The sequence below is a fragment of the Streptomyces sp. NPDC059875 genome (genome assembly GCF_042731085.1).
Taxonomy (GTDB): Bacteria; Actinomycetota; Actinomycetes; order Streptomycetales; family Streptomycetaceae; genus Streptomyces.
Map to the genome: position 1 here is coordinate 57,672 of NZ_JBHWJZ010000021.1, position 101,812 is coordinate 159,483.

Annotated in this window: 97 protein-coding genes and 9 pseudogenes (1 of these 106 running past the window's edge); 53 read left to right on the top strand and 53 right to left on the bottom strand. The window is 69.6% G+C overall.

What is annotated here, in order from left to right:
* The 9 genes in view from ACFV9D_RS24485 to ACFV9D_RS24525 are tightly spaced (at most 37 nt apart) and all read right to left on the bottom strand, a layout consistent with a single transcriptional unit that may run on beyond the window.
* Window positions 1-825, bottom strand: the start of a protein-coding gene (locus ACFV9D_RS24485) for a phage tail protein (RefSeq protein ID WP_385150022.1). 1,449 nt of this gene lie to the left of the window's left edge; only the first 825 of its 2,274 coding nucleotides appear in the window; it begins with the start codon at window positions 823-825; its stop codon lies off the left edge, out of view.
* The gene (locus ACFV9D_RS24490; protein ID WP_385150025.1) at window positions 822-3,311 is read right to left on the bottom strand and encodes a putative baseplate assembly protein; all 2,490 of its coding nucleotides are present in this window, start codon (window positions 3,309-3,311) and stop codon (window positions 822-824) included. Before ACFV9D_RS24490 ends, ACFV9D_RS24485 begins: the two co-directional genes overlap by 4 nt.
* Complete coding sequence (locus tag ACFV9D_RS24495; RefSeq protein ID WP_385150028.1) at window positions 3,308-5,860, bottom strand: hypothetical protein; 2,553 nt, start codon at window positions 5,858-5,860, stop codon at window positions 3,308-3,310. The genes ACFV9D_RS24490 and ACFV9D_RS24495 overlap by 4 nt, the downstream gene beginning before the upstream one ends.
* Window positions 5,857-6,234, bottom strand: a complete 378-nt coding sequence (locus ACFV9D_RS24500) for a GPW/gp25 family protein (RefSeq protein WP_385150030.1) — start codon at window positions 6,232-6,234, stop codon at window positions 5,857-5,859. The genes ACFV9D_RS24495 and ACFV9D_RS24500 overlap by 4 nt, the downstream gene beginning before the upstream one ends.
* Window positions 6,234-6,554 carry a hypothetical protein gene (locus tag ACFV9D_RS24505; protein ID WP_385150033.1) on the bottom strand — a complete coding sequence of 107 codons (321 nt, stop codon included), beginning with the start codon at window positions 6,552-6,554 and terminating at the stop codon, window positions 6,234-6,236. Before ACFV9D_RS24505 ends, ACFV9D_RS24500 begins: the two co-directional genes overlap by 1 nt.
* Entirely contained in the window at window positions 6,554-7,048 is a 495-nt protein-coding gene (locus ACFV9D_RS24510) for a phage baseplate assembly protein V (protein ID WP_385150036.1), read from the bottom strand. The genes ACFV9D_RS24505 and ACFV9D_RS24510 overlap by 1 nt, the downstream gene beginning before the upstream one ends.
* A gap of 37 nt (window positions 7,049-7,085) precedes the next feature.
* Window positions 7,086-8,228, bottom strand: a complete 1,143-nt coding sequence (locus tag ACFV9D_RS24515; protein ID WP_385150038.1) for a hypothetical protein — start codon at window positions 8,226-8,228, stop codon at window positions 7,086-7,088.
* Between the two features lie 4 nt (window positions 8,229-8,232).
* A complete protein-coding gene (locus ACFV9D_RS24520; protein WP_385150041.1) occupies window positions 8,233-8,541 on the bottom strand; it encodes a hypothetical protein in 309 nt (102 codons plus the stop codon).
* A gap of 2 nt (window positions 8,542-8,543) precedes the next feature.
* Window positions 8,544-9,188 carry a hypothetical protein gene (locus ACFV9D_RS24525; RefSeq protein ID WP_385150044.1) on the bottom strand — a complete coding sequence of 215 codons (645 nt, stop codon included), beginning with the start codon at window positions 9,186-9,188 and terminating at the stop codon, window positions 8,544-8,546.
* A gap of 180 nt (window positions 9,189-9,368) precedes the next feature.
* Here ACFV9D_RS24525 and ACFV9D_RS24530 point away from each other — a divergent pair, with 180 nt between their 5' ends.
* Together ACFV9D_RS24530 and ACFV9D_RS24535 are read left to right on the top strand one after the other, a co-directional pair.
* Entirely contained in the window at window positions 9,369-10,196 is an 828-nt protein-coding gene (locus ACFV9D_RS24530; RefSeq protein WP_385150047.1) for a BTAD domain-containing putative transcriptional regulator, read from the top strand.
* Window positions 10,193-10,924 (top strand): hypothetical protein, encoded by a 732-nt coding sequence (locus ACFV9D_RS24535; protein WP_385150050.1) that lies wholly within the window; start codon window positions 10,193-10,195, stop codon window positions 10,922-10,924. Before ACFV9D_RS24530 ends, ACFV9D_RS24535 begins: the two co-directional genes overlap by 4 nt.
* 357 nt (window positions 10,925-11,281) lie before the next feature.
* On the opposite strand, the gene ACFV9D_RS24540 is transcribed toward ACFV9D_RS24535, so the two are convergent.
* Window positions 11,282-12,253 carry an endonuclease/exonuclease/phosphatase family protein gene (locus tag ACFV9D_RS24540; RefSeq protein ID WP_385150053.1) on the bottom strand — a complete coding sequence of 324 codons (972 nt, stop codon included), beginning with the start codon at window positions 12,251-12,253 and terminating at the stop codon, window positions 11,282-11,284.
* A gap of 99 nt (window positions 12,254-12,352) precedes the next feature.
* Window positions 12,353-12,643: a hypothetical protein gene (locus ACFV9D_RS24545; RefSeq protein ID WP_385150301.1), complete on the bottom strand. Its 291-nt coding sequence runs from the start codon at window positions 12,641-12,643 to the stop codon at window positions 12,353-12,355.
* 248 nt (window positions 12,644-12,891) lie between these two features.
* Between ACFV9D_RS24545 and ACFV9D_RS24550 the strand changes: the two genes are divergently transcribed.
* Complete coding sequence (locus ACFV9D_RS24550; RefSeq protein WP_385150056.1) at window positions 12,892-13,254, top strand: hypothetical protein; 363 nt, start codon at window positions 12,892-12,894, stop codon at window positions 13,252-13,254.
* 505 nt (window positions 13,255-13,759) lie between these two features.
* Here the strand turns inward: ACFV9D_RS24550 and ACFV9D_RS24555 are convergent.
* From ACFV9D_RS24555 to ACFV9D_RS24565, 3 genes are all read right to left on the bottom strand, one after another.
* Window positions 13,760-14,542, bottom strand: coding sequence for a hypothetical protein (locus tag ACFV9D_RS24555; RefSeq protein ID WP_385150062.1), 783 nt, complete (start codon window positions 14,540-14,542; stop codon window positions 13,760-13,762).
* A gap of 182 nt (window positions 14,543-14,724) precedes the next feature.
* Window positions 14,725-15,465, bottom strand: a complete 741-nt coding sequence (locus ACFV9D_RS24560) for a class I SAM-dependent methyltransferase (protein WP_385150065.1) — start codon at window positions 15,463-15,465, stop codon at window positions 14,725-14,727.
* 329 nt (window positions 15,466-15,794) lie between these two features.
* Window positions 15,795-16,421, bottom strand: coding sequence for a TetR/AcrR family transcriptional regulator (locus ACFV9D_RS24565; RefSeq protein ID WP_385150068.1), 627 nt, complete (start codon window positions 16,419-16,421; stop codon window positions 15,795-15,797).
* A gap of 92 nt (window positions 16,422-16,513) precedes the next feature.
* Between ACFV9D_RS24565 and ACFV9D_RS24570 the strand changes: the two genes are divergently transcribed.
* Window positions 16,514-16,894: a Dabb family protein gene (locus ACFV9D_RS24570; protein ID WP_385150071.1), complete on the top strand. Its 381-nt coding sequence runs from the start codon at window positions 16,514-16,516 to the stop codon at window positions 16,892-16,894.
* A 301-nt stretch (window positions 16,895-17,195) separates the two neighbouring features.
* Here ACFV9D_RS24570 and ACFV9D_RS24575 read toward each other — a convergent pair whose 3' ends face one another.
* Together ACFV9D_RS24575 and ACFV9D_RS24580 are read right to left on the bottom strand one after the other, a co-directional pair.
* Complete coding sequence (locus tag ACFV9D_RS24575) at window positions 17,196-17,798, bottom strand: gamma carbonic anhydrase family protein (RefSeq protein ID WP_385150074.1); 603 nt, start codon at window positions 17,796-17,798, stop codon at window positions 17,196-17,198.
* A 193-nt stretch (window positions 17,799-17,991) separates the two neighbouring features.
* Window positions 17,992-18,729, bottom strand: a complete 738-nt coding sequence (locus tag ACFV9D_RS24580) for a hypothetical protein (RefSeq protein WP_385150077.1) — start codon at window positions 18,727-18,729, stop codon at window positions 17,992-17,994.
* Window positions 18,730-18,808: 79 nt separating this feature from the next.
* Here ACFV9D_RS24580 and ACFV9D_RS24585 point away from each other — a divergent pair, with 79 nt between their 5' ends.
* Complete coding sequence (locus ACFV9D_RS24585) at window positions 18,809-19,726, top strand: LysR substrate-binding domain-containing protein (protein ID WP_385150080.1); 918 nt, start codon at window positions 18,809-18,811, stop codon at window positions 19,724-19,726.
* A gap of 403 nt (window positions 19,727-20,129) precedes the next feature.
* Here ACFV9D_RS24585 and ACFV9D_RS24590 read toward each other — a convergent pair whose 3' ends face one another.
* Together ACFV9D_RS24590 and ACFV9D_RS24595 are read right to left on the bottom strand one after the other, a co-directional pair.
* Entirely contained in the window at window positions 20,130-21,158 is a 1,029-nt protein-coding gene (locus ACFV9D_RS24590) for a zinc-binding dehydrogenase (protein ID WP_385150083.1), read from the bottom strand.
* A pseudogene (locus ACFV9D_RS24595) lies at window positions 21,151-21,586 on the bottom strand (4-oxalocrotonate tautomerase family protein). Before ACFV9D_RS24595 ends, ACFV9D_RS24590 begins: the two are co-directional and overlap by 8 nt.
* Window positions 21,587-21,665: 79 nt before the next feature.
* Here ACFV9D_RS24595 and ACFV9D_RS24600 point away from each other — a divergent pair.
* Entirely contained in the window at window positions 21,666-22,250 is a 585-nt protein-coding gene (locus tag ACFV9D_RS24600; protein WP_385150086.1) for a TetR/AcrR family transcriptional regulator, read from the top strand.
* 60 nt (window positions 22,251-22,310) lie between these two features.
* On the opposite strand, the gene ACFV9D_RS24605 is transcribed toward ACFV9D_RS24600, so the two are convergent.
* On the bottom strand, window positions 22,311-22,622 hold the full coding sequence (locus ACFV9D_RS24605; protein ID WP_385150088.1) for a hypothetical protein: 312 nt from the start codon (window positions 22,620-22,622) through the stop codon (window positions 22,311-22,313).
* 443 nt (window positions 22,623-23,065) lie between these two features.
* Between ACFV9D_RS24605 and ACFV9D_RS24610 the strand changes: the two genes are divergently transcribed.
* Both ACFV9D_RS24610 and ACFV9D_RS24615 read left to right on the top strand, forming a co-directional pair.
* Window positions 23,066-23,599, top strand: a complete 534-nt coding sequence (locus ACFV9D_RS24610; protein WP_385150091.1) for a TetR/AcrR family transcriptional regulator — start codon at window positions 23,066-23,068, stop codon at window positions 23,597-23,599.
* Window positions 23,600-24,024: 425 nt separating this feature from the next.
* Window positions 24,025-24,405 (top strand): nuclear transport factor 2 family protein, encoded by a 381-nt coding sequence (locus ACFV9D_RS24615; RefSeq protein ID WP_385150094.1) that lies wholly within the window; start codon window positions 24,025-24,027, stop codon window positions 24,403-24,405.
* A gap of 729 nt (window positions 24,406-25,134) precedes the next feature.
* Here ACFV9D_RS24615 and ACFV9D_RS24620 read toward each other — a convergent pair.
* The 5 genes and pseudogenes from ACFV9D_RS24620 to ACFV9D_RS24640 all read right to left on the bottom strand — a co-directional run bounded on the left by ACFV9D_RS24620 (window position 25,135) and on the right by ACFV9D_RS24640 (window position 31,057).
* Window positions 25,135-26,754: a cation acetate symporter gene (locus ACFV9D_RS24620; RefSeq protein ID WP_385150096.1), complete on the bottom strand. Its 1,620-nt coding sequence runs from the start codon at window positions 26,752-26,754 to the stop codon at window positions 25,135-25,137.
* Window positions 26,751-27,353 (bottom strand): DUF485 domain-containing protein, encoded by a 603-nt coding sequence (locus ACFV9D_RS24625; protein ID WP_385150098.1) that lies wholly within the window; start codon window positions 27,351-27,353, stop codon window positions 26,751-26,753. Before ACFV9D_RS24625 ends, ACFV9D_RS24620 begins: the two co-directional genes overlap by 4 nt.
* A gap of 1,390 nt (window positions 27,354-28,743) precedes the next feature.
* Window positions 28,744-29,586, bottom strand: a complete 843-nt coding sequence (locus tag ACFV9D_RS24630; protein WP_385150101.1) for an alpha/beta fold hydrolase — start codon at window positions 29,584-29,586, stop codon at window positions 28,744-28,746.
* Window positions 29,587-29,590: 4 nt separating this feature from the next.
* Window positions 29,591-30,208 (bottom strand): dihydrofolate reductase family protein, encoded by a 618-nt coding sequence (locus ACFV9D_RS24635; protein ID WP_385150104.1) that lies wholly within the window; start codon window positions 30,206-30,208, stop codon window positions 29,591-29,593.
* A gap of 398 nt (window positions 30,209-30,606) precedes the next feature.
* Window positions 30,607-31,057, bottom strand: a pseudogene (locus ACFV9D_RS24640) (GNAT family N-acetyltransferase).
* A gap of 45 nt (window positions 31,058-31,102) precedes the next feature.
* Here ACFV9D_RS24640 and ACFV9D_RS24645 point away from each other — a divergent pair.
* From ACFV9D_RS24645 to ACFV9D_RS24655, 3 genes and pseudogenes are all read left to right on the top strand, one after another.
* Window positions 31,103-31,282, top strand: a pseudogene (locus ACFV9D_RS24645) (hypothetical protein); the annotation flags it as partial.
* Window positions 31,283-31,488: 206 nt separating this feature from the next.
* A complete protein-coding gene (locus ACFV9D_RS24650; RefSeq protein WP_385150107.1) occupies window positions 31,489-31,704 on the top strand; it encodes a DUF6243 family protein in 216 nt (71 codons plus the stop codon).
* Between the two features lie 1,138 nt (window positions 31,705-32,842).
* Window positions 32,843-34,195 carry a PQQ-binding-like beta-propeller repeat protein gene (locus tag ACFV9D_RS24655; RefSeq protein WP_385150110.1) on the top strand — a complete coding sequence of 451 codons (1,353 nt, stop codon included), beginning with the start codon at window positions 32,843-32,845 and terminating at the stop codon, window positions 34,193-34,195.
* Window positions 34,196-34,441: 246 nt separating this feature from the next.
* On the opposite strand, the gene ACFV9D_RS24660 is transcribed toward ACFV9D_RS24655, so the two are convergent.
* Complete coding sequence (locus ACFV9D_RS24660) at window positions 34,442-35,299, bottom strand: hypothetical protein (RefSeq protein WP_385150113.1); 858 nt, start codon at window positions 35,297-35,299, stop codon at window positions 34,442-34,444.
* A 519-nt stretch (window positions 35,300-35,818) separates the two neighbouring features.
* Here ACFV9D_RS24660 and ACFV9D_RS24665 point away from each other — a divergent pair.
* The 7 genes from ACFV9D_RS24665 to ACFV9D_RS24695 all read left to right on the top strand — a co-directional run bounded on the left by ACFV9D_RS24665 (window position 35,819) and on the right by ACFV9D_RS24695 (window position 42,047).
* Window positions 35,819-36,082, top strand: coding sequence for a hypothetical protein (locus ACFV9D_RS24665; RefSeq protein WP_385150116.1), 264 nt, complete (start codon window positions 35,819-35,821; stop codon window positions 36,080-36,082).
* Between the two features lie 721 nt (window positions 36,083-36,803).
* On the top strand, window positions 36,804-37,403 hold the full coding sequence (locus ACFV9D_RS24670; RefSeq protein ID WP_385150119.1) for an iron transporter: 600 nt from the start codon (window positions 36,804-36,806) through the stop codon (window positions 37,401-37,403).
* Window positions 37,404-37,406: 3 nt separating this feature from the next.
* Window positions 37,407-37,997 carry a hypothetical protein gene (locus ACFV9D_RS24675; RefSeq protein ID WP_385150122.1) on the top strand — a complete coding sequence of 197 codons (591 nt, stop codon included), beginning with the start codon at window positions 37,407-37,409 and terminating at the stop codon, window positions 37,995-37,997.
* 453 nt (window positions 37,998-38,450) lie between these two features.
* Window positions 38,451-39,572 carry a tyrosine-type recombinase/integrase gene (locus ACFV9D_RS24680; RefSeq protein ID WP_385150124.1) on the top strand — a complete coding sequence of 374 codons (1,122 nt, stop codon included), beginning with the start codon at window positions 38,451-38,453 and terminating at the stop codon, window positions 39,570-39,572.
* Window positions 39,569-39,898 (top strand): helix-turn-helix domain-containing protein, encoded by a 330-nt coding sequence (locus ACFV9D_RS24685; protein WP_385150127.1) that lies wholly within the window; start codon window positions 39,569-39,571, stop codon window positions 39,896-39,898. Before ACFV9D_RS24680 ends, ACFV9D_RS24685 begins: the two co-directional genes overlap by 4 nt.
* 606 nt (window positions 39,899-40,504) lie before the next feature.
* Complete coding sequence (locus ACFV9D_RS24690) at window positions 40,505-41,494, top strand: hypothetical protein (protein WP_385150130.1); 990 nt, start codon at window positions 40,505-40,507, stop codon at window positions 41,492-41,494.
* 43 nt (window positions 41,495-41,537) lie between these two features.
* Window positions 41,538-42,047 (top strand): hypothetical protein, encoded by a 510-nt coding sequence (locus ACFV9D_RS24695; protein WP_385150133.1) that lies wholly within the window; start codon window positions 41,538-41,540, stop codon window positions 42,045-42,047.
* A 178-nt stretch (window positions 42,048-42,225) separates the two neighbouring features.
* On the opposite strand, the gene ACFV9D_RS24700 is transcribed toward ACFV9D_RS24695, so the two are convergent.
* Both ACFV9D_RS24700 and ACFV9D_RS24705 read right to left on the bottom strand, forming a co-directional pair.
* Window positions 42,226-42,744 (bottom strand): HEAT repeat domain-containing protein, encoded by a 519-nt coding sequence (locus ACFV9D_RS24700; RefSeq protein WP_385150136.1) that lies wholly within the window; start codon window positions 42,742-42,744, stop codon window positions 42,226-42,228.
* A 244-nt stretch (window positions 42,745-42,988) separates the two neighbouring features.
* The gene (locus ACFV9D_RS24705; protein WP_385150139.1) at window positions 42,989-43,426 is read right to left on the bottom strand and encodes an Lrp/AsnC family transcriptional regulator; all 438 of its coding nucleotides are present in this window, start codon (window positions 43,424-43,426) and stop codon (window positions 42,989-42,991) included.
* Between the two features lie 156 nt (window positions 43,427-43,582).
* Between ACFV9D_RS24705 and ACFV9D_RS24710 the strand changes: the two genes are divergently transcribed.
* Together ACFV9D_RS24710 and ACFV9D_RS24715 are read left to right on the top strand one after the other, a co-directional pair.
* Window positions 43,583-44,767 carry a trans-sulfuration enzyme family protein gene (locus ACFV9D_RS24710; protein WP_385150142.1) on the top strand — a complete coding sequence of 395 codons (1,185 nt, stop codon included), beginning with the start codon at window positions 43,583-43,585 and terminating at the stop codon, window positions 44,765-44,767.
* A gap of 78 nt (window positions 44,768-44,845) precedes the next feature.
* Window positions 44,846-46,129: an amidohydrolase family protein gene (locus ACFV9D_RS24715; protein WP_385150145.1), complete on the top strand. Its 1,284-nt coding sequence runs from the start codon at window positions 44,846-44,848 to the stop codon at window positions 46,127-46,129.
* Between the two features lie 310 nt (window positions 46,130-46,439).
* On the opposite strand, the gene ACFV9D_RS24720 is transcribed toward ACFV9D_RS24715, so the two are convergent.
* The 3 genes from ACFV9D_RS24720 to ACFV9D_RS24730 all read right to left on the bottom strand — a co-directional run bounded on the left by ACFV9D_RS24720 (window position 46,440) and on the right by ACFV9D_RS24730 (window position 47,816).
* Window positions 46,440-46,565 carry a hypothetical protein gene (locus ACFV9D_RS24720; RefSeq protein ID WP_385150148.1) on the bottom strand — a complete coding sequence of 42 codons (126 nt, stop codon included), beginning with the start codon at window positions 46,563-46,565 and terminating at the stop codon, window positions 46,440-46,442.
* A gap of 9 nt (window positions 46,566-46,574) precedes the next feature.
* Window positions 46,575-46,814, bottom strand: coding sequence for a hypothetical protein (locus tag ACFV9D_RS24725; protein ID WP_385150151.1), 240 nt, complete (start codon window positions 46,812-46,814; stop codon window positions 46,575-46,577).
* 663 nt (window positions 46,815-47,477) lie between these two features.
* Window positions 47,478-47,816, bottom strand: a complete 339-nt coding sequence (locus ACFV9D_RS24730) for a thioredoxin family protein (protein ID WP_385150154.1) — start codon at window positions 47,814-47,816, stop codon at window positions 47,478-47,480.
* A 15-nt stretch (window positions 47,817-47,831) separates the two neighbouring features.
* On the opposite strand from ACFV9D_RS24730, the gene ACFV9D_RS24735 reads away from it, so the two are divergent.
* Window positions 47,832-48,071 carry a hypothetical protein gene (locus ACFV9D_RS24735; protein ID WP_385150157.1) on the top strand — a complete coding sequence of 80 codons (240 nt, stop codon included), beginning with the start codon at window positions 47,832-47,834 and terminating at the stop codon, window positions 48,069-48,071.
* A 389-nt stretch (window positions 48,072-48,460) separates the two neighbouring features.
* The gene (locus tag ACFV9D_RS24740; RefSeq protein WP_385150160.1) at window positions 48,461-49,252 is read left to right on the top strand and encodes a hypothetical protein; all 792 of its coding nucleotides are present in this window, start codon (window positions 48,461-48,463) and stop codon (window positions 49,250-49,252) included.
* Between the two features lie 62 nt (window positions 49,253-49,314).
* Here ACFV9D_RS24740 and ACFV9D_RS24745 read toward each other — a convergent pair whose 3' ends face one another.
* The gene (locus ACFV9D_RS24745; RefSeq protein ID WP_385150163.1) at window positions 49,315-49,725 is read right to left on the bottom strand and encodes a hypothetical protein; all 411 of its coding nucleotides are present in this window, start codon (window positions 49,723-49,725) and stop codon (window positions 49,315-49,317) included.
* A gap of 443 nt (window positions 49,726-50,168) precedes the next feature.
* Here ACFV9D_RS24745 and tap point away from each other — a divergent pair, with 443 nt between their 5' ends.
* Together tap and tpg are read left to right on the top strand one after the other, a co-directional pair.
* On the top strand, window positions 50,169-52,445 hold the full coding sequence (gene tap, locus ACFV9D_RS24750; RefSeq protein ID WP_385150166.1) for a telomere-associated protein Tap: 2,277 nt from the start codon (window positions 50,169-50,171) through the stop codon (window positions 52,443-52,445).
* A gap of 7 nt (window positions 52,446-52,452) precedes the next feature.
* A complete protein-coding gene (gene tpg, locus ACFV9D_RS24755; protein ID WP_385150169.1) occupies window positions 52,453-53,010 on the top strand; it encodes a telomere-protecting terminal protein Tpg in 558 nt (185 codons plus the stop codon).
* A 74-nt stretch (window positions 53,011-53,084) separates the two neighbouring features.
* Here tpg and ACFV9D_RS24760 read toward each other — a convergent pair whose 3' ends face one another.
* Window positions 53,085-53,300, bottom strand: a complete 216-nt coding sequence (locus tag ACFV9D_RS24760) for a hypothetical protein (RefSeq protein WP_385150172.1) — start codon at window positions 53,298-53,300, stop codon at window positions 53,085-53,087.
* 179 nt (window positions 53,301-53,479) lie between these two features.
* Between ACFV9D_RS24760 and ACFV9D_RS24765 the strand changes: the two genes are divergently transcribed.
* Together ACFV9D_RS24765 and ACFV9D_RS24770 are read left to right on the top strand one after the other, a co-directional pair.
* Entirely contained in the window at window positions 53,480-54,649 is a 1,170-nt protein-coding gene (locus tag ACFV9D_RS24765) for an NB-ARC domain-containing protein (RefSeq protein ID WP_385150175.1), read from the top strand.
* Entirely contained in the window at window positions 54,612-55,052 is a 441-nt protein-coding gene (locus tag ACFV9D_RS24770; protein ID WP_385150178.1) for a PIN domain-containing protein, read from the top strand. The genes ACFV9D_RS24765 and ACFV9D_RS24770 overlap by 38 nt, the downstream gene beginning before the upstream one ends.
* An 81-nt stretch (window positions 55,053-55,133) precedes the next feature.
* Here ACFV9D_RS24770 and ACFV9D_RS24775 read toward each other — a convergent pair whose 3' ends face one another.
* A complete protein-coding gene (locus ACFV9D_RS24775; protein WP_385150181.1) occupies window positions 55,134-55,343 on the bottom strand; it encodes a hypothetical protein in 210 nt (69 codons plus the stop codon).
* Between the two features lie 28 nt (window positions 55,344-55,371).
* On the opposite strand from ACFV9D_RS24775, the gene ACFV9D_RS24780 reads away from it, so the two are divergent.
* Entirely contained in the window at window positions 55,372-56,631 is a 1,260-nt protein-coding gene (locus ACFV9D_RS24780) for a hypothetical protein (protein WP_385150184.1), read from the top strand.
* 182 nt (window positions 56,632-56,813) lie between these two features.
* Here ACFV9D_RS24780 and ACFV9D_RS24785 read toward each other — a convergent pair whose 3' ends face one another.
* Together ACFV9D_RS24785 and ACFV9D_RS24790 are read right to left on the bottom strand one after the other, a co-directional pair.
* Window positions 56,814-56,963, bottom strand: a complete 150-nt coding sequence (locus ACFV9D_RS24785) for a hypothetical protein (RefSeq protein WP_385150187.1) — start codon at window positions 56,961-56,963, stop codon at window positions 56,814-56,816.
* A 505-nt stretch (window positions 56,964-57,468) separates the two neighbouring features.
* The gene (locus ACFV9D_RS24790; RefSeq protein ID WP_385150190.1) at window positions 57,469-57,693 is read right to left on the bottom strand and encodes a hypothetical protein; all 225 of its coding nucleotides are present in this window, start codon (window positions 57,691-57,693) and stop codon (window positions 57,469-57,471) included.
* Window positions 57,694-57,859: 166 nt separating this feature from the next.
* On the opposite strand from ACFV9D_RS24790, the gene ACFV9D_RS24795 reads away from it, so the two are divergent.
* Entirely contained in the window at window positions 57,860-58,711 is an 852-nt protein-coding gene (locus tag ACFV9D_RS24795) for a hypothetical protein (RefSeq protein WP_385150192.1), read from the top strand.
* Window positions 58,712-59,893: 1,182 nt separating this feature from the next.
* Here ACFV9D_RS24795 and ACFV9D_RS24800 read toward each other — a convergent pair.
* Window positions 59,894-60,817 carry a VOC family protein gene (locus ACFV9D_RS24800; protein WP_385150195.1) on the bottom strand — a complete coding sequence of 308 codons (924 nt, stop codon included), beginning with the start codon at window positions 60,815-60,817 and terminating at the stop codon, window positions 59,894-59,896.
* Window positions 60,818-61,111: 294 nt separating this feature from the next.
* Between ACFV9D_RS24800 and ACFV9D_RS24805 the strand changes: the two genes are divergently transcribed.
* Together ACFV9D_RS24805 and ACFV9D_RS24810 are read left to right on the top strand one after the other, a co-directional pair.
* Window positions 61,112-61,567, top strand: coding sequence for a helix-turn-helix domain-containing protein (locus ACFV9D_RS24805; protein WP_385150198.1), 456 nt, complete (start codon window positions 61,112-61,114; stop codon window positions 61,565-61,567).
* Between the two features lie 268 nt (window positions 61,568-61,835).
* Window positions 61,836-62,099, top strand: a complete 264-nt coding sequence (locus ACFV9D_RS24810) for a hypothetical protein (RefSeq protein ID WP_385150201.1) — start codon at window positions 61,836-61,838, stop codon at window positions 62,097-62,099.
* A gap of 59 nt (window positions 62,100-62,158) precedes the next feature.
* On the opposite strand, the gene ACFV9D_RS24815 is transcribed toward ACFV9D_RS24810, so the two are convergent.
* Complete coding sequence (locus ACFV9D_RS24815; protein WP_385150204.1) at window positions 62,159-62,998, bottom strand: IS5 family transposase; 840 nt, start codon at window positions 62,996-62,998, stop codon at window positions 62,159-62,161.
* Window positions 62,999-64,022: 1,024 nt separating this feature from the next.
* Here ACFV9D_RS24815 and ACFV9D_RS24820 point away from each other — a divergent pair.
* Together ACFV9D_RS24820 and ACFV9D_RS24825 are read left to right on the top strand one after the other, a co-directional pair.
* The gene (locus ACFV9D_RS24820; RefSeq protein ID WP_385150207.1) at window positions 64,023-67,226 is read left to right on the top strand and encodes an Ig-like domain-containing protein; all 3,204 of its coding nucleotides are present in this window, start codon (window positions 64,023-64,025) and stop codon (window positions 67,224-67,226) included.
* A gap of 177 nt (window positions 67,227-67,403) precedes the next feature.
* A pseudogene (locus ACFV9D_RS24825) lies at window positions 67,404-67,842 on the top strand (transposase); the annotation flags it as partial.
* Window positions 67,843-68,014: 172 nt separating this feature from the next.
* Here ACFV9D_RS24825 and ACFV9D_RS24830 read toward each other — a convergent pair.
* The 3 genes and pseudogenes from ACFV9D_RS24830 to ACFV9D_RS24840 form a co-directional block, all read right to left on the bottom strand.
* A complete protein-coding gene (locus ACFV9D_RS24830) occupies window positions 68,015-71,635 on the bottom strand; it encodes a LamG-like jellyroll fold domain-containing protein (protein WP_385150210.1) in 3,621 nt (1,206 codons plus the stop codon).
* A 133-nt stretch (window positions 71,636-71,768) separates the two neighbouring features.
* Window positions 71,769-71,846 (bottom strand): annotated as a pseudogene (locus tag ACFV9D_RS24835) (hypothetical protein); the annotation flags it as partial.
* On the bottom strand, window positions 71,827-72,306 hold the full coding sequence (locus ACFV9D_RS24840; RefSeq protein WP_385150213.1) for a hypothetical protein: 480 nt from the start codon (window positions 72,304-72,306) through the stop codon (window positions 71,827-71,829). The pseudogene ACFV9D_RS24835 and the gene ACFV9D_RS24840, both read right to left, overlap by 20 nt.
* 200 nt (window positions 72,307-72,506) lie before the next feature.
* On the opposite strand from ACFV9D_RS24840, the gene ACFV9D_RS24845 reads away from it, so the two are divergent.
* The 4 genes from ACFV9D_RS24845 to ACFV9D_RS24860 all read left to right on the top strand — a co-directional run bounded on the left by ACFV9D_RS24845 (window position 72,507) and on the right by ACFV9D_RS24860 (window position 75,305).
* Window positions 72,507-72,755 carry a hypothetical protein gene (locus ACFV9D_RS24845; RefSeq protein ID WP_385150216.1) on the top strand — a complete coding sequence of 83 codons (249 nt, stop codon included), beginning with the start codon at window positions 72,507-72,509 and terminating at the stop codon, window positions 72,753-72,755.
* A gap of 88 nt (window positions 72,756-72,843) precedes the next feature.
* Window positions 72,844-73,332 (top strand): hypothetical protein, encoded by a 489-nt coding sequence (locus ACFV9D_RS24850; protein ID WP_385150219.1) that lies wholly within the window; start codon window positions 72,844-72,846, stop codon window positions 73,330-73,332.
* Window positions 73,333-73,417: 85 nt separating this feature from the next.
* The gene (locus ACFV9D_RS24855; RefSeq protein WP_385150222.1) at window positions 73,418-73,693 is read left to right on the top strand and encodes a hypothetical protein; all 276 of its coding nucleotides are present in this window, start codon (window positions 73,418-73,420) and stop codon (window positions 73,691-73,693) included.
* Window positions 73,694-73,970: 277 nt separating this feature from the next.
* Complete coding sequence (locus ACFV9D_RS24860) at window positions 73,971-75,305, top strand: hypothetical protein (RefSeq protein WP_385150225.1); 1,335 nt, start codon at window positions 73,971-73,973, stop codon at window positions 75,303-75,305.
* Window positions 75,306-75,840: 535 nt separating this feature from the next.
* On the opposite strand, the gene ACFV9D_RS24865 is transcribed toward ACFV9D_RS24860, so the two are convergent.
* Window positions 75,841-76,956, bottom strand: coding sequence for a serine hydrolase domain-containing protein (locus tag ACFV9D_RS24865; protein WP_385150228.1), 1,116 nt, complete (start codon window positions 76,954-76,956; stop codon window positions 75,841-75,843).
* Window positions 76,957-77,306: 350 nt separating this feature from the next.
* Here ACFV9D_RS24865 and ACFV9D_RS24870 point away from each other — a divergent pair, with 350 nt between their 5' ends.
* On the top strand, window positions 77,307-78,188 hold the full coding sequence (locus ACFV9D_RS24870) for a GyrI-like domain-containing protein (protein ID WP_385150231.1): 882 nt from the start codon (window positions 77,307-77,309) through the stop codon (window positions 78,186-78,188).
* 358 nt (window positions 78,189-78,546) lie between these two features.
* Window positions 78,547-78,732 (top strand): multidrug efflux SMR transporter, encoded by a 186-nt coding sequence (locus tag ACFV9D_RS24875; RefSeq protein ID WP_270086108.1) that lies wholly within the window; start codon window positions 78,547-78,549, stop codon window positions 78,730-78,732.
* Window positions 78,733-78,766: 34 nt separating this feature from the next.
* On the opposite strand, the gene ACFV9D_RS24880 is transcribed toward ACFV9D_RS24875, so the two are convergent.
* The 4 genes from ACFV9D_RS24880 to ACFV9D_RS24895 all read right to left on the bottom strand — a co-directional run bounded on the left by ACFV9D_RS24880 (window position 78,767) and on the right by ACFV9D_RS24895 (window position 82,161).
* Window positions 78,767-79,381, bottom strand: coding sequence for a TetR/AcrR family transcriptional regulator (locus ACFV9D_RS24880; protein WP_270086109.1), 615 nt, complete (start codon window positions 79,379-79,381; stop codon window positions 78,767-78,769).
* Window positions 79,382-79,449: 68 nt separating this feature from the next.
* Window positions 79,450-80,331: an SDR family NAD(P)-dependent oxidoreductase gene (locus ACFV9D_RS24885; RefSeq protein WP_385150236.1), complete on the bottom strand. Its 882-nt coding sequence runs from the start codon at window positions 80,329-80,331 to the stop codon at window positions 79,450-79,452.
* Between the two features lie 6 nt (window positions 80,332-80,337).
* The gene (locus tag ACFV9D_RS24890) at window positions 80,338-81,222 is read right to left on the bottom strand and encodes a short-chain dehydrogenase/reductase (RefSeq protein WP_385150238.1); all 885 of its coding nucleotides are present in this window, start codon (window positions 81,220-81,222) and stop codon (window positions 80,338-80,340) included.
* A 12-nt stretch (window positions 81,223-81,234) separates the two neighbouring features.
* Entirely contained in the window at window positions 81,235-82,161 is a 927-nt protein-coding gene (locus tag ACFV9D_RS24895) for an alpha/beta hydrolase (protein WP_385150241.1), read from the bottom strand.
* A 335-nt stretch (window positions 82,162-82,496) separates the two neighbouring features.
* Between ACFV9D_RS24895 and ACFV9D_RS24900 the strand changes: the two are divergent.
* A pseudogene (locus ACFV9D_RS24900) lies at window positions 82,497-82,810 on the top strand (transposase); the annotation flags it as partial.
* Between the two features lie 15 nt (window positions 82,811-82,825).
* Here the strand turns inward: ACFV9D_RS24900 and ACFV9D_RS24905 are convergent.
* Window positions 82,826-83,140, bottom strand: coding sequence for a hypothetical protein (locus tag ACFV9D_RS24905; RefSeq protein WP_385150244.1), 315 nt, complete (start codon window positions 83,138-83,140; stop codon window positions 82,826-82,828).
* A 105-nt stretch (window positions 83,141-83,245) separates the two neighbouring features.
* Window positions 83,246-84,075: pseudogene (locus ACFV9D_RS24910) on the bottom strand (IS5 family transposase).
* A 303-nt stretch (window positions 84,076-84,378) separates the two neighbouring features.
* Here ACFV9D_RS24910 and ACFV9D_RS24915 point away from each other — a divergent pair.
* From ACFV9D_RS24915 to ACFV9D_RS24925, 3 genes and pseudogenes are all read left to right on the top strand, one after another.
* Window positions 84,379-85,191 (top strand): phytanoyl-CoA dioxygenase family protein, encoded by an 813-nt coding sequence (locus ACFV9D_RS24915; protein ID WP_385150247.1) that lies wholly within the window; start codon window positions 84,379-84,381, stop codon window positions 85,189-85,191.
* Window positions 85,192-85,255: 64 nt separating this feature from the next.
* A pseudogene (locus ACFV9D_RS24920) lies at window positions 85,256-85,846 on the top strand (helix-turn-helix domain-containing protein); the annotation flags it as partial.
* A gap of 60 nt (window positions 85,847-85,906) precedes the next feature.
* Window positions 85,907-86,838, top strand: a protein-coding gene (locus tag ACFV9D_RS24925) for an IS5 family transposase (RefSeq protein ID WP_385150250.1) whose coding sequence is annotated in 2 segments (ribosomal slippage) — window positions 85,907-86,251 and window positions 86,254-86,838 — 930 coding nt in all. Because the reading frame shifts where the segments join, the coding sequence is not laid out codon by codon here.
* Here the strand turns inward: ACFV9D_RS24925 and ACFV9D_RS24930 are convergent.
* A complete protein-coding gene (locus ACFV9D_RS24930) occupies window positions 86,827-87,177 on the bottom strand; it encodes a hypothetical protein (protein WP_385150253.1) in 351 nt (116 codons plus the stop codon). The two genes, ACFV9D_RS24925 and ACFV9D_RS24930, sit on opposite strands and share 12 nt — an antisense overlap.
* A 727-nt stretch (window positions 87,178-87,904) precedes the next feature.
* Between ACFV9D_RS24930 and ACFV9D_RS24935 the strand changes: the two genes are divergently transcribed.
* A complete protein-coding gene (locus ACFV9D_RS24935; protein WP_385150256.1) occupies window positions 87,905-88,033 on the top strand; it encodes a hypothetical protein in 129 nt (42 codons plus the stop codon).
* A 169-nt stretch (window positions 88,034-88,202) separates the two neighbouring features.
* Here the strand turns inward: ACFV9D_RS24935 and ACFV9D_RS24940 are convergent, their stop codons facing one another.
* Complete coding sequence (locus ACFV9D_RS24940; protein ID WP_385150259.1) at window positions 88,203-88,496, bottom strand: hypothetical protein; 294 nt, start codon at window positions 88,494-88,496, stop codon at window positions 88,203-88,205.
* A 1,145-nt stretch (window positions 88,497-89,641) separates the two neighbouring features.
* Between ACFV9D_RS24940 and ACFV9D_RS24945 the strand changes: the two are divergent.
* Both ACFV9D_RS24945 and ACFV9D_RS24950 read left to right on the top strand, forming a co-directional pair.
* Window positions 89,642-90,884 (top strand): annotated as a pseudogene (locus ACFV9D_RS24945) (IS110 family transposase).
* A 52-nt stretch (window positions 90,885-90,936) separates the two neighbouring features.
* Window positions 90,937-91,242: a hypothetical protein gene (locus ACFV9D_RS24950; RefSeq protein WP_385150262.1), complete on the top strand. Its 306-nt coding sequence runs from the start codon at window positions 90,937-90,939 to the stop codon at window positions 91,240-91,242.
* Window positions 91,243-91,444: 202 nt separating this feature from the next.
* Here the strand turns inward: ACFV9D_RS24950 and ACFV9D_RS24955 are convergent, their stop codons facing one another.
* Entirely contained in the window at window positions 91,445-92,074 is a 630-nt protein-coding gene (locus ACFV9D_RS24955) for a TetR/AcrR family transcriptional regulator (protein ID WP_385150265.1), read from the bottom strand.
* Between the two features lie 91 nt (window positions 92,075-92,165).
* On the opposite strand from ACFV9D_RS24955, the gene ACFV9D_RS24960 reads away from it, so the two are divergent.
* Window positions 92,166-92,579 (top strand): DUF4345 domain-containing protein, encoded by a 414-nt coding sequence (locus tag ACFV9D_RS24960; protein ID WP_385150268.1) that lies wholly within the window; start codon window positions 92,166-92,168, stop codon window positions 92,577-92,579.
* A 129-nt stretch (window positions 92,580-92,708) separates the two neighbouring features.
* On the opposite strand, the gene ACFV9D_RS24965 is transcribed toward ACFV9D_RS24960, so the two are convergent.
* Complete coding sequence (locus ACFV9D_RS24965; RefSeq protein ID WP_385150271.1) at window positions 92,709-92,975, bottom strand: hypothetical protein; 267 nt, start codon at window positions 92,973-92,975, stop codon at window positions 92,709-92,711.
* An 843-nt stretch (window positions 92,976-93,818) separates the two neighbouring features.
* Between ACFV9D_RS24965 and ACFV9D_RS24970 the strand changes: the two genes are divergently transcribed.
* The 7 genes from ACFV9D_RS24970 to ACFV9D_RS25000 all read left to right on the top strand — a co-directional run bounded on the left by ACFV9D_RS24970 (window position 93,819) and on the right by ACFV9D_RS25000 (window position 97,365).
* Window positions 93,819-94,031, top strand: a complete 213-nt coding sequence (locus ACFV9D_RS24970) for a hypothetical protein (protein WP_385150274.1) — start codon at window positions 93,819-93,821, stop codon at window positions 94,029-94,031.
* A gap of 28 nt (window positions 94,032-94,059) precedes the next feature.
* Window positions 94,060-94,281, top strand: coding sequence for a hypothetical protein (locus ACFV9D_RS24975; protein ID WP_385150277.1), 222 nt, complete (start codon window positions 94,060-94,062; stop codon window positions 94,279-94,281).
* Window positions 94,282-94,416: 135 nt separating this feature from the next.
* Window positions 94,417-94,701: a hypothetical protein gene (locus ACFV9D_RS24980; protein WP_385150280.1), complete on the top strand. Its 285-nt coding sequence runs from the start codon at window positions 94,417-94,419 to the stop codon at window positions 94,699-94,701.
* 179 nt (window positions 94,702-94,880) lie between these two features.
* Window positions 94,881-95,501 (top strand): hypothetical protein, encoded by a 621-nt coding sequence (locus tag ACFV9D_RS24985; protein WP_385150283.1) that lies wholly within the window; start codon window positions 94,881-94,883, stop codon window positions 95,499-95,501.
* A 649-nt stretch (window positions 95,502-96,150) separates the two neighbouring features.
* The gene (locus ACFV9D_RS24990; protein WP_385150286.1) at window positions 96,151-96,549 is read left to right on the top strand and encodes a hypothetical protein; all 399 of its coding nucleotides are present in this window, start codon (window positions 96,151-96,153) and stop codon (window positions 96,547-96,549) included.
* Window positions 96,542-96,817 carry a hypothetical protein gene (locus ACFV9D_RS24995; protein ID WP_385150289.1) on the top strand — a complete coding sequence of 92 codons (276 nt, stop codon included), beginning with the start codon at window positions 96,542-96,544 and terminating at the stop codon, window positions 96,815-96,817. The genes ACFV9D_RS24990 and ACFV9D_RS24995 overlap by 8 nt, the downstream gene beginning before the upstream one ends.
* Window positions 96,818-97,101: 284 nt before the next feature.
* Window positions 97,102-97,365, top strand: a complete 264-nt coding sequence (locus tag ACFV9D_RS25000; RefSeq protein WP_385150292.1) for a hypothetical protein — start codon at window positions 97,102-97,104, stop codon at window positions 97,363-97,365.
* Between the two features lie 169 nt (window positions 97,366-97,534).
* Here the strand turns inward: ACFV9D_RS25000 and ACFV9D_RS25005 are convergent, their stop codons facing one another.
* Window positions 97,535-100,189: a Helicase associated domain protein gene (locus ACFV9D_RS25005; protein ID WP_385150295.1), complete on the bottom strand. Its 2,655-nt coding sequence runs from the start codon at window positions 100,187-100,189 to the stop codon at window positions 97,535-97,537.
* Window positions 100,190-100,269: 80 nt separating this feature from the next.
* Entirely contained in the window at window positions 100,270-100,791 is a 522-nt protein-coding gene (locus ACFV9D_RS25010) for a hypothetical protein (protein WP_385150298.1), read from the bottom strand.
* Window positions 100,792-101,812 lie beyond the last annotated feature (1,021 nt).

A 101,812-nucleotide genomic window follows, 5' to 3' on the forward strand; every position in this document is an offset into this window, starting at 1 on the left:
GTCCTCCTCTCGGGCGAGCCGGTCGGTGCCCACCCGCCGCCGGGCGTCCGGGAAGAGCGGGGTGCTGCGGCCGAGCGGGTCGACGCGGTAGCCGCTGTCGACGGCGCGCGGTTGGGACCACCTGTCGCCGGTCGGCACGGCGGCCGGGTCGGGTCCCACCCGGTAGGTGCGGAGCGGGAAGAGGAACACGCCGACGGAGGGCAGGCCGTACCGGCCGCGCCCGCGGCCGATGCCGCGCACATCGGCCGAGCGGGCGAGCGGGTCGAAGACGCCCCTGGCCGGGCCGGTGAGGTCCGGTGGCGGTGCCGAGCGGTCCGGCCGGCGGTCGTACCCGCCGCCGAGGTGGTCCAGGCGCTCCGCGTGGCGCAGCGAGGCCGCAGCCGGGCGGTCCGGGCGGGGGTGGCGGACGTGCGCCGAAACGGCGAGCAGCCGGAAGTACTCGACGACCTGGGTCTGCCAGCCGGTGACCTCTCCGGCGAGCTGTTCGAGGACCGCGACGGTGCCCTTGCGGCGCCGGTGGGCGAGGGTGTTAGCGACGACGCTGCGCGGGCTGACGCCTTCGCCGAGGTCGGGCAGCGTCTCGGTGAGGCCGATCAGGTCGGCGAGGTAGGGCAGCAGCCACTCCTCGCAGGTCTCCACGAACCAGCCGTCGTACAGGCCTCCCAAGTCCTTTTCCAGCAAGTTGAGTTCGCCGGCCACTGCGGAGAGCAGCGCCCGCAGGGTGCCCTCCGACCGGTCGTCGCGGGCCCAGAGGTGGGCCGGGAGCAGGGCGCGGAAGCGGTCCGCGCCGCCCGGAGCTCCCGTGCTTGCCGCGGTCACGGTCATGACTTCATCCTCCGGATCTTGCAGTGTTCGGCTGCCAGGCCGATCACTCCGGCCGCCAGGATCGTGCCAGCCTCCACGCGGGCCGGTGACGGGCCGATGACCCGCTCGGCCGCTGTGTCCGGGGGGAGGTACGTGGCTTCCGGGGCCAGGCGCAGCAGGCGCGGCAGGGTGCATGCCGCGACACCGGGGACGGCCCGGACCACCGCCAGCACAGCGGAGTCCGTCACCGGTGATCCGAACGGCCGGCGCTCCGCGGCGAACTCCTGATGCAGGGTCTCGGTGACACGCCGGGCGACGGCGGGCCACTGGGAACCCGGTTCGGCCTCCAGCTCCACCCGCATGCCGTATCGGTGGGTCTCGGCCCGCAGGACCAGCACGGGGATGCCCGGATCGCGGACGGCGGCGAGAGCCGCGTCGAGTCCGGCCAGCAGGCCGTCGTCGAGGGACGCGGAGCCCAGGCCGGTGACCGAGACCACGACCATGCGCCGGCTGCCGTTCCACACTGTCTCCGCCCGCGCGCCGCCGATGCCGGCCAGGCCGCGGACGAAGTCCTCGTGGTCGGCGACGGACACGACGCGGTCCAGCGTGCGGATGCGCAGTGAGGTGTCCAGCCGGGCGTCCGACAGGGCGGCTGGGGGCACCCAGCCCCAGGTGGCAGCGGGGTTGGTGACGGCGGCGATACCGAGGGGGCGGCTGAGCGGCAGGGTCAGCTGTCCCGGGTCGAGGGCGCCGTCGCCTCCCGTCCCCACCCGGTAGTCGGCGGTGATGTTCTCGGTGCCGGTGGGCAGCCGCGCGCCGTACTGCCCGTCGCCGAACACCACCTCGACGGTGCCGTCCTCCTCGGCCCGGACGGCGAACACCGGGTCGTGCGGCCCGGCGGCGGCCAGCGACGGCACCTCGGACCACGGGGCGCCGTCGACACTGACCCGCAGTGTGCTCGCCGGCTCGGCCGAGGCCTCGGTCCGGCGGTGGGTCAGCGGTCCGCGCCGGGTACGCAGGCGGTGGAAGGTGCGGGCACCGTCCCCGCTGCCGAGGACCTGGTGGACCGGCTCGCCGTGGGTGGCCCGGATCACGTTGCCGAGGACGGTGACGGTCTCTGGCAGGTAGGAGTGCTGGAGGGCGCGGTCCAGGGTGACGGTCATGAGCGTGCCGCTGCAGTCGACCGTGCTGGTCCGTACGACCGCCCGTTCGACGGTGGTGCCACCCAGGGCGGTGCCACCACCGTCCCCGTCAGCGACAGCGGTGCCCTGGACGAGGACGGTGCGTCCCAGAGGCAGCGGCGGGTCGGTGGCGGCGAGTTCCAGTTTCGCGCCCGCCACCAGGACGGTCCGCGGCATCACGGCCGCCGGCAGTTCCGCGGACTGGCAGTGCACGAGCGTGGTTCGTCGGTCGATGGCCACCTGGTCGGCTTGGTCGATCCCGATCCGGGTGGTCCGGCCGCTGAAACCGTTGCTTATGTCGCCGGACGGTGTCACGGGTCCGACCTTGAAACCCTGGCAGATGTCGCCGGTCTGCACGACCAGCCAGGAGCCGGGGAGGATGCGCGGGTGGTCGCCGTCAAGGGTGAGGAACCGGCCCGGGCCACCTCCGGGCGCCTCGGGCGCGGCCGCGGGGGGCGGCGCGGCCTGGGCCAGGAGGCCGGTCGCCGGGGCATTCCAGCCGAAGAGGCTCGCGCGCTCGGCGAAGGCGTGGACGCTGCCGCCACCCGGGCCCGGTGCCCGGTTGGCGGCCGGGTCCGCGGCCGGGTCGGTGCTGGGCGTCAGGGGTTCGAGGTGCAGCAGCGTCCAGCTGGGGAACCCCGGGGGCGCGGCCGTCACCCCGGTCACCCGCAGCACGTCCCGGGTGGGCGCCTCGCCGGACGGGCCTGGATCCGGGCCGACGGCCAGCAGGGTGTCCCCCGGGCGAAGCCCGGACCCGGTGCCGGTCAGCCAGAGTTGCCGGGTCCGCGCGTTGCAGGTCTGCGGGTCGGCGGCGATGGCGGGGACGGCGTTCCAGGCGGCCCGCGCTTCGAGGTCGTCGTCGGTCTCGAAGACCTGCGGTGCCTGGTCCTGGCCCGGCACGCTCTGCACCAGGGTGCCCTTCGGTACGGTCGCGGCCGGCGGCGCGCCGGCGGCCTCCTCGACGGTGAACGCCAGGTCGGCCTCGGCCGCGACACCGGGACCGAGTTCCTGCCCGAGGCCGCGGGCAAGTTCCCGGACCGAGCGCAGCTCTGTCGCCGTCCGCAGGTAGCCCTCCTGGGTGATTCGCTCGGTGTAGAAGGAGACGATGTCCGCGACCATGGCCCAGCCGTCCAGCAGAGCGATGGCCGGTTCGTCGGCTGGGCGGCGGGCGAGTGCCCGGACGGCCGCCGGCTGTGCCTCGTGCTGGAGGATGGCCCGCATCGACGCCATCGCCTGGGCGTGGGTGGAGATCCGGCGGCTGAGGGCGGCCCGGCCCGGCGGGTTGGCCGTGGACCGGACGGTGGGGGTTTCCTCGGGACGGGTCACGGGCCGCTCCGCTCGACGATCTCGATCCGGCCGTACTCCGGGCGGCGGGGGTCGCTGTCGCAGCGCAGGGTCTCGCGTTCGGAGGCCCGGATCCGCCCGGCGGCGAGGTTGGCCCGGTGCTCCGCCTCCTCGGCGCCCTGGCGGCCGAAGCGCTCCACGTCGATCAGGGCGGTGCCGACCACGGCCATCGCCGCGCCCACCAGGTCGCTCAGGAGCAGCGGGCGGCCCAGGCCGAGCCGGTCGAGGTGGAAGAACCCGCGGCCCCCGTCGGGAAGCACGGCGGCCGACAGCGCCGCCCGCAGGTGGCGGGCGACCAGCTCCGCGGGCTGTCCGGGGCCCGGGCAGAAGGCGATCCGGAGGTCCAGGGGGACGACGACCGCGCGGGCGATTTCGACCTCGACGCCGGCCGTCCGCCGGCTGTCGAGCAGGGCGGCCAGGCCCCCGGCGAACGGGTCCGCGCCGTCCTCAGCCTCTACCACGACCTGCTGAACGCGCCAGGAACCGGCCCACCGGGAGCGGGATGCGGCCCGGCGGACGGCGCCGTCGTCGACGGCCACGGCAGCGTAGTCGGCGGCGGTGACGGCCCGCTGCCGGAGGTGGAAGGCGCTCGGGGCCAGCTCTCGGACCGCGGACAGCGGCTGCGGGTCGGTGCCGCCGGAGGCGACCAGCGGGTTGGTGACGGTGACGCCGTCGAGCAGCGTGCCATCGGGCAGCAGCAGGAGGGTGCCGAGGGTGTCCGGTCCGGTGTTGCCCGCCGTGCCACCGCCGAGCCGGTAGCGGGCGGTCAGCACCGTGCCGGGCCCGGGCCGCCGCCCCGTGGTGCCGTCGCCAAAGCGCAGCCGGACCGAGCGGTCGGCCTCCGGCTCGGCGACGAACAGCGGCGCGTCGCGCGCGCTGCCGATCAGGTCCGGGCTCGCCGACCAGAGCAGGGTGCCGTCGTCGAGCCAGAGCTGGGCGACCGCCTCGCGCGGATCGGGGCGCAGGGCCTCCGTCGCGCTGCGCGGGTCGCGGCCCGCGCCATCGGCCGGTGGCGGGTCAGCGGGCACGGCCCAGGCGAGGCCCGGCCGCCGCAGGAGCGGACGGTAGACGACGTCGGCGTCGGCGGGGGCGGTCGGCGGATCCAGGCGGTCCCCGGCGAGCGAGGCACCGTGGTCCGCGAGGACGACGTTGGCGAAAGCCACGGTCGTCGGCCGGGGCGGCGCGGCCGGGTCGGGGGACGAGACCCGCAGGGCCACCGGCAGAGCGTCCTCGTGGTGCCAGTGCACTTCGAACACGCGCCGGGTGGTCGCAAGTGCGTCGACGCGTTCGACCGGGTCGCGGTCCAGTCGCACCGCGCAGCGGCGGGCCGGGTCGCCGTCGGCCGGTCGGCCCGACGCCCCGACGTCCACCAGCAGCAGGACGTCACCGGCCCGCAATCCGGGCTCGGTGTCCGCCGGCACGGCCAGGAAGGCCGAGGTGGCGCCGACAGGCAGGGTCACCTCCGGGGCGCCCCAGGCGTGCAGTGGGAGGCGGTTGCGGTCCGGGGTGAGCCGGGCCGCCGCGCAGGTCTCGAAGACCACCGCGCTGACGGCGGCCGCCTCCGCCGCCGTGGGCCGTCGCCGGCCGGGATCGGACCCGAGGTCGGCGACCGCGCTCGCGAGCGGCAGGTCGGTGACCCGCGGCGTGTCGAAGGCCAGCCAGGTCCGGGCCGAACAGCCCTCGTGGACGCGGTAGTCGAGGAGTCTGGCGTGCCGACGGACGGACGCCCGCAGTCGGGCGGTGCTCAGGTATGCCTCGGTGGCGATCGCGTCCTGACGGTAGGCCAGCCGGTCGCCGAGATAGGCGAAAAGCTCGACGAGGGTGACGCCGATGTCGGCGGGCGAGCGGTCCGTCCAGTCCGGCAGCAGCACGCTCAGCCGGTCCAGCAGCCGCGTACGCAGGCCCTCGTAGTCCCGGGCGAGGTAGTCCAGGACGGGGGAGGCGGTGGTCACAGGCTCGTCGTCGGGCGGCCGGCACTCCACCTCGGCGGGGCAGTCCACGTCGAGGTCCAGTGGGATCTGCGCCAGCGGCTCGTCGAATCCGCCGGGTGTGCCCGTACCGTCCTCGCCGAGCAGGCGGAGAGTGCGGGCCGACCGGATGCCGCCCTCCGTACGGACCACGAGCACCCGGCCGCGAGCCGCGGCGGGGACGGCGTCGGCGACCTGGCGCCGGTCGTCCTCCGTCACGCCCGGCGGAAGGTCCGGGCCGGCCAGTTCCGTCGCCGGGTACGCCCAGAGCACCCGGACCGGATCGGCCGCCGGGCCGGGCGGGCCGTCGTCGAGGAGGACGACCCGGTCCCGCCCGGCGCCCGCCGCGAACCCAGCCGGAAGCGGCCCGTGGATCAGGTGCACGACCACGGTCCAACGGGGCGGGGCGGGCGCGGTGTGGCCCGGGTTGGCGGGCCGCACCGGCAGCACCTCGACGAAGTCGATCCCGTCGAGGCCCCCGGCGGCCGCGACCAGCGCCCGTCTGGCGTCCCGGTCGAAGCCCGGGGCCGGAAAGACCCCGAGCTGCCTATCGGTGCGGGTCAATGCGCCTCACTCCCTCCGGTCACCCGCAGCACTCTGGTCTCCCCCGACGGGCTCTCGGGGCTCAGCGGGGTGTAGACCACGGTGACCGAGAGCACGGCGTCCGCCGCCTCCACGGTGATCTCGTCGAGCCGCAGCGAGTCGCCGAGCCACTGCTGGACGGCGGCCTGGACCAGCGCCTGAGTGCCGCGGGCGAGTTCGTCGTCGCCCGGCGCGAAGACCAGCCGGTCGACCCCGGCCCCGAACTCCGGGCGGTTCACCCGCTCGCCGGGGCGGGTGAACAGCACCGCCTCGATGAGCCCGCGCAGGTACTCATCGTCGTCGACCAGAGCGAGGCGGCCGCGGGTGTCCAGCCGCAGCGGGAAGCCCAGATGCATCAAGCCCCCCGAACCCGGGTCTGGACGGCGGTGACGAGAAGCGGTCCCGCCGTCGGAACGCAGACGGCCGTGCCGCCCTGGATCACCAGCGGCAGGCCGAGAGACCGGACCCGGACGGTGCCCGCCGTCCACTGGGCGGACGCGCACGGCGGGGTGCCCGGGGGCGGGGGCGGTACGCACCCGGCGACGACCCACAGCGATCCGAGCAGGACGGTGGCACGTCCGCCAACCGTGACCCGCGGGTTGAGCACGGTCGAGGTGGCGCGGCCGCCGTGCGCGCACAGCGCGACGGCCCCCTCGTGGACCAGCGGTCCGGGCATCAGGTCACCTCCAGGGCGCCGTTGTTGACGGAGACCGTGGGCCCGCTGAGCGTCACCCCGGCGGGACCCGCCGACAGCTCCAGCCCCTCGGCGGTGCAGGAGATCCGTACCGGTACGACGGCGACCGGCGGGCCGACCTCGATGGTGAGCCCGCCGCCCGGCAGGTCGCTGAGCGTGATCGTCACGGCGTCGGTCTTCCACATCTTGACCCCAGGCAGGGCCGGAACGGCGGGCGCCTCGCCGGTGCCCCAGAAGCAGCCGGCCAGGATCGGTCGGTCGGGATCGCCCGCCTCGAACTCGACCCACACCTGGGCGCCGGTCGGCGGGACGGCGAACAGACCCACGCCGGGGCCCGCGTACGGGACGCAGGGCTCGGCCCAGGAGAGCCGCCCCCTGCCGAGCACGGCCGGGACGCTGACCTGCACCCGTCCCCGCATGAGAGGGTCGGCGTTGGCGGTGACCTTCCCGCGGTACTTCCCGTAGAACCTGGTCATGTCCGTCCCCTCCGGCCGTGGCCCACATCGCCCGCCGTCATGGCAGCACCGACGGGACCGCCGAGCCGTGGCCGTCCCGGGACAGCACGAAACGCTGGGTGTACGAGCCGGGTTCGAGGGCGTGCTCGACGCTGCGCACGTACCAGAGGCCGTCGTGCGACCAGCCGGCCCCGCGGACGCCGACCAGGGCCCGCGGGCGGAGCACGCCGCCATAGCGCTCGCCGTCTGCTTCGCCCTCCGCCACCACCGCGTCGGTCGACCGGTCGACCTGTGCTTGGGCCCGGGAAAGCGCGCCGATCACGTCGAGGCCGCTGTCGCGCACCTCGCGCCGCCGCCGGACGTCCGCCTGGTGCCGCAGCAACAGCGGTACGGCGGCGAGCGGCGCGCGCAGGCTGCCGGGCACAGCCACCGGGACCTGGGCCCCAGTGCGCGGGTCCTGGACGTCGCCGTCGACGAGGACCGGGGCAAGCGCGTCGGTGCGGAAGCGGATCGACCGGACGTTGGTCTCCGGGCCGAGGCGCACAGACAGGCAGCGCTGCGGCACGCCGGAGCGCACCGGGGGGCCCCAGTAGAAGCCGCTGGTGCCGGGCGCCGGGCCGGGGACGGCGTGGGCGACGAAGCCGTGCCGCCGGGCGAGCGCGGTCAGGTGGCCGAGGTCGGTGGCGTGCTGTGTCGGGACGCGCTCCAGCGGCAGGGCGGGCTCGGTGTCCGCGGGCCGGACGGCCATCGGCATGATCCCATGGGCGGCGTACGGCGCGAGGATCGCCAGGACCTGCTGGTGGTCGTCGAGGGCCGGGTACTCCGCGTCGACCTCGACGCGGTCGAGCAGGTAGGAGACGTCCTCGCCGGTGACGGTGAGGGCCGCCGTCCCCGGACCGTCCCCGGGGAGCAGTTCCAGGGCGGTGATGATGCCGTCGAACAGGACCGTCGGCACTGCGCCGACCGCGAGCACGAGGACCACCCTGGCGAACGGCGTGATCGGCCCCGCCGCCAGGAGGGGCGTGTCCCGGAGGGCGAAGAGCCCGGAGCGGCCCGCGTCGAAGGTGAGGGTGAACGCCGACCGCTGCCCGTCGCTCTCCAGGACCCGGACGGACCGCAGCCGGGCGGTGAGATCGGCGGGCAGTGGCACCGGGACGGTCGCCCCCACCAGGACGGTCAGGCGCAGGCTGGACAGGGACACCTGGTCATACCCCCGGGGTGGGGATCCGCAGAAGGAGGCCCTCCGTCGCGGGTCCGATCAGGTCGTCCGGTCCGAGCACGGCATTGGCGTCGGCCACCCACCAGTAGGCGAGCGGGTCGCCGAGGTAGCGGGCGGTCACCGTATCCAGCCGGTCGCCCGCGACGACCAGGTGGGTCGCGAGCGGCCGCCCGGCCGACGGGGCCGCCGGGCGGACCCGGCGCAGGTAGCGCACCTGCCGCTCGGCACCGTCGGCATCCCGCACCGTCGCCACCGCGACCTCGGCGCCGTCGTACCTGCCCGCTGCGCCCGCCACGGTCAGCCCGCCACGGCGCCGGTCACGGCCGACACCGCCCCGGAGACGCCGGCCACCACCGCCATCGCCTCCTTCATCACCTGGTGCACGAGGAAGAGCGCGTACCCCGGACTGCCGACCGGCAGGTCGTTGTAGGAGAGCACCTGCGCCGACAGCTCGACCTCGGCGCGGGTGGGGAAGAGGTCGGGAGTGAAGGCGTGTTCGGTGATGCCGAGGCTCTGGATCCGCACCGGAACCGCGCGGCCCGGTCCCCAGACCAGCACGGCGAGCGGGCTCTCCGGAGGCACGATCTCGATGGTGCCGGCTGCGAGCAGCGCGGCGTTCGCGACCACCTGCGCGGTACTCGGGTAGAGCAGCATCTCGAGCGCGGCGAGCTGCGGCGCGATGCCGACGGCGGCCACCGGGTCGCCCTGCTCCATCTGGTCGGCGGCGTCGACCTCGACCGTCATCGTGACCGTCTCCACCGGCGCGCCCGACAGACGGCGGGCGTCGGAGGCCTGACCGGCCGCCGGCGCCAGCGGCCGCAGGCTCCGGGTCATCCGGTCGGGGTTGTACTGGAACACGACGAGACGGGAGAGCGGACTGGCAGGATCCACCTCGACGATCGCCCCGCACAGGACCCGCGGACTGCCCGGAAAGCTCCTCATGGGCGCCACCCTGAGCCCTGGTCGTCACCCCGGCGTCACGCTCGCGTCACGATGCCAGGGGCGACCCGGTGCGGAGTGGACCGATCGGACGCGACCCATCCGTGGCGACTTTTGACAGAGCGAAACCACGGGGTAACGATCTGAGGGACAGCTGCCGCCACGCGAGAAGGAGCAGCCGGCATGCCCCATGACGCGACCGACAGGGTCACTGCGCTCGGTGCTCCCGCCGCACCGGGCGGCCTCCCGCGCGGCCCGGTCACCGCCCCGCCGACCGGGCGGGTCTCGCTCACCCTGCTGGGATCGTTCCGGCTGCGGGCCGGGCACGCGGAGGTCCGCCTCCCCGTCGGCGCGCAGCGGCTGTTGGTGGTCCTGGCCCTGCGCGGGCGGCAGAGCCGCAGCCGGGTGGCTGGCACCCTGTGGCCCGACAGCCCCGAGAACAAGGCGCTGGGGAGTCTCCGTACCGCCATCTGGCGGGTCAACCAGACCGCCCCGGGGCTGGTGGTGGACACCGGCGGAGCCATCGACCTCGCCCCCGACGTCACCGTGGACGTGCGCGTCCTCATCGAGCGGACGAAGGCGGTCCTGCAGGAGGCCCGGCCCGACGCCACAGCGATGCCGCAGACCATCGGCGACGGCGGGGAGCTCCTCCCGGACTGGGGCGACGAGTGGCTCGCCGACGAACGCGAACGGCTGCGCCAGCTGCACTTCCACGTCCGAGAGACGTTCGCCGAACGACTGGCCTCGGAGGGGAAGTTCGGGCTCGCCCTGGACCTGGCGCTGGGTGCGCTGCGCCTCGACAGCCTGCGGGAGAGTGCGCACCGGTCGGTCATCCGCATCCACCTGCAGGAGGGCAACCTCAGCGAGGCGCGCCGCGCGTACGCGGCGTGCCGCCGGGTGCTCGAACAGGAGCTCGGCGTCCCGCCGGCGCCCGAGACCACCCGGATGCTCGAACTCTCCGAGGACGCTCAGCCGCGGCTTCGGGCCCGCCCGACGGTTGCCCGGACATGACGGCGTCCTGGACGGTGACCCCGTCCGCCACCTCGGTGGACGTCCGTGACGGGCAGTCCGTCGCCGTGTCGTTCGCGGTCACTAACACCACCACCGCACCCGAGCAGCGGCGGGGCACGCTCATCATGCAGCCGGACCCGAGCACCGGGGCCGCCGTCTCCTGGTTCACGATCGACCGCGACACCCGGGTGTTCACCCCCGGCAGCACCGAGGCCTTCGCCGTCACGGTCGCTCCCCCGGCCGGTACGGACCCGGGGGAGCACCGGTTCTCCGGCTTCGTCTTCGAGACGGACCACCCGGCCGTCGCGACGAGCGCGGAGAGCTCTCCCGTCACGCTGGATCTCATCGAGACACCATGGACGATCAGCGCCGCCGCCACGAAGATCGTCCTGTTCCTCGGGTTCTTCGAGGTCGACTTCTCCTTCGACATCACCGGGCCGGTCGGCAGGTCGGTGACCGTACGGATACGGCAGAGGGGCGGCAGTCAGGTCGACACGGCCTGGTTCCGGGTCCACCGGTTGCCGCACACGATCGGGGACTCCGGATCGGCCCAGGTCCCGGTCACCGTCGGACCGCCCGACCCGAAGGGGTCCCGCCCCGTTCCGAAAGCGGACTTCTTCGCCGACCTGTTCGAGGTGACCGGCGCGACGAGCAAGCTCCGGGCCTCGTTCGGGCCGATGCACCTCACGGTCAGGTCCCTCTTTCCACCGCAGGATTTTGCTGTATGACCTGCGGGTTTCGCTGGGCGGCTGGGGTGTATCGGGATGGAGTGGTAGTGGACTTCGGCGGGCTTCCCCTCGACCGTGCGACAGCCCGCCGCAGGTAGTGGCAGCGGGCACGGCAGCCTCCCCGGGTGATCACAGCGCGTGTTAGCGAGCAGTGGGGTGGGGGCGCAGCGTCCGTTCTCTCCCTGGGAGCGGGGCGCTGCGCCGTGCGCGTCGCCCGGTGCGGGCGGTCCGCTGCGCTCCCCGCCCGCACCTCGCTGCGTGCCGGGCGCTCCGCTGCGCGGCGGCCCGGACCGAGCGCTGCGCGCTCTCGCGCACCGGGGGCCCGGCAGCCGGTCGACGGGGACGCTGTGCGGCCCGCTACTTCACGGTGGCGGTGCCGATGAGGATGCGGTGATCCGAGCAGCGGCCGTCGGGCGAGCTTGCCGTGCGGGCGCAGTTGGTGGAGATCCCCAGCGAGTCCGCGCTGTAGCTGTCCGGGCTGGCGAGCGCCGCCTCCGAGACGAAGATCATGTCGATCTTCCGCATGGTGTTGCACGGTGACTGGCTGACGGTGTCGTCGTCGGCCGTCCACTCGCCGTATCCGAGGCAGGTGGGGGGATCCGCCTTGACGGGGTCGGTGTCGTCCAGTTCCCGGAACAACCCCTTGTTGCCGCCGTTGAGAGTGGTGTCCAAGGTGGCCGAGTAGAACGTGTCCAGCGAGGGGTAGTGGGGCTGGACGTTGAGGTCACCCGCGATCATGACCGTCTGGCCGGCGTTGACCCAGGCGTCGAGCTGTACCTGGACGGCCTGCAGCTGCTTCAGCTTGTCGTCGTTCGAAGCCACCGTGATGTGCGTCGTGCAGAAGCGGGTGGCCGCGTCGGCGAGGAGCGGCGCGCAGAGCATGTTCCGCTTCTCGTTGGTTCCGTCGTCCGGGAGCTTGATCCGGTCGGCGGTGCCGAGCGGACGCTTGCTGAAGATCGCGTTGCCGAACGCCTCCCCACCGCACACGTCGGGATCGCCCGCCGGCCTGCTGGCCTCGAAGCGGCCGAAATTGTCGTGATCGTCGGGCCAATTCGCCGCTCGCAGCTGAGTGACGAGCGCGCGCCACTGGTTCGCGCAGAGCTCGTTGAACGCGGCGAAGTCCGCGTTGCGATACACGATCGACGACACGGCCCCGTCTACCATGCCTGAGGTCACGGAGCCGTTGTTGAGCTTCTGCCCGGCGACGTTCCACTGCCAGATGTTGTACGTCTGCGGGCTCGTCGTCTCGGCCTGGGCCGCGGCCGCGGGCAGCATCGCGGCGCACAACGCGCCCGCGAGAGCGATCCGGATCCGGCGGAACCGTTCCATAAGGTCTTCCTCCCCTGAAGTGCCAGCCCTCCCCCAGGCTGGGGCGCCGCTTGATACGGCAGAGACGATCTTAAGCACGCCCCGAAACACTCAGCAGTGTCACGTCAGCCGGCGCATCAGCAGCCACCAGAGCGACGCGGTGTTCGAGGCACTGGCCGCAGCAGAGGTTTCCCACAAGGACTTGTCCGGGCGATCACGTGACGTGGTGACGTCATGCTCGCGTCGGACGGTGTCGCGCCGGACGACTTCGTAGCCGCCTTCGTCCAGGACCGCGACGGAGGTGAACCAGGCCGGGTCGTTCTCGTCGGGCTGGATGACCACAAAGGTGTTGTCAGAGCCGTTGAGGTCGTCGATCAGCATGAACAGCGCGTCCTCGGACGGATCGTCGATGTGGTCGCCGTTCTCACTTTCGGTGCGGAACTACGCAGCCCCCATCGCCTCTGTCTCCCCTCGCCCCGCTGACCCGGCCGCGGTCAGGATGACATGCAGGACTGACACTTCCGGGAGGTCACAGCCATTCGTTGATCGCGGCGACGAGAACAGTTGCCTCGAAGCGGACTGCGAGCACGCTGGCCGACCGAACGGGGATAGGCGGGCTTCGTCGAGACCTAAAGCCGCTGGTCAGATACGGTGACGGAATGAGCGAGAGCCTGCCTGCCGACGTAGCCGAGGTGCTTGCGGCAGTCCTGAACACGGACAATCCGGTTCATGCCGCGCTCCGACGGCAGGTTCCGCACCTCAGCGTGCGAGCGCGTTGCACATGCGGGTGCGGCACCGCCTACTTCGAGCTCGACACCAGCGAGGTGGAGCCCGCCCCCACCGGCCCCAGCACCGTCGTGGCGGCCGAAGCGCAGCTCGTTACCGAGGCCGGTGAGTGTCCCGGCGAGGTCCTGGCCTTCACCCAGGGCGGCTACCTGTCGTGGCTGGAAGTCTGTTCATGGAGCGACGTCACCGAGGTGACGATGACCGCCGCGCGTCATTGGCTGCAGCCACGCTCTTGAGCCGTACCAGCCAGCGTCCAGCGGTCTCAGACTGCACGACACCACGATCCGACCGACATCACGAGTTCAAGGTCAGTAAGTAGATCGTCACGACCTCACACCTGCGGGCGCTATGCCGTCCGTGGCAACGCAGGCTCTGCCGCAGCACAGGGTACCGCTCCCACAGGGCCGGCACCCTGAGACGTCTCGGGCCGTCCTCAGCATCCATGCTCGGATCTCCAGGCCGACAATGTCGGTTCCGGGTTCGAGGCGTCCGGTGGCGACGAGCCACTTCTGCACGGCGGCGGTGACGTCGCCGCTGGCCGGCTCGACCATGGCCTTGAACTCAGCTCCGTCGAAACCCTCTTCGCCGGACCCGGGGGGCCGCCGCAGTTGTGCGGCCGGCGTCGTGCTTGAAGGGGGCCCTTGCGGGCCCGAGCAGTGAAGTGATATTCCCGCCGCCCTTGGTGGAGTCCTCGACGTCGACGGTCTGCCGCAGCCTCCTTCCGCCGGTCTGTGCTCAGGCTCAGTACTCCCTGGGCTTCCAGGCGCGAATCTCCAGGTGGACGATGACCGCATCGGGGTCGAGGCGTCCGGTGGCGACAAGCCACGTATGAACGGCGGCGGCGACGTCGCCGGCCGCGTCGACCATGGCCTTGAACTGGACGGCGTCGAAGCCCTCCTCGCTCGAACCGGGGCCGCCGACGTTGTTGCCGTAGGAGCGTTCCTCGGTACTGTCGGGCCGCTTGACGACGTTGCGCCGCACACCGGGGGAGTCGGCCATGAGGCCGGCGTCGTGCTTGTAGGCCTTCTTCTTGGCCCGAACCGTGAAGGCGATCCGTCCACCGTAGCGGGCGGCTTCCTCCACCACCGGGTAGAGCCGGGACGCTCCGGAAGCGATGTGCTGCTTACCGGCCTGCGCCAGAGACGAAGTCCACTCCTTGTGCCGCTCCGCGCCCTTCCCCACGGTCTTCTCAGCCCGCAGGACGTCTTTGCTGCGCACACGCGCCGGCTTGCCCTCCCTGGTCTGCCGCGGCTCGATGTGGGCAGCGGCGAGCGCCGTGAGGCTTTCGACGCTGCGCGGGCCGCCAGCCTGGACCTCCTGTACCACGGCCCGCAGTGCCTCCACCATCGAGGCGCCCTTGTTCTTGGTGAAGACCTGCGACACGAGGGACGGGTTGCGGCCCAGGATCTCTCCGACCTGCTTCTTGTTGAACCCTTCAGCGAGGAGCTGGTCGGTGAGCCGGGCTGCCTCGTTCCGCTGCGCGCGGCGGCCGCCTCCGGCGCCTCGCCTCCTTCGCGGCGTCACCCCGTCGCCTCCTCATCGTTCTCGTCGTCGCACTCGTAATCGGAGTACATCGTGGTGTCGTCGAACTGGCTGTCACCGTCGCCGCCACAGACGTGGCACTCCCATCGAGACCTGGCCAGGGGACGCCGCGCGCCAGGGCCTGTCCGGCGAGGGGATGCCTTCACGTCTCGGCGCGGCGGAACTTACGGTTTGTGGGTTACCCAGAGCAGTTCCGCCGGCCAGCGGTGTGCCCAGTCGGGTGGATCGGTTTCGTTGTAGCCGTTGGGTGTTCCAAGTTCGGGCCGCGGCTCGATGAGGTCGTCGATGATGAGACCCGCGCCGCGCAGGACCTTGACCCAGTCGCCGTAGGTGAGCTGATAGCTGGTCGCGCCGTCGTCTTCGGCGATGGTGTTCAGCCCGAAGTAGTCCTTCTGCAGCGTCGTGGTCACGCGGCTGGCGGCTTCGTCGTAGCAAGCTTCGAACCATGGGCTGGCGACGTTGAACACCAGGCGCCCGCCTCGGCCCAAGACGCGAGCGGCCTGCGGGACGGCCAGGTGCGGGGGCGCCCAGCTGAGCCCACCGAAGTCGCAGAACACCAGGTCGAAGCTGTCGGCGGCGAAGGGGAGTTGTTCGGCGGCGCCTTGCACTAGCGGGTACCGGGCCGCTCCCATCGCGCGGGCCGCTGCGGCGAGTTGGGCTTCGGACAGGTCGAGCCCGACCACGGTGGCGCCCTCGGCGGCGAGCGCCCTGGAACACTGGCCGGCGCCGCAGCCGAGTTCGAGGACGCGCTTGCCGGTGACGTCGCCCAGGGCGTGCAGGTGCGCGTCGGGGCTCGAGTACATGCCCCACAGCCGGGGTGCGGCGCCGATTTGCGGGTCGTGCTCGTGCTGGTAGGCGCTGCTGATCTGGTTCCAGAGCCGCCGGTTGGCGGGGATGCTGTCCACGTGCCGACTCCAGCACTGCCTGCCGGGGGCGGTCAACACGATGAGGGCACTGGCCGGCCCTCGCCTCGGTCCGGCCCTGGCTCGGCCCATGATCCGCCGGACGAGCCCTAGGGCCTGTACCCGGTCGTGATCAAAGGGCGGTTCGCGTGAGGTCGTTGATCCAGATCATGGAGGCGCGGAGATGCAGGCCAGCGAGATAGCTTCCGGGAGTCTTGTCATTGCCGATGACCATGCCTCGCCGGGCTTTCGGCTTGTTGATCAGGCTCTCGACGATGTTCCTCCGTGGATGCCGGCCGTCGCGACTCGCGGCCACAGGCCGCCGGAGCGGATCATTTTCCGTAAGCGCGCAGGAAGACGTCCACGGCGGGGTCCGCGACGGTTTCCAGGGCGGCGCCGGAGCGGTACTCCAGCGAGCCGGTGATCAGGGAGAGGAAGTGTTCGGCGGCGAGCTCCGGGTCGCATTTGCTCAGGCGGCCATCGAGCGCCAGGCGGGCCAGGCGGTCGGCGAGGGCGGAGCGTACCCGCAGGGCTGTGCGCTCGCTCACGCTCGCCGCCAGGTCGGGGAATTGCGCCGCCTGCGCCCAGGCCAACTGCCTTACAGCGATGGCGTCTGCGTCGCCAAACGCCTTCAGTAGGCCGCAGGCCACGGCCGTGAGCGCGGTGCGCGGGTCGGCGTCCGTGGCGGTTTCGCGCAGTTGCTCGACGGCAGCGAGGCTGCGCGCGCCGATCCGGTCGGCGACGGCCTCGACGGCCTCGCGGTAGAGGCTCTCCTTGTCGTTCAGATGGCAGTAGACGGTCGGTTTGGCCACGCCCGCCTCCTGTGCGATCTCCTTCACGCATGCCTGGGCGTAGCCGCGCCGTGCGAACACCGCGAACGCACCGTCCAGGATCGCCTGCCGTCGCTCGATCAGCCCACGAGCCGTACGCCTGCCCCCGGTTGACACTTCTGAACCCATGGGTTCAGTGTACCTGTTGAACCAGTTAGAACAGTGTTCTGAACCCGCTGGTTCAGTATGTCTGGAAGGGTGGCACAGGCGTGATCGTTCACATGCTGCGTTTTGCGTTCAAGGAGACTGCGACGGAGGAGGAGCGCGAGCGCGTGCTCGCGGTGATACGGCGGACGGCCTCTGTCGAGTCGGTGTCGTTCTCGACGGTGGGTCAGGTACTCGGCGATCCCGGCGGCTTCACCCATGCCTGCTGCGTCGGCATCGCCGACCTGCCGGCTCTGCGGCGGTACATGCATGATCCGGTCCACCTGGCCGGCGACCCGCAGATCATGCCCTATCTGGCCAGGATCGCCATTGGCCCGGACCTGTCCGACGACATGACGCCCACCCTGGCCCGGGACACCCTTGCCCTGCACGAGGAGAAGGTCGCGCTCTACCCGCAGTGGGCCGCCGAACTCGGCCCACTGTTGGAAGCTTCGTGACGTGATCCGGTAGTTCGTGGCGCATGACACGGACACAACTGACTGATGGGGCATGGCAGTTCGTCGGGCCGTACTTGCCGATCGGCAGGTACGGCCCGTATCCGGAGCGGCTGAGGATCGCCGCGAGCACCGCGCCGGGGACGCCCAGGCCAGGCCGTAGGCGGAGGTGCCCGGCGAGACCGTTCGCCGGGGACGCGGCCGCTGTCCCTCGCCGTCGCCGGCCTTCAACCGGCAGGGCTGGCTCCACGGAGACCAGACCAGCCCTCGAGAGGATGGCAGGACCGAGCTCCTCCGGCGGGGCTCAGACCTGTTCGTCGTCGCTGTGGCGGCCGAGGCTGCGGCCGAAGCGATCGGCGATGGCCGGCATCAGGCTCTCGCCGTCGGCTGGGCGGTCCAGGCCGAAGACATAGCCGGGGAAGTCCAGGTTCTTCTGCACCGCCCAGATCCCCTCGTGGTCCTCCGGCGGAAGGATGCGCACAGGGTCGCCGACGGCGACCCAGCCGATCGGCACCATCGAGTCGGCGGGCAGCACGGTGCGCAGATGCACGATGCCGTTGATCCGCACCTCGGAGCGGGTCCCGATCCGTGCTCCGTTGAAGACGCGGCTGCCGGTGGCCAGGAAGACCTCGTCCTCGATTCGGCAGCCGGTCAGGTAGGAGGTGGGGCCCACCAGGACCTGCCGTCCCAGAATCAGTGGATCCCTTCGGGTACCACGCAGGACCGCGTTCTCCATCACGATGCTGCCCTCGCCCAGCTCCACTGGCCCTCCCTCGGCGGTGAGGACCGCACCGAACAGCACCCGGCACCCGGCCCCCACGCGCACGTCTCCGCACAGCGTGGCGGTCGGAGCGACATAGGCCGTGGGGTGGACGGTCGGTGAACGACCCTCATGAGCGATCAGCATGGCCGCGATCATGCCGCCCCCTGGGGCGCTTGCGCACCCCACTCCACCAGGCGAGACGCGCGCCGGGCCTGGTCGAGTACCTGCGAGAGGGTGTCTTGCTGGTTTTCGTCGTATTTAGCTTTGGGTTGGCGTCTCGGGTTGGGGGTGATGACCGGCTGGTCTTCGTCTACCTGTTGGTGTTTACGACGTCCGGTCATCGGGTCGGGGAGCCGGTCAACGCGTTGACGTACTGGGCGAATTCGGTACGTTGCCGGTCGGTCAGTGTGGCGTAGAGTGGCGCCTGCAGCTCGTCGGTGAGTCGCTCGGCACGCTGCCATCGGGGGATCAGGGCTGCGGCAACGGGACGTGGCTCTTGCCAGCCGTACTGGGTTGCCTGCTCGACGCCGAGGTTGATGACCATTGCCTCTCGGGCGCTCAGCCCGCACAGGCGCACCGCCGCCAGATGGCAGGCTCCACGGTGTTCCCGCAGTACGTGGATGCGCTGCATCGCCGCCCCGACCGGGTCGTCGCCGGGGCAGGGCTGCGCGCGCCAGCCGGCGAACAGCGGCAGTGCGTCGGCGTCGGCGGCGTCGATCAGCTGCTGTGCCAGCAGGTTGAAGTGCTCCACGTCAACGTCGGCGGAGATGTTGGCACGCCCCCACGTCCGGACGGCCCGTGCATAGCAGGCGACGGCTTCCTCCGCCGGCATCACAGACCCTGCGGACCGCCAGCCGGCGGTGACCAGATCGGGGCCGAGGAAGCCTTGTACCGCTTGAACCACCGAGGCCGGCGCCTCGCCGAGCACCCCGAACCGGCCGCGGCAGTAGAAGCCGCGCCCCGGGGCGAACCCGGCGCGCAGGCCGATGGCGGCGGTCGCGTCGTCGGACATGAACTCGTCACCGAAATCGTGAATCGGCCGGGCAACCACGGCGATGCAGTCGAAGATCTCCATGCGCTGAAGGTCGCTCACCTCGACTCAGCAGGTCAAGGGGATGATTTCTGATGGAACCCTTTAGGTAATCTATCGAGTCGTGCTGGATATCCGCCGTCTGTACATGCTCAAGACCGTCGCCGCCCGCGGCTCCATCACCGCGGCCGCCCAGTCGCTGGCGCTGTCCGCCGGTGCCGTGTCCCAGCAGCTGGCCGCACTGAGACACGACGTGGGGGTCGACCTCCTGCGTCCCGACGGGCGAACCGTCGCGCTCACGGAGGCGGGCCGCGTCCTCCTCGAACACGCCGACCGGATCCTCGCCGCCATGGAGGAAGCCGAGTGCGCCGTCGCGGCGGTCAAGGGGACGGTCGGCGCCACCGCCACGCTCGCCGCGTTGCCGTCGACCGTCGCCAGGATCGTGGCCCCCGCGCTGACCGCGCTGGGCGCGGACCATCCGCAGCTCGCCATGACCTGTCTCGTCACCGACCAGGCGCAACTGCGGGAACTCGCGCTCGGCACCGTCGACGTGGTGCTGGGGCAGCGATACCACCACCTGCCGGAGACCCCACCGCGGGGCGTCGAGATCTCGCCGCTGCTCGACGATCCGCTGCTCGTCGTCACCGCCACCGACGGATCCGACGAGCGTCCCGTCGCCCTGCGCGAACTGGCCACGCACAACCTCGTCGTGCCACCGGCGACCACGGACTGCGGACAGGCCGTCCTGCACGCCTGCAACCAAGCCGGCTTCACACCCACGACGCGCTACGTCACCGCCGACATCGCCGCCCAGCTCGCCCTCGCACGAGCCGGCCTCGCCACCGCGCTCGTCCCCCAGACGGCCATCGACCCGGGCGCACCCGGGATCCGCACGGCGCCCATCGAGGACCACCCGATCCTGCGCCTCCTGTTCGCCGCGACCCGTCACACCGAAACGACCAACCCGACGACCACGGCCGTCATCGCGGCACTGCGCACAGCAGCACGACAGGACCGCACCACGCACCTCCCGCCGCCCTGAACCTCATCCCACATGGGCGGGAGTCATCCAGAGCTCCGACATGTCACCGAGGAAGCCCGGATCCTTCACTCCCGCCGAAGCGCTACGCAACGTGACCGCGAGCAGTGGGCGAACACGGGCCAGGACGCGGGGGAACCCATTGCAGCCAACGCGTTGATCCGGGGACGTTGGCCGGCGGGGACTATGTGCCGCGCCTGGCGGTGGGGGAGCCGGCCGGTGAGGGCGCGGACGCCGTCTGCCAGGTGGTTCAGGGTTTCCGGGGAGGCCGCGGTGCGGACGGTGGCGTCGACGAGCAGGCGCAGCTCGTGGTCGAGGGCGGCGATCGCCTCCCGTCGGCGTTCCAGGTCCTCGGCTGCCGGGTCGTACGGGTCTATGTGTCTGGTCGCCGGTGGCGACGACGTGGTCAGCGTGCGGGCTCGGCCGGGGTGGTGTTGCGGACGAAGACGGGCTTGAGGTGTTTCTCGGTCAGCGCGTTCGGGAGCTGTTCCCAGTCGAGGACGTGGGAGACGACGCGTGCGGGGTCGACGGTGCCGGAGGCGGCGAGGTCGAGGGCGTCGGGGATGTGGGCGCGGACGTTGTCGCGGGCGACCCTGAGGGTGACGCCGGTGAGGTACATATCGAGCAGCGGCAGCTCGCCGGGGCGGAAGTGGTTGCCCGCCGACTCGCAGATACCCTCCGGCGCGAGGGACCTGACCGCGAGCGCGAGCTGGTCGACGCGACCGGTCGCCTCGACGGCAATGTCGAAGCCGTGGCGGACCGGTTCGAGGGTCTCGATGGTGCGGGCACCGAACCCCTCGGCGAGCTTGCGGTGCTCGGGATCGGGGTGGACGTACAGGACGTCGGAGGCGTCGAGCGCACGGGCGATGTCGCACACGTACAGGCCGATGCTGCCCCGGGCCACGACCAGGACCCGCGCGCCGGGACGGGTCTTGACGTGCGGGGCGACGAGCCGCCAGGACAGCGACCAGTTGTCGCTCGCCGAGGCCATCGCGACCGGGTCGACGCCAGCCGGCAGCGGGACCAGCATGGCGTCCGCGTACGGGACGTGGACCAGGTCGGAGAAGAGGCCGCCCCAGCTGCCGCCGATCGGCGCGCCATACATAGCCATGTGCGGGACCGAGGTGCAGTGGGCGGTGAGCCCGGTGCGGCAGGGTTCGCAGGTGCCGCAGCTGATGGACCAGGGCACGACGACGAGGTCGCCGGGCGCCACGGTGGTCACGTCGTCACCGACGTCGGTGACGCGGGCGACGCACTCGTGCCCGAGGGCGAACGGCGGGTCGATGAAACCGTGTCCGGCCAGGATCGCGGAATCCACGTCGCAAGAGGTCGCGGCCACCGGCGCGACGATCGCCGCACGATCGGACCCGAGCTCAGGGTCCGGGGCCTCGCGCCACTCGACCGTGCGGCGGGCGACGTACGTCAGCTCACGCATCGGCCTGCTCCTTGCCCGGCTGCGCCAGAGCAACCAGATCGGCGTGGCGGATGACGGATCTGCCCGCACCCCACGTTCCGTCCGGCTGTTCGTGCACGAGCACCCACACCCGTAGCGCTTCGTCCGGAGCGAGGCCGGCGGCGGACAGCACAGTCTTCGTCGCGTCCTGGACAAGGCCGGCCCTGCGCCGTTCAGACAGTGCCCCCTGCGGGACGGTCACCTCCACGAGAGCGGGGCGCATCGTCCTCGGCTGTGGTCTGGGTGCCTTCGGGCAGTTCGACGAGGTAACTCCACGCCTGGGCGCGGAAGAAGGCAGTGTCGGGCGCTCCCTCCCAGCGCAGCAGGACGGCCGCGAGGTCGCGCTGGACGGTGGCCCGGCCCTCCTGGGTGAGGGCTCCGGTCGGCACGGTCAGCCGAATCATGGGCATGGCAACGCCTATGACGAGTGTTATAGACGCTGGTCACGGTAGACTATGACGGACGTCATAGTCAGAGGGGAGCGCACAGGTGACCAAGAGCAGTACGCCGTCGCGCGAGCGGATCGTGGCCGGCGCCGCGGACATGATCAGCCGGCGCGGGCTCAGCGCCACGAGCATCCGGGAGATGGCCAAGCACGCCAAAGCGCCGCTCGGCTCGACGTACCACTACTTCCCCGAGGGCAAGCAGCAACTGGCCACGGAGGCCGTCCGGTTCACGGGCGACTGGGTCGCCCGCAGCCTGCGCAAGGAACTGGAAGCGGGTCCGGCCGCGGGCCTGAAGGCCTTCCTCGACCTGTGGCGCAAGATCGTCGTCGACAGCGACTTCCACGCCGGCTGCCCCGTCCTCGCCGTGGCCATCGAGGAGCCCCAGGACGGCGAGATCCCTCCCGCCTTGACGGTCGCGGCCGAGGTCTTCGAACAGTGGGAGGCCCTGCTGGCCGACTCGCTCCGGGCGCACGGCGCCGAGCCTGAGCAGGCCGCGCAACTCGCCACGCTCGTCGTCGCCGCCGTCGAGGGCACGGTCGCCATGTGCCGGGCCAAGCGCAGCACCGAGCCGCTCGACCGCACCGCCGAACAGCTCCAGGCCCTCATCGCTGCCGCAACCGCGAAGTGACCCGCGCACCTAGGCGTCCGCACCCAGCAGGGGGTGCGGACGTCCGGACGCGGGGCGGGGTCACGCGCCGAGTGCGGCGCGGATGGCTTTGACCTTCTCCTCCGTGAACACGCCGCTGTCCAGGAGGGAGAGGGCGGACAGCACCCCGCCGCTGGAGCCCCAGCTGCCCTCGTCGATGACGCGGAAGTTGACCCACCAGGTCGGCGACGGCTTCGCCAGGCCGCAGGCATCGGCCAGTGCGGCCAGGACGCGCTCGATGACCGCGGCCCTGACCTCCTGCCGCCAGTCCCCGTCCATCACCGCCACGTCGATCACCATCACGTCGGCCTCCGGACCGAGGTCCGCGAGCAGCCGCCCGCCGATCGCCATCATGTCCGGCTGACCGCTCCACGAAGTGCACCTGGAACCCGACCCGCGAGGGCGGCGCGAACTGCCCCACCTCCGGCACGAGAACCGCGTCGGTCAGCGTCTCGGCCAACGTGCGGCGCTGCTCCAGGCTCAGCCGTCCCGTCGGGGCGTTCACGGTGATGATCGTCACGACATCCTCCTATGACAGTCGTTATAGACGACCTCCAGCGTACACCCGCCTATAACGACTGTCATATCGCGGCTGGTGGAGGTGTGAACGCGCTGCGCCGGCCCGCGACGGTGCCGGCGTCGTTCCGAGCCACCCGAACAGATGACGCGCTCGACCAGCGGATCTCAGATGGTTGGCACAAGTGCCGACCTGGTGCCCTTGCAGCTGAGACTGTGCCGCGAAATCCTGGGCCCTACAGCCATGTAGGTTCTCCAGCTCCCTGTCATGCGACGGCGCCGTGACCTGCGGTTCCGCCGATATCGCGAAGGCCACGCTCTACCACTACTTCTCGTCCAAATGCGACCTGGTCGCCGCCGCGCTGGAGTCGCTCACCCAGGAGGTGCTCCGCCGACTGGGCGAACGGGAGCTGAAGGCAGGTCAGTCCAATGCCAAGGAACTGCTGGCGGCCCTCATCGACGAGCAGGTGCTCATCCTGACCGAGACCGCCCCCGAAGTCGCGGCGGCGTTCTCCTGGCCCCGAGCCTGGCCGGAGGCATTCGAGGAACCGATGAACGACATGCGCCGCCGCCATGACGCCGTCTTCCGGAGGGTCGTCGAACGAGGGCTGGCCGACGGCGAGTTCACCTGCGACAACATCAACGTCGCGCTGCAGTGCCTGCACGGGATCCTCAACCAGACCTCGGTCCGGATCCGCCCGGGTGTCCATCTCGACGACCGCGAGGAAGTACGCTCGGCGATCGTCGCCTCCGCGCTGCGCCTGTTCGTCCAACAGGTCCGCCATCACTGGGTCGCCGGGCTCCCTGAGGTGTAGGTCCTGCGTTCAACAGCCTGAGGCCGCCCGCTGACCTGTCCAGCAGTTCCCATAGCCGTCAGGGCGGCCAACCGGCGCCGCGGGACGCGTTTCACTCCGCGGTGTGCCCGCGGACCACATCGCGGAAGGCGATTGGAGTCCGGCCGGTGCGCTGGTAGAAGGGCCTTGCTGACGTGGGTCGTGCTGGAGAAGCCGAGGCGGTCGGCGATGCGGACGAGTTCGGTGCGGCACTCACCACCTCCGGTGTCGTCCGATGGCCCGGCGGACACCTCGTCCGCCACTTCCGCCTCATACGCGTCAACCCCACCCACACCAACACACCCGCCGTCCTCGCCCGACCGAGCGCTGCCCGTCCCGGCCGGTGCCGACCACCGGCTCGACGTACTCACCGTGCCGCACCCGGCTGCCGGACCTACGGTGGCACCATGAGCGACCCGGAGAAGAACAAGGCCGCGGCCAAGGCGTTCTACGACCTGATGTTCAACCAGTGCCGCCCCGCCGAGGCCATCGACCAGTACGTCGGCGATACCTACATCCAGCACAACCCGCACGTGGGCGACGGCAAGCAGGAGTTCATCGACTACTTCGAGCGCATGGCCGCCGAATACCCGGGCAAGCGCGTCGAGTACAAGCGCGCCTTCGCCGAGGGTGACCACGTCGTGCTGCATTGCCGTCAGGTCTGGCCCGACGAGGAGTACGCCGGCATCGACATCTTCCGCTTCGACGCGAACGGCAAGATCGTCGAACACTGGGACGTCCTCCAGGTCGTCCCACCCACCTCCAAGAACGACAACACCATGTTCTGAGCTGGGCCTCGGACTCACTGACTCGCGACGGCACGGCGTGGCCCGCTCGATTGCGAGCGATGTGCTGCGGCGCGACCAGGAGGCAGCCGGCCGTCTGCCTCCGGCCCATGGGGCAGAACCACCAAGACCTCCGCGCCCGACCCGCTCACGGAATACGCAACGCTTTCTCAGGCGGCCCATCCCTGGCAAGGAAGGCGACTACTTCAGCGGCGAACAGGTGACCACGTGGGGGACTCGACCAGTTCTGGGGCCTGCCGGAGTACCCGCATACGCCTGACTACCGGACCTTCGAGACCGCAGTCGACGCGTCCGCTCACCTCTATGAGTTCGTCGTGTCCATGGTTCCCCCGACGTGGAATGCGAGGGAGCGCGTCGAGGAGTACATCGAACTCATGAACAGGGGAGCGGTCCCGACGGCCGTGGCGGTATCAACGCTGGACGTCTGCGAACCCGGCATCGACATGTCGACCGACTACTACAAGCACTGGGGCCTAGGGTCTTTCGTTTGGATCAGGCCGGATCAGGGAGCGGGTCGGGCGCCGTGGATCGCAAGGCGGAGGAGGGAGGCATGCCGGAGTCATGCCGACCGACGACAACGCGGCGAGGTGCGGCACCAGGGCACGCGAGCCCGGCAAGATCCAAACGAGAGGCCCTAGGCACCTCGGGACAGCCGAAAGGGCGCCCGGCCTGGAACTTCAGGCCGGGCGCCCTTTCGTCGGGGCGTGCGCGTCAGGACGCGGAGGCGCTGTTCGCCGCGGGGGAGCCGGCCAGGATCGTCTCCTCCACCGCTTCGTACCGCATGCGCTGGTCGGCCGGGTCACGTTCGTAGAGCACCGTGCCGAGCCAGCCCGCGAGGAAGCCCAGCGGGGCCGAGAGGATGCCCGACGTGGTGAACGGGAACCAGTTGAAGTCCTGGTCCGGGAAGATCGCCTGGGGCGATCCGGACACCAGGTTGCTGCCGGTCATGAGGATGAACGCGGAGGCGCTGCCCACGATGAGGGTGCAGAGCAGTCCCGTACGGGAGTAGCGGCGCCAGAAGAGGCTGTAGATGAGGGCCGGTGCGACCGCGGACGCGCCGATGCAGAACGACAGGGTGAGCAGTGCCTGAAGGTTCAGATGCCGTGCACCGGCGGCGATCGCGATCGCCACCAGCCCGACGCCCGCCGCGGCAGTCCGGGCGATGGCCATCTCTGCGGAGTCCTTCAGTTGCGCCTTGCGGCGCAGCCCGTGCGTGATGAGGTCGTGCGCCAGGGTGTTGGCGCAGGCGAGGGTGATACCGGCGACCGAGGCCAGCAGAGTGAGGAAGATGGCTGTCGCCACGGCCGTGAACAGCAGTGTCTCGACGGTCGTCTGGTCCGTGCCCATGACGGCCTGGCTGACCATGAGGAACGCTGTCTTGCCCTGCGGGTCGCCGGCGACGATCCCCTGGTGGCCGACGATCGCCGCCGCGCCGAAGCCGATGACGGCGATCAGCAGACAGGTCACGACGACGGTCGACACGGCCCAGGACATCGAGCGCCGCACGGCTGCCGCGCTGCGCGCGGTGAACATGCGCATGGTGATCTGCGGCAGCACCGCGGCGCCGAGCACGACCGTCAACTGAGTGCTGATCATGTCGAGTTCGTTGCCGCCGAACTGCAGACCGGAGGCGAGATAGGCGTCTCCCGCCCCGCTGCCGCGCTTGGCGGCGTCCAGCAGGGAGGGCAGGCTGAAGTCGAAGCGGTTGAGGATGAGCGCGGCGATCGCCAGGGACGCGCCGAGCAGGACGACGGTCTTGACGATCTGGATGAAGGCGGTGCCCTTCATGCCGCCGATCGCCGCGTACGCGATCATCAGCAGGCCCAGGAACACGATCGCCCCGGTCTTGAAGCCGTCGGCGTCGAAGCCGAGGACGACGGAGAGGAGATCGCCGGCGCCCGCGAGCTGGAAGATCACCAGCGGCAGCAGTGCGGTCAGGGTGACCGCGGCCGTGGTGATCCGCACGGCGGGGCCGGGGAGACGCCGGGTGAAGACGTCGCCGATCGTGAACCGGCCGGCGTTACGCAGCGGTTCGGCGAGCAGGAACATCATCAGGACCAGCGAGAGCACGGTGCTCAGGGCGAGCGTGACGCCGTCGTAGCCGACAAGCGCGATGATGCCGATGGTGCCGAGCACGGTGCCGGCGGAGATGTAGTCGCCGGCGATCGCGAGGCCGCTCTGCACGGGGGAGAGCGAGCGGTAGCCGGTGTAGAAATCGCCCAGGTCGTCACGATCGGGTCCGGTCATCACGCACAGCAGCAGCGTGACAGTGATGACCGCGATGAACGCCATCAGAGACATGGTCTCGGCCCCGGAGCTGAAGCTGGTCATGCGCGCGCACCTCCGGTGGGCTGCTGCCACACGGGACGTCCGGAGCGGCTCTGGCGTTCTGGCCGGGGCGCGGCTGCCGCGGCCGCCTGCTCGGCGCGTTCGCGGATCGCCGCGGCGAGCGGGTCGACGCGGTTGCGTGCGATCCGCTCGTACAGCGCGATCGCAGCCAGCGCCACGGGCAGCTGGAGGAGCCCCAGGACCAGACCGGTGGTGAGACCACCGGTGATGTTGCTGGTCATCATCGAGGGGGCGTAGCCGGACAGGAAAAGGAAGATGACGAAGTAGCCGAGCGCGGTGAAGGTGGCGACGCGGCGGAGCCTGCGGTAGGCCGATCCGAGCCGGTGCAGATCATCACGATCGTCGGTGGCGGCGGGCGGTTGCGGCTGCGGGGACGCGTCCCAGGGCTGCTGCGCGGAGTCCCAGCCCTGCGGCGAGGAGTCCCACGCTCGCGGGGACGAGTCCCAGGCTGCCTGTGGATCGGTGTTCCAGGACGGCGATCCACCCTCCCAGGACTGCGACGCCGCCTCTTGGCGGTGCCGCCCGGCATGCCGGTGCTGGGGTACGGGCGGTGGGCCGGGGAAAGGCTGGTGGTACGACATCGATCTTGCTCCTTGCCGCCCCGGGGGACGGGCGGGTGGCGCCGGTGGTCCGCGTACGTTACTCATGGGTATAGCCCCTGCGTAAGAGGTTTCCGACCGCTCGGTATGTCGGTTCGGTGACGATCCTGTGTGCGCGGCGACGGAACCCGCGGTAACCCCGTCGTGGATCTTTCCGCAGGTCACGGGTGAGCCTCGGACCGCCCCTGGGGCAGGGCAGGCCGCTCGGTACGACCGGTCCGGCGAATGCGCCGGGCGGGTCGGCGATGTGGTCGGGTGGATGCCCTCGGCTGCCCCGGCCCGGATCGGCCTGGCCTGCTGCCGATGGCAGGAACGCCTCCGCCCGGGTCTCCGCCCGCCTGCAGCATCGGCCGGCACCCCGCGGTCTGATCGTGCCGGGCCTGGCGCTCGCGTCGGTCGGCCTTGCGCTCCTGACGGGCGTCGAGGCCGGCGGCTCCTACGCCACCCACCGGCTGCCCGGCATCCTCCTCATCGGCTTCGGCTTCTGTCTCGCCTTCATGCTGCTCTTCGCCACCGCGACCGGAGGCATCTCCCCGCAGGACTCCGGGGGGACCTCGGTGTCCTCACGGCCTGGCCCCGAAAGTCTGCGGCTGCATGGAGACCTGAGAAGGCACTCCAAGGACGCAGGGACGGTGGCGCCCCTGCGTCCTCCCGCTCCGCGAGTAAATGAGCAACTCAGGCTGGCGACCACCGCAAGCTACGTCCGTTTTGACCTAGTGTGGAGACTCGGGCAAACCCCGGGCGGGCCCACGTTTCCGCAGTTCGCAGCGCCGGGCGACTCGGACACTTCGCGGTCCGACCCGGATATGCCCGTCCGAGTTGTACTCCTCGGCGTCCAGGTCTCCCTCCCTTACGCCCTACCCTAATTGGGTAAAATCGGGCACGCGTCTGGGCTCCGTCCGGCACGGTACGGCACCTAGGCGTTGACGCCCAGGACAGCGCGCGCAGCTGACGAATGCGTCCACGGCCTCGCTGTGCTCCCGCCAGGACTGGGTGAGCAGGGGACCTGTCTCAGGATCGAAGCAGTCGTTGAGCAGAGCCGACGCCTGCTCTGCATCCAGGGTCGGGAGTCGGCCGAGGGCCGCAGACGCCGCATCGTGCACCTCCATCATGTTCGCCGCATCGGCTGCACACGCGGCACGGAAGGCATCCAGGGCCTCCACAGCCCGGCGGGAGTCCTCGTACTCCGGCGTCCAGGACCGGACGCCGGTCAACTGCATGTGAAGCCGGTACGCCTCACCTCGTTGGCGAGCAAGGCGCTGGAGATCCTGCGTCGAGAGTTCCGCGGGCGCCGATCGCGGGCGCACGGCCGGGTCGAGCCTCCGACGCCCGCTGCTGCGCGGATGCCGTACCGCTCGGCACGCGCCGTCTTCTACCCGAGCGTGAGCATCGCCTCGGCGACCTCGCCGACCGCCCCAGAGGGGATCGCAGTGGCGGCCTCCTTGAGGACGAGCAGCCGCGCCCCGGGGATCTCGTGCGCGATCGCCTCGCCGTTGCCGACGGGGAAGAACCGGTCGCGGCGGCCGTGGACGACGAGCGTGGGCATCTCGATCTCGGGCAGGCGCTCGCGCCAGCGGGGTTTGCAGTCGAGCCTGGAAAACACCATGCCCATCTGGTTGGCCATCTGGACCGGGGGTGCGGTGCCGGGCGTGCGGTCCCAGATACGCGCGGCGATCGCGCGCGCGGCGACGGGGTCGTCGCCGCGGATCTCCGCGCCGGCGGCGGCGAACTCCGCAACCGCCTCGCGGTCAGCCCAGTCGGGCCTCGGATGCGCGAACAGCCGGCTCATCGTCGCTTGGTCATGGTCGGGGAGGTCGTCGTCGGGCGGGCCAGGCGCAACCGGGCGGGTGCCGGCCAGGGTGAGCGCCGAGAACGCGCCAGGATGGTCGAGCGCGGCCACCTGGGCGACCATCCCGCCGACGCCGATCCCCGCGAGGTGCGCGGGCCCGCCGCCGAGCGCGTCAGCAAGGGCCGCCGCGTCGGCGGCGAGGTCGCGCAGGGTGTAGGCGGGAGACTCCGGGTCCGCCGTCGTCGACTCTCCGCTATCGCGCAGGTCGTAGCGCACCACGCGGCGCCCGCCGGCGGCGAGGCGCTCGCAAAGCGCGTCGGGCCAGGAGAGCATCGTTGTCCCGCCCGCGAGCAGGACGAGTGGCGCGTCGTCGTCACCGAACGACTCGATGCCCACGGCGATCTCATCAACGCTGATGGTGGTCATCGGATCACCGGAGGACGTCGTAGGTCAGGTGCGTCGCGGTCGATGTCGAGGTCACGCTCCGCTGCACCAGCGTGCGCGGCGCTCCTCCGGTGAACAGTGGCGTTCCGGCGCCCAGCACGACGGGAGCCAGGTGCAGCGTCAGCGCGTCGACCAGCCCGGCGTCGAGCGCCGAGCCGATCGTGGCGCCGCCGCCCATGAGGACGACGTCGAGGTCCTTGCCTCTGTCCGACGACGCCGCCTCGGCGCGCTCGCGCGCGGTGTTGACGGCGTCGGGCAGACCGGTGGTGACGAACGTCCAGTCGAGGTCGGTGAGTCGCACCGACTCCGGCGGCGAGCTCGTCACGACGACGAACGCGGGCTTGCCGACCTCGCCGGCGCCGTAGCCGGTCGTGTCGTCCCAGCCGTTCGGCCCGTCGACCACGTCGAAGAGATGGCGCCCAAGGACGACGGCGCCCGAGCGCGCGGTCCCATCGCGCAGGACCCGGCGGTCGTCGGGGTCGTCGGAGAACGCCCAGGTGTGCAGGGCCTCGCCACCGGTGCCCAGACCGCTGTCCGGGCCGGGGTCGGGCCCGGTGACGAAGCCGTCGAGGGAGACCGAGATGTCAGCGATGATTCGAGTCATACCAGGGCAGACCCGATCCGCCGCCCAAACTCATCGCTCACGCATGGAGCGTGTGCCGGAAGTGAACCCGATAGCACGACGCCCGAAGGGGCACGTCGGACGTACAGCGGACGGTCGCCCCCGGAGTACCTGCGGCGGCGGGGCATCCGGGCGGTGATTCCCAGCCTGCGGACCAGGCCGTCCACCGCAAGCGCCGTGGACGGGCTGGAGGCAGACCACCTGCCTTCGACCGCGACGCCTACAAGCGGCGCAACACCGTCGAGCGCGGCATCTACCGCCTCAAGCAATGGCGCGGCCTGGCCACCTGCTACTGACAGGATCGCCACCACTACCGCGCCGCACTTCACATCGCAGGCGTCATCATCTGGTCTGCCACAGATCCGAAGAACCGACGTAGCTCAACCGGACGGCGTGACCGAGGACCACACGCCGAACCACTGCTCGGCGCCGTACTCCTCGAACCGCTCCACCTCGGTGAACCCCAGTTTCGCCGCGAGGCGCATCGCGCGGTCGTTGGCGATCTGGGTGCAAAGGACCACCGAGCTCGGCCTCCCCGGCATCCGGACGGACGTGCCCCGGACGCTCTGCATCGCGCCGGTCGAGCGTGATCATGCCGATCATCGCTCCGTCGAGATCGATCACGAAAAGGCCAGGGCGCCGCCCGGGCACTTCAGGCACCGCGCGTTCGAGCTCATCGCGTGGTCGAGGGCCTCCGACATAGGCGCCCACCTCTGGTGATGCGAACAGCTCGATGAACGCCGCACGATCTCGGGCCTCGGACTCGCGGAGCACGAGCCGTTCGGTCCCTATCGGGGCAGATGGCCAGGCGACGGGTCCGAGTCCAGTCATGGCGGGCAACCTATCGCACGCCCGTGAGAGTGATCCGAAAGAGACGGCCTCACCCACTTCCTCCTCGACGGCCACCACAAGCTGGAGGCCGCGGCCACAGCCGGCCGCCCGGTGCAAATCCTCTCGCTCCTGGCCTTGGGCGAGAGCCTGGCCGAACCCGAAGACTGCGCCCGGCTGCCTGCTCTGCGCACTCAACTCCGCTCGGCCCGGTCGACCGGTACCTGAGCCAGTGCCGCTGAGGCTGACGCCCAGCTCAGGCCAAAGGTTGGCGCGCGGGGCCGACAGAACCGGGTACCGTCTTTGTCATGTTCTTCCAGACGCCGATTTACGAGTGAGAGCGTGACGGGCCCCCGCTGACGTCCTTCGACGTCGCCGCCCGTCCCCCCACCGATGAATCCGTAGATCACTTCACATCACTACCGGGAGAACCCGTGACCGACAGCAAGAACATCAACAATCCCGTGGGCCAGGGCGGCGGCCAGCGCAAGAAGCTGTCCCGCGCCGAACGGCAGAACAACGGTCCGCACCGCAACCTCGACCGCAAGGGTGCAGCCGACCAGAAGGCGGAGCTGGTGCGCAAGATGCGCGAGAAGGCACGCGCAGCCGAGGACGCCGCGCAGGCGAGCGACGACACCGCACAGAGCTGACGCACCGCCGCCGCAGGGCGGCATCGCTCGGGGCAGGGTCCGGACCGCGACGCGCGGTCCGGACCCTGCTGCCGTATCGGGCGCGGCCGGTCCCGCTCAGCTCTCGGCCGACCACCCGCGTCTCAGCCGACCACCCGTGGCAGCCGCGGATTCGGCAGCCCCGTCACCGCCACCACCCGAGCTGCACCAGCAGTCATCGTCTCTGACATGCAGTAGTCACATGATCGGCCGGACAAGTCCCAGAGCGCTCAGTCACAACACATGTGACTATGCGCTGTAGTTGGTTCTGACCGCGCTTCCGTGATGACTACGTCAGCAGGATTGCCCGAGTCCAGACTCGGCATCCACCTGAGCAGCGCCGGGTTGCGCTCACAGCATCGGTGGCTGGTGGCAGGCCGGGCCTTCACGGAAGCGCGGGCAGAACGTGCTACGTGGTCATGCGCTGCTGACCGGTGAATCGTGCTCCGCCGGGGTGGCGCCTGCCGTCGCATCCTCCATTCCGGGGACGGATCATCGCTTTGGCATCCGCTGTCCGTGTGAGCCTGCCGGTGTCCGGGACATGCGTCGGCCGTCCAGGCTGTGAACTGGCGACGGTGTGTACCTCACTCCGCTACTGGTGATCGCTTAGCCCAACTGGGCTTCCACAGGAGGAACTATGAGCAGCAACGACGGGGGGCGAGCGTGCGGCTGAGGCGGCTAGGAAGACCGCCGAGGAACGTGCTGACGCCAGGGAAGCTGCCGAGATCGCGGAGCGGGATCGCAAAGAGGCCGTCCTCAAGTTCGAGGAAGAGATGGATGCCGACGAGGACCCAAAGGAAGATGACTAGCGAGTGGGGACGTAGTCAGAGCTGGGCCTGATTTCGAGAACCAGCCGTGCGGGGCATGCGTTTGCGACACCTCGGCGAGAGGGCTGCTCGACAGAGTGGTGGTCCGTGTCGGCGTACTCGCCAGAGTGCCCACGTGAGTACGGGTGAACGTGCTCACTCGGATGGCTGGCATGTGTTGGCGAGGTCGGTTCTGGCTCAAGTCCTGTGGAGCGGTGACGATCCGTCACGGCCACGGACGAGCTGTGCGGGTGATCACGCCTCCCCTAGTCTGACAGGGCCTTGATCGTTTCGAGCCAGGGGTGGGGATCCGTATGGCAGCGCGCACGACCGGCGACACGAGACCGGGACGGAAGCGGTGGCTGTCGTCCCGCGAGGGGACGCGGCGGCTCCGCCCCCGGCTCGCGGCTGTTGCCGCGCTGCTCGTCGGCCTCACCACGGGCTGCTCCGCCCCAGGGGGCTCAATGCGCGTCGTCTGGGAGGCCCCAGTCGACGGCAATGCCCGGGACTACGGCAACGGTGCCTGGCTCGTCGGCGACACGCTCGTCCGCAGTCGGTACGACGCCGTCACCTCCTTCGACGCCGGGTCGGGCGAGCGGCGCTGGGAGTACGCACCGCCCGGTCAGGACCATGTGTGCGCGGTCGGTCGCCGTGCGGCCGGTTCCGTCGTCCTGCTCGCGCGGGGGGACCGTGGCCCGGGCGGTCAGGGCTGTGCGACCGTCGCCGCGCTGGACCTCACGACCGGCCGGGAGCTGTGGCACGTCCGGCGCGCCCCGGCCGACCTCACGGAATCGCTCACCGACATGGTCGCCGCCGGGGGCGGGCTCGCCGTACTGCGGGACGGCGACGACCGATGGGTCCTCGAGACGATCCGGCCTGCTGTTCAAGGATCGGAAGCCCTGCGCGCTTTCGACCTGCTGACCGGCGCCCCGCGCTGGAAGGCAGCAGTCCCGGCGGGTTGTGTGCCCGAGCGGGTCGCCGCCGGCGAGCGACAGGTCTTCGCGGTGCTCACCTGCGGTCGCACCGAACTGCGGCTGGCCGCGTTCGACAAGGCCGACGGGAAGGCACAGTGGTCCGCACCGCTCGGTGGCCGCCCCACTCCGGGCACGGACGCGGAGGTGACGCTGCTGTCGACCGATCCCGTGGTCCTGCAGGTCGGCGGGACCACGCAAAGCGGCCTGCCGGGCGCCTACCTCGCCTTCGGCAACGACCGGACGCCTTTGGGCCGGATCGAGTCCACCGGTGGTCACGGCACGATCCAGTCGCACAGGTCCGGGCTTGTGGCGGTCGCGGACGGGCGGCTCTACGCCGCCGCCGAGGCCAAGCGCGGCAAAGAGTACGTGAACCGGGTGGTCGCCTTCGACCTCGCCAAGGGCACCGAGGTGTGGCGGCACGACCTGGCCTCCGGCCGCGGCTTCCTCGCACTCGACGCAGCCGGCGGCCGAGTGACCGCCCTCGCCCGCAGCCTCGGCCGCAGGCATGACGGCACGGACGAACTGCTGGTCCTCGAGGCAGCCACCGGCGACGAACAGGACACCCGCGACACCGGGGCCGACATCGACCACAAGACGGGCGAACTCGCGGACCTGCTCACCCACGAGGACCTGGTCGTGGCCGTGCGGTGGGGCTGGGGCGTACGGCCCTTCTCGGCATACGAGCGCGGATGACGTCTGGCACATCAGGCCATGAGGACGCGCTTGCAGAGCAGTTCGCATCTGGAGCACGGCAGCGTGGCCTACCACCCTGCACAGGACCGGGAACGGCCTGTCGCACCTTACGAACTGAGCACGTTCATCCGTGCCTGTCTGAGCACATTCGGGCGTACGCCGACCCTTCGCCAACCGGTCATCATCACCGCTCCGGATCATCTCTTCCGCCAGGCAGCCTAGTTGGGAACCCTGCGTCCGACCGCATCACGTGCCGGCAGGCGGCTCGCGGCGTTCCACACCCAGCGCGCTGCGGGACCAGAAGTCCAGACTGGGAGCACCGTGCACCGTGTGCGTGAACGAAATCCAGCGCTGGCCCCCGCCGCAATGCCGACTGTAGACCTCGGCATCAAAGGCATCATGCGTGATCAAAGCCAGCACACCGACCGCGTCCCCGGCGTATGCGTCATTCATCGCCGTGGTCCTGGAGTGCGACCGCAGAGCATGCACAAGTGACGGACTGGAGATGCGGGAGCCGTCGAACTCGCCGAACCCGGCATGCAGCACCAGTCGCACCTGCGGCAACAGATAGCCCTCCTTGTGTGTGGCTCGTTGCCAGTCTGTCGCCATCAGCTGATCCAGCTCGCGAAGCAGGAGCGCTCCAAGCTCGCGTACGTCCTCGGCGCCCGTGAACAACAGCAGCGTCTCGCCATTGTCGAGCTCCTGGCCGTAGGCGATCACCCCGTCGGTGCCGACCTGGCGCAGGGTGTGTTCGACATAGGAACGCACCAGACGCGGGCCAGGATGCAGTGAGACGTCCTGGCCAACCCAGTTCACAATGCCGACAAGCACAGGAACGAAGACTTTGCCCCTGGTGGCGGCCAGAGGCTGAGGCACTGCCCCGACCTCAGCCGGCCCTGGCCCGCCGTTCTTGGCGCTGCCGAAGAGCACGTAACAGTTGACGACGTTGTTATCGCCGGTCACGACGACGTTGTTATCGCCCGTCACGGCGGCGTCGATACTGCTCCCAGCCGCAATGGCCTGTTCACCTGAAGCCGTTACCGACGGCTGTGCTTGTGGGCCGGGAGACGACTTCGACACGGAACCCCCTGTTTCCGCTTCCATCCCATGCACGGTGACCGGGACGAAGCCTGATCTGGTCAAGACGTGGTCAGCGTAGAGCCGGTCCCGGACACGCTAGGGGGTGACTGGGGGACTGACGCGGCAAGGGGGGCACAGCGTGCCGTGACGAAGTCCGACTGTGACCGCCATCGGCTTGCAGATTCCGTGGCTCCCGCCGCACAGCAGCGTCACCTGCTCTGCTGTCCTTGTGTGCCGCGTCCGGCGACCTCGACGCCACCGTCCGCGCGGTCGCCGCACACCGGCCCGTCGCCGTGCTGACCCGCGGCGAGCTGGGCGTCGAGCTGGCCGACCGGCTCGCCGCCGCGCTAGGCCTGGCCGGGAACGGCGCTCCTGCTGCTGGAGTGGACGAAGGAGTGCATGGCCACCCACGGCTTGACGTGGCAGCCCAACCCGCCCGAGCAGCCGTCCTGACCTGCGGCGACCGGGCAGTGTCAGACCCTGCTCGTAGCGTCGTCTGTAAGGGCCTGGACCGGCCGGGCCTCAGCTGCACAGGAGCAGATCATGGGCGAGATCACCGTCCGAGCGCAGGACATGGATCACCTCCTGGAAGACAGCGCGAGCGCGTACGGCACCCCGTACCAGCGGGCGTTCGGCGACCTCGCGGTCTCTCACCGGGGTCGGCCCACCGCCGAGATCGCCCCGCTGCTCCGCGCGGCCGCCGACGCCGCTCTCCTCGGGTTCACGAGCGCGGATCTCACTGAGCAGGCCGAGGCCATCAGCACCGGCCGCCCGTACGAACTCCGGATCCGCGTCTCCGGTCTCTGAAGTCAGCGGTCCTCTCGGCGCGGCAGAAGAGCGCCTGACCCTCCTACGCGGGCACCACCTTCTTCGACTTCTGCAGGGCGAGCATGGGTTCACGGCAGACCGGACAGAGCGGGTTCTCTCGGGCAGCAAGTGTGGCGCGTGAGGAGCCACGGAGGATTGGTGCAGCTCAGCGCGGTGCCGCTCACCGTATTGAGCACAGCAGGTGTGGCGCCATCACCAGATCGAGTTAACAGGAGACCAGCCGACCGGCGCCCAGCCCCCAAAGACTCTGTCCCGCTCGCGCCCGGGGGCGTATCCCACCTCTACCCGAACCTCGTCGCCGACCTGCGCAACGAGCTGACGGCCGCGGTGCAATCAGGCGCAAGCCGCCTCGACGCCCTTCAACAGCCGGCGCACTCTCAGGAGGACGTCGGTCGGGTAGGTGCGGAGCGGGTCTTCCTGAACCGGCGACCGCCGCCGCCTCGATCGCAGGCAAGCCGCACCCGGGCCGCTGGCGTTCGACAGCAGCTTCGTCATCGATGCCAACTGGCCAAAATTCGCCTATTGGGGTCGGCGATGGAGAACCACCCCAACTGGATTAATTCAACCTTATTTCATATTCGAAAGGCCCAAGTCAACCCGTCCAGAGGTGGGGATGCTCGCATGGCGAGACAGCTTGACGCGGGCACACAGGAACCACTTAGGTGTGGCTTACCTAATCTCGAATGGGAAGAAACCAGCCATGCCAAGACCTGCCGTGTGCCCCCTCCTGCTCGCCCTCCCTGTCGGAATCCTCCTGACCGCCTGCGGCAGCACGGTGGGGGACGCCCGCGACAATGCGCCCGCCCAGCAGGGTGTGCCCGCCGGCGTGGTGGAGCAGTACACGGTGCTCGAGAAGGAGATCGCCGAGCGAGGCGGACAGACGACAGCCGGCGACTACCGCGTCGGGTTCATCGTCGAGGCGGCCGAACCCTGGTTCCAGGGCGAGCACGGCGCCCACGGCAAACTCGTCAACCGCGAACCGGGCAAGGGTGAGACGCACCACATCGAGATCATCCCGATGGAGGCCGCGACCGGCCGCATCGTCCCCGACGTGCCGATCAGGCTCGAAGTCGTCGACACCTCCGGCAAGGTCGTCCAGGCGCAGGACCTGAACTTTTACCACGCCACGTTCTTCCACTACGCCAACAACTTCTCCATCCCCAAGGCGGGCACCTACACGCTGCGCGCCACGCTGCAGCCTCCGACCTTCCTGCGGCACGGTTCGAGTGACGAGAAGCCCCCGCTCAGCGCGCCCGTCACCGTCACCTTCCCCAACGTGGCGCTGAAGAACGAGAACTGATCCATGGAACTCGTCACCGACGGGGCTTCCGCTGCTTCGGTCCAGACCCACCGGCAGGGATCGGAGCAGGCGGTACGCCCAACCCCAGTGTGGCTGCTCGCCTTGCTGGGCTTGCTGAGCTCCGCCGTCATATCCGGCGCCTGCTGGATGTCCGGCCACGTCCATGCCGACGCCACCCTGCAGACCGCGGCCCGTTTCTTCCACGTGGCCGCACTGATCGTCGGCCTCGGATCCGTCCTCGCCGTCGACTGGTTCGCCGTCTTGTGGCTCCTCGGCCGCCGTCGGCTGTCCGACATCCTCAACACCGCCTGCACCCTGCAAGTCCCGATCTGGCTCGGCCTCGCCGGCCTCGTCGTCACCGGCCTCTTCCTCCGCCCGAACCTGCAGTCGCCGCTCACCCTGCTGAAACTCGGCCTTGTGTTCGCTGTCACCGTGAACGGCCTGTACGCGCACTGGCTCGGCCAGCGCCTAGGCAAGTGCCAGGACGGGCAAGTGCCCCGACACCTCCTCATCCAGTCGGGAGTGGCCGCCACTGTCAGCCAGACCGGCTGGTGGGGAGCGACCCTGATCGGCTACCTCAACAGCCAGTCCTGAACCGGTGGGCTTCTTCCGCAGCTCGGCCTCTGGGGCAGCGAGTGTTGCGCGTGGGAAGTCACAGACCTGGTGCGATCGATACGGTGAGCGGCACCCGCGCTGAGCCGCGACCCCATCGCCAGATCGAGTCACCCAAGCATCCTTAATTCAGGAAGGTCTGAATCGTTGATGGATGTCAGGGGCGCTGGTTCAGGGCTCGGGTCAGGTCTCTGGCTTTGTACACGAGAACGGGAGTCGTTTGTCGACAGCTTCGGCAGTCACCGCGTGGGCCGGTCCCTCGATCAACGTCGATGAGTTTGGGAGTCACTCACGGCCCGGCGGGTGGTTGTGCGACATCCCGTGAGTTCTCCTGAGCCCCGCAGAGTCACCAACCTCGTGGCCAGGGGATTCACCCTCTCTCTGGTGACTCTTCACGCCCTGACGTAACTTCGGGATTCCTGAAGCGTTCTCACTGTGTCTGACCGGTCGAAGGTCATGGTGAAGGTGAGGGGGCTCGGGTTGGCGCTGGCTGTCGTACGGGACCTGCGCGATGTCCGGCCGCCGGCCACGGCCGAGGAGCTGGAGCGGTTCGAGACCGACGTGCTGGCGGGGTTTGTGCTGGCGCGGGCCTCGGCGGGTCTGGCGGACGGCACGATCCGAGGGGACGTCGGACACCTGGAGCAGATGCGGTCTTGGTTCGGCCGGCCGCTGTGGGAGATGGAGCCGCCGGACGCCGACGCGTACTTCGGGAAGGTGCTGCGGGCTTCGCCCAGCGGCACCCGGCTGGGGCGCTCTCAGGCGCTGACCACGTACTTCCTGTTCCTGGAGCTGCGGCACAAGGTCGAGATCCACCGGATGACCGGCCGGGTGATCGAGTGCCCGATCGACGAGATGAACCGGCCGCGCGGGTCGAAGGACGCGGCGCTGCGGATTCCGCCGTCCGGGCTGGAGGTCAAGACGCTGTTCGCCGGGTGGGGTGGCGAGCTGGCGACCTGCCGAAAGTTCGCTCCGACCGCCCGGAACTACACCGCCTCCAAGCTGATGTCCCAGGTCGGGCTGCGGGTCAGCGAGGCGTGCAAGCTCGATCTGGCGGACATCAAGTGGGACCTGGGCCGCTTCGGCAAACTCCACGTCCGCCACGGCAAAGGAACCCGGGGCTCGGGCCCGCGCGAGCGGATGGTCCCCCTGATCAACGGCGCCGACCGCACGCTTCGCTGGTTCATCGAGGACGTCTGGGGCCAGTTCGACGACGACTACACCCGCCCCGGCGCCCCGCTGTTCCCCTCCGAACGCAGAAGCGCCGACGGTTCCTCGGGCCGGGTCGGCGACGATGCCCTGCGCGGCGGGCTCAAGGCCGCGGCCACGGCGCATCTGCCGGAGTGGGGCGACAAGCTCACCCCACACGTCCTGCGGCACTTCTGCGCGTCCGAGCTCTACCTCGGTGGACTCGACCTGATCGCGATCCAGGAAGTCCTCGGACACTCCTGGATCGCCACGACCATGCGATACGTCCACGTCCAGCAGACCCGGGTCGAGGATGCCTGGGTGGCCGGGCAACAGCGGGCCGCGAAGCGGCTGGAAGGACTTCTGCGATGAAGTGGAACCTGCGGCTGACCGCCGCGAACAAGGGGGTCTGGAAGGCCTCCGAGCTCCAACGGAGCCTGGCCGAGCACGGTCTGATCATTTCGGCCGGGAAGATGTCCGGGCTGTGGTCCGGCCAGCCGGTCTCTCTCAAGCTGGAGGACCTGGACGTCATCTGCGTCGTCCTCGGCTGCGAGATCGGCGACCTCCTGATCCCCGAGCCGGAGAACGTGCACCGCCCCGGCCAGGAGGAGACGGTCCGCGCCGCTGCCGGCTCGGGGACCGCCGCGCCGAAGGTGATCCCCAAGCGCCGGGACGGCCGGTCGCTGCCGCCGGAGTGAGTCGGTGGCACGCTTCCCGAAGGGCTACGTCAAGCCCACCAGTTCCTGCCCGGGCTGCCTAGCCTGGGGCGACTTCCGCGGACGGCTCTGCCACACCTGCTACATGTTCGGCCGGGGGCACGACGCGGCGGAATGCGTCGGCTGCCGTCGCGTCCAGCCGTTGAAGTGGGACTACTGCCGTTTGTGCTGGTGCCAGGCCCGCCTCGGCGCGAAGACAGTCGACGGCCAGCTGGCAGAAGGGGCAGACGTGCGGGAGAGGCTCGCCGCCGTCCGGCACCAACAGCTGTTCTTCGTCGGGATGCACTACCGCAGAAGGCCAACGCCTCCAGCCCAACGGAAGGGAGGACGGCGTGGCCCCCGCGCAAACCGCCTCCCGCGCCGGCTTGGCGTCCGGACCCTGGCTGGCGGCAGCCGCCGCTGTTCGGGCAGATCCCCCGGCACTTCGGTCGACTCGACCCGGCCGACGCCGACCTGACCAGCCCGTGGCTGGCCTGGGCGAAGTACCTCGCCCACCGGCTCGCCGAGGCCCGCGGCTGGGGACGCAACATCCGCTTTGCCGTCAACCGGGGCCTGGCCGTCGTCCTCACCGGTCACGTCGAAGGGGACGTGATCCGGCACACGGAGATCTTCTCCCCGCTGCGGGCCCTGAACCTGCCCGTCGGCCACATCGTCACGGTGCTGGAGGAGATGGGGATCTTCGAGGACGACAGCGAGCCGTCCTTCGAGCGCTGGCTCGTCGGACGCCTGGATGGGCTCGCACCCGGCATCCGCTCGGAAGCCGAGCGCTGGGCCCGGGTCCTGCGTGACGGCGGCCCCCGCAGTCTCCCGCGACGGGAGGGCACGGTCTGGCTCTCGCTCAACCAGGTCCGTCCGGCCCTGCTGGAGTGGTCGAACCGCTACGACCACCTGCGGGAGGTGACGCGCGATGACGTCCTCGCCCACATCAAGACGCGGCACGGTCACCAGCGACGCGACCAGCTTGTTGCCCTGCGGTCCCTGTTCACCTGGGCCAAGAGGCAGGGGCTGATCTTCCGCAACCCCACCAGCCGGATCAAGGTCGGACAGAACGAGTATGCCGTGCCGCAACCTCTCCTCCCCGAGCAGGTCGAGCGTTCCGTCGCGGCTGCGTTGACGCCGGCGGCGCGGCTCATTCTCGCCCTCGCGGCGGTCCACGCCGCCCGGGTTGCCCAGATCGCCGCTCTCATGCTCGACGACGTCGATCTCGGCAACCGCCGGCTGACCATCGCCGGACGCGCCCGGCCTCTCGACGACCTCACCCTGAAGCTCCTGACGGACTGGCTGGACCATCGGCGCCGTCGGTGGCCGAGCACCGCGAACCTCCACCTGCTGATCAACAACCAGACCGCCAACACCACCAGCCGGGCCAGCAACCACTGGATCAGTGCTCCGATGCGGGGACAGGACGCGACCTTGGAGCGGCTCCGTGTTGACCGGCAGCTCGAAGAGGCCCTAACCCACGGGCCTGACCCTCTCCATCTCGCCGAGGTCTTTGGGCTCGATGAGAAGACCGCGATGCGCTACGCGGACTCCGCACGAGCCCTACTGGAACGGGCCGCTGAACAGCACCTTCGATGAAATCTGCTCGACCTGGACGCACCGTGAAGGGAATCATGGACGAGTGACGTCGAGCGAAGCAGCAGCAATCGCCCTCCAGGACCATGTCGCCCTCTGGAGCATGGGGGAAATCCGCGCGAGCGATGTCGTGAATGCCGCCTGTGATGCGCTCGTCGCCGGACTCGACAGCCCCGGCCTTCGCATCCTCGCCGCCTGCACGCGCGCCGAGGCGGACTACGACGTCCACGACCTGCTTCCCGCAGCACTCGACGAACTCGGCCTCGCCTTCTATCCGGTCGGCAGCGAGGCCGGTCAGGAAGCCGCCGCCCGAGCTCTCGCACGCCGCATGCTCGCCGGAGAGCTCACGCCTCGGGAGTTCACCTTCCGGATTCACCAGCGCCACGGACATGAGCTGCCCCTGACCGAGCGCCTCGCTGAACTCGACGACGAGTACGACGTCCTCGAATACGGCGACAGAACCGTGCACCAGGTCGATGCCGAGGTCACCGCCGAAGCCCGCCGCCTCGCAGCCCACCCGACGGTTCCCGCCGAACCCACGGATTCGCCCAGCTGATGCACACGGACCGACCCGCGAGTTCCCGCTGAAGAGACTTCGGTTTCCCTGAACCCACGGGCCTCTACGGATGTGAGTAGTCGACGTACAGGAAATCCTGGCGAGATTGATCTTGGTCGGAACGCCCGGCCGAGGAAACTCGGCCGGGCGTTTCGGATGAACGGCTACAGCTCCGCGGTCAGAGCTCGCCGCGGCGTGCGAGCTGCTTCACCGCGTTCTCACGGATGATCTCGTTCTCGGCGTCGCGCAAGCCCTCGATGGCTTCCCGGGCCTCCGGGCCGGGAATGGCGCCGAGAGCCCAGATCGCCTTCACCGCGAGCGCCCGGTTCTCGTCCCAGTCCAGGCGCTCGGGAACCCAGCGAGTCGCCAAGGCCAGCGTCGGGACCGTCTTGGGCGAGCGGAGCTTGCCCAGCGTGGACACGATGTCCTCGTGCTCCCTGTGCCATTCGGCAGGGAACAGCTCGGTCAACGGCTCCAGGAACTCCTCGACCGAGGCGCCGGCGGCGGCCTTGACGATCAACGCCATCTCGACGTCGTCGGCGTCCCGGCGCTCCATGCCGTCCCGGAGCAGCCGCAGCGCCAGGGCCCCACCGTCGGACTCGCCGAATTGGGCAAGCACCTCGTCGAGCGTGCGCGTCGGACCCTCACCCAGTCCGACCGCCAGGCCCATGACCAGATCCTGCTCCTCAGGGGTCATCGCCTGACCACCTCCCATGCGGTGATGTTCTCGTTGAAGAGCTTGAGCGCGTCACGGCCGCCAGGCCGATGTTCACATGTGAGGTTGCTGAACGCCCCAGGTCTTGGGTGAACCCTAGCAAGATCATTCTCGCCGGGATTTCCTGTACTCAATTGCTCACACCCCCCGAAGCCCCGGACGACGAGCACGGGAACGCCCATGTCCTCCAGCCGGCCGGTCAACTGCGCCCAGGCCGGGGCGGAGGTCAGGCGGTGTCGAGTGTCTTCATGATGACGAAGCTGTTGACCGTGGCGACGCCTGGCAGAGCGGCCAGCTGATTGGCATGGAATTCCTCATAGGCGGGCAGGTCGGCCACCTCGACCTGGATCAGATAGTCGAAGCTCCCGGTGATGTGGTGGCAGGCGACCACCCCGGGCAGCGCCATGACTCCCTCCTCGAAGGCGACCACGTCCGCACGGGTGTGACGCATCAGCCGGACTCCGGCGAACACCCGAAGACCGCGGCCGACCGCGGCCGGATCGATCACCGCCCGGTAGCCGCGGATGACCCCGGACTCCTCCAGGTTCCGCACCCGCCGCAGACACGGCGAGGGTGACAGTCCGACCTTGGCCGCGAGCTCGTTGTTGCTGATTCGCCCGTTGCGTTCGAGCACGGCCAGAATCGACCGATCCACATCATCCATGATCGGCAGAATATTGCGTCAGCACCCCCTCCTGCACAAACGAAAGCCAATGGGATGCGCAATCTATTGCCGAAGTTGCGCCTGAATGGCTCTGGCCGTGTGGACGGGCGACCAGACTGGAGGGCAGACATAACGCCGTATTCCGGAAGGGTAGTCATGCCGGGCAAGACCACCATCACCGTGCACGCCGATCGGGACATCCACCCCGACCGTGCGGTGGCGTCGCCGATCTACCAGACGGCGGCGTTCTCGGCCGAGAACGCCGAGACCTTCGCGTACGGCGCCGTCGAAGCCCGGGGCAAGGACTTCTACACCCGTTTCGGCAACCCGAACCACGCCCAGGTCTCCGCCGTCGTCGCCGAACTCGAGGGCACCGAGGCCGCCATGGTCACCGCCTCCGGCATGGCCGCGATCACCACCGCGGTCCTCGCCCTGGTCGAGGCCGGCGACCACGTCATCGGGCAGAAGTCCACCTACGGCGGCACCGCCTCGGTCCTGCAGAACCTACTGCCGCGCCTGGGCGTGTCGACCACCATGGTCGACCAGACCGACCCCGAAGCGTTTGCCAAGGCCCTCACGGCGAAGACCCGGCTGATCCTGCTGGAGACCCCGAGCAACCCCCTCCTGCAGATCACCGACCTGCGCGCGGTGGCGGACCTCGCCCGTGCCCACAACGTGACCACGCTGGCGGACAACACCTTCGCCACCCCGCTCAACCAGCGCCCCGCCGAGTTCGGCATCGACGTGGTCTGGCACAGTGCGACGAAGTACCTCAACGGCCACACCGACGTCTCCGCCGGAGTCCTCGCCGGCCCGGCGGGCATCCTCGACCGGATCTGGGACACCGGCCTGCTCACCGGCGCCACCCTCGGACCGATCGACGCATGGCTGCTGCTGCGCGGCATGCGCACCCTGCCTCTGCGCGTGCCCCGTCACAACGACAACGGCCAGGCCCTCGCCGAAGCCCTCGAAGCCCACCCGGCTGTGAGCCGCGTCTACTACCCGGGCCTGGAAAGCCACCCGCAGCACAAGCTCGCCACCGACCAGATGAGAGGCTTCGGCGGTGTGCTCGGCATCGAGTTCACCGGCGGATTCGACATGGCCGATGCCTTCCTCGGCCACCTGAACTACCCCCGCCGCTCCGCCAGCCTCGGCGGCGTGGAATCCCTCGCCGTCCACCCGGCGTCCATGTGGCGCGGCATGCTCAGCGAAGAGCAGATCGCCGACGCCGTCCCGCCGGGCCTGGTCCGGCTGGCCGCCGGCACCGAGGACACCGACGACTTGGTCGCCGACGCCCTCGCCGCCGCCGACACCGTCCTCACCGAAGCCGCAATCGCCTGACCGGCACGGCGGCAGCATCATCCCAGCCCGCTGCCACAGCGGCGTGAGCTCGAACAATCCGAATCAGGAGCCCCTCTCATGACGACTCTGCTCTCCGGCGGCACCGTGGTCAGCATGGACCCAGCCATCGGCGATCTCACCCGGGGCGACGTACTCGTCGAAAACGGCAAGATCGTCAAGGTGGCCGAGCGCATCGCCGCACCGGACGCCGAAGTGATCGACGCGACCGACCGGATCGTCATGCCCGGCTTCGTCGACAACCACCGTCACAACTGGCAGACCGCGTTCCGCGGCATCGGCGCCGACTGGACCTTCGGCCAGTGGGCCAACGCCATGCACGGCACCGTCAAGCCCCACTACACGCCCGAGGACGTCTACGCGGCCACCCTCCTCGGCCGCCTCGAAGCCCTGCATTCCGGTATCACCACCATGCTCGACTGGTACCACGTCGCCCAGGGTCACGAGCACGAAGACGCCGCCATCAACGCCCTCCAGGAAGCCCCCACGCGGTCGGTGTTCTGCCTCGGCGCCGGCTGGGCCACCCCCGTCTCCGTCGAGAGCGACATCCGCCGCGTCCGCTCCCAGCTGACCGACGACGCACTGGTCACCATGGCCTGGGGACTGCGCGGAGCCGACGACACCGGCATGGAAACCCTCGCCCGCGAGCTGCAGGTGGCCGACGAACTCGGCCTGCGCACCAGCCTCCACACCGGCGGAGACCACCGCCCGGTCGCCGCCATGCACGAGGCCGGCCTCCTGCGCGACACCACCACCTTCGTCCACGGCAACGGCATCGGCGACGATGAGCTGCGCATGCTCGCCGACGCGGGCAGCTCACTGTCCGTCAGCCCCGACGTGGAGCTGAAGATGGGCTTCGGCGCCCCGCTCACCGGACGGGCACTGGCCGCCGGCCTACGCCCCACCCTGTCCATCGACGTCGTCCCCTCGGTAGGCGGCGACATGTTCTCCACCATGCGCACGGCCTTCTCCGCCCAGCGCGGCCTCGACGGCGGCCTGCGCGCCCGGGACCTGGTGCACTTTGCCACCATTGATGCCGCCCGCTCCTGCGGGCTGGAGGACCGCACCGGCAGCATCACGCCCGGCAAGGACGCCGACATCATCCTGCTGCGCACCGATGACGTGACGGTCTTCCCCGTCACCGACCCGGTCGGATCGATCGTCACTGCCGGCCACCCCGGCATCGTCGACACCGTCCTCGTCGCCGGCCGGATCGTCAAGCAGAACGGTGCGCTGGTCAACGTCGACCTGGCGCCGCTGCAGAACCGCCTCCTCGAATCCCGCGACCGGATTGCCACGGCCGCCGGCATTCCGCTCGACGGCACTTGGAACCCGAAGTCGTAATCGGCGCAGAAGCAGTGCACGGGGGCGCTGGCCTGGCCCGCGCCCCCTCGGCATCCCTCCATGGTGGCGTCGCCGGGCGCCCGGGCGGCAAGTTCGTCTTCCGCCCGCTTGCACAGGTCCAGCGCCCAGGCGCGCACATCCCGGGCAGCGTGCCAGGCGGCGCCGAGGTCCTCCTGAGAGGCTGTCGCCGCCAGCTCGTGGAGGATGCGGCGAACGTCGCCGCTCAGCATCGTCAGGCTGTCGTCGGGGCTCAGGGCGGGGGAGTGCGGAACGTCGCGCACCGTGGTCTCCACCAGGGACGCGATCGGGTTCACCTCCAGGAGGGCGTCATCCCCCGCAGCAGCGCGCCGATGCCCGGCAGAGGCGCACTTCCCGTGAGCAGGGCCTCGGCGGCGAACAACGCGGCGCCCTGCGGCGTCATGCGCTCTGCGCCCAAGTTCTCGTCTCACTGGACAAGTTCCGCCGGCGGCCAGGGGACACCGGCTGACTCGAAGAACGCGATGATCTGCTCGTCCACTTGGCGCGCTCGCGCGGGCACCATGACCACAGCCTGGCCGTCGCGGCCGATGTAGGAGTCGACGGCGTCCAGATGCTCCTCGACGTCCTGACCCGGCTCGGCGCTGCCCGGGACGCAGACGGTGTCGACGGCGGCCTGGAAGGCCGCCCGGACCGTAGGCTCCGGCACCGGCAAACCTTCGCCGAACATGAACAGTGCCACGTCCGTCGGCCGCTTCCCTCGCCCGGACAGCCGGGCGAGACCGAGCAGACCACTGGTGTCGCTCTAAGCGGGCCTGGTGGCGGCGCCGAGGGTACCCTGCCCCGCTCGGCGGCCGATCAGAAGGAGGAGGGTTAGGGATCGCCCGGACGCAGTCGCGGGCGTGCGGTGGTCGGCCGCCCGCGCTCGGGGGCGGGGCCGCGGGCGGCCGGTCCTTCGGGCTCCGTCCTGTCGGATGCCGTGTTCCGACCTTACGCCGGGGTGGGCAGGAGACGCCTGCTACAAGGCGCTGTTCGGGGCGGCGCGGGGTGACCGGACCAGGCATCTGGCGGAGCTGCTGTCGGCGCGGGGGGCGTGGGCTGGGTGCGGGGCGCACCGTGGGGTCGTGGGTGTCGAGCAGATCGCCGAGGAGCTGTACGGGCTGAGGCCGTCGGGGGTTCCTCGCGGCGCGGGACACGTACGTCACGGAGGCGCGCAAGGCGAAAGACGCAATGTCGGCGAAGGCGATCGCGGCGTGGTCGGCGAACCTACTCGTCCGTGAACGGCGCCAGGACGGCCACGAAACTGCGCTGAGGCCTCGCCGACCCGGTGAAGGACTGAAGGCGTCGTCCGCCTTGGAGAAGGTGTGGGGTCTCAGAGGTGGCAGTCCAAGAAGTCCCGGACCTCGGCGGTGGTCATGGGCCCCGTGCCGTGCGCCACCGCCTCTCCCTCCTTCAGCAGGACGTAGGACGGGGCTCTGGTGATCCCGTATCGCTCGGTTGCGGCCGGACAGCGGGTGATGTCGGTGCGGACGGCCGTCAGGCGGCCCGTGTACTCGTCGGCGATGCCACCCACGACGAGGTCCATCGCCCGGCAGGGCTCGATTGCCTTGGGCCATGTCCCGGTGAAGTACGCGAGGACCGGGACTCCGCTCATCCTGAGGATGAAATCGAACTCCGCATCCTCACGCGGTTGGTGAACCCGCTTCGCCATGGAGCTCCTGACCTCGTGTTCCGGTTTTCCACCTCCATCATCCCCCGCCGCGACCGCGACCCGGGCCTGTGGGTGCTGGGGTGGCTCTGCCCCGGTTGGGGCTGCGGCCTCCAGGACGTCGAGAGCGGCGTAACCTGGCGGACCGGCGCGGCCTGCGAGCTGTGCGCCGAGAGCGGCCAGGACAAGGCCGCCGCATGCGAGCGTGCCAGGCGTGCCAAGGCCGTCGAGCGGGAGGCCTGCGGGCAGCCGTGCTGAGGCGACGATGTCGGCGGCCGCCGATCCGGCTCTGCGGCCGGCCGCGCGGCTCTGGGGCCGGTGCAGACCCGGGAGACCGCGTCGGGCGGCTACCGACGCGCGCTCGAAGCCCACCGCGCAGTCGCCGCGCCCCACCAGGAGGACCTGGCCGTTGCCGCAGCCTTCGTCAGGACGGGCGCCGCGCCGAGGCCATACGGTTCGCACCACGTCCGACCTCGAGGGTCAGGTGCCGAGGCAATCCAATACAGCCAACGTTTGGCTCAACGGCGTGATCTGCCTGCGCAACTGCGAAAACGTGGATCGGGAATGACAGTGGACCGCGCTAGCCTCAGTGGTCCCAAGAGCCCAAGGTCGTGGTTGAAACACAGGCATACAGGGGGAGTTACGGCGTGATCACACATTCCATGGCCAAGGGCATGTGGGCCGCGGGCGTAGCGGCCGCGGCCGTGGTGATTCTGACGGGCTGTGCGATGTTCACCGGGGACGGCGACGACGGTCCGAAGACGCCGGCGAAGGGCGGGGCGAGCGTGAGCGCGTCCGCCTCTGCCAGCCCGTCTCCGTCGTACGCGGTGCCGGACGACTGGACCGAGCCGAAGCTGTGGGCGGCGCTTCCGCGGGGGGAGCGTACCGACAGCCGAGGCAGCCAGGTCGGCTTCCCGCACACCGCCGAGGGTGCGGTGGCGATGCTCGCGGCCGCCAACACGACGGCCATCGAGGGGCAGCAGACGAATGTGGACGAGCAGCTGCGGCTCTACTACTCGTACGTCGCTACGGCCGATCAGACGCCGGAGAAGGCCGAGCGGCTGGAGCTGAAGGCCATTGAGACCGACAAGAAGATCGCCAAGAGCATGTCGGTGACCCCGGGGAACGTGCTGCCGTCGGGGGCCTACGTACGTAGCCATGTGGTCGGCTTCAAGATCATTAAGAAGTCGGCCGACGAGGTCGCCGTGTGGCTGCTGACCCGCGGCACCCAGAAGAACGGGGAGACGGAGAAGGAGTCCGGCTCCTACGCGCGCAGCGTGATGGGGGCGCAGTGGCAGGACGGCGACTGGAAGCTGACCGGGGACGCCGCCCTGCGCGCTGCCCAGCAGGCGAGCGGCGAGACGAAGCCGGCGATGGTCGCGCCGGGCGACGCCGAGTTCAACTCCGCCGGATGGACCGCCATCCGGGAGGCGTCGTGAAGGAAATGGGGCCACCTGGGCTGCTTGGCCTCTACGACGCGTCGTGAGCGCTGCCCTTTCGGTTAGGTCGTTGAGGAGTTCTTCTTCTGGGCACGATGCTTGGCCGCGAGGTCGAGCTCCTGCTGCCGGAAGGTGAGCTCCTTCATGCATTTCTTCGTGGCGTCTTCGCCGAGCCGCTGGTCGATGACCTGCCAGCGGTACGGCTCGTACCGCTCGCGCGTCGAACGGGCGAACTCGTCCCACAGGTCGTAGCCCTTGTCCGAGGTGGCGTCGAGGGGCGAGGAGCGCGCGTGTGCGGTGGTGACCTGCCTGCCGAGTTGCGGGGCCGACTGCTCTCCGAGCGTGGAGCAGCGCGCCTCCAGGTAGATCCATCGGCGAGGAACGCTGCGATCATGCGCGTTCTGCGGGCAGAACTTGGCATTGGTCTGGCCGACGTCAAGTCCGTGCTGAGCGAGGTCGTGGCGGGAGGTCACTCAGGCACGATGCCCGAGATGGAGTTCCTGGCCCGCAAGCTGCGGGCGGCTGGGATCGATGCGTTGCTGCTCGGCCGTAGGGGCGCTCCTCGGCAGCGACTGGAAGCTGAGAAAGTCGAAAGACATGGTGCCCATCGGCCACGACGTGGTCGCGTTCCTCGTCTACGCCCCATACGTACGCCCGGTGGTGAGCCTTCCACCGTCGGCGTATCGCGGTACTCGTCGGCGGCCTATCACCTGTTCAAGACCGACTAGACCTGTTCCTCGTCCGCTCTCCTCTCCTCGTCCGCTCTCCTCGGTACGGCGCCCCTGCTCGGCGGGGACGCCTTCGCGGTCTCCAGGCCCTTCCAACTACCCTCGAACGCTCTTCGTACGCGATATGTACGGTCAACGTACGCGAACCGTACGATTCGTTGGGTAGAGTGTCGGTCAGGAGGTGTTGCATGTCCGAGTTGTTCGACGCAGTCGATGCGCTGCTCGCGTCCCGCGCCACGCTGCCCCCGCCCGAGGAGCGCAAGCGGCTGCGGCGGGCTCACGGCCTGACGGTCGACGAGGTCGCCGGCGCGCTGAAGGTGCGGCGGGCCACGGTCAGCGGCTGGGAGTCCGGCAAGACCGAGCCCCGCCCGCCGGAGCGCGACGCGTACGCGCGTCTCCTCGAGGGGCTCGCGAAGCTCTACCCGGCAACGGCCAACACCGCCGCCCCGGACGAGGACACGGCGGCCCCCGACGAGGTCACGCCGGTGTCGGCCACGTTCACCGGGCCGACGGCCCCGGCACCAGAAGCGCGAACTCTGCCCACGGGCCAGGGCCCGCAGGCTGCGACCACTACTGACCACACGAACACCCCGACCACCCCCGCCCTCGCTTCCGCCCCTCGCGCCGAGCAGGCCGCGCGTCCGGCGCCCACCGCCGGGAGCACAATGACGTCGCGCCGCCCCGGCGCGCGGAAGGCAGCCCCAGCCGGCACCCCGGCGAGCAGCGGGGTCGACCCGCGCTTCGAAAACGGCCCGCTCGCCGTCGTCGACGTCGACGCGGATGGGCAGGTGCTGGCGTACTGCCCCGGCGGCCTGGTCCTGGACGTGCCCGCCAAGTCCATCCCGGCCCTGGTCGACTGGACGCTCACCGAGGGCAAGCTCGGGCAGCCGAAGCTCTCCGGCCCCGGCAAGGACGCCGACCCGCTCCTCGTCCTCACTGAGGCCGCCCTCGAGCGCTACGGCCTGCCGGTCACCCTCACCGAGGAGGAGAAGCTCGCCGGGCGGATCCCCGAGGGCCACAAGGTCATCAAGCAGCTGGCGCGCGCCGAGTGGAAGCTGACCAAGCGCGGCTTCGGGCCGTGGGCGCGGATCTACCGCCCGGCCACCGGCTCGGAGCGGGCCTGCGTGCAGCTGTGCATCCCGTCCTGGCACGCGCTCGACTCCCGTCATTGGGGTGAGGCCGGGCAGCTGCCGCCGGTGGAGCTCGCCCAGCTCCTGGGCGTGTTCGCGGGCCGGGTGATGACGCCGCGCGGCTCCACCGCCGTGACCGGCCTGGAGCTGATGACCGCGCTGCACCCGCCGACCCGCGCCTCCGAGCCCGACGCCGACGGCAAGCGGCACTCCGAGCACAACCCCGGCTCCCTGGGCAAGGACCCGGTGGACCCAGCACCGTGCGAGGCCATCGACGGACACCCGATCCTGAAGGACCTGCCGCGCTTCCACGTCCGCGGCCCGAGCGAGAAGCTGTTCGAGGAGGCGTACGACTGGGCGCGGCCGATGACGGACGCCGAGTGCACCCGCCGCAACCTGGTCGGCATCGACGTGAACATGGCCTTCGCCGCCGGCGCCAACGGCCTGGTCGTCGGCCTCGGCGCACCGACCCACGTCAAGCAGCCCGTGTTCGACCCGAAGCTCCCAGGAAGCTGGCTGGTCGACCTCTCCCACGTCGACCTCGCGCGGGTGAAGGTCGCCAGGGACAAGTGGGTGGACCTGGACGGCAGCCTGCTGCCGAGCCCGTTCACGCCGAAGGGTGACCGTCCCGAGGGCCCGGCCTGGTACGCGACGCCGACCGTCGCCTACGCCGTGGAGCTCGGCTACGACGTCCGGCCCATCGAGGCCTGGGTCCGGTACGACAACGGCCGCTACCTGGACGGCTGGTACAACCGCCTCCGCGACGCCTACCTCGCCACGATGGCCGACCTCGGCGTCGCCGCCGACACCTCGCCGGAGGACTTCCTGACGGCGATGAACGGCTACAAGAGCCGGGACCCGGAACTGGCGATCGTCGTCTCGGCGATCAAGGCGACCGTTAAGGGCGGCCTGGGCAAGCTGCGCGAGCGCCCGCGAGCGGAGAACTGGCGGCCGGGCGAGCCGTGGCGGGCCCTGTCCCGCCCGACCTGGCGGCCCGACATCCGCGCCGCGGTCATTTCCCGCACCCGGATCAACCTGCACCGCAAGATCGTCAAGCACGCGGCGTTCACCGGGCAGTACCCGGTCGCGATCCTGTCCGACTGTGTCGTCTACGCCGTCGACGGCGAGAGCCCGCTGGACTTCCTGCCCTACCGGGACGGCAAGCCACTTCCGGGCGGCTTCAAGCTCGGCGTGAACCCCGGCCTGGTCAAGCACGAGGGCACCCAGAGCGTGCTGTGGGGTGAGGGCGTCCGCGAGCAGTTCGACGCCCCGGAGCTCAACCTCGCCCGGTACATCAAGGACGGCACCGTCACCGGCGTCGACAGCGGAGAGTAGGTAGGCAATGAGCTTGTTCGGGAACGGCCTGGACCAGGCGGTGCAGAAGGCGTTCACCCGCCCGATCCCCAAGTCGGCCGGCGCGCAGATGCGGTACCTGGTCAAGCAGCTCAAGGGCACCAAGGCGGTCGCCCAGATGCTGCGTATCTCCCAACGCACCGTTGAGCGGTATGTGAAGGACCAGATCAAGAAGCCCCGCCCCGACCTTGCCGCGCGGATGGAGACCGAGGTCAAGAAGCGGTGGCAGCCGCAGATCCGTGCCAAGGCCCGCCAGCAAGCGGCGACCACCGGCGGCATCGTCATCGACACCCGTGCCCGCCTCGGCTACACCGCCCCGATCGGCACGACCGACCAGGACCGCATCCGCCACCTCACCGTTGCCCTGCCCCCGCAGTACGCCAGCCAGCTCTTCGACGCCCAGCAGCAGGGCGCCACCGACCAGGAACTCCAGGAGATCGCCGCCAAGGCGCTCAAGGAGGTGTACTTCCAGGACAGCGGCCGCCGCGCCGGCTCCCTCGAGGAAGTGCGTTTCACCGACATCCAGCACCTCGAGTTCGACCTGTAGAGGTCCCCGAACGCGCCATGGGGAGGAGATCGACATCTCACCCTTCCCCGCGATCTGTCGGTCCGAGCGACGGCCTAGCGGCGCTGGGGGGCGTCGCGAGTCGCCTTGGTCCAGTCGATCAGCTTGGTCGTCAAGTCGATCATGAGCTCTTGCCTGCTGCGCGGCAGAAAAATCCAGCAGCACCACGCAGGCGCGAGGAGAACGGTGGCGATGATCAAGGGGACAATCCGCAGCGCGGTGAGAACGTGCCGCGGGCTGAACAGTTCGAGAAACGGGAGCCAGTTGGCCATCGGGTGCACCTCCGGTTGATGCCCAGCGGCCGGGTGCCACTGGCGCACGCGTATGAGGAGGCACCGTCCTGGGGGTTTCCTGCGATCCTGGGAAGGAAGACAGCCGGACATCTACGCTGGTCAGCGGGGAAGTCATGGATTTTCCTGCTGGTTTGAAGTCAGGAACCCCGGAGGGTGCGATGACTGTGGACGAGGCAGCTCTCAACCTCTTCAGGAAGGAGTTCGACCAGCTACTCGCGGCGTCAGACATCACGCTCGGCGAGTTGACGCGCCTGGCGCAGCGGATGGGCCAGTCTGTGTCGACGACGGCAATCAGCGCGTGGCGCAACGGTGTCCAGGTGCCCAGCGAGAGACTCCACCAGGTCTTCCTGGCGATGGTCGCGGCCGCAGAGAGCAAGCTCAAGCCTGGCAGCTCCTACGCCCCGCGGCCGAGGAACTGGTGGGATGCGTTGGTGCTCCGGCTGAGGCAGGAACGCAGCAAGAAGCAGGGTGGCCGCCCCCGCAAGGCGGCAACGCCCTCACCCGCCGGGCCCGTCATGCTCCCGCCTCGGCCAGCGGGTTTCACAGGCCGCGGCGATCAGCTGGCCCAGGTCATGGATCAACTTGAGCCCGCCGTCGCCCCAGGCACCCGTGCCGCGGCCGTCTCGACCATCGTCGGTATGGGCGGCGTTGGGAAGACTACCGTGGCCCTGGAAGCAGCCCACCAGGCCGTGGCCCGCGGCTGGTTTCCCGGGGGCGCGCTGTTCGCTGAACTCGGTGGTCACACCCCGGAATCTCGCACCGACGTCACCGCTGTCGTCGATCGGCTCCTGCGCGATTTCGGAGTCAGGGACAAGGATGTTCCGGCAGACCAGGACAGCAAGATCAATCTGTGGCGCTCGCTCCTGCATGAGCGGGCTAGGGAGCAGCGGGCGGTACTGATTGTCCTCGACAACGCTCTCGAGGCCGGCCCCGTCAACCGACTGCGACCAGACTTACCTCACCGGATGCTGGTCACCTCGCGCCAAACGCTGTCCGCCCTGTCAGCCCAGCCCCTGGCATTGAAGCCGTTCACGTCGCCAGAAGCCATCGGACTCCTCGCTACAGAGCTACGTGCCGCGCACCCTGCCGACAACCGCGTCTCAGCGCAACCTGATGCTGCAGCCGAACTGGCTCGCTTGTGCGGCCACCTGCCACTGGCGCTGCACATCATCATCGCGCTGCTTCGCGATGAGCCGGACCGGCCCTTGGCCGAGCAGGCAGAAGCAGGAGTCGGTCCAGCGGCTGCAAAACCTGACCAATCTGCTGCCGGCCGACCCCTGGCCGATCCGCGTGGTCGTCGACACCAACGCCTTGATCGACAACCCTGATCTGGCCGCCTACACCGGTCAGATCGGTCCTCGCTACATGGCACATCTCTTGCCGGTGGTGTTGGGAGAGTTGGACGATCACAAGCGCGCCGGACGGACGGAGCCGCTTCGAGAGGCAGCCAAGAAGGCTGACCGGCGTCTCAAAGGGCTGCGCAACAACGGCGACGTCACCCGAGGCGTAAGGGTCGCCGGCGACGTCCATGCCATCTTTGAGCACATCGAGCCGAGGTCGGATGCTCTGCCCGACTGGCTCGACCTCTCCGTGCCGGACGACCGCTTCATCGCCTCGACCCTGCTATTGCAGTCTCAGCACCCCGGATCTTCCTGGTACGTCGTCACCAGCGACCTCAACATGCAGACCAAGCTGGCTGCCGCCGAACTGCCGTTCATCGAGCCTGAGTGAACCGCCCCCGGCCCCTGCCGCTTCACAGTCCTCATATCCTGCGACGCCCTAGCCGCCGTACCACCTGCGTACCCCTTCGGCTTAGTTGCAGTTCTTCTTGAACCACTGTTCCATCGCCGTATTGACCACGTTGCCGGTGTAGCACTCGCGATCGCCGTCGTACCGAAGAAGGCCCCGGTTGTGCTCATTCAGATTGGAATGAAAGAGGGAGGACGTCACGAGGGCGGGCACACCTGGGCGGCTGTTGCCGTAGTTGGCGAGCTTCGCCGCCTCGTTGACGACGTCCCCCATGTAGACGACGTCGTTGATCCCACTTCCGTTGTACCCCGCTTTGATCGCCGACCGGGCGGTGTGGCAGCCGATCGTAGAGCACCGCAACTTCAGCCCCCGGCTGATCGAGGAGACGCTCCGGCTCGCCGCCCGGCGGGAGCAAGACGTCGCCGCCGCCGTACGGAAGAACCTCGACGATCCCCGGCGCATCTGGGAACGGATCGTGGAGAACGACTTGACCGACGAAGCGGTACATCTGCTCGAAGTCCTCTTCACCCTGCGCACGGCCACATTGGACACGCTCAACGAATCCTGGTCTTGGTACCGCAAGGAGCGTGGGCTGGAGGCAGACGTCCGGACCTTCCGCAGGGCGCTGCAGGTGCTGGACGGCACGATGGTCGCCGTTGAGCAGCACGCTGTGTCCTTCCACAATCCGTCGATCGCGGACTACCTCCGCTTCCACCTCGACGCCGGGCGGGCCCCGATGGCCGCGCTCCTGGGCGCGCTGGTCGACCCGGAGCAGATTCACAGCCTGATCGACGCGGCCGGAATGGCGGACGGGGCGGGCATCCTCGCGCAGCTCAAGGCGGAAGCCGCACGGACAGAGTCCGCGGTGCTGGAGACGGCGGAATTCGTCGAGTGGTCCCATGAAGTCGCGGACGAGAGCGAGGCGTCCAACCTCCAGTGGATCCTGGAGGCTGCCGAGCTGCTGGACTCCGCCCCGCTGGCGGCGCATGTCGTCAAGGAGGCGGGCCCGGACCACTGGCACGGCGAGCACGTCGAGCACCTCGTCAGTCTGGTGCACGCCATGGAAGGCAGCCGGCTCATCGCCCAGGAGGACGTGGCGCGCATCGCCGGTGAGGTGGCGGACGCAATCCGGCTGGAGCTGGCGGAGCAGGTGGAGCACGGCGACTGGTACGGGGCCATCAGCCTCTACGAAAACCTGGAGGAGATTCCCGGCGACTCGCTGAGCGGCCCCCCGCTGGAGGCCCTCGTCGAGTGCGCGCTCGACGCGCTTCACCTGGTCGCCGAGGACGGGTCCTTGTTCGACGCTCAGCCGCTGGACATGCTTCTGCAGTTCCTGTTCGACCAAGGCTACGAAGGTGGCGCGGACGATGAGTCCGCCGAGGACTTCGCCACCGTCCAGAAGCTGGTCGACCGGTTCGCCAAGCTTCGTGACCTGCCCCGCTTCGTGCCCCGCCGGGAGACTGCCGCTCCAGGCCCGTACAGCAACGAGGAGCGGGACCGCGAGGTCATCACCGAGCTGATGAAGGGGCTGAGAGAGCCGGACATCACCCGCGGCGCATAAGAAAGGTCGCCGATCGAGCCGCTGGCCTGCGTTTCTCGCCCTGTTCGTTGGCGAGGGCTGTGTTGCTCGCAAGGAGCGGATGCTGCGCAGCCTCACCGAGCCGCCGGTGTAAGAACCACGCCGACCTCTACGCTCTGATCCGGGACCGTCTGAAGCCCACCGAGAAGCCTTAGAGAGAGCGCTCACCAGTAGTCTCCGTCATCGTCTTCGGCCTCAGCGAGTTCCTCTTCCTCCAGCAGTTTCCGCATGTCCTCGGCGACTTGAGCAGAGGCGAGCGATGCTCTTTCGCCGAACTGGATCAGTTGCTCCGCTGGACTGTAGAAACGGGGCATGGCGCCGAGGCTGGAGCGGCAACTGCGGCACTGCCATGGCCGGCGCAGAGTGATCCAGTGGGCACAGGAGCACGACGGACACTCGGTCAGGTAGGCGCCTGGTCCATACGCCGAAGCCCACCATGCGTGACCGTAACGGGCGCGGTAGCCGGGCTGGTTCGGACTGGGATGCGAGGGTCACCCCAGCAGGACCAGTTGGCCGCCAGGCCACCGACAGCCACAGCTGCCGATCAGCGGCAGGCATGGGTACTGCCGAGTTCTGTGGCCTTTTCCTGCCGGGGCGTGTTCGGGCCCCTCACCTCCAGCCATGTCCCGACCTGGGGGAGCCAGAAGTCAGGTAGGTACTGGGTGCCGGAGGAAGGACGATCAGCTCCGGTTCGTACTCCCACGCAAGGCCGAGACCGTCGAGCGTGACCGCCCAGTCTGCCTCGAGCCGGGACTGGAAACGGGTACCGGCGTAGGTTGTGGGGACGGCGTCTATGGGGTCGGTCACCGTAGGTTCCTGTCAGGCGTGTTGTACGGCGTAGTCGTGGTCGTCGATCTCGCGCATGACGCTGACCACCAGCATAAGAGCGATAACCACATCGGCGGCGGCGTGTTGAACGGTGCCCGCAGCGCGGGCATTGGCGTGCTGGTTGTTCTCGACCCCTTCGGAAGCGATGCGCGCCCGGATCCCGTACGCGGCGGCCGAGATCGAGGCCCACGCCGACGCCTTCGCGTGCTTCCCCAACTGGGCCCGCGCCGTGGGAACGGTGATCGTCCCCGCGACGGCCTTCTATGGAGACCTCGCCGAATGCCACAACGACGTGGTCCGTTTCTCGGCGCTGCGGAGAGCCGGGTGGCATACTGGCTCTGCGCTTGTGGGCGCATACCACCCCGTAGGGCCACCGCCTTGGGTGAACCCGGCCGCCGCCAGGACCACGGTGATGTACTCCGGCTCGGATCTGACCCTTCACGTCCAAGACCTGCTGGATGCAGAGTGCGGTGGGGTGTATCCGCTGTGGAGCGGGCCTGATGGGATCGTGATGTCCGGTCGTACCCACCGCACTCGTCTGGCACGGGCCTTCGCCGGTGCCCAGCCCATGGCTTACCAGATGGCCCTCCATCATGTGATCGCATGCAGCGAGGCCGGACTACTCCCGACCCGGCTCGACGGTGCGGGCATGGAGCAGGCCCTGGCCGTTCTGCAACAGAACCTTGGTGTGCCTGGCCTGAAGAGGCGGACTCATTCCAGTGCGGAGCGGGAAACCGCCGCAATGGGGAAGGCCGAGACCGTAGCGGTCAAACAGCCTGCGCTGTCTAAGGATCCGAGGTGTCTTGCTCTGGCGGAGGCGTTGAAGCCTGTGCTTCAGAGCAGTTGCCCTGAAGGGGCCGGTGGGTACGGCGGGGCTCTGCAGGCCAACCTCCACCCGGAGGACGCGAAGAGGCTGGGCGGCATGGAACTCATCCGTGCCGCGATGCGACGCGCGGCACGCCAACTGGGCTGGCGGGTGCGGACCGTGGGCTACGCCCAGGACCGTCTTGTCATGGTGATCGTCCAGGACGTGCGCGATGCGCCTGCCGAGTTCCCGGACGCTCTGGAGGCGGACTTCATGTCCTCATGCGCTGAAATGCACCAGCGCATGGCGGTAGATAGAGACGAAGCAGCGGTGAGCGCATTGGGGCCGACCCCTGTCGAACGGCAGACCGCAGCTTTCCTGCAGGCCGCTCGGGCGGCGATCGTGGCGGATCCCGACGCGTTGCGGTAGGGGACGACTGACAGAGTTTGATGCGGACGATCTCTCGTGGGCGACCTCTCGTGTCCAGTGGGGGCCTGCGGGGCCGTCTGTCGTAGTGCTCGTCAGCGATGCAAAGCCGCCGGGTCGACGTCGTACCTCAGCCCCACCGCACCCGGCCGGACACCGCGGGGGAGAGAGTCACGCGTAGACGAGAAAGGGCCCCAGCTGAACCCGGGGCCCTTTCTCGCTGCTCGCTGGACGGCGGCAGCATCGGCGTGTCAACCGTGCGCTATTCCCGCCAGGAGAGGACCATTCCGCAAGTTGTTTGCGATGGGTTCAGTGCCCTGGTCAGGGGACCGGCGGTGTTGCAGGGCAGATGAGACTGCTTCGGAGTTACTCAGAATGCCTACGGGGCGGCCCCAGGGAGCTGGGCCCGGCTCATGCTTTGAGACCGACGAGCCGATATGCGAGCTGCTCAACGACACGTGCTGGGGGCACTCGCATCGACCGCCGACGCGCCAAGCCGGCCCGACCTGCCTAGCGTGCCTGCCCGGCGGACAGGCTCCTGGTGCTGCTCCACATTCACCCGGCCCTTCGGAGTCTGATGATTGCGGCGCGACTGGTCAGGGGGGGGGGGGGGGGCTGTGTCAGCGTTTGACACGGTTACGGATGGCCAGGAGAGCCAGCCCCAGAAGGATGGGCTCGGACACACGGGAAGCCATCTCAATGTAGGTGCCTTCTCCCGCATCGCCGCTCCCTCATGCCCGTCGTGGACCCTACGAAGTGTCCCTGAAACCGGGACCGGTCAGCCGGCTTTAGCTGACGCCGAGCGCCGGCGGCCAGGTGTGACACCGCGGCCGTCGGCCAACATCGGCGTGAACCGACCAGGCAGCGCGGAGGCTCAGTCAGGACCCCCTTGTGCTCAAGACATCCGCAGGCTGCAGACATTGCGACGGGGGAGAGCCAGCACCGGCCAGGCCACAGAGAGCGCCGGGTGGGCGAAAGGGAAGCGCCGGGCAGGGCCTGACCAGCGTCCAGCACGAGCCCTGATGACGCTCTTTGAAATTCCCCACCCCCCGCTCAGGGGGTGGACAGACCTGCTCATGCTGATTCCCCAGCCGCACCTGGCCGACGCGAGGCGGTACCACGCAGCTCTGACGCCCCCTGACAACGAGCCGCACCTTCGGGAACCCAATGCCCCCATGCCCCCTCTCAGATCTCCCGGAAGATCAGAGCTGCACCGAGGGCTTCTTTGGCCGGAACGAAGAGCTCTCCTCGGGCCGTCTCGCGCACGGGCAGTCCGTACTCTGAAAGCAGCGCACGCACCCGAGCGATGTCAGGGACGGCAACTGTGCAGGCGACAAGCGCCGGGAGCGCGGGCGCAGCCTCACCCGGCAGCAGATCCGGGAGGTCGGCCTCGGCCACGAGGGTAACCGGCCCCTCTGCGGAGATCGGTCGGCCTAGATACCGCTCGTACCGCTCGCGATCCAGGGGGAGTTGTCGGTCAGGTACGCACAGCACCGCCTCGACGAGGTCCTGGGCGCCGTTGGGGTGGTCGAGGTGACGGGTATGCTGGAATTCCGGGTCCAAGTCGGCAACGACGCCGACCCGGCCTTCCGGCGCACTGTCGATCTCCAGGTAGCGGACGGGTTCCGTGCGCACGCCGTTAGGGGTCTCGACCGGTCGGCCGACGGTGTTCACCCCTCCATGCTCGACACCGACTGCGGTGAGCCGGTGCCCCGTGCCGTCGACGTCCGGCGAGGAGAACATCAGGATGTGGAGCCCTTCGAAGCGATCATGCCATCCGGCAAGCTGGGCGCTGGTCGCCTCGATCCGGGACAGGACCAGGGGGAGCTTCTCCGGAGGCGCCTGGAGCGGAGCGATCCGCGCGTCAGGTGGCAGGCCCGCCATGTTCCCGGGCTTCACCGGGGTCACCAGCTCGACGAAGCTCCGGGAGAGGTCGGCGTGGGTGTTCGCTGCCCCGAAGGGCTCCGGCGCGGCACCCTCACGGGGTGCCAGGGCCGGCACGCTGGGCGGCGGAACGTGAAATCCGAGCCGCCGGTAGAGCGCTATGGCCTGTGCCATGTCGCTGACGACGTGGCCGACGTGATGTAAGCGTGTGATGTCGTGAGGCATGACCTCACCGTAGGCCCACGCACAGGAAGCTCGCAGAGCGGGCCAGGGCAAGGCGATCCCCCGGATCGGACACGAAGGCACGGGCGGTTTGCTGCCTGTGACGCCGAAGGAGCCTTTGACGGAGGAGAGCACTTCCGCCCCTGTGCCGAGGGACGAAGTTGGTCCTCATTGCCCGAGGCAAACGAATGGGGAACGAAGAGCGACACTGGCCGTTATCAGGAATCCTCATCAGCCCCGCTCACGCACGGTCAAAGCGTCGCTACCTGAGCTTCTGCGGGAGCCACAGTGGTGCGGATGAACCCACCAGCCGGGCGCATCCTGAACAGCACGCAAGCCACACAGCCCTGGACGCAGGACACCGACCGAGCCGCGGACGCCAGATACCTGGCACGCTTCCTCCTCGGCACCCAAGCCGTGCGCATCGACACCGCTCTGGCCCAGGCCCGCTCCAGCGTCCCCAAGTGCATCGCCGAGCAAGGCCCCCAGGTCTGGCACGACAACGCCAAGGTCCTCGCCGACGCCTGTGCTCAGGCCGGCCTCGACCAGAACACCACCGCTCGGATCCTTGGCATCAAACCCGCCACACTCAGCCGCTTCGAACAGGGCACAGGCAAGCTCCCCGGACGTCCCGCCGCGCTCCGCTATCTCCAACTGATCGTGCTCACCTGCGTCCACAACGGCCTGCCCGTACCCGACTGCCTGCCCCTGGCCATCTCCCAGCCCGTCACCGCCCTGCCCACCACTCTGTAGCCACACGCCTTCCCTTGGCATCAGACACCGCTTGAGGAGTCGAAATGCTCGACGACGTGCACATGCGTCCCTGCGGACGTCCGACCAAGACAGGCAAGCCCTGCCGCGCCCAGTTCTCCGGGCGAGGCTTCGCCTGCAAGATCCACACCACCGACCACGAGAAACAGCTCGTCGACGCTACGAGCAGGGGCTCCGTGCAGGCCGGGAGGAAGGAAGACGTTGGGAACAGCAGAGTGTGGACGTCCGGGTCGAAAACCTTGAGCGACAGGTGCGCACGCTCGAGGAGAAACTCGACGCCCAGAACCGGCGGTACGAGATAGACGGACACCAGGCCGTCACGATCGGACGCTACGCCTACGTGTGGACCGGACCGGGACGACTCGAGGTAGGTGACCGCGTCCTGCTGCCCGAGAACTACGTCAGCGCTCTGCGCCAAGGCTCCGGCCCCCAACCCGGTACCGTCACCGCGCTCGGAAGCACGTACACCGGCATCCACAGCAAGATCCTCTCCCGCCTCCCCAGCAGCGGCTGACGCCCTTAGAGGGCGTTTCATCCCGTTGTTTCATCCCGGATTGCCGGGTTGAGTGCAGTTCATGTGCCGCGCCAGCTCGGGGTGGATTCTCTGGTGAGTCTGCGGGTCATGAGGTTGATCATCGCGAGGTGGATCATGGCTTCGGAGCGGTGCGGGTGGGCTTCGTAGTCGCGGGCCAGGCGGCGGTGATTCATGAGCCAGCCCAGAGTGCGTTCGACGGTCCACCGACGTGGCAGGACGGCAAACCCCCTGGTGGTGGGGTCGCGGCGGACGATGTGTATGTCGATGCCCAGGGTGGCGGCGTGCTCGACGAGGTGCTGGCGGTAACCGCCGTCGACCCAGGTCTTGCGGACGGTGGGATGGTCGGCGGCGACCCGTTCGATCAGGGTCTGGCCAGCGATCGAGTCCTGCACGCTCGCTGCGGTGACCATGACCGCCAGGAGGAGTCCGACGGTGTCGATGACGATGCTCCGCTTGCGTCCGACGATCTTCTTGCCAGCGTCGATGCCCTGCTCGGAGGCGGGGACGTTGGCGGAGGTCTTGATGCTCTGGGAGTCGATGACACACGCGGTCGGTTCCTCCTCCCGGCCTTCCTGCCTGCGGACTTGGCGGCGGAGGAGGGTGTTGAGTTGGTCGAAGACGCCTTCCTCCTGCCAGCGGGCGAAGTAGGCGTAGACGGTGTTCCAGTGCGGGTAGTCGTGCGGAAGGTAGCGCCAGGGGATCCCGGTCCGGTTCACGTAGAGCACTGCATCCAGGAGGCTCCGCAGATCGTGGTCCGGTGGCCGGCCGATGTCCAGGCCCCGGCCGCGGCGCTCGGACCACCACGCGGTCAGAATCGGCTCGACCAACTCCCAACGGGCATCGGACAGATCGCTGGGATAACGACGGCGTTCAGGCATGAGCCTGAGCTACCCACCGTGGCGGGCAGGGGCCCAGGCGCACATACCGGCGCCCGAAGCGACAGGGCGCATATCACGGCGCCTTGGGATGAAACAGGAGCAGCCAGGCCAAGACGCCCCTGCGGCTGTCGCTCCTGCATCACAGGCCACAACAGCCTCCGCCGCCCCGCTCAACCCCAAGCTGATATCGGCATAAGACACCTGAATAAGGAGCTAAACACCCTCTAAGAGGCCTTTGAGAAGGGCCGGTTGCCGGGCCGGTGCGGGCCGACCGGCGGCGGCCCGGCAGCGCAGCTGACACCGCCCTGCGCCAGGCCGGCACGCTACGGCGAGCCGGCCTGGCACAACGGCGCCCCGAAGACTGGGATCAGCGGGTCCGTCGACGCGATGGTGTGGACGGTCCCACCGCCTTCGACCATCAGCTGATCGCCGCCGAGGCCGGATCAGCCCGCTGGGGGTCTGCCGCTGCCCGCGGAGGGTTTCGTCGTCCGCGGCCGTGTTGCCCGCGCACCGCCTGGGGCTGTGTACAGCCCGCACCGGGTGGGGCTGTACACGGCCCGTTTGTCTGCGGCGGGCACCGCCGGGTGCCGGGCGCTGGGCGGGTCGGCACGGAAAGGGTCGCGGCTTGTGTCCTTCGGCGTCGGTGTCTGGCCGGCCGTGTGTCTGGTCGGCGGGCGTCACACGTGTGTTGACCGTGGATCTGCGCCGGTCGGGTGGTTGCGTCGGCGATCTTGGTGAATTCCGGTGCGTCGGTCACCGGGACCGGCAGGGGAGCGGCGTCCCGGTGCCATTGTCTGCGGCGAACAGCACAGCACCCCGGTCGGTGGACCGGAAGGAGAGGGATGAACAGAGTTCGAGAGGGGGACGCATGCTGAACGGCCGCAGGCAGCAACGGCGGGCCCTTACCTTTGTCAGCAGCATTCTCCTCGTACTGCAGGCGCTGGTTTTCGTCGGGTCCGCCCCTGCGTGGGCGGGTGGGGACCAGGCGATTCCGACCGGCAATTACGAGCCGCACAATGCCACGGTGAACCCTCGCAAGCCGTCGCAGGTGGCGGTCATGCAGGGATGCACGGTCTACATCGACAACAACTACGGCAAGGACGGCTTCCCGATCACGCGGACGTCGACCATCGCGCCGTGCAACGGCGACCCGTCCCTCGCCTTCGACTCGCAAGGACGCTTGTTCGTCACCCACTTGTCGAGGTCGACAGCCCTGAACAACACCGGCATGCTCGGCGTGGGCGTCGCCCGGATCGCCGACCTCACCACCACGGGGAACCAGACGTACACCCCGATCCGGGTCAGTCAGCACAGCGCCAGCAACCACGACAAGCAGTGGCTGGTGGCCGACGCCAACCCGGCCAGTCCCCACGCGGACAATCTCTACATCGTCTGGACGCACCTGACCGCCCCGAGCCGGATTCTCTTCTCGCGCTCGGAGGACCAGGGCGCCAACTGGTCGGCTCCGAGCGTCATCTCCGCGGGCGGCGAAGGGTTCGTGTGGCCTTCCCACCTGGCCGTCGCGCACAACGGTGACCTCTACGTGGCCTATCACACGGACACCTGCGGCGCCGCGAACACGGGCACGATCCAGCTCCTGCGGGACGGCTCCGGGGGCGACAGATTCGCGGCCGGCACTGTTCCGCAAAAGACAGCGGCGTTCGCAGCCGGCGGGGCGACCGTCTCCTGCAACCGGCAGGACAACTCCGGTGATGAGATCCCCGGTACCGACTTCTGGCTTCAGGGCACCGTGCAGCCCTGGGTACTGCCCGACCCGGCCCGGCCCGGGCACGTGTACGTCGTCGCGAACGACGACCCCAACAACACCTTCGCGAACGGCGACGACGCCGATGTCGTCATCGCCCGCTCCACCGACAACGGACTCACCTTCACCCGAAGCCGGGTGGACCACTCGCCGGGCCAGACCTTCGCGGTCATGCCCACCGCGCACATCGACCAGGACGGGAACATCGCTGTCCAGTGGTACGACAACCGCAGCGGTGACACCAACGGCGGCACCGGGCCGAACGGCAACGACAACCTCCTGCTCGAGGTCTACGGAACGGCCAGTCGAGACGGCGGGCTGACCTGGTCCAACGACTTCCAGATCAGCGACGCCCCGTTCGACCCCGACACGGGCGCCCCCTGCCGCTTCGGCTCCCCGGTTCCCCCTTGCCAGGAGGCGCCCGGCGATGCCGAGCAGACCCTGCGCATCGGCGAGTACAACGGCATCTGGACGGTCGACGGGATCGGCTACGCGACCTGGACCGGCAACGCCACTCCGCCGGTTCCGGGCACCAGCAATGCCGCCGGCGCGCAGACGACGTACTTCGACACGTTCTCGCTGCTTGGCGCCTTTCCCGACCCGTTGGAGCCGAACGAGTCCATCGACACGGCCGTCGCCGCCGGGCTCGGCTCGGACGACCGGTTCAACCAGCGCCGGCTCAGCCTGCACAGCGCCAGTGACGTCGACTTCTTCCGGGTCGTGCCCCGCCACACCGGGCACGTGACCGCCGAGATCGCTTTCAACGAGGTGATCTCCGGGCTCGTGGCGCGCGCGTACGACAAGTTCGGCAACAAGGTCGCCACCGGCGCGACGACGAAGGTCAGGACGGGCAGCTCGATCAGCGAGCTCGCGATCCCGGTCGTCAAGGACGAGCCGTACTTCGTCGTGGTCAGCGACGGCGGCATCACCGACCCGACGAAGCCGGGCGATGCTTCGCCGACCGACCCGCCGCAGGCCACGTACGATCTCACCGTCGTCAACCGCGAAGCCCCCGAGCCCTTCGGCCTGGACCTCAAGCGGGAGTCCGACTCGGGCCGGTTCGACAACGACGACGTCACCAGCGTCACCGGGCCGGAGCTCTTCCTCCGGGTCGACGACGCGGATCTGCGGGCCGCGGGCATTGCGCTGTCGCCGCAGAGCGGCGTGTCCGCCCTCGTGGACGACGCCCCCGGATTCAAGGTGGCCGTGGAGCGCGACGGCGAGCGCGTCGGCTTCGCACAGCCTGTGAACGCGGTCACCAAGCCGGGGCTGTACGAGATCGACCTGGACGCCGGCACCCTGACCGAGGGAGAAAACCTGATCACCGCTGAGGTGGTCATCGTCGACCCGTCCGACGACCCGGCCGTCTCCGGAACCGCGCACGTCGTCGGCTCGGGCAACGAGAGCGCGCACCGCCTGGCGGTCACGCTCGACACGACTGCCCCGACCGCCCCGGCCGCCCCCGACCTGCTGGAGTCGAGCGACACCGGCGGTAACAGCATCGACAACATCACGACCATCACCGAGCCCGCATTCCAGGGCTCGCCGGTCGAGCCGAACGCTTTGGTGCGGCTGACGGCCGACCCGTCGTCCGCCACCGGACCCACCGTGGTCGGCAAGGACACCGCCACCTCGGCCGGCGCATACGAGGTCGTCAGCGACGCCCTCGACGACGGAACCTACGATGTCGCCGTGCGGCTCGAGGACCTCGCGGGCAACGTCAGCGCTCCCTCGCCGTCCCTGGCGGTGACCATCGCCAAGCAGTCGCTCACGCTCACGGGCGCCACCGCCGACCTGGTCGTCGACGTCGACCAGAACAAGGTGACCGGCTACCCGGGCATTCCCGGCGGCTTCGTCGGCATCCGCGGGATCCCTGTGGTGAACCTCGACGCCGCCGGCCACCGGGTCACCCTCCAGGGCGGCGCCGGCGACGAATCGCTGACCTTCACCCCGCTCACCGCCACGAGCGGACGGCTGGAGCGGTCCAACTCCGGCCAGGTCATCAACCTCACCAACGCCCTGGACCCCGTGTCGGTCAACCCCAACGGCGGCGACGACGAGGTCACCCTCGTCGGCACCACCGGAGCCGACTCGATCTTCGGCACCGTCGACCTGCTGACCCTGCTCCGGGTCCAGGGGCTGCTGGGCCTGGAGATCGCCACGGCCCAGACCGAGCGGATCGGCGTCAACGCTCGCGGCGGCCGCGACACGGTGGACATCAGCGCCCTGAACACCATCAGCGCCCGACTGACCGTCAACGGAGGTCCGCCGGCCACGGCGACACCGCAGCAGGGCGACACCCTGACCGTCCGCGGCACCTCGCCGCAGGACCAGCTGCAAAACGCCCCCGGCGGCCCGAACTCCGGTGAGGGCTCGGCCTTCATCCGCTACCCGCAGACCACCGGAACCGAGACCCGCGTCGACTACACCGAGACAGAGCGGGTGATCCTCGACAACCCTTGACCCAAGGACACCGATCCACGACGGCGCCCTTCCCCCGGCACCCGGGGGAGGGGCGCCGTCGTATCGGGGCGGCCTGTGCATCCCCCAGGGGCCGGCACATCCCCGGACACGGCGAGGGCCGTGCCGTCGAACCTCGACACGCCCCCTTCGGCCACCTCATGACCGGCTGCGGGGATCCTCGCCGCCGACAGCCGCTGCCGGCCCGCTCGCATGCGTCCTCACCCCTGGCCAGGCAGGTGACGCACCCGCGTTCACCCAGGTCATGCCCCGGATACGGGTGCCGCGGCCCATCGGCCGCCCCGGAACCACGCCTGACGTGGTCCTGGCCGAGAAGGCCTGCTCCTCCCGCGCGATCCGAAGCCATCTGCGCCGGCGCGGGATCCGGGCGGTGATCCCTCAGCCCTCCGACCGGGTCGCAAGGCGCAAGAAGCGAGGCCGGTCCGGCGGCCGCCCTGCGGTCTTCGACCGCGAGGCATACAAGCAGCGCAACACCGTCGAGCGGTGCATCAACAAGCTCAAGCAGTGGCGCGGCCTTGCCACTCGATACGACAAGACCGCCACCATCTACCTCGCCGGACTCCACCTCGCCGCCATCTTCATCCGGTCGGCGAGGTGATCCGAAGGAAACGGCCCAGCCCCCGCCTCGGCGGGGACGCGACCTGTAAGGGTCGGGTACGGACCTACGCCTCACATCCGGGCGTACGCGTCCCCACGGGTGTACGCGTCCCCACGGGTGTACGCGTCCTCACGGGCGTAGGCGCCACATCCGGGCGTACGCAGTGTGCCCGTCACAGACGGACGTGCGTTCCCTTCGGGGTGATCGTGTCGAAGGGCAGGCGGGCCACTGTGGAGCCGTCCACGGGCAGCGGCTCGTCTCCCTTCTCGATCTCGGTGTCCGACAGGGCCCTGCGGACCAGGAGGAACTCGTCCATCGAGCCCTGGAACCAGTCCTTGGGCTGTGCGTCCGGGCGGGTTCCGAGCAGGAGGCCCTGGACGTCGAAGCCGTCCTGGTAGGTCAGGGAGCCGGCCACGGCGCCTGCTGCGGTCGTCAGGAGCGTGGTCCCGTCACCGATCGACAGCGTCAGCTTCCCGGCGTCGCGGCGCAGGACCACGTGCCGCCAGGTGCCGTCGCCGAACACGGTGTTCTCGGGGGCCTGGGCCACCAGGCTGGTGATCCCCCGGTCCGTCTGGACATGGGCGATGATGTCGTTCTTGTCGGGCCTGGCACGGATCCACAGTTGGCGTTCGGTGGTTCCGACCCCGTACGCCCTGACCAGCACCGGTTCGTCGTTCTCGGTTGCCTGGTAGCGGACCCAGGTCGCCAGGGTGAAGTCGCCGTCGCCGAGCGCCTCTGCCTCGCCGTAGGGGAGCTCCACGGAGTCGTTCACCCCGTCGAAGCCGAGGCCGCGGCCGAACCTGCCGTCCGCGTCCGTGACGGTGGCGCCGCCGCGCACGATGGCGTTGTTGCACTGCAGCGAGGCGTCGAAGGTGCCGCGCGCGGCGGCATCGACGGCGGGCCTCATCACCAGGTGCTGCTCGGTGTTGCCGCCCTCCATGGTCCACCACACGGTGGGCGCGGGGTTCAGCGGCGGGCTCCAGCCTCCCTTGGCCGTATCGAGGATGTCGGCCCGCTCCGTGTCGCTCAGCGCCCGCTTGTAGAAGCGGACGTCGTCGAGCTCCCCGGTGAGGACCTCGGCGCCGTCGGGCTTCGAACCGATCCTGACGCCCTCGGGGGCGGGGACTGCGTCGGTGAAGGAGCCGGTGACTCCCGTCGCGGTCGCGGGGGCTTCGGCGTCGACGCGCATCGTCAGGGTGCCGTTGGCGCGGGTCAGCGTCAGCAGGTGCCAGGCGTTGTCGCCGAACGCCCGGCCGGCCTTCCTGTCCTCCAGCTCGATCGTGACGGAGGCGGACGTGGTGGCCGCGCGGGCGGTCAGCCGGTTCGTCGACGGCTTCGCACCGACCGACAGCAACGGCTTCCCGACGGTGGACCCGTACGCCGACAGCAGCGCGGCGCCCTGGGTGTTCACCGCGGAGTCGTAGCGGAACCAGAGGGCGTAGGTGAAGTCCCCGGCGCCGTTGTCCACGGCGGGGACGTAGGGCACCTCCACACCCGGGAGGGTCGAGGAGACGGCGAGGGCGCCACCGCCGACGCGCCCCGAGACCTGTGCGTTCTCCGGGTTACCGGTGCCGAGCAGGGTGCCGTCCGCACACTGGCCGGAGACGTCGTCCTGGATACGGACGTTCGTCAGCGGCGCGGATCCGGCGGTGTCGACGACCTCGAAGGGCAGGTGGGCCTTCAGCGAGCCCGGGGCCACCTTCTCCGGCTCGGCGCCGCGCAGCGCCGGCCACTGCGTCTGCTCGAGGGCCTCGCGGTAGACGCGGAACTCGTCGATGGTGCCCGTGAATCCGTCGTTGGCGTCGATGGCGCCGGTACCGGTGTCGAGCTTGTCGCCGAGGCGGATGCCCTGGACGTCGTCCTTGCGCCAGGGAGCGAGCCGGCCGACCTCGAGGGTCTTGACGGCCGGGTCGATCCCGTCGACGGCGAGCTTGATCTCGGCGCCCTTGCGGGTGAGCACGAGGTGGTGCCAGGCATTGTCTCCGAAGGCCGGCGTGGTGGCCTTCTCGGGCGGCGCGTCGACGGTCAGCGTCACAGCGCCCTTGTCGCCCTCCACGCGCGCCATGACCCGGTTGTCCGCCGGCTGCACCCGGACCCACACCTGCGGCTTCGGATCGCCCACGCCGTACGCCCACATCAGGGCCTGCTGCGGCGAGTCGGACGTCGAGTCGTACTTGAAGAACAGGGAGTACGTCATGTCCCCCGTGCCCGCGTTCAGCGACGCGGTCCACGGCAGGTCGGCGTGGCCCTTGGTGCCGCCCGCGCCTCCGTTGAGCTTCAGCCCCTGACCGAACGTCCGGGTCCCGAATTCGCCGCCCGTGCCGGAGGTGGCGCCGCTGCCGAGGTAGGCGTCGTTCGCCTCGACGGTCGTGTCGGGCGTGGTCCGCCCGGCGGCGGGCGCCTGTTGCGGCAGGCTGGAACCCTTGGCCGCGAACGTACCGGGAAGATCGAGCTGATCCACCGTGAAGCGGTTGAAGTAGATGTGCTGGGCGGAGAACGACGTACCGCCCTCGTACACCAGGCCGATGTCACCGGCCGACAGCTCCGCCATGTCGGAGTAGCTCGCCCGGTCACCGAGGACCTTGCTGACCTGCCCGCCCGGCGCGTCCTTCCAGGTCGCCCCCTTGTCCTCGGAGTAGCGGATCCTCATCTCCTGGCGCAGGCTCGCGTGCGAGGGGGTCGACATCAGGAGCAGATCGCCCGGGGCGGTCCGGTAGGTCTTGCGCGGGGCGAGGACCGACACCTGGACGTCGGGGCCCACCCAGTCCTTGGTGAACCCGAGCGTGGGCACCTTGACCTTCGTCTTCCCGTCCGCGGGGTCGACCGCCTCGGTGGCGGTGACGTGCATGCGGTGCCGGGCCTCGTACTTCGCCGGCAGCGTCGTGTTGACGCGGACGTCGTACGGGCTGCGGGCGCTGACGTAGACGCTGCCGTCGGCGAGTTCGGCGACCACTGGCTCTCCGGGCTTCGCCACGGGAGACTCCGGGCCCCAGTCCGGTCTCTCGGGATCGGGCCCCGACGGCAGGCCGGGGACCTCCCTGGCCCGCAGGAACGAGTCCTCGGTGAGGCTGCTGTTCCAGGTCACGCCCCGGTCGTCGCTGTAGAGGACGCCGACGCGCTGGTCGTCCCCGTTCACGGACTCGTACGCGCCGACGATCAGGCGTCCCTCGTGCGGGTCGCCCTTCTTCTGGATCTGGATGCCGTGGGACGGCCCGGTGCCGAACCATCCCTTGCCGGTCGTCAGGCGCGGGACGGCCGTGGGCGCCTGGAAGGTGAGGCCGTCGTCGTCGCTGCGCTGCACCCAGGACATACGGGTGCCGCCGGGCACCGCCGGCTCGGAGTTGGAGAAGAGGAAGACGGCCCCCTTCTTGTCCTCCATCACGTCGGCGACGGGCGAGGGGTTGCCCCGCACCTGCGAGGGCCCGGCGGCGCTCGCCCGGCCGGAGAGGACGACCCTGATCGGAGACCAGGTGCGGCCCTCGTTGGTGGAGCGGCGCATCACGATGTCGATGGGGCCGCGGTCGGCGCACGACGGGGAGGTCCTGCCCTCGGCGAACGCGAGGAGGGTGCCGTTCTTCGTCGTCGTCAGGGTGGGTATGCGGAAGCAGCCGTAGCCGGCGGTTCCGGAGCGGAAGAGGACCTGCTGGACGCCGAGGCTCGCCGCGCCGGAGAGCTCGGTGCCGCTCGCCGCCGCCGGCTGCGCGGCGGCGAGGCCGAGCAGTGAGGCGCAGGAGGCCAGTGCGGTGAAGAGGGCGACGGGCCGTCTCCGCGACCATGATCTTGACCATTTCATGATCACGACGGTAACTGGCCCCGGCCAGGCCGGTGAACGGAACGCCCCGACCGGCGGGACGGCGGCCTTTCCCCGGCACCGCGAGCGGGTCCTCATCCAGAAACTGGCCGACCTGGCGGACGGTGAAGACCTGCACCGCCATGCCCAGCCGGTGTGCGTCCGTACGCCGCAGGGCGATCAGGTCACGGTCGTCATCGTCGAGGGAGAACAACCGCTCCAGCTCCGGCCCGCAGTGAGGAGTCGGTGCGGGCCGCACGCGCACACCCCTGGCAACTGACACCTCCCTCAGCGGCGTTGGGTTGCTCGAAGTCGCCGCCGGCGGGCCGTGAGAGGTCGATCCGTACGTGCTGGATCCGAGCCGAGGCGGGCCAGACGGGTTCGCCCCACTGGGCAGGCCTGTGCTCGGCGCCGGCGAGCGCCGCCTCGAGCTTCCGCGACAGGGTGGTCCTGTCGATGCCGCCGATACCGCCGATGCCGTGGAACACCATGACGTTGTCCCGCGGCGCCTGGAGGTCCTCGACGTCGAAGCCCGGCCCGGCGATGTGGGCCGTGTGCTCGGCAAGCGCGGCTGCGACCAGCACCCACTGCGCCTGACGGTTGGTGAACGCCTCCGCCGTCGATACGTCCCGGTCGTTGCCGCTGAACAGCGCCCGCAGATCCCGTCCTGCCACAACCAGCCTCCGTCAGTGATCAACATTCGGCCCCGACCTACGCTTCTCGACGGCAACCTCCCTTCCCCGACCCGATGTTCATCAGCGTCTCCGAAGACCGTCAGAAGATTGTTTTGCAGTCCGGTTCACGTTCGGCACCTGTCACGGCTCTCATAGGTGACGACCTCCGAATCCCGGAGGCCTGACACCAGGGGGATGCCGTGGACACAGCCACGATCATCGCCACCATCGGCGTCGTCTTCATCGCCAAGGTGTGCGCCGTACTGGCTGTGTGGCTGCGCCATCGAGGGCGCGTTCAACAGGAGAAGGTGCAGCGTCAGTACGTCCTTGGCCTCGCGGCCGCGGCTCCCGCCGGCGCCCAGGTAGAGCTTGACGATCAGCGTCATGACGGTCGCCTCCGCCTGAGGATCACCCAGCGCCCCGACGATCAGGCCGAGACGGCGGCGTGAACGAGGACAGCGCCGTAGATGGCGCCGATCACCCGTCGGTCATCCCTGCCGGAGGAGGCGGCCCGCCACCGGAGCAGAAGGACGTTCAGTGAGCGTCGCTGTCAGGCACCTTCGTCGGTTGGCGGCACAGGCCGCGATCGGAGTCGCTGGGCAGCTCGGCACGGATCTGGGCGCCGTCCGCAGGCGGGTCCCACACCTGGCGGGCAATCCAGATTCTGAATCGGCGACCGCCCAGCAGCGGGAGCACCTCATCGGAATCGGGCAAGAGTTCCTCCACATCCGGCTCAAGGAGGTCCAGCGTGCCATCGGCGCAGCGCTCGACCGGAACCCGATCGCTCTGGACCTGGACGGGCTCTACGCGTTCCTGAACGACTTCACGAGGGCAGATCTGCGCACCGCCGACCTGGAGGGCGTTGACCTCGTCGGAGTGCGCTGGACTGACAGCGGAACCTCCTGGCCTTCGACGATCGACGTTGCAACCCTTCGGACCCGCTCGGAGGAAAGCCCGGAAGGCAGCGGAATCTGGATTGTCCGTACGGGTACGGCAACCGCTCGCGACTTCCCGGGCATGGCGTAGTTCCGCCACCAACTTGCGTTGGTCTCGGCTGGGCGAGAGGAGAATGACACCGCCCCAATCAAGATCAACCAAGAGGGTGGTCCCCATGTCCGACCCCGAAATCCCCGACTTCTCCGGCCTGGAGGGCGGCGAGGAGCAGGCGGCTGAAGACGCCGTCCAAGAGGTGGTGAACTGGTACAACGCCCAGCTCATCGAGGAGCGCCGTGCGCCGGTGCCGGACGAGGAGCGCATCGAGGAGCTGAAGGCCGGCCGGGAGGCCGCGCTCGCCGACGGGGCCCAGCTGGCGACGGCGGACCCGGAGGAGGCCGACCGGATCGCCGCCGTCTATGCGGCCCGGCTGAGGGAGCTCATGGACAAGTAGGCGGAGTCAGGACAGCAGGGACGGGACCGGATCACCGGCCCCGTCTCCGCCTGGGCCTCCCACCACGTCCACGCCCCGAAAGTCCTACCGCGGGAGCCAAGTACCGCCGGCGAGGAGCCCGGCCGCTGCTGTGACGAGTGTGATGAGCCGGTACGGAACGCGCTGGACGACAAGGCGGACGCCGCCACACCTGATCTCCAGGAACGGGCGGCGCACCTGAGGCGTGCGAGGGGATGCGGAGGGCATGGCATGCTCCGTTCATGTTGACGGTGGCCTTGTGTTCGGCTGGGATCAGCAAACCGTCGGCACCGGCAGTTGCAACACTCCGCAATTTGATCGAGAGCGTGCCGTCGAGCGGCGCTTCGCCGTCGACAGGGAGGGTGCAGTGGAGGACACACCGCCGCCGGGAGGGCGCCGGCACCGAGGCCTGGCAAGGCTGAACAACCTGGAGACCTCGGAGAAGAGGCTGGTCGAGTACCTGCGCAAACTCCGCGAACAGCTGGGTATCACGTCCAAGGAGCTGGGCGAGGCGCTCACGGAGAATGACCCGGAGGCCAAGGTCAGCGAGTGGCAGCTCTCGCGGTACCTGAGCGGCTCGACACTGCCGAAGCTCTCCTTGATCCGCCGCATGCACGAGCTGTTGTCCCAGCGCACCGGCCGGCCCGTGGACGAGGACGCGGTGCACGAGGGGCGGGCACTGGTCATCGCAGCGGCCGAGGCCAAGGGGCCACTCATGGCCCGGGAGATCAAGCTCGAGGCTGCGATCGAGGACCTGAGCAACCAGCGAGCCCACACGGCCGAGGAGCTGTCACAGCTGCGCGAGGCCGTCACTGCCGAACGGCGCCACCTGCATGAGCTGGAGCAGGAACTGCGCGGCATGTCCGAACAGGCACACCGCGAGCGCCGGGAGATCACCGAGGAGCAGGAGGAGATCCGGCATCGCATTGCTCATCTGGAGGACTCCGTCCGTCAACACGAGGCCGTTCTGCGCCTGGTGCAGCAGGAGCGCGCCCATGTCGACTCGATGCTGACCGCTACGGGCAAGGAGGTCGAGCTGTGGCGGCGCCGCGAACCCGCTCCGGCCGCGGCGGCTGAGCAGAAGCCCACCGCGAGAGAAACCGCCGAGGCGATCATCACGCTTCGTGAGCAGGGGAGCGACGGGCCGGCGGATGCACTGATCGACACGTATGTCGAACGGGCCTCTCCTGCCGAACTCACCGAACTGTCACGGGAGTTCCCTCGCGTTGAACGCCCGCTCGAGAACCGGCGGCTCCTGAGGGCAATCGCCAGGTTTCGTCCGGCAAGAGATGTTCTGAGCCTCGTCGCGCCGCCGCTGTACGGCGGCCACCGCCCGACCGTCAACGACCCCGATGGCCTGCTCGAGGCGGCCGGTGACTACGCCCCGTTCGACGAGCTGGTACTCCTCGCCAAGCTTCTGCAAGAGACCAATAACCCCACCAAACTCCGGGACCTGGCACGAGCTGTTGAGAAGAGTCGCCCCGAGCATCAGCTGGAGCACCTGCGCAAGGTGGGTCTGCCTCTCAGTCGGCCGCCCCGCAGCATCCCCCCACAGACGGCGCTTCCAGAGAAGCGCCGGTTCTGGCAGCGCTGACCGCAGGTACGAGCAGCCGCCACGCGCATGCTTCCTCCCAGGCAGGCCCAGCCGGCGATGGCGAACCCGGAGGCGGCCGACCGGGATACCGCCGTCTACGCGGCCCGGGGTGAAGGTGTTCACCGAGTCGTAGGCCGGGGTCCTGCGCGGTACGGGCAGGGGCCGGACGGGCGGGTGCGGTCGGCCGAGTCGGACCGGCTGCATCCGCTGTGGCATCAACGGGCGGGCGAGCGTGGCAATCTCGTCGAGCTCGGCCCGGTGTCTCGGGAGGGCCCGGCGCAGACCTTGGTGGAGGCGGAGGATTCCGACGGCTTCCTGCTCGGTGCAGGGCCGGAGCCGTTCTGCGGTCAGCGCCCACGACGCCCGCCCGGTGCCGCCGGCTTCGTGGCGCAGTAGGGCCTGCCGAAGGCCACACAGGGCCCGGCGCGGCGCCCGTTGTTCTTGTCCGTGGCTTGTTCACGAGAAGGGGCTCTGGCTGAACTTCTGTGGCCCATGACTGTGAGTGGCCTGCGCAGGAGACCGCCCCGCGTTGCCGTCAGTGCAGTCCGCTGTAGGCGGCCATGACAATCTCCATGCCGCGATTGTCCTCCTGCCGGTCCCGGTCGATCATCTGGTTCATGACATAGGCCACCGTCATGCGTGACCCGGGATCGCTCGCGACCAGCGAGCCGCCCCAGCCGCCCCAGCCGAAGGTGTTGCCGAACTTGCCGAAGCCCACCGTCCAGCACATCGGTGTCCCCAGGATGCGGTCCTGACCGCGGAACACCTCCTGCCGCGCGGGCTCGCAACCCTGGGAGGACAGCAGCCGCACGCCGCCGACCGACCCCTGGTTTGCCAGTACCGACTGGACAAGGGCGACAGACCGAGCGTTGCCGAAGCCGTTCACCGCAGGGATCTGTGCACGGCGCCAGGCCACTGAGTTGGCGTCCTTGACCCGGATCGTGGTACCGGTGATCTCCCGGGTTACGCCATCCGGTCCGGGCGGTGCGCTGGCGGCGTACTCGTCGGTCAGTGACGGCGGCGGGATGAGCGGTGCGACGCGGTGGTCATGCTCGGCAGGGAGCCCGATGTGGAAATCCGCGCCCAGCGGCTTGGCCACCTCCTCTGCGAAGAACTCGCCGAGGCTGTGGCCGGTGATGCGGCGGATGATCTCACCGATGAGGAACCCGAAGGTGAGCGCGTGATAGCCGGCGGCCGTTCCGGGTTCCCATGCGGGGGCCTGCGCGGCCAACCCCGCCGTCACGTTCTCCCAGTCGTAGAGGTCCTCAACCGCCGTCAGCCCGGGCAGGTCCGGCAGCCCCGCCGTATGGGACAGCACGTGCCGTACCAGCACGTTCCCCTTACCACCCGCGGCGAACTCAGGCCAGTACACGGCGACCGGCGCGGACAGATCAAGCTGGCCCCGGTCGGCCAGGATGAGCGCGCACAGAGCGGTCATGTTCTTGGTCGTCGAGTTCACGCCGGTGAGGGTGTCCCGCTCCCAGCTGACAGAGCGGTCCGCATCGGCGTACCCACCCCAGATGTCGACCACCGGCTCGCCGTCGAGGTAGACAGCGACCGAGGCGCCCACGTCGTCCTTGCCGAGCGAAGCTGCAAGGGCCGCACGGACTGCGGCGAACCGCGGCTCGCACAGCCCCTTGATATCAGTCATGAGCGTAAGCCTCAGGTAACGCCGAGGCTCCCTGCCCGACAATTCCCGCACTGGTTTTGTCGGGCGGACACGACCAAATTCACTCTCACTCCAGCAAGGCGGCCCGACGGCCGCGCGGTCGACCCGCTGGTCGACCGGCCGTATCGGTAGTTTTCCCACAGGGAACACCCCGGGATCCATGGTCGAGCATGTGCGTCACGACACTCCGACCGGTGACCGCCAGGCTGCCACGCGCGGTGAGCGAGTCCGGCTTGGGCTCGGTTGCCGGCCGCTGCGGCTCATGCGGCTGCGGCTGGTTGGCAGGGTGGGCGTTCCTACCGTGGAGGCACAAGAAGGAAGGACGGATACGCGTGCTGGAGCGGCTGAATCAGGCGCTGGACCACCTGGAGGCCTGCCTCGACCGGGAGGTCGACATGGCCGAGGTGGCCCGGATCGCCGCGGTGTCGGAGTACCACTTCCGGCGGCTGTTCTCCACGCTCGCCGGGATGCCACTCCCGGTCTACGTGCGGCGCCGACGGATGACGCTCGCAGGGGCCGATGTACTGGCCGGGGAGCTGACGCTGCTCGATGTCGCGGTGCGGTACGGGTACGGCTCGGGCGAGGCGTTCGCCCGGGCGTTCCGGTCGGTGCACGGCATCGGGCCGGGCGAGGCCCGGCGCACGGGTGCGGTGCTCACGGCACAGCCGCGCATGTCTTTCCGTGTGGTCGTCGAAGGGAGGACGGCCATGCGGTACCGGATCGTGGAGAAAGGGCCGTTTCGGGTCGTCGGCAGGAAGGCCCGGGTCCCGCTCGTGCACGAGGGGGTCAACGCGGCCGCCGCGGCGCACGTGGAGAGCCTGGACGAGCAGGCGATTGTCCGGATGAAAGAGCTGTCCGACCGGGAGCCGGAGGGGATCCTGTCGGCGGCGGTGCACCTGACCGACAGCCGGGAGGAGGCCGCCGAGGTGGACTACTGGATCGGCGTGGCAACCGGCCCCGAGGCAGCCGCCGGAGAGCTCGATGCCCTCGACGTGCCGGCCGGGACCTGGGCGGTCTTCGACAATCACGGGCCCTATCCGAGCGCCCTCCAGGAGCTGTGGCGGGACGTGTTCACGCAATGGTTCCCCTCGAACCCGTACGCGAGCCGACCAGGTCCGGAACTCCTGCGGACGCAGCCCGTGGAGATCGGCGCGGAGACCGACTCCCAGCTGTGGATCCCGGTCGAGCGGGGCAGCGGGAGCGCCGGGGCGTGAAACACCGGTACCTGGACGTTGCCCTCCGCACGGAAGCCCCCCGGCTCAATGTGCGATAGCGCTCGCTTCCGGTAGTGCGCTGCGATTTGTCTGTCCCCCTGCTACTTGCCGCGCGCGATGTCGATCTGGGACTGCACTTCGTAGTCGGCCCAGTTGCCGCATCGAGGGCTCGTACGGGATATCCGTCGGGGTGAAGTACTCAGAGGGCGGGATGTGAGCTGATGTCCGTTTCGTCGTTGTGGATGAAGTAGCCTTCGCCTGACGACTTCGGACGTGGCAGGTGAACAGCCCCGGCTCTGGCTCGGTCAGGATGTTGCGCCCGGTCAGGCGCCCAGGTCCATCGCCTCGCACACGCCCCGTGCCCGCAATCGCCCGTGGTCTGCAGGTGGGCATCGTCTACGCGGTCTGGTCGAGTCTGGGCACCACCCTCATCGTGCTCGTCGGCGCATTGTTCCTAAACGAACCGTTGACACTGGCCAAGGTGACCGGGGTCGCCCTGGTGATCGCGGGGGTCGTGATCCTCAACCTCGGCGGTGCGCATTGACCGGCTCCGGGCACAGGTCGGCCCCGGGCGGACTTCAGCGGGCGAGCAGTCCGCGGAGAACCACCCTTTCCACAGCTGTGACGAGTTCCGTCAATTGGGAGGCGTCAGCGCGGAGTCGGTCCGCGCGCCAGGAGAGGCCGAGAACGCCGTTCATGGCCGCCCACAACGCGGTGGCGGTGGTGACGGGATCGAGGTCGGCGGCGAGCGAGCCGTCGGCCACCCCGTCGGCCAGGGCGGCGGCGAGTTTGGCGTTCTGCTCGTCGACGAGCGCGGCGACCCGTTCCAGGGCCGCGGGTTCGTCCGGCGGCTCGGCCAGCAGGCGGAACTGGTGCGGGCGCTCGGCGGCGAAGCGGACGTACGCGGCCGAGGCGGCCCTGATGCGTTCCGCGGGGGTGCCCGGGGCAGCGTAGGCGTCGTCCATGTAGGTCCGGTTGTCTTCGAGTGCCCGCTCGGCAACGGCGATGAGAACGGCCGCGCGGCCGCCCACGCGGTTGTACACCGTCTGCACGGCGACATCCGCGCGTTCCGCGATGCCTTCCAAGGTGACCGCGTCGGGGCCTCCGGAGGCCAGCAGTTCCTCGGCGGCGTCGACGATGGCCGCACGGGTTGCGGCGGCCCGACGTGTCGTGCGTGTGACCTTGATTGTCATGGTCTTCGCTACTTTACGAGGTGCTCGAACGGCCGGACCCCCCTGGGCCGCTTCCTTCAGCCCGGATTTCAGCGGGAACCGGCCTGGTGGCGCTCATGCACCGCCGGGTCGTGCCAGCCCGACGCCGAGGCGAGGCCGAGGGCGCGCTGGACCGTCTGAGAGCGGAAACCGACACGTTCGAGTATCGGCCGGAACAGGCCGGGAGCGTTCGCGGTCAGGGTGAGGGACCTGGGGACGACGACGCGGTCCGCACGGCGCTCGATGCCGCGGACGATGCCGGCGATGACTTTCTCCAGCGGCACCATCTTCCACAACCCCTTGGAGTTGCCGCCCCAGAGGGCGTGCCCGGCCGCGTCCGCGGTCACGTCGTCCATCATCGGAGTGCGGAAGAACGTGGGGTGGGCGCTGCCGACACCGACACCCAGGTGGCGAACCTCCAGGCGAAGGCTGTCGCACAGCGCCCACACGCCGGCCTTGCTCGCGGTGTAGGAGATCTGGAGTGGCGAGTGCACGAAGGCGGCCATGGACGAGACGGCGAGCAGGTAGCCCTCGTGGCGTTGCACGTGGGGGAGTGCGGCACGGAAGGTGCGCCAGACCCCGTTGAGGTTGACGTCGATGACACGTTCGTAGGCCGATGGGTCGATGGTCGCCATCGGGGCCATGGTGTCGATCCCGGCGCCTGCGATGACGATGTCGAGGCGCCCGAAGTGCGTGGCGGCCTCGTCCATGGCTTGCTGCAGGCCGGCGAGGTCGCGTACGTCGGCGTGCCAGCCACGGGCGACTGTTTCGTCTCCCAGGTCCTGGGCTTGGGCCGTGGTAGCCGCGAGGCTGAGGTCGAGCAGCGCAAGGTTGGCACCCCGGTCGCGCAGGGCCCGGGCGAGGGCAGCGCCCAGGCCGCCGGTGGAACCAGTGAGGACGACGGTGCGCCCGGCCAGGTCGTAACGGGTCATGACGGCCTACCTCGGTGAGTCGGTCTGCGGGGACTTGCCTGTGGGGCCGGCGGATTCCTCGAGTCGGCGCAGGAGTCGGCGCAGTTCGGGGTGGCGTTCGGCGATGAGATCGGTGACGGGGTTAAGGACGCCGCGCAGGGCCGAAAACGGTGCCCACCTGCGGGGGACCATGACACGGGCCGAGCGGTTCTCGATGCCGCGGACGACGGCGTCTGCGACGCGCGTAGGGGCGATGGCCTTGCCGAGCAGGGACGGGAAGGCGATCTCGCGCATACGGGTGGTGATGTCGTTGCTTCCGAAGGCTGCTCCAGCGATGGGCGTGTGGACCCAGCCGGGGTAGAGCACCCCGGCGCTGGCGCCGTGGATGCCGAGTTCGGCGCGCAGGGCGCGGCCGAACTGCTCGACGCCGGCCTTCGACATGGCGTAGGGGGCGTTGGTCATGCCGTTGAAGTAGGCGTACACCGAAGCGGTGACCAGGACGTGCCCGCGCGCCGCGATAACGTGCGCCAGTGCGGCGCGAACGGTGCGCCAGACGCCCAGCAGGTCCACTTCGACGACGCGCTCGAACCTGGCCGGGTCGATGGTGGCGATCGTCGCCGGCGGATCGGCCGCGATCCCCGCGTTGGCGAAGACGACGTCCAGGCCGCCGAACCGGTCGACCGTACGGCCCACCGCGTCGGCCAGTGCGGCGCGATCGGTGACATCCACCGACAGCGCCAGTGTCCTGTCGCCGCCGAGGTCGCGGGCGAGGGCCGATGTGGCGTCGATGCCCCGGTCGGCGAGGACCACGTTGGCTCCGCGCGAGTGCAGCGTGCGGGCGGTGGCCGCACCGATGCCTCCGGCTGCGCCGGTGATGAAGACGGTCCTCCCCGCAATCGGGTAGGTGGGCATCTCGTACCTCTTTCAGGGTGTCGTGGGTCCCGGGGCTTCACCGGGTGCGGAGCCGATGGGGACGTGCCGCGCCAGGAAGGCGAGCTGGTCCGTGACAACGCGTTCGAAGGGCTCGCCGAGGTAGATGTCGAAGTGGCCGTCGGGGTAGAGGCGGATCTCGCCGCGCGGCGCCCTGCGGGCATGGCGCAGGGTCGGCCGCGCGGGGGCCACGCTGTCGTGCTCGCATACGCAGAACAGCACCGGGCATGCGATCTTCGCGGTCCGGCGGCCCGGCCGGTAGCGGAGGATGTCCAGGGCGAACCGCGCCGCAACCTGGTTAGAGAAGGGCGCGTCGTTGGGCACGAGGGCCAGGTAGCCGGGCTCGGCGTCCGCAGCGGTCATCAACGCGGCGGATCCGGGCGGCCCTGCCGTCGCGACCATGACGGGAGGGCGCCCAAGGCGGGCGCCGACCACGTCACGGACCGCGCGGGCCATCACCTTCACCGAGGTGTCCGGGCGCATCGCCAGGGCAGAGGCGACACCGTCGGTGAACAGGCCCTGGGCGATGACGGCGGCGACGGCCGGGTCCTGGGCGGCTGTCGCCAGGACATGGCCGCCGCCGAAAGAGGTGCCCCACAGCACCACGCGCCGGGGATCGGTCTCCGGCCGGGAGCGCGCGTACGCCACGGCGGCCCGCCAGTCCTGAAGCTGCCGGCGGATGCTCAGGAGCTGTCGCGGCTGACCGCCACTGGCCCCGAAGTGCCGGTAGTCGAACACCAGGCACGCGTAGCCGGCGGCGGCGAAACGCTCGGCATAGGCGTCCAGCCGCATCTCGCGGACCCCGCCCAGGCCGTGCGCCATGACCACCACGGGACGCCGACCCCCGCCCTCGGGCACGTACAGCCAGGCGTGACACTCGTCCGGCCCCGAAGGAAACGTCACATTCAATCGGTCGGTCATCGAACCTCCGTAACACCGCTCGCATCGTTGGGCTCGCGGAGACTTGGAACTGCTTCCAACATTGGAAGTTAATCCAATATTGCGGGGCTGTAAAGCAAGTCGGCGGCAACGAACACGTCACGCCTCCGCTGGGTCCTGAGCCACGCCCTACGTCAGCGCCGCGCTGACCGACTGGTCGGCGAAAGGGACGATGACCGGCGGAACAGCGAGGCCGGCGTGCCCCTCGGAGACGGGGCCGGCATGTCCTTGGCGGACGTCGCGACGCGCATGCGACCCGAACGCTGTCGGCCCACAGGGCGGTCGGTGGTCTAGGCAAAGAACGGCCGACGGTCCGAGTGCGCTTCCACGGCCTCGACCTGGACGCCGAGGGCAGCATGTTGCTGTCGCGGCGTGTGGCGAACGACGAGCCCGAGCTGCTCACGTTCATCGGCGCTGTCTTGGCACTGGCGGACGGAAGCCTGGTGACCTGGGCGATCGACATGACCGGCGGCGAACCGGCGTTGCTGCTCGCCCTCCTGCGCAACCACGGCCAGGAGGTCCCTACCTGCCTGGCCGACGACGGTTACCGCGGCGAGGGCAAGACCGACGCCCGGGACGCGTATGTCATCCGGACCAGGTCCGAATGCGCCGTGATCGGCCGATCCGCCCGGCCCTCGCCTGACGACTACGGACGTGGCAGGGTGAACAGCCCCGGTTCCGGCTCGGTCAGGATGTTGCGCCCGGTCAGGCGCTTGAGCTTCAAACGGACGTTGTTGATGTTGTTCGGAGCCGGCTCCAGGTCCATCGCCTCGCACACGCCCCGTGCCCGTAGCGGACCGTCTGCCTGGGCGAACACCGCCATGATCTCCTGGTAGGCCGCCCGGTCCGGCAGCTCCGGGGCGGACGCCGACGGCGCGGGCGGGCCGGGGTCGGGCAGCTCCAGCAGCGTCTTGCGGGTGATCCGCACTTCCTCGGCGGCCCGGCCGAGTTCGTCCAGCAAGGCGGTGAGCCGCGTGATCTGCTCACGGGTCTCTTCGGCCTGCTCGGCGATCTCCCGCTCGCGCTCCTCCAGACGTACCCGCCCCCAGGGTCAGCTCCCCGCTGGTCATGCGCCGCGCCAGGAGGTCGCACTGCCGGTCAGCCGACGGGCCATCACGTCGCTTATCGCCCAGTAGACCCGGGACTCGGCCGAGGCAGGTCGGTGCTCGTAGTCGCGTACCAGCCGCCGGTGCAGCATCAAGGTCCCGTTCGTCTGCTCCACCCGCCAGCGGATCGGCTGCGGGACGAACCGGTCTCGGCCGGGTTGCGCTCGACGACTTCGACGTCGATGCCCACCCGCTGACCGTGGTCCACGACGGTCTTCTTGAACCCCTGATCCACCAGAGCCTTCGTCACGGTGCCGCCGCTACCGGCTGCGACCTTGTCGAGCAGAGCGGCGCCGAAGGCGTTGTCGTGGACGGAGGCGGCCAGCACCACCACGGCGATCACCAGACCCAGCACGTCCACGGCAAGCCCCCGCTTACGCCCCGGCACCTTCTTCGCCGCATCGCGTCCCGTCGTCTCGGCCGGCACCCCGGCCGCCGCGTGCAGGCTCTGGGTGTCGAGCACCACCAGGCTGGGGTCGGCTAATCGGCCCCTCTTCTCGCGGACCTGCCAGCGCAGAAGGTCGTGAATGACCTGGTCAGTGCCATCGTCACGCCACGTGTAGAAGTAGTACTTCACCGCCCCAGTAGGCGGCAGGTCGTGCGGAAGGTACTCCCACTGGCAGCCGGTCCGGGACTGGTAGAGCAGCGCGTTGACGATCTCCCGCATCGCGTAGCGGCCCTCGTGTCCGCTGACGGAGGGGTGCTGGGCCTTCCATGCGGTGATCACCGGCTCGACCAGTGCCCAGCGTTCGTCGGATAAGTCGCTCTTGTAGGACTTGCGGTCGCTCACGCAGCCAGCTCAGCACGGCGCCAGCCCCGCGACGCGGCGGAGGCGGCAAGGCCACACGTTCAGGCGACGACAGAACGGACATCACCTTTCATTCCGCCCTCTCACAACAGCAGACCGCCACCCGCAGGCCCAATCAGCCACAGTGACCACCGGGCCGACCTGCACCTTTCGACGTCGCACCGCCAACCATGCACGAGCTCGTTAGGCGGCGCGCGCCGCCTGACCGCGCTCCGGTGATCACCCGACAAAGGCAGTGCGGAGAATGTCGGGTGATCGGGGCAGGTGTCGCCGCACGATGGGGGCATGGATGACACGACCTTGGTATCCCGTTTCCTCCGCGACGGCTTCGTGAAGTTGGAGGGCGCTGTCGCGCCGCGCGTGGCCGCGCACTGCGCGCGGCTGCTGTGGCGGGAGACGGGCTGCGACCCGGACGACCCGTCGACGTGGACGCAGCCCGTGCACTGGGTGGCCGGCATGGCGCAGGGGCCGTTCGCCGCCGCACCCAACTCCCCGTCCCTGCACCGCGCGTACGACCTGCTCGTCGGCGCGGGACGCTGGGAGCCGCGCTACTCGCTGGGCACGTTCCCGCTGCGCTTCCCGCACGAGGAGGAGCCGGACGACGCGGGCTGGCACATCGAGGGGAGCTATCTGCCGGAGGGCGAGAGCTGGTACTTCACCAATCTGCGCTCCCAGGGCCGGGCGCTGCTGATGCTGTTCCTGTTCAGCGAGGTCGGTGAACAGGACGCCCCGACCCGGATCCGGGTCGGCTCGCACCTCGACGTGCCGAAGGTCCTTGAGAATTACGGGGAGGACGGGGCGAGCGGGCTGACCCTCGCCCCCGATCTGGTGGCGGCGTCCGACCACCGGCCACTCGCCCTTGCGACCGGGTCCCCGGGCGACGTCTTCCTGTGCCATCCGTTCCTGGTGCACGCGGCGCAACCGCACCATGGGGTGCGGCCACGCTTTATGGCGCAGCCGCCGCTGATGCCGGCAGCACCGTACGAACTGGAGCGAGCCGACGGCGCGTACTCACCCGTGGAGATTGCGATCCGCCGCGGTCTGGGACAGGACACCCCCGGTCCGGACGGAGACGGCGCCGACCGCAGCGCCGGATAGACGTGCTTCACGACCATCGCTGGCAAGGTGGTCGTGAGAAGGGGAAAGAGAAAGGAGGCCGGGCATGCTGGAGCGGCTGAACCAGGCCATGGAGCACATCGAGGGCCATCTCGACCAGGACCTCGACGTGAAGGAACTGGCATGCGTCGCCGCCACCTCGGAGCACCACCTGCGCCGGATGTTCTCCGCGCTCGCGGGAATGCCCCTGCTGGAGTACGTCCGGCGCCGCCGGCTCACCCTCGCGGGCGCCGAAGTACTCGCGGGACGTGAGACGCTGCTGGAGATTGCGGTGCTCTACGGCTACGGCTCCAGCCAGGCGTTCGCGCGGGCGTTCCGTGCCATGCACGGCATCGGACCCGGCGAGGCCCGGCGTACCGGCGCCGCACTCACCTCCCAGTCCCGGATGGCCTTCCGCCTCACCAATGAGGGGAGCAGCAGTATGCGATACCGCGTTGTGGACAAGGCGGACTTCACCGTCGTCGGGCTCAAGACCCGGGTACCGCTGGTGCATGCGGGGTCAAACCAGGCGATCATGGACCTTGTCCGTGGGATCGATCCGCAGACCCTGGAGCGCCTGGAGAAGCTGTCGGACCAGGAGCCGCACGGAATCGTAGCGGTCTGCGACGGCATGGACCCCAGCCGCGCCGAGGGCACTTGCCTAGGACTTGTCCGGCCGATCATGTGACTGGTCCGCGCGGGAGTCGTTGATGCGGGCATGGGACGGGGCGATCTGACGGATGCCGAGTGGGAACGGCTCCAGCCGTTCCTGCCGGTAAGCAACCGGCGTTGCGGCCGATGGCGGGACCACAGGCAGGTGATCGACGGGATTCTGCACCGGGTTCGGACCGGCGTTCAGTGGCGTGACCTGCCTGAACGGTTCGGGCCGTGGAAGACGGTCTACGAACGCCACCGGCTGTGGTCCGCGGACGGAACGTGGGAGCGTCTGCTCCAGCAGGTCCAGGCTGCCGCGGACGCGGCCGGTGAGATCGACTGGGACGTCTCGGTCGACTCCACCATCGTCCGTGCGCATCAGCACGCGGCTGGCGCCCGGACCAATCCGCCGCTGTCACCCGCTTCAAGGGGGGCCGGGCAGGCAGAACACCAGGACGAGACACCGTGGCAGAGCCTTGTCGCCCGCCTGGTGGAGGTGGTGCTGGAGGTGAGGGCCTGGGTCGCTCACGGGGCGGGTTCACCAGCAAGCTCCACCTGAGCGCCGACGGCCGCTGCCGTCCGCTGTCCCTGATTGTTGCCGCAGGTCAGCGGGCGGACTGCACCCAGTTCAAGCCGGTGCTGGAGAAGATCCGCGTCCCGAAGATCGGGCCGGGCAGGCCGCGCAAGAGGCCGGACAGTGTCGCGGCTGACAAGGCCTACAGCAACGGGCCTTGCCGTGAGTACCTGCGCCGACGGAGCATCCGGCACACCATCCCGGAGAAGACCGACAGCCGGGCCGCCCGGTTGCGCAGAGGCTCACGCGGCGGACGGCCACCGGGTTTCGACGAGGAGCGGTACAAGAAGCGCAACACCGTTGAACGCGCGATCAACCGTTTGAAGCAGCACCGGGCTGTCGCCACTCGCTACGACAAACGTGGCTATGTCTTCCTCGGCACCGCGACAGCGGCAGCCCTCGCTATCTGGCTACGAACGTGACTCCGGAGACGCCTCATCGTCGTCATTGCAGCCGTGGTCGGCCCACTCGGTGAGGAGCTCGGACAAGCTTGCAAGCGGCGTTGTCATCGGCCACGGCGCACGTTCCTCGCGGCCCGTCCACGTCAGGTGAACCACAGCCCACGGGAACCGCCGGTCCGGAACGCTGAACAGGACGTCGTCACATCCTTCGCATCGCGCCACAGCGGTGGCCTTCACTCCGTGCAGCGGGTGCCCCTGGGGAAGCTCGCGATGCAGCTCCAGCTCGAAAGCGTGCATGCCACCATCAGGCACCCACCACGGGGCGGGCAGAAGCGACGGGTCATCCGGCATGTGCTGCATCACAGCATCCTTGCAGAACCCCCTGGGCCGACCTTGATCGGCCGGACAAGTCCTAACTGGCGTGATCATCTGGCGCTGTGGGCTGAGCATCGCCGGCGCGTGCCGGACGCAAGGCCGTTGGACGAGTGCGTCGTCGATCTGAAGGCTCCCGAGCTGGAGCCGGGCAGCCTGGTGGACCGCGCAGGGCTGGTGAAGATCGCGAACATCGCCGAGGACGACCTTCCGGTCCCGAAGTACGAGGACCACAAGATGCCCGAACCGCAGGCCCGCGGCGCCAACGGACCTTTGTGGTCGCAGTCCGTGGCCCGGGATTGGGCTGAACAGCATCACCGTGCCCACGGTCCCGGCGCCCTCCTCTCCGCCACCACGGCCTTCGGCAGTCTCCAGCCCCGGGGACTCGTCGCCGACCACAACCGCCTCACCAAGATCATCCACGTGGACGGGAAGCAGACCGAGGAGGCGGCCAAGACCCTCGCCTGGTGGCCCGCGGCCGCGCTCACGGTGGGACCCGAGAGCATCTTTCCCATGTCGGCACTGCGCACGACGCTGATCGAGGCCGTCATCTCCCATCTGGCCCGAGGCGTCCAGAAGGGGAGGAGCGGAATGTGGCTCGGCACCCTCCGCCCTGACGTGGTCAAGGTCTTCGACTGGTACGTCCAGCGCAAGCCGGACCACACCGCAGGAACTCCTCAGCGAGATCTGCCTGGACGCCCACACACGGCTGGACGTGGACCCGGAGACCGTCGGGCGTCTCATCCGCCGATCCCTCCACCTCGACAGCAAGCTGGACGAGGAAACCGTCGACGCACTCCTCGACACGGCCCTGCCGCCGTCCGCGAAATCCCCCGAGAGCTAGCCAGGAGACCCCAGCCGGCTTCGCCCCTGTGGGGGCAGCCGGGCCCTGGTCCAGCGAGTCGTCTCGATGTGGAAGCCGGCGGCCGGGCAAGCCTGAGCGTCTGGGCAAGCCCAAGGGGAGCCTGGGCAAGCCTTCCGCGCGACGGGCGTGCCCAGGGCCGGCGGCCCGGCTACGCCATGGCGGCGGCCACGGCCTCGAGGACGGCACGCTGCTGCGGGTCGATGGGCACGTCGGCCTCGCGCAGTGAGCGAAGTGTGCTGCCTTCGGCGCACAGTCGGCACAGACCGAACACCGGGATCGGTCCGGCACCGATGAGGGTGTGCGAGGAGGAGCTCTCGTAGAGGGGGCGGTAGCAGCCGGGGCACAGATGGCAGTCCTCGGGCTCATCCGCCGGCGGCGCGTCCGGACCGAGCAGCGGGACGATCCGGCGGAGGTTCTCTCCGGCCTCGGCCCACAAGGCCATCGGCCGCTCCGCGCGCCGCTCGAAGACGACCTCGTCCTCCGGGTCCTCGACGGTGCGGACCCGGGCCAGCGTGCCGATGCCTTCCTCGGGGTGGTGGGGGGAGGAACGCCAGGGCGGTCTCGAACCCGGGCCCCTTCTCCACGCCGATGGCGTGTGCCTGCCCGCCCGCGAGTGCCGCGCCGAGCTCGGTCAGCCCCCGACCGTTGTCGTCGTTGCGCAGGCGCAGGGGCCATGCGGCCGACGCGCCGTCGACCTCAGCGGGCGAAGAGGTGATCAGGATGCCGTTGCCGGACCGGCGGACGTCCAGGTGGTGCATGCCCTCGGTGGAGTGGGACGCGGTGCCGAACCACTCCGTCGGCTGCCCGCTGTCCCCACGCGGGCTACGCGGCTTGTGCTGCTTGTGACGTCCCATGTCCTGCCTCGCAGACGTGACCCCGTGCACGGGCCGGTCGGTCCGCTCAACCCACAACCGGCAGCCCGGCAGCACAGGTACGCGGCAGGCCCGGCCTTCACCCGCCCGGCCCACCCGGGCAAGCCTGCCCGACGGAGGCTGGGCGTCCGCGACAGGAGGCCGCGCCCGCCCCGGAGAGGGTTGCACCGGAAGGGGGCTGGAGGGTTGCACGTAGAGGTGCACTAGAGGTTGCACCGGAGGTGGGACCGGGAGTGGAACCCTCAATTTCGTGATCTTGATCATCGTCCCTGGTCAGGCCGGGTGGGCAAGCCTCTCCCGGACGACGACACCTCTAATTCGTTAGTAATTAGAGGTTCTGGATCTCTGATGGGCCCGGGCGGTGTTGTCCAGCCGAGGGCAGGACGTGTGTGGTCCGGTCGGTGCCGTGGTGACCCCTACGACACCTCCGACCGTGTGAGGTCTGTTGAAAGACCGGTGGCGCTGGGCGCCGGCCGGTCCTCGCACGTTCTGCCCCCACAGGCCCGTCGGGTTCGGGATCCTCGATGGATGAGCTGCCGCACGGTGACGCGTTCTTCCTCACGAGCCTTGAGCTCTGGACACGGCGTGCGTCCGTGCGGCCTTGCGGTGCCGCGCACGGCTGATGAGGTGGCGGACCTTGGAGTCCTGGAATTAGTGCGCCGTGCGGCCCCGCGTGCTCGTTTTCGAGAACAGCGCGGGCGAAGGGGCGGGATCCATGGACGTGTTCTGCGGGATCGACTGAGCGGAAGGGCATCACGACGTCGCGCTCGTCGACGGCACCGGCAAGCTGCTGGCCAAGTGCCGCATCGGCGACGATCTGGACGGCTACCGCCTGTTGCTGGACCTCCTCGCCGAACACGGCGACACCGCCGAGACGCCGATCCCGGTGGCCATCGAGACCAGCCGCGGCCTGCTGATCGCCACGCTGCGACAGGGTCCCCGGCAGATCTTCGCGGTCAACCCGATGGCGGCCTCCCGCTACCGCGACCGCCACGGCGTGAGCCGCAAGAAGTCCGACCCCGGCGACGCACTTGTGCTCGCCAACATCATCCGCACGGACATGCCGATGCACCGGCCGCTGGCTGCCGACACCGACCTGGCCCAGGCTGTGGCTGTCCTGGCCCGAGCCCAGCAGGACGCGGTCTGGAGCCGACAGCAGCTCTGCAACCAGCTCCGTTCGCTGCTGCGTGAGTACTTTCCGGCGTTCCTGGAGGCGTTCAAGGACAAGCAGGGCGGACTGGCCCGCCCCGACGCCCGCCGGATCCTGGCGGTGGCACCGACGCCCGCGCTGGCCGCCAAGCTGCCGCTCTGAGCGCCTGACTGCCATGATGAAGCGGGCTGGCCGGCGCAGGAACATCGAGGCCGATGCCGAGCGTCTGCAGCAGCTCTTCCGCCGGGAGGCGCCCCACCAGGTCCCGCTGGTTGAAGAAGCGATGGGCAAGCAGGCCGCGGCCCTGCTGCTGCAGCTGGACGCCGCCTGCGAAGCAGTCGCCGACCTTGGCCAGGCCACTGAGGAAGCCTTTCGAGCCCATCCCGACGCCCCGATCATGCTGAGCTTTCCTGGCATCGGCGCCCAGATCGGCGCACGGATCCTGGCGGAGACCGGGGACGACCGCACGCGGCTCGCCACCGCCGGAGGGCTGAAGGCATACGCGGGCGCGGCCCCCATCACCCAGGCGTCGGGCAAACGCCACTACGTCGGGCGCCGGTTCGTCAAGAACAACCGGCTCAACCACGTCGGCCACCTGTGGGCCTTCGCCTCCCTCAGCGGTTCGTCCGGCGCGGACGCCCACTACCGGCGCCGACGGACCACTGGGGACTGGCACATGCAGGCTCTGCGGCACCTGTTCAACCGCATGCTCGGCCAACTCCATCACTGCCTCTTGGCACGGGTTCCGTTTGATGAAGCGATCGCTTTCCCCGCAGAGCCCCAACCAGCAGGAACAGCCACCGCGTGAAGCAGAACGGGGCAGCTTGTCCCGGGGCGGCGGGGGAGACGATCATTCGGTCATGAGACCCGAAGTGCAGACGTTCGTTGCTGACGGACCGCTTCCCGACTGGGACGCGAGCGAGGCAGAGATCGACCGGCGTGAACGCCAGCTGACGGCGATCTCCCGCCCTGTCACGTCCGAAGAGGCCGCTGCCCTGGCCACCTGCTTCGGCCCCGACGACTGCTACGGCGTCGCCTGGACGCTCGTGCACCTGATCGAGACGGCTCCCAATCCGGTGCCGCCGTGGGAGGATCCGGGTCCGGAAGGTGGCGACTGGGCCGAGGTTCTGCGCGGGCGATGGGGCGGCGGACCCCCCGCGGCTTGACGGCTTAACTGCATGAGGTGCCTTTCCTCGCGATAGCCGAGGGGAGAGGTCTGCTTCGAATCCGGGGCGGCGGCGCCGGAACGGCAACCAGCATGGTGTGGAACGTCACGTAATTCCCCACCGGCGGCGTCAGCCTCCCCATCCAAACGTTCGAGTCCGACCCACTGGCATTGCATCGGGCGGCTCCGGTGGTACGGCAGCCCTAGGTACCCGCGCCGGGCCCTTGTGGCGGCCAGTCAGGGGCAGGGTCCTTGGCGAGCAGCGGCCGGAGAGCGCCGAGAATCGCGCCGATGCAGGCGTCGCGCAGCTGGGTGCGGGTGCAGGTCGCGTGGGTGAGCCAGTCGACGCAGAGGACCTGGACGAAGACCAGCCAGCTCTTCAGGACGCCAGACACGGCATCGCGGGCGCTCTCGTCCGCGAGTGGGAGTACGGTCAGCAGCCGCGCACGGAGCGCGTCCAGCTCGTTCGTCATGATCGTCTGGATCACCGGGTCGCCCGCCAGGACCCGGTTCGCGGCGAGGACGGCGTTGCGGTTCGCCACGAAATAGTCGAGATGGACGTCCATACCCTGGATGAGCTGCTCCACCAGGCAGTCGGCGGGGTCGAACCGCGTCTCGGCAAGCAGTTGGTCCGCCGCCCGCTGGTAGACGGCTGCGAAGAGGGCACGCTTGCTGGGGAAGTGACGGTAGAGCAAGGCCCGGGAGACACCAGCCTCTTCGGCGACCTCCTCCATCAGCACGTCGGCGTATGGATGTGCGGCGAAGAGCCGTGCGCCGACGGCGAGGAGTTGGGCGCGGCGATCGGCGGGGGTGAGTCGCTGGCGGGGAGGCACGAACGAAGTTTAGTTGACATGAGTCTACTAGCGCCTTCCAATGTAGTAGACGCATGTCAACTAAGCTCCGCCAAGACGACTTGGAGGGATTGTGGCCCGGGTTTTGCGCATACTCACGCAACTGATGGGCTGGGCCTGCGTGGCGATCGGCCTGTTCCACATGGCACTCGGCAACGCGGCGATCCCCGGCGCCGGTTCCGCTGGCCCGACGGTCGACAGCTGGGGCAGGTTCATGGGGGCCAGCTTCGTCGGCTACGGGCTGGCCTGGCTCTGGGCCGCACGGCAGCGGCCGATCCAAGCTCGGGCGGTGCGGTGGCTGGCCGGCGTTTTCCTGCTGGGCGGCTTGGGCCGGCTGATCTCGCTCGCCGTGCACGGCTGGCCGCAGTGGTTCCAGATCGCGTTGGCGGTGATCGAGCTCTGCCTGCCGCCGGTCTTCTTCTGGCTGGCCGACGCAGGGGAGCGGGCCCTGCGCAGCGACGTGGAGGCAATGCCCGCCGGGCGGTGAACCCGACTGAGCTCATCCAGATCGAACACTTGGGTGGGGAAACTGGCGCTGTCGGTGAGGAATTACGTGATCGTTGACACATGGCGGGCGGACCGCAGACGCAGGATGGCCAGCAGGTCCTCGGCCCGTTTACCGCACACCCCGCTGCGTGAATTCGGGGAAGCGGGCCTGCTCCGGAGCTTGACTCGGCAGGGCCCTCTGGCCGTATCCACGCGCCATGCATGCCTGGCCGGGGGAGGCTGTCGGGTGCCAGGCCCGGACGGCGGTGAAGGAGGCCATCCCCGAGTGGTTCTCACCCCGCCCTTCGAGCCGATGCTCGCGCAGGCCGCCGAGTACGTCCCTGGCTCCGGCGTCCTGGCGAGCGGCTTCGCGGCGGAGCAGAAGTTCGGCATCCACCGCGCGATCCTGTTCCCGGACCGCCCCCTGGATCCGCGCTCGCCGCCGTCTGAGGAGACAGTCGCATCCGCCTCGCACCGTGCCTCCGCACCCCAGTGCGGGGGCACGGTTATCTCCACCGCCAGAACCTGTTCACTCGTCCCGGTGGACCGGCCGCAGCCCTCCGCCCCGCGAGGGCCGTACTCCGCGATCTTGAGGGGATGTACCCCCGCCGTCCCGCGCCACTTCTGATCAGCGCCCTCTTGCTCGCCGTCACCGGCTGCGTCTCCGTCCCCGCCGAGCGGCCGCCCGCTGCACTCGCGCCCGCCGCTGACCGGCTGCCCGTTGCGCTGCCCAACACCTGGCCGGCGCCCAGTCAGGCAGCCCCACGCGAAGAGCTCGCCGTTACCGAGCCGCGGCCCGGCGACACCGCGTCGCCCCCTCCGTCCGCACCCGCCCGCCGATCCGCTGCTGGCAGAACGACCGAAGTCCCCGAGGCTCGCCGCTCTCCCCGTCTCCCCCGGGGAGAGACACGATCCGTCGAGCAACGTGCTAAGCCCCAGGCGTCGGTGAAGTCGTCACAGAAGCGCCCCTACGGCAAGACGACGAAGGCACCCAGGCACGTCACCCAGCCGCGGCCAGTGGCCCGGCCCGTGGACATGGCCGCCCTATGCCGCGACGCCGAACGCATCCAGGTGCCCTACGGTGTCCCCGCCCTGTGCCGCAGCACCTACGGCCGCTAGGGTGCGGGCGCTCGAGGAAGAGTTGGCGGAGGCTGCGCTCGTACGGTTCCTGGGCGACCCGGCGCCGAGGGAAGGGCCGCTGCGCTAGCCTCGGGCGTACCCGACCGTGGTGGAGGCCCCGATGGCGCATCTGACATTCAACGAGGCCGAGCAGCGCGAGCTCCGTGAATCCGCGCGCGCCGAGTTCCCCGGGAACCCAGCCCTCGCTTACGTCCTCGAGAACATCGCCTCCGAAGGCATCGACCTCGACCGGTGCCGCGACTGGGACGACATCCGGGCCGAGAAGGGCCTCGCTGGCAGCGATCGGAACGACCAGGACCCGCATGTCGCCTAAGCACTCCCTCGGTCGGCGCCCTCGCATCGTGTTAATCGAGCCGGCCGAGACGCAGGTTCGTGCCCTGTCCACCGTGCAGGCGGCACAGCTCGACGCGGCGTTGAACGAGATTGCTGCCGACCCCACGGACGTGAAGGCGCACGCCACCGCGTCCGCGCTGCGCGACTACCAGCACTCCGGTGTCCGGATCGTGTTCTACGCGACCGCGCTCGGCAGCATCCTCATCGTCACGTACGTCGAAGTGGACTGACCGGGCCTGTCCGCCCCTCGTTCCGGTCTGGACGGGGCACGCGAGCGTCCCATCCGCCTGCGGATCAGCGGTAGTCGTCCTCGTCGAGGCTGACGACTCGGCCCCGTCCTGTTCACATTCCTCGGGCTGCTCTACATGACCAATCCCCTGGGGCTCGGCGACGCGGCTTTCCGGCAGCTGAACGCGTACTCCAGGATCGACTGGTCCGCCGAAGCGGCGCAGCGGCTAGCCTTCGTGCTGGGCAGGACGGCCTTCGCGATCGGCACCGGCGCGCTGATCTGGGTCCTTCTCCTGGAATTCGAGGCAAACCATCCCGTCAAGGTGGCCTTCCTGGTGGTCGCGATTCCCGCCGCTCTCGCTCTCGTACTCTTCACGGTCATCGACACCAACAGGCGCGCGGCGGAGCAGCGCCGGCCGTAGACAGCCGTCCACCGAAGAAGGGTTGTGCCTGTCCCTTCCTCACCCAGCTTCACGACGGTCTACAGGGACAGCGGATGGTGACATGATTCCGGCCGCCCGGGGTGCGGGTGCGGGCGTGCCCGGCACCCGCACCCGGGGGGCTTCCCTTCCGCAAGTTTATGAACGACGAATGGAGCAGCATGTCCTACGACGGCGCGTTCCTGTGGGGTCCGGCGAACTTCTCCCGCCGACCGTCCACCCGGCTGGTCATGGAGGGTGTCGCTGTGGGCGTCGTGACCGCCGGCCTGATCGCAGGGGTCGGGGTGACGGGCACGCTGACCGGTTTCGACACGATGGGCTCGGTGGTCGGTGTCATCGTGGGTCTGGCCGCCGCCTGGTATCTCTTCGCGACGAACGCGGGACGTGTCCTGGTCGGCGCAGTCGCCCTGCTCGGCGGGGCCCTCGCCTGGTGGATACCGGGCCAGACCGCACAGGCCGTCCTCGCGGCGCGCGGCGAGAGCCGTTCTGTGGTGGTGACAGAGGTCCACGTCCACCGCTACGAGGGACGCAACTACGTCAAGAACTCCTGCTCGGTACGCCGCCTTGACGGCACCCCGGTCCCGACCGAAGCCTGGCGCACTTGCGGCGCCACCGTGCGCCTGGGCCACCACCTCACGATGGTCTTCGACCCGAGCGACGCCGTCCCGCCGACGGACCGGATCCTTCCTGCCACCGCCGCCGAGGCGCTCGCGGGGCCGGCGGCGGCGACTCTGGCCCTTATGGCGTTGTGCTGTGTCGCGGTGATCCGAGCCCAGCCGTGACCAAGTCACGTCCGACTTGCGACCGCGTGCTCGGTGACCGCGGGCGGGCGCGGCGATGCCGGGGCACCGTCCTCCGGCTCGACCTTCATGGTTGGTCCAGACTCGCTTCGACGTTCTTGGCGACACCTGTCCGAGCAGAAGACGGCAGGTATCGCCGAAGTCCTGCCGTAGAAGCTCAGTTACCGAAACAGGCGATCACTAAGACCATGGTGCCTCACTCCCCGTCACCAGCGCGATCGAGAAGGAACCGCCGATTGCTCACCATCCACCAACACGCTCACTGCTCACTGCCCCCGGATTTTGGCGTTTCCGCAGGAGCCAGTGCTCATGAAGTCGCGAAACCTACAACCGGCCATCCGCTGAAAGACCTCCCGGGCACCCGGCTATGGGTGACCGCACGCCTCGACGCTCTGCTCGACACCGACCTGGCGCTGCAGGACTCGGAGACCGCCTGAGGTGATCGGCCCGTCCCCGACGGCGGATGCCGTGGCATGCCGAGCTGGCGCCAGGATTTGCACGGGCGGTCACAGGGGTGACCTGCCTCACCCCACTTGTGCGGAGGGGGCACATGGGCGCACCGAGCGCATGAGTCGACGCCGGGGTGGGGGAGGGACGGAGCGAAGCGTCCGTGCCGGGAAAGGACCTTAAGGTGACCTTGCCGTTGTCGCGCCCCGCGATCGTCTGCCGAGAGTGCCCAAGCGAGGAGACCGAACTCGTCCTTCTCAGCGGGCGGCAGGCCCTGCGCTGTCGGCTGTGCCGTACGACGTGGCGGCCGTACGAGACACCGCACTCCCCGGCGCCCGACTACAGGGCCGCGTACCGCACCGCACCACCGGCAGACGAGGAACGCGAGACCTGCCTCGCCCTTCAGGCCGGCCTCGACGCCGCGGCCACCACGGCGAAGGTCGCAAGGGAGCGGGGCCCGGACAACGAGACCCGCAGGCTCCTCCTCCTGCTGCGGTGGGCCGCGCTCGCGGACCCCGGTGCAAGCGGAACGGACGTCAGAAGCGACCAGGGCCCCCTCGGCGCGCTCGCTGAGGATGGCTGAGAGCGCGGCGCGGCTGGGGCGGCGCAGGGCACAGGTTCGGTACACCTTTGTCGAACGGTTCACCCACGCCGAAGAGCCGCCGCCTCTGGCCCGCATGCTCCGCGGCGGCCGGGGCGGCCAGGTCCGGCTCAAGCTCTACCTGAGCTACTTGTGGCTGCAGAAGGACGACACCGCCCGGGAGCTGGCCATCCGGCACAACGCCTGGGCCACGCTGCTCGACCTCCCCGATCCTGAGAAGGCGGGAGCCCGCCGGATCGCCGACGCGTAGGCGTGGCTGGAAGAGCACCGCTTCATCGACGTGACCCGCACCGGCCGCCTGAACCTCGTCACCGTTCTCGACGAGACCGGTCGCGGAGAGCCCTGGATCGCCCCGGGCGCAGCCGCGAAGAAGGAGAAGGAGACCAGCGACCTCGGCGCCCTGCCGCACCGCTACATCCAGATCCCGCAAACCTGCTGGACCCAGGGACACATCGCCGTCCTCTCCGGCGCTGCGGTCGCCATGTTCCTCACCCTGCTGTGCGAGAACGGCGGGCTCGGCGAGGACCGCGCTCTGTGGACAGCCCCAGGGAGGCAGAGAGCCGCTTCGCGCTCAGCGAGGACACCCGCAGCAAAGGGCTGCGGGAGCTGGCGCACGCAGGGATCGTCACCACCAAGCGCCGCCCGGTGAACGAGACCGACTTCCAGGCAGAAGCGCTCTACATGCGCAACGTGCACTTCCTGCGGCTGGAGCGCCTGGCCGAGCCCGCAGCCGTCACTCCGCGGCGGCGCGTGGTCGGGGTCCCCAAACAGCTCGGCACCTCGGCGGACACTCCTTAACCGCGTCAGCCCGAATTTTCCCAGGACACTGCTGTGGGCAGGAGCTGCTCGAGGAGGACGCCAATCCCAGGTCGGAGCAGCAGGGCCCGGCCGGTATGAACGGACTTCGGCGTGATGGCGGTCGGCCGCTGGAAGCTCGTGGACGGCGCTGGCCGGCATGCCTGTGGTCTCACACCCATTTCACGCCCAGCTCCCGCAGTGCGTCGAGCTGTTCCTGGGTGAGCTTGTCGCGCCGGGTCTTGGTGTTGGAGACCCACACGCCGAGTTTCACGACCGCCGGCGCCATCTCGCCCTCCACCGCGATCTCCTCGGCGTGGGTCCTGGGGACGCGGTGGTGGCCCTCCCGGCTGACGTACTGCGCGAGGGCCTGCAGGCCGCGTTGGAAGGCCGCTGACGCCTTTTTAGCCTTCCCTCCGCCCTTGGCCGTCGGGGCCGGTGTTGGGCGTCCAGCGGGCTTGACGCCCAGCCCCGCGAGCCGTTGCTGTTGCTCCTCGGACAGCTGGGCCCAGGTGCTCGCCTCCCGCTGTCGTGCCAGCCACCTGCCGAGGTCGTCGCCTTCGTAGAGCACGCCAGGTTCGATGTCGGGCAGCACACCACCGGCCTCGGTGTCGGCGAGGCCGGCCAGGACGCGGTAGTGGCGTTGCCAGTCGAGTGGCCAGGGGCAGTTCCAGTCCTCGTCGATCCCGGAGAGCTGAGCGGCCCGTGTCTGGGCGCGCTCGGGGTCCTTGCCCAGGCCGCCCTTCCGGCGGAGGTTGGCGATCAGCTGCCCGATCGCCAGCTGCCCGCCGGCGCCTTCGTCTACGCCCCAGACGGCGTCCTGACGGGGGGCGAGGTGGCCGTGCGCGCGCCGGTACGAGCGCAGAAGGCCGAGCTTCGTCTCCCACGCTTCCTCGCCGGGTTCCCAGACCATGCCGGCCTCGTCGAGGAGCTCGACGCGGTGGTCGTCGAGTTCGCCGGTCCGTACGGCTCTTCTCTGCCGGTGCACCCAGCGCCCCAGCGGGAACGCCTTGGTGGCGCCGACCTGGACCTCCACGTCGTAGGGAACCGTGTAGAGACCGGTGATCTCCTTCTCCTGGCGCCAGCGGAGGAGGGCCTGATAGCCCTCCAGCCACACCAGCGACTCCGGCCGGTAGACGCGGGTGCGGAGGAAGGCGGCGATGGTGGCGGCGTCCCTGGGGGAGGAGAAGTGCAGCAGCACGGACTCGACCGCGCCCTGGATGCCGTCGTCCTCCTGGCCCCCGTCCCAGCTGATGATGCGCCCGTCCTCGTCTCGTACGAGGTGGCGGCTCTTCTCCCGGGGCTGACGGGTGAGGGCGCGGGAGGCGAGCTGCTCCACCAGGCGTTCCGAATGTGAGCGCAGCCCATTCAACACAGCGACCAGCCCCGCGTACGAGGCGGAGGCGACCATGTCGGTGGGGTCTTCGCCGGGCTCAAGGAAGACCGGCACGATGATGCGCGCGACCTTGGTGGTGCCGTCGGGGTTCGGGCGGAGCGCGCGGCCGATGTTCTGGACGATCTCCACCTGCGAGCCGCGGGTGTCGGCGAAGCACACGGCCTCGACGCCGCGCTCGCCGACGATGTCGACGCCTTCGCCGAGGACGCGAACGCTCGCGAGGAAGGCGCGGTGGACCCGCCGGCCCTCAGCATCCATGCCATTCGCGAACTGCCGCAGGACTTCGCGCCGCTCGGTGACGAGGTGGTCGCCGCAGAGCCAGACTGACCACACCCGGTCTGGGGGTACGTGCCGGTAGGGCTCGAGGTCGTAGAGCTGGGCGTCGATGGAGGACAGCGGCAGCGCGGCGGCGTCTTCGAGGAATTTGTCGGATGCCTCGGTCGCGTAGAGCTGGGCGGCGGTCTCGGGCAGTTTCTCCGCGAACGCGGCGGCTTCCTCGACCCGCTGGTGGAATGTCATGACGGTGCGCAGGTTGTGGGCGGCGGCATGCTCCAGCAGGGCGGTCTGCAGCAGTGCGAGGCGCCGGCCCCGCAGCGCCTCCTCGGAGAGGCCGACGATCGGTTCGGGGTCGCGGATTTCGATCACGTCGATCTCGAACCCGGCGAGGATGTTCCGTTCGATGGCTTCGGACAGCCCGAGCTTGTAGAGCCACTGGCCATAGGTCCCGTCCGGGTCGCTGGCCATCGTCGCGATCTCCAGCTCGCGGCCGTCCGCGCCCTTCTGTGGCCGAGGCGAGGCCAGGATCCGCGGCGTGGCGGTGAGGTACAGGCGGAAGCCGGCGGGGATGCGGGTGTTGTCGTGGATGGCGGCCCAGGCCCGGCCGATGTCCCCGGCCGTTCCGTGCGCCTCGTCGACCACCGCGAGGTCGAACGGAGCCATCGACTGGCCATACAGCCGCTCCCCGCCCGCCAGCGCGGCCTCCAGCGGCCCGCGGACCTTCCCGCCGCCCCACAGTCCGTCCGGGTCGTCCCGGTCGACGAGGGAGGCGTACGTGGCGAGCACGACGACCGGCCCGTGGCCGGCCCACAGGGCAAGCTGGATCGGGTTCGTGGTCGAACGAACGCTGAGCTGCTCCAGCACGGGGTCATTCTCGAGCGAGCACACGGCGACCATCGGGGAGCGGTGACCGACGCGGCGCCAAGCCTGGGCGGTCTGCACGAGCAGGTCCAGGGTGGGGACCATGACGAGGGTCCGGCCGTGCGGGAAGCATTCCAGCGCGGCCCAGGCGGCCGTGATCGTCTTCCCGGAGCCGGTCGCGGACACGACCGTGCCCCGCGCCCCTCCAACCCCAACAGATGATCTTGCAGGAAATCCTGCCCATTCCCGGATCCGCGAAATCGCTTCTACCTGGTGTTCCCGAAGCTGAATCATCGGTATTCCCGATCTCCCGTGCCGTCCTCGCGGGACAAGCCCCTGCGAGTGGTCGAATCGCCGGATGTGCTGGTCGTCTTCTACCAGCCGTGTTCCGAGGGGCCGATGACGTCGTGTCCGATCCGCCGGGCGAGGTGCTGCGCCCGTTCTTCCTCGTGAGGCCGGACGTGTGCGTACACGGTGTGGCCAGTGGCCGGTTCGTGGTTGGCGTCGATCCCGAAACAGGCCTGCACCCCAGTCCGCGCATGCTCAGGACCGAGGCCGAGCTCGGGTATTGCCGGCCAGCTGAGCGCCATCCACGCGATCTGCCCCCACCCCGCCCCACGCAGCACATCCAGGGCCCTCTCCAGCAGATCACCCTCCACCGGCTCCTCGACGGAAAGCTTCATCGGCAACAGACCGGCCAGCTCCGCGGCACCCTCAGGAAGGTCCGCACCTTGGAAGTGCGAGCCGGCTCCGGAGAACCAACCCTGGGGAAATACCTCACGCGCCTTCAGGACATCCTCCACACAGACCAGTTCAGCATCCAGGTCGACACTCGCCCCCTCCCACAGCTCCCCGCACTCGACCAGAGAAGCAGCCACGGCGATCACCTCCGCCACGTCCTGGCCCCTGTAGACCGGGCACGCCCTCGCATTACCCACATTGCCCCCAGCCTTCTGATCAGTCCGAGACCGATATCCAAGCCTCTGAAAGGTATCCCATCCTTCTCCCAATCCTACATGCTGCATCACTTCGTGTTCTTTGGTGGTCTTGCTCGACAGTGCGGCAGCCCTCATGCCAGGATGCCGGTATGACGATCACTGCCCGAAAGGGCCATGCCGCGTAGGCGGCCGGGCGCGTTGCGCGCCCCTCACCCCAAGCTCTACGCATTGGGCCGGGTGTACCGGATCGACCGGTTGTCGCCGCGGACGACCGCTGCGGTGTACCGGGCCGAGCGGGATTCAGGCACTGAAGATGTGTGGCCTGGCGCTACTGAAACAGCCTTGTTCTGGTGCCGGCGGTTCCTAGGCCGGCCGGGCCGGTATCTCGAGATCGCTTTCGCCGTGTGCCCGTGCCCTTCGGACAGTCTGGAGGACGTGGCCGAGGCCAGGGACATGCTGGAGCAAGTGGTGGTACTGCTCCCCGCCCCGGCACACCGGGAGCTCAGGGCGCTCCTGGCTGCGCTCGATGCGGAACTGTGGCGTAGGACCCTCCCCGATCCGTTCGCATTCCGTGATCCGCGGCGGAGAGGAGGCGGCTGGTGGCATCACAGGCTTCGAGGAGACCGGCCATTCGGATAACGCACACGGAAGCGGAGCCCAAGTTTCTCAGCCGCGCCCTCTGTCATCCCGGCCTCACGAGACAGAGCCCCCGACACCTAGCCAGCCTGGCCCGCGTCAGCGGGCCTTGGGACTGAAGGCGCAGCCGGAAGTCCCCGTTCTGGCGGGGGAGCGCAGCGGACCCGCCATGCCGGTCTGCAGCGAAGCGGAAGACCGGTAGCGGGACGAAGTCCCGCAGCTCCGAAAGCGCAGCGAACGGAGCGTCAACCCGACGGCGAAGCCGTCGGGTTGAGCGGGACGCGGAGCGTCCCGCCAGCGCTCCCGCGGAGCGGGAGCGCAACCCCCGTGCGCAGCACGGGGG

Coding starts and splice junctions, on each gene's coding strand:
- ACFV9D_RS24890 (WP_385150238.1), bottom strand. CDS start 81,222: ATGCCCACCTACCCGATTGCGGGGAGGACCGTCTTCATCACCGGCGCA.
- ACFV9D_RS24625 (WP_385150098.1), bottom strand. CDS start 27,353: ATGTCGTACCACCAGCCTTTCCCCGGCCCACCGCCCGTACCCCAGCAC.
- ACFV9D_RS24895 (WP_385150241.1), bottom strand. CDS start 82,161: ATGACCGACCGATTGAATGTGACGTTTCCTTCGGGGCCGGACGAGTGT.
- ACFV9D_RS24880 (WP_270086109.1), bottom strand. CDS start 79,381: ATGACAATCAAGGTCACACGCACGACACGTCGGGCCGCCGCAACCCGT.
- ACFV9D_RS24660 (WP_385150113.1), bottom strand. CDS start 35,299: ATGGAAGCGGAAACAGGGGGTTCCGTGTCGAAGTCGTCTCCCGGCCCA.
- tpg (WP_385150169.1), top strand. CDS start 52,453: ATGAGCTTGTTCGGGAACGGCCTGGACCAGGCGGTGCAGAAGGCGTTC.
- ACFV9D_RS24815 (WP_385150204.1), bottom strand. CDS start 62,998: ATGCCTGAACGCCGTCGTTATCCCAGCGATCTGTCCGATGCCCGTTGG.
- ACFV9D_RS24685 (WP_385150127.1), top strand. CDS start 39,569: ATGAAGTGGAACCTGCGGCTGACCGCCGCGAACAAGGGGGTCTGGAAG.
- ACFV9D_RS24785 (WP_385150187.1), bottom strand. CDS start 56,963: ATGCCCCGTTTCTACAGTCCAGCGGAGCAACTGATCCAGTTCGGCGAA.
- ACFV9D_RS24535 (WP_385150050.1), top strand. CDS start 10,193: ATGACGGCGTCCTGGACGGTGACCCCGTCCGCCACCTCGGTGGACGTC.
- ACFV9D_RS24550 (WP_385150056.1), top strand. CDS start 12,892: ATGAGCGAGAGCCTGCCTGCCGACGTAGCCGAGGTGCTTGCGGCAGTC.
- ACFV9D_RS24505 (WP_385150033.1), bottom strand. CDS start 6,554: ATGCCCGGACCGCTGGTCCACGAGGGGGCCGTCGCGCTGTGCGCGCAC.
- ACFV9D_RS24615 (WP_385150094.1), top strand. CDS start 24,025: ATGAGCGACCCGGAGAAGAACAAGGCCGCGGCCAAGGCGTTCTACGAC.
- ACFV9D_RS24565 (WP_385150068.1), bottom strand. CDS start 16,421: ATGGGTTCAGAAGTGTCAACCGGGGGCAGGCGTACGGCTCGTGGGCTG.
- ACFV9D_RS24605 (WP_385150088.1), bottom strand. CDS start 22,622: ATGATGGCGATCGGCGGGCGGCTGCTCGCGGACCTCGGTCCGGAGGCC.
- ACFV9D_RS24700 (WP_385150136.1), bottom strand. CDS start 42,744: ATGACCCCTGAGGAGCAGGATCTGGTCATGGGCCTGGCGGTCGGACTG.
- ACFV9D_RS24670 (WP_385150119.1), top strand. CDS start 36,804: ATGCCAAGACCTGCCGTGTGCCCCCTCCTGCTCGCCCTCCCTGTCGGA.
- tap (WP_385150166.1), top strand. CDS start 50,169: ATGTCCGAGTTGTTCGACGCAGTCGATGCGCTGCTCGCGTCCCGCGCC.
- ACFV9D_RS24540 (WP_385150053.1), bottom strand. CDS start 12,253: ATGGAACGGTTCCGCCGGATCCGGATCGCTCTCGCGGGCGCGTTGTGC.
- ACFV9D_RS24865 (WP_385150228.1), bottom strand. CDS start 76,956: ATGACTGATATCAAGGGGCTGTGCGAGCCGCGGTTCGCCGCAGTCCGT.
- ACFV9D_RS24570 (WP_385150071.1), top strand. CDS start 16,514: ATGCTGCGTTTTGCGTTCAAGGAGACTGCGACGGAGGAGGAGCGCGAG.
- ACFV9D_RS24575 (WP_385150074.1), bottom strand. CDS start 17,798: ATGCTGATCGCTCATGAGGGTCGTTCACCGACCGTCCACCCCACGGCC.
- ACFV9D_RS24500 (WP_385150030.1), bottom strand. CDS start 6,234: ATGCATCTGGGCTTCCCGCTGCGGCTGGACACCCGCGGCCGCCTCGCT.
- ACFV9D_RS24730 (WP_385150154.1), bottom strand. CDS start 47,816: ATGGCGAAGCGGGTTCACCAACCGCGTGAGGATGCGGAGTTCGATTTC.
- ACFV9D_RS24915 (WP_385150247.1), top strand. CDS start 84,379: ATGGATGACACGACCTTGGTATCCCGTTTCCTCCGCGACGGCTTCGTG.
- ACFV9D_RS24775 (WP_385150181.1), bottom strand. CDS start 55,343: ATGGGGGACGTCGTCAACGAGGCGGCGAAGCTCGCCAACTACGGCAAC.
- ACFV9D_RS24805 (WP_385150198.1), top strand. CDS start 61,112: ATGAACCCACCAGCCGGGCGCATCCTGAACAGCACGCAAGCCACACAG.
- ACFV9D_RS24675 (WP_385150122.1), top strand. CDS start 37,407: ATGGAACTCGTCACCGACGGGGCTTCCGCTGCTTCGGTCCAGACCCAC.
- ACFV9D_RS24950 (WP_385150262.1), top strand. CDS start 90,937: ATGAGACCCGAAGTGCAGACGTTCGTTGCTGACGGACCGCTTCCCGAC.
- ACFV9D_RS24635 (WP_385150104.1), bottom strand. CDS start 30,208: ATGACTCGAATCATCGCTGACATCTCGGTCTCCCTCGACGGCTTCGTC.
- ACFV9D_RS24885 (WP_385150236.1), bottom strand. CDS start 80,331: ATGACCCGTTACGACCTGGCCGGGCGCACCGTCGTCCTCACTGGTTCC.
- ACFV9D_RS24715 (WP_385150145.1), top strand. CDS start 44,846: ATGACGACTCTGCTCTCCGGCGGCACCGTGGTCAGCATGGACCCAGCC.
- ACFV9D_RS24760 (WP_385150172.1), bottom strand. CDS start 53,300: ATGGCCAACTGGCTCCCGTTTCTCGAACTGTTCAGCCCGCGGCACGTT.
- ACFV9D_RS24590 (WP_385150083.1), bottom strand. CDS start 21,158: ATGCGTGAGCTGACGTACGTCGCCCGCCGCACGGTCGAGTGGCGCGAG.
- ACFV9D_RS24530 (WP_385150047.1), top strand. CDS start 9,369: ATGCCCCATGACGCGACCGACAGGGTCACTGCGCTCGGTGCTCCCGCC.
- ACFV9D_RS24765 (WP_385150175.1), top strand. CDS start 53,480: ATGACTGTGGACGAGGCAGCTCTCAACCTCTTCAGGAAGGAGTTCGAC.
- ACFV9D_RS24980 (WP_385150280.1), top strand. CDS start 94,417: ATGACCAATCCCCTGGGGCTCGGCGACGCGGCTTTCCGGCAGCTGAAC.
- ACFV9D_RS24525 (WP_385150044.1), bottom strand. CDS start 9,188: ATGAGGAGCTTTCCGGGCAGTCCGCGGGTCCTGTGCGGGGCGATCGTC.
- ACFV9D_RS24665 (WP_385150116.1), top strand. CDS start 35,819: ATGGGCGAGATCACCGTCCGAGCGCAGGACATGGATCACCTCCTGGAA.
- ACFV9D_RS25005 (WP_385150295.1), bottom strand. CDS start 100,189: ATGATTCAGCTTCGGGAACACCAGGTAGAAGCGATTTCGCGGATCCGG.
- ACFV9D_RS24705 (WP_385150139.1), bottom strand. CDS start 43,426: ATGGATGATGTGGATCGGTCGATTCTGGCCGTGCTCGAACGCAACGGG.
- ACFV9D_RS24510 (WP_385150036.1), bottom strand. CDS start 7,048: ATGACCAGGTTCTACGGGAAGTACCGCGGGAAGGTCACCGCCAACGCC.
- ACFV9D_RS24655 (WP_385150110.1), top strand. CDS start 32,843: ATGGCAGCGCGCACGACCGGCGACACGAGACCGGGACGGAAGCGGTGG.
- ACFV9D_RS24940 (WP_385150259.1), bottom strand. CDS start 88,496: ATGGCCTTGTGGGCCGAGGCCGGAGAGAACCTCCGCCGGATCGTCCCG.
- ACFV9D_RS24930 (WP_385150253.1), bottom strand. CDS start 87,177: ATGCAGCACATGCCGGATGACCCGTCGCTTCTGCCCGCCCCGTGGTGG.
- ACFV9D_RS24985 (WP_385150283.1), top strand. CDS start 94,881: ATGTCCTACGACGGCGCGTTCCTGTGGGGTCCGGCGAACTTCTCCCGC.
- ACFV9D_RS24830 (WP_385150210.1), bottom strand. CDS start 71,635: ATGAAATGGTCAAGATCATGGTCGCGGAGACGGCCCGTCGCCCTCTTC.
- ACFV9D_RS24620 (WP_385150096.1), bottom strand. CDS start 26,754: ATGACCAGCTTCAGCTCCGGGGCCGAGACCATGTCTCTGATGGCGTTC.
- ACFV9D_RS24800 (WP_385150195.1), bottom strand. CDS start 60,817: ATGCCTCACGACATCACACGCTTACATCACGTCGGCCACGTCGTCAGC.
- ACFV9D_RS24710 (WP_385150142.1), top strand. CDS start 43,583: ATGCCGGGCAAGACCACCATCACCGTGCACGCCGATCGGGACATCCAC.
- ACFV9D_RS24580 (WP_385150077.1), bottom strand. CDS start 18,729: ATGGAGATCTTCGACTGCATCGCCGTGGTTGCCCGGCCGATTCACGAT.
- ACFV9D_RS24630 (WP_385150101.1), bottom strand. CDS start 29,586: ATGACCACCATCAGCGTTGATGAGATCGCCGTGGGCATCGAGTCGTTC.
- ACFV9D_RS24995 (WP_385150289.1), top strand. CDS start 96,542: ATGGCTGAGAGCGCGGCGCGGCTGGGGCGGCGCAGGGCACAGGTTCGG.
- ACFV9D_RS24855 (WP_385150222.1), top strand. CDS start 73,418: ATGTCCGACCCCGAAATCCCCGACTTCTCCGGCCTGGAGGGCGGCGAG.
- ACFV9D_RS24970 (WP_385150274.1), top strand. CDS start 93,819: ATGGCGCATCTGACATTCAACGAGGCCGAGCAGCGCGAGCTCCGTGAA.